At 72.7% G+C, this 115,343-nt stretch carries 96 protein-coding genes and 2 tRNA genes (2 of these 98 cut by a window edge); 56 read left to right on the top strand and 42 right to left on the bottom strand.

Annotated elements, in window-relative coordinates; all coding sequences use genetic code 11:
• A protein-coding gene (locus ACIPM1_RS11455) for an ABC transporter permease (protein WP_402432228.1) crosses the window boundary here: on the bottom strand, positions 1-49 show its beginning. The gene continues 1,565 nt to the left of window position 1, outside the view; only the first 49 of its 1,614 coding nucleotides appear in the window; it begins with the start codon at positions 47-49; its stop codon lies beyond the left edge, outside the window.
• The gene (locus tag ACIPM1_RS11450; protein WP_402432225.1) at positions 46-948 is read right to left on the bottom strand and encodes an ATP-binding cassette domain-containing protein; all 903 of its coding nucleotides are present in this window, start codon (positions 946-948) and stop codon (positions 46-48) included. Before ACIPM1_RS11450 ends, ACIPM1_RS11455 begins: the two co-directional genes overlap by 4 nt.
• Before the next feature lie 103 nt (positions 949-1,051).
• Here ACIPM1_RS11450 and ACIPM1_RS11445 point away from each other — a divergent pair, with 103 nt between their 5' ends.
• Complete coding sequence (locus ACIPM1_RS11445) at positions 1,052-1,549, top strand: GbsR/MarR family transcriptional regulator (protein WP_402432222.1); 498 nt, start codon at positions 1,052-1,054, stop codon at positions 1,547-1,549.
• 157 nt (positions 1,550-1,706) lie between these two features.
• Here the strand turns inward: ACIPM1_RS11445 and ACIPM1_RS11440 are convergent, their stop codons facing one another.
• Complete coding sequence (locus ACIPM1_RS11440; RefSeq protein ID WP_402432219.1) at positions 1,707-2,555, bottom strand: diacylglycerol kinase; 849 nt, start codon at positions 2,553-2,555, stop codon at positions 1,707-1,709.
• Between the two features lie 196 nt (positions 2,556-2,751).
• Between ACIPM1_RS11440 and ACIPM1_RS11435 the strand changes: the two genes are divergently transcribed.
• Entirely contained in the window at positions 2,752-4,035 is a 1,284-nt protein-coding gene (locus tag ACIPM1_RS11435; protein WP_356184679.1) for an adenylosuccinate synthase, read from the top strand.
• A gap of 130 nt (positions 4,036-4,165) precedes the next feature.
• On the opposite strand, the gene ACIPM1_RS11430 is transcribed toward ACIPM1_RS11435, so the two are convergent.
• The 4 genes from ACIPM1_RS11430 to ACIPM1_RS11415 form a co-directional block, all read right to left on the bottom strand.
• On the bottom strand, positions 4,166-4,816 hold the full coding sequence (locus ACIPM1_RS11430) for a hypothetical protein (protein ID WP_356184966.1): 651 nt from the start codon (positions 4,814-4,816) through the stop codon (positions 4,166-4,168).
• Between the two features lie 64 nt (positions 4,817-4,880).
• A complete protein-coding gene (locus ACIPM1_RS11425; RefSeq protein WP_402432215.1) occupies positions 4,881-7,310 on the bottom strand; it encodes a dolichyl-phosphate beta-glucosyltransferase in 2,430 nt (809 codons plus the stop codon).
• Complete coding sequence (locus ACIPM1_RS11420) at positions 7,307-8,008, bottom strand: GntR family transcriptional regulator (protein ID WP_402432211.1); 702 nt, start codon at positions 8,006-8,008, stop codon at positions 7,307-7,309. Before ACIPM1_RS11420 ends, ACIPM1_RS11425 begins: the two co-directional genes overlap by 4 nt.
• Before the next feature lie 115 nt (positions 8,009-8,123).
• The gene (locus tag ACIPM1_RS11415; protein ID WP_402432208.1) at positions 8,124-9,479 is read right to left on the bottom strand and encodes an aspartate aminotransferase family protein; all 1,356 of its coding nucleotides are present in this window, start codon (positions 9,477-9,479) and stop codon (positions 8,124-8,126) included.
• Between the two features lie 299 nt (positions 9,480-9,778).
• Between ACIPM1_RS11415 and ACIPM1_RS11410 the strand changes: the two genes are divergently transcribed.
• Entirely contained in the window at positions 9,779-12,061 is a 2,283-nt protein-coding gene (locus ACIPM1_RS11410) for a protein kinase (protein ID WP_402432205.1), read from the top strand.
• A gap of 115 nt (positions 12,062-12,176) precedes the next feature.
• Here ACIPM1_RS11410 and ACIPM1_RS11405 read toward each other — a convergent pair whose 3' ends face one another.
• Positions 12,177-12,926: an SLATT domain-containing protein gene (locus ACIPM1_RS11405; RefSeq protein WP_402432202.1), complete on the bottom strand. Its 750-nt coding sequence runs from the start codon at positions 12,924-12,926 to the stop codon at positions 12,177-12,179.
• Between the two features lie 519 nt (positions 12,927-13,445).
• Between ACIPM1_RS11405 and ACIPM1_RS11400 the strand changes: the two genes are divergently transcribed.
• The 7 genes from ACIPM1_RS11400 (at position 13,446) to ACIPM1_RS11370 (ending at position 20,060) form a co-directional block, all read left to right on the top strand.
• A complete protein-coding gene (locus ACIPM1_RS11400; protein ID WP_356184662.1) occupies positions 13,446-13,787 on the top strand; it encodes a YbaB/EbfC family nucleoid-associated protein in 342 nt (113 codons plus the stop codon).
• A 121-nt stretch (positions 13,788-13,908) separates the two neighbouring features.
• Complete coding sequence (gene recR, locus ACIPM1_RS11395; protein ID WP_402432199.1) at positions 13,909-14,508, top strand: recombination mediator RecR; 600 nt, start codon at positions 13,909-13,911, stop codon at positions 14,506-14,508.
• Positions 14,501-15,160, top strand: a complete 660-nt coding sequence (locus tag ACIPM1_RS11390) for a DUF5063 domain-containing protein (RefSeq protein WP_402432196.1) — start codon at positions 14,501-14,503, stop codon at positions 15,158-15,160. The genes recR and ACIPM1_RS11390 overlap by 8 nt, the downstream gene beginning before the upstream one ends.
• A gap of 260 nt (positions 15,161-15,420) precedes the next feature.
• Positions 15,421-16,698 carry an aspartate kinase gene (locus ACIPM1_RS11385; RefSeq protein ID WP_356184654.1) on the top strand — a complete coding sequence of 426 codons (1,278 nt, stop codon included), beginning with the start codon at positions 15,421-15,423 and terminating at the stop codon, positions 16,696-16,698.
• 55 nt (positions 16,699-16,753) lie between these two features.
• Positions 16,754-17,806, top strand: coding sequence for an aspartate-semialdehyde dehydrogenase (locus tag ACIPM1_RS11380; RefSeq protein WP_402432192.1), 1,053 nt, complete (start codon positions 16,754-16,756; stop codon positions 17,804-17,806).
• Between the two features lie 506 nt (positions 17,807-18,312).
• On the top strand, positions 18,313-18,888 hold the full coding sequence (locus tag ACIPM1_RS11375) for a SigE family RNA polymerase sigma factor (protein WP_402432939.1): 576 nt from the start codon (positions 18,313-18,315) through the stop codon (positions 18,886-18,888).
• A complete protein-coding gene (locus tag ACIPM1_RS11370; protein ID WP_402432189.1) occupies positions 18,885-20,060 on the top strand; it encodes a hypothetical protein in 1,176 nt (391 codons plus the stop codon). The genes ACIPM1_RS11375 and ACIPM1_RS11370 overlap by 4 nt, the downstream gene beginning before the upstream one ends.
• 157 nt (positions 20,061-20,217) lie before the next feature.
• On the opposite strand, the gene ACIPM1_RS11365 is transcribed toward ACIPM1_RS11370, so the two are convergent.
• Positions 20,218-21,015 carry an SURF1 family protein gene (locus ACIPM1_RS11365; protein ID WP_402432186.1) on the bottom strand — a complete coding sequence of 266 codons (798 nt, stop codon included), beginning with the start codon at positions 21,013-21,015 and terminating at the stop codon, positions 20,218-20,220.
• A gap of 152 nt (positions 21,016-21,167) precedes the next feature.
• Here ACIPM1_RS11365 and ACIPM1_RS11360 point away from each other — a divergent pair, with 152 nt between their 5' ends.
• Positions 21,168-22,994 (top strand): prolyl oligopeptidase family serine peptidase, encoded by a 1,827-nt coding sequence (locus ACIPM1_RS11360; protein WP_402432183.1) that lies wholly within the window; start codon positions 21,168-21,170, stop codon positions 22,992-22,994.
• Positions 22,995-23,019: 25 nt separating this feature from the next.
• On the opposite strand, the gene ACIPM1_RS11355 is transcribed toward ACIPM1_RS11360, so the two are convergent.
• Positions 23,020-24,960 carry an NAD-binding protein gene (locus ACIPM1_RS11355; protein ID WP_402432936.1) on the bottom strand — a complete coding sequence of 647 codons (1,941 nt, stop codon included), beginning with the start codon at positions 24,958-24,960 and terminating at the stop codon, positions 23,020-23,022.
• 726 nt (positions 24,961-25,686) lie between these two features.
• Between ACIPM1_RS11355 and ACIPM1_RS11350 the strand changes: the two genes are divergently transcribed.
• Complete coding sequence (locus tag ACIPM1_RS11350; protein ID WP_402432180.1) at positions 25,687-26,241, top strand: DUF2231 domain-containing protein; 555 nt, start codon at positions 25,687-25,689, stop codon at positions 26,239-26,241.
• Between the two features lie 105 nt (positions 26,242-26,346).
• On the opposite strand, the gene ACIPM1_RS11345 is transcribed toward ACIPM1_RS11350, so the two are convergent.
• From ACIPM1_RS11345 to ACIPM1_RS11330, 4 genes are all read right to left on the bottom strand, one after another.
• On the bottom strand, positions 26,347-27,315 hold the full coding sequence (locus ACIPM1_RS11345; protein ID WP_402432177.1) for a ferritin family protein: 969 nt from the start codon (positions 27,313-27,315) through the stop codon (positions 26,347-26,349).
• A 265-nt stretch (positions 27,316-27,580) separates the two neighbouring features.
• A tRNA-Pro gene (locus ACIPM1_RS11340) sits at positions 27,581-27,654 on the bottom strand.
• 33 nt (positions 27,655-27,687) lie between these two features.
• Positions 27,688-28,473: a Pr6Pr family membrane protein gene (locus tag ACIPM1_RS11335; RefSeq protein ID WP_402432175.1), complete on the bottom strand. Its 786-nt coding sequence runs from the start codon at positions 28,471-28,473 to the stop codon at positions 27,688-27,690.
• A gap of 141 nt (positions 28,474-28,614) precedes the next feature.
• On the bottom strand, positions 28,615-29,541 hold the full coding sequence (locus ACIPM1_RS11330) for a metallophosphoesterase (protein ID WP_402432172.1): 927 nt from the start codon (positions 29,539-29,541) through the stop codon (positions 28,615-28,617).
• 139 nt (positions 29,542-29,680) lie between these two features.
• Between ACIPM1_RS11330 and ACIPM1_RS11325 the strand changes: the two genes are divergently transcribed.
• Entirely contained in the window at positions 29,681-30,145 is a 465-nt protein-coding gene (locus tag ACIPM1_RS11325; RefSeq protein ID WP_402432168.1) for a GatB/YqeY domain-containing protein, read from the top strand.
• Between the two features lie 145 nt (positions 30,146-30,290).
• Here ACIPM1_RS11325 and ACIPM1_RS11320 read toward each other — a convergent pair whose 3' ends face one another.
• Positions 30,291-32,558 (bottom strand): transglycosylase domain-containing protein, encoded by a 2,268-nt coding sequence (locus ACIPM1_RS11320; protein WP_402432165.1) that lies wholly within the window; start codon positions 32,556-32,558, stop codon positions 30,291-30,293.
• A 417-nt stretch (positions 32,559-32,975) separates the two neighbouring features.
• Here ACIPM1_RS11320 and wblA point away from each other — a divergent pair, with 417 nt between their 5' ends.
• A complete protein-coding gene (wblA, locus tag ACIPM1_RS11315; RefSeq protein WP_356184958.1) occupies positions 32,976-33,314 on the top strand; it encodes a transcriptional regulator WblA in 339 nt (112 codons plus the stop codon).
• A gap of 268 nt (positions 33,315-33,582) precedes the next feature.
• Here wblA and ACIPM1_RS11310 read toward each other — a convergent pair whose 3' ends face one another.
• A complete protein-coding gene (locus ACIPM1_RS11310; protein WP_402432162.1) occupies positions 33,583-34,998 on the bottom strand; it encodes an ArsA family ATPase in 1,416 nt (471 codons plus the stop codon).
• Positions 34,995-35,972 carry an ArsA-related P-loop ATPase gene (locus ACIPM1_RS11305; RefSeq protein ID WP_402432158.1) on the bottom strand — a complete coding sequence of 326 codons (978 nt, stop codon included), beginning with the start codon at positions 35,970-35,972 and terminating at the stop codon, positions 34,995-34,997. Before ACIPM1_RS11305 ends, ACIPM1_RS11310 begins: the two co-directional genes overlap by 4 nt.
• Positions 35,973-36,044: 72 nt before the next feature.
• Here ACIPM1_RS11305 and ACIPM1_RS11300 point away from each other — a divergent pair, with 72 nt between their 5' ends.
• From ACIPM1_RS11300 to ACIPM1_RS11285, 4 genes are all read left to right on the top strand, one after another.
• The gene (locus tag ACIPM1_RS11300) at positions 36,045-36,203 is read left to right on the top strand and encodes a DUF4177 domain-containing protein (RefSeq protein ID WP_073947089.1); all 159 of its coding nucleotides are present in this window, start codon (positions 36,045-36,047) and stop codon (positions 36,201-36,203) included.
• A complete protein-coding gene (locus ACIPM1_RS11295; protein WP_356184618.1) occupies positions 36,200-36,664 on the top strand; it encodes a RidA family protein in 465 nt (154 codons plus the stop codon). Before ACIPM1_RS11300 ends, ACIPM1_RS11295 begins: the two co-directional genes overlap by 4 nt.
• A 278-nt stretch (positions 36,665-36,942) precedes the next feature.
• Positions 36,943-37,812 carry an NUDIX hydrolase gene (locus ACIPM1_RS11290; protein ID WP_402432153.1) on the top strand — a complete coding sequence of 290 codons (870 nt, stop codon included), beginning with the start codon at positions 36,943-36,945 and terminating at the stop codon, positions 37,810-37,812.
• A gap of 85 nt (positions 37,813-37,897) precedes the next feature.
• Positions 37,898-38,728: an MBL fold metallo-hydrolase gene (locus ACIPM1_RS11285; protein WP_402432150.1), complete on the top strand. Its 831-nt coding sequence runs from the start codon at positions 37,898-37,900 to the stop codon at positions 38,726-38,728.
• A 158-nt stretch (positions 38,729-38,886) separates the two neighbouring features.
• Here the strand turns inward: ACIPM1_RS11285 and ACIPM1_RS11280 are convergent, their stop codons facing one another.
• Positions 38,887-39,561: a Crp/Fnr family transcriptional regulator gene (locus ACIPM1_RS11280; RefSeq protein WP_356184612.1), complete on the bottom strand. Its 675-nt coding sequence runs from the start codon at positions 39,559-39,561 to the stop codon at positions 38,887-38,889.
• Positions 39,562-39,914: 353 nt separating this feature from the next.
• On the opposite strand from ACIPM1_RS11280, the gene nth reads away from it, so the two are divergent.
• The 3 genes from nth to ACIPM1_RS11265 all read left to right on the top strand — a co-directional run bounded on the left by nth (position 39,915) and on the right by ACIPM1_RS11265 (position 43,194).
• The gene (gene nth / locus ACIPM1_RS11275) at positions 39,915-40,958 is read left to right on the top strand and encodes an endonuclease III (RefSeq protein ID WP_402432146.1); all 1,044 of its coding nucleotides are present in this window, start codon (positions 39,915-39,917) and stop codon (positions 40,956-40,958) included.
• Positions 40,959-41,178: 220 nt separating this feature from the next.
• The gene (locus tag ACIPM1_RS11270) at positions 41,179-41,874 is read left to right on the top strand and encodes a CoA pyrophosphatase (RefSeq protein WP_356184608.1); all 696 of its coding nucleotides are present in this window, start codon (positions 41,179-41,181) and stop codon (positions 41,872-41,874) included.
• A 120-nt stretch (positions 41,875-41,994) separates the two neighbouring features.
• Positions 41,995-43,194 (top strand): MarP family serine protease, encoded by a 1,200-nt coding sequence (locus tag ACIPM1_RS11265; protein ID WP_402432142.1) that lies wholly within the window; start codon positions 41,995-41,997, stop codon positions 43,192-43,194.
• Positions 43,195-43,220: 26 nt separating this feature from the next.
• Here ACIPM1_RS11265 and ACIPM1_RS11260 read toward each other — a convergent pair whose 3' ends face one another.
• The 6 genes from ACIPM1_RS11260 to ACIPM1_RS11235 form a co-directional block, all read right to left on the bottom strand.
• Entirely contained in the window at positions 43,221-43,400 is a 180-nt protein-coding gene (locus tag ACIPM1_RS11260; protein ID WP_356184604.1) for a hypothetical protein, read from the bottom strand.
• A 127-nt stretch (positions 43,401-43,527) separates the two neighbouring features.
• Entirely contained in the window at positions 43,528-44,478 is a 951-nt protein-coding gene (locus tag ACIPM1_RS11255; protein ID WP_356184601.1) for an alpha/beta hydrolase, read from the bottom strand.
• Positions 44,475-44,969, bottom strand: a complete 495-nt coding sequence (locus ACIPM1_RS11250; RefSeq protein ID WP_402432138.1) for a phage holin family protein — start codon at positions 44,967-44,969, stop codon at positions 44,475-44,477. Before ACIPM1_RS11250 ends, ACIPM1_RS11255 begins: the two co-directional genes overlap by 4 nt.
• Positions 44,970-45,084: 115 nt before the next feature.
• Positions 45,085-46,527 (bottom strand): Na+/H+ antiporter NhaA, encoded by a 1,443-nt coding sequence (gene nhaA, locus ACIPM1_RS11245; RefSeq protein ID WP_402432135.1) that lies wholly within the window; start codon positions 46,525-46,527, stop codon positions 45,085-45,087.
• A 179-nt stretch (positions 46,528-46,706) separates the two neighbouring features.
• On the bottom strand, positions 46,707-48,662 hold the full coding sequence (gene acs, locus ACIPM1_RS11240; protein WP_356184594.1) for an acetate--CoA ligase: 1,956 nt from the start codon (positions 48,660-48,662) through the stop codon (positions 46,707-46,709).
• Between the two features lie 328 nt (positions 48,663-48,990).
• Positions 48,991-51,459: a SulP family inorganic anion transporter gene (locus tag ACIPM1_RS11235; protein ID WP_402432131.1), complete on the bottom strand. Its 2,469-nt coding sequence runs from the start codon at positions 51,457-51,459 to the stop codon at positions 48,991-48,993.
• 357 nt (positions 51,460-51,816) lie between these two features.
• Between ACIPM1_RS11235 and ACIPM1_RS11230 the strand changes: the two genes are divergently transcribed.
• Positions 51,817-53,073: a hypothetical protein gene (locus tag ACIPM1_RS11230; RefSeq protein ID WP_402432128.1), complete on the top strand. Its 1,257-nt coding sequence runs from the start codon at positions 51,817-51,819 to the stop codon at positions 53,071-53,073.
• Positions 53,074-53,079: 6 nt separating this feature from the next.
• On the opposite strand, the gene ACIPM1_RS11225 is transcribed toward ACIPM1_RS11230, so the two are convergent.
• Positions 53,080-54,060, bottom strand: a complete 981-nt coding sequence (locus ACIPM1_RS11225; RefSeq protein WP_402432125.1) for an ATP-binding protein — start codon at positions 54,058-54,060, stop codon at positions 53,080-53,082.
• 100 nt (positions 54,061-54,160) lie between these two features.
• Here ACIPM1_RS11225 and ACIPM1_RS11220 point away from each other — a divergent pair, with 100 nt between their 5' ends.
• Positions 54,161-55,024, top strand: coding sequence for an oxidoreductase (locus ACIPM1_RS11220; RefSeq protein ID WP_402432122.1), 864 nt, complete (start codon positions 54,161-54,163; stop codon positions 55,022-55,024).
• A 369-nt stretch (positions 55,025-55,393) separates the two neighbouring features.
• Here ACIPM1_RS11220 and ACIPM1_RS11215 read toward each other — a convergent pair whose 3' ends face one another.
• Positions 55,394-56,227 carry an HAD-IB family hydrolase gene (locus tag ACIPM1_RS11215; protein ID WP_356184584.1) on the bottom strand — a complete coding sequence of 278 codons (834 nt, stop codon included), beginning with the start codon at positions 56,225-56,227 and terminating at the stop codon, positions 55,394-55,396.
• Between the two features lie 593 nt (positions 56,228-56,820).
• Here ACIPM1_RS11215 and ssd point away from each other — a divergent pair.
• From ssd to ACIPM1_RS11180, 7 genes are all read left to right on the top strand, one after another.
• Positions 56,821-57,924, top strand: coding sequence for a septum site-determining protein Ssd (gene ssd / locus ACIPM1_RS11210; RefSeq protein WP_402432118.1), 1,104 nt, complete (start codon positions 56,821-56,823; stop codon positions 57,922-57,924).
• A 334-nt stretch (positions 57,925-58,258) separates the two neighbouring features.
• Positions 58,259-59,542: a TadA family conjugal transfer-associated ATPase gene (locus ACIPM1_RS11205; RefSeq protein WP_402432115.1), complete on the top strand. Its 1,284-nt coding sequence runs from the start codon at positions 58,259-58,261 to the stop codon at positions 59,540-59,542.
• A gap of 5 nt (positions 59,543-59,547) precedes the next feature.
• Positions 59,548-60,423 (top strand): type II secretion system F family protein, encoded by an 876-nt coding sequence (locus tag ACIPM1_RS11200; protein WP_402432112.1) that lies wholly within the window; start codon positions 59,548-59,550, stop codon positions 60,421-60,423.
• 44 nt (positions 60,424-60,467) lie between these two features.
• The gene (locus ACIPM1_RS11195; RefSeq protein WP_402432932.1) at positions 60,468-61,250 is read left to right on the top strand and encodes a type II secretion system F family protein; all 783 of its coding nucleotides are present in this window, start codon (positions 60,468-60,470) and stop codon (positions 61,248-61,250) included.
• Between the two features lie 90 nt (positions 61,251-61,340).
• A complete protein-coding gene (locus ACIPM1_RS11190; RefSeq protein WP_402432109.1) occupies positions 61,341-61,553 on the top strand; it encodes a DUF4244 domain-containing protein in 213 nt (70 codons plus the stop codon).
• Positions 61,540-61,941 (top strand): TadE family type IV pilus minor pilin, encoded by a 402-nt coding sequence (locus tag ACIPM1_RS11185; RefSeq protein ID WP_356184570.1) that lies wholly within the window; start codon positions 61,540-61,542, stop codon positions 61,939-61,941. The genes ACIPM1_RS11190 and ACIPM1_RS11185 overlap by 14 nt, the downstream gene beginning before the upstream one ends.
• Positions 61,938-62,498, top strand: a complete 561-nt coding sequence (locus ACIPM1_RS11180; RefSeq protein WP_402432106.1) for an Rv3654c family TadE-like protein — start codon at positions 61,938-61,940, stop codon at positions 62,496-62,498. Before ACIPM1_RS11185 ends, ACIPM1_RS11180 begins: the two co-directional genes overlap by 4 nt.
• On the opposite strand, the gene ACIPM1_RS11175 is transcribed toward ACIPM1_RS11180, so the two are convergent.
• Positions 62,443-64,929: a DEAD/DEAH box helicase gene (locus ACIPM1_RS11175; protein WP_402432103.1), complete on the bottom strand. Its 2,487-nt coding sequence runs from the start codon at positions 64,927-64,929 to the stop codon at positions 62,443-62,445. The genes ACIPM1_RS11180 and ACIPM1_RS11175 overlap by 56 nt on opposite strands.
• Before the next feature lie 81 nt (positions 64,930-65,010).
• Between ACIPM1_RS11175 and bldG the strand changes: the two genes are divergently transcribed.
• The 13 genes from bldG to ACIPM1_RS11110 all read left to right on the top strand — a co-directional run bounded on the left by bldG (position 65,011) and on the right by ACIPM1_RS11110 (position 86,716).
• Complete coding sequence (bldG, locus tag ACIPM1_RS11170) at positions 65,011-65,352, top strand: anti-sigma factor antagonist BldG (protein ID WP_010986038.1); 342 nt, start codon at positions 65,011-65,013, stop codon at positions 65,350-65,352.
• 108 nt (positions 65,353-65,460) lie between these two features.
• The gene (locus ACIPM1_RS11165) at positions 65,461-65,892 is read left to right on the top strand and encodes an ATP-binding protein (RefSeq protein WP_402432100.1); all 432 of its coding nucleotides are present in this window, start codon (positions 65,461-65,463) and stop codon (positions 65,890-65,892) included.
• A gap of 313 nt (positions 65,893-66,205) precedes the next feature.
• Positions 66,206-68,611, top strand: coding sequence for a sodium-translocating pyrophosphatase (locus ACIPM1_RS11160; protein WP_402432097.1), 2,406 nt, complete (start codon positions 66,206-66,208; stop codon positions 68,609-68,611).
• Positions 68,612-68,808: 197 nt separating this feature from the next.
• A complete protein-coding gene (locus ACIPM1_RS11155) occupies positions 68,809-69,414 on the top strand; it encodes a small secreted protein (protein WP_402432094.1) in 606 nt (201 codons plus the stop codon).
• Positions 69,415-69,564: 150 nt separating this feature from the next.
• On the top strand, positions 69,565-71,085 hold the full coding sequence (locus ACIPM1_RS11150; protein ID WP_402432091.1) for a methyltransferase: 1,521 nt from the start codon (positions 69,565-69,567) through the stop codon (positions 71,083-71,085).
• A gap of 424 nt (positions 71,086-71,509) precedes the next feature.
• Positions 71,510-71,707, top strand: coding sequence for a hypothetical protein (locus tag ACIPM1_RS11145; RefSeq protein WP_402432088.1), 198 nt, complete (start codon positions 71,510-71,512; stop codon positions 71,705-71,707).
• A 246-nt stretch (positions 71,708-71,953) separates the two neighbouring features.
• On the top strand, positions 71,954-74,782 hold the full coding sequence (gene topA, locus ACIPM1_RS11140; protein WP_402432085.1) for a type I DNA topoisomerase: 2,829 nt from the start codon (positions 71,954-71,956) through the stop codon (positions 74,780-74,782).
• Between the two features lie 211 nt (positions 74,783-74,993).
• Positions 74,994-78,323, top strand: coding sequence for a dTMP kinase (gene tmk, locus ACIPM1_RS11135; RefSeq protein ID WP_402432082.1), 3,330 nt, complete (start codon positions 74,994-74,996; stop codon positions 78,321-78,323).
• 181 nt (positions 78,324-78,504) lie between these two features.
• On the top strand, positions 78,505-79,710 hold the full coding sequence (locus ACIPM1_RS11130) for a DNA polymerase III subunit delta' (RefSeq protein ID WP_402432079.1): 1,206 nt from the start codon (positions 78,505-78,507) through the stop codon (positions 79,708-79,710).
• Between the two features lie 309 nt (positions 79,711-80,019).
• Positions 80,020-81,639: an alpha/beta hydrolase gene (locus ACIPM1_RS11125; RefSeq protein WP_402432076.1), complete on the top strand. Its 1,620-nt coding sequence runs from the start codon at positions 80,020-80,022 to the stop codon at positions 81,637-81,639.
• Between the two features lie 118 nt (positions 81,640-81,757).
• Positions 81,758-81,831 (top strand) — tRNA-Thr (locus ACIPM1_RS11120).
• 203 nt (positions 81,832-82,034) lie between these two features.
• Entirely contained in the window at positions 82,035-82,955 is a 921-nt protein-coding gene (locus tag ACIPM1_RS11115; protein WP_402432073.1) for a glycosyltransferase family 2 protein, read from the top strand.
• A 476-nt stretch (positions 82,956-83,431) separates the two neighbouring features.
• On the top strand, positions 83,432-86,716 hold the full coding sequence (locus tag ACIPM1_RS11110; protein WP_402432929.1) for a BTAD domain-containing putative transcriptional regulator: 3,285 nt from the start codon (positions 83,432-83,434) through the stop codon (positions 86,714-86,716).
• A gap of 100 nt (positions 86,717-86,816) precedes the next feature.
• On the opposite strand, the gene ACIPM1_RS11105 is transcribed toward ACIPM1_RS11110, so the two are convergent.
• Positions 86,817-88,538 carry a bifunctional 3'-5' exonuclease/DNA polymerase gene (locus ACIPM1_RS11105; protein WP_402432070.1) on the bottom strand — a complete coding sequence of 574 codons (1,722 nt, stop codon included), beginning with the start codon at positions 88,536-88,538 and terminating at the stop codon, positions 86,817-86,819.
• A gap of 84 nt (positions 88,539-88,622) precedes the next feature.
• Positions 88,623-89,432, bottom strand: coding sequence for a Clp protease N-terminal domain-containing protein (locus ACIPM1_RS11100; protein WP_402432067.1), 810 nt, complete (start codon positions 89,430-89,432; stop codon positions 88,623-88,625).
• A 134-nt stretch (positions 89,433-89,566) separates the two neighbouring features.
• Here ACIPM1_RS11100 and ACIPM1_RS11095 point away from each other — a divergent pair, with 134 nt between their 5' ends.
• Positions 89,567-90,715 (top strand): DUF2786 domain-containing protein, encoded by a 1,149-nt coding sequence (locus ACIPM1_RS11095; protein ID WP_402432064.1) that lies wholly within the window; start codon positions 89,567-89,569, stop codon positions 90,713-90,715.
• A gap of 25 nt (positions 90,716-90,740) precedes the next feature.
• Here ACIPM1_RS11095 and ACIPM1_RS11090 read toward each other — a convergent pair whose 3' ends face one another.
• Both ACIPM1_RS11090 and ACIPM1_RS11085 read right to left on the bottom strand, forming a co-directional pair.
• Complete coding sequence (locus ACIPM1_RS11090; RefSeq protein WP_402432061.1) at positions 90,741-91,274, bottom strand: DUF4232 domain-containing protein; 534 nt, start codon at positions 91,272-91,274, stop codon at positions 90,741-90,743.
• 158 nt (positions 91,275-91,432) lie between these two features.
• Entirely contained in the window at positions 91,433-91,966 is a 534-nt protein-coding gene (locus ACIPM1_RS11085; RefSeq protein WP_402432058.1) for a hypothetical protein, read from the bottom strand.
• Between the two features lie 435 nt (positions 91,967-92,401).
• On the opposite strand from ACIPM1_RS11085, the gene ACIPM1_RS11080 reads away from it, so the two are divergent.
• Entirely contained in the window at positions 92,402-92,671 is a 270-nt protein-coding gene (locus tag ACIPM1_RS11080; RefSeq protein WP_356190784.1) for a DUF397 domain-containing protein, read from the top strand.
• 93 nt (positions 92,672-92,764) lie between these two features.
• Here ACIPM1_RS11080 and ACIPM1_RS11075 read toward each other — a convergent pair whose 3' ends face one another.
• Positions 92,765-93,262, bottom strand: coding sequence for an ATP-binding protein (locus ACIPM1_RS11075; RefSeq protein WP_402432054.1), 498 nt, complete (start codon positions 93,260-93,262; stop codon positions 92,765-92,767).
• 335 nt (positions 93,263-93,597) lie between these two features.
• Between ACIPM1_RS11075 and ACIPM1_RS11070 the strand changes: the two genes are divergently transcribed.
• From ACIPM1_RS11070 to ACIPM1_RS11060, 3 genes are all read left to right on the top strand, one after another.
• Positions 93,598-94,422, top strand: a complete 825-nt coding sequence (locus ACIPM1_RS11070) for a helix-turn-helix domain-containing protein (protein ID WP_402432926.1) — start codon at positions 93,598-93,600, stop codon at positions 94,420-94,422.
• A 205-nt stretch (positions 94,423-94,627) separates the two neighbouring features.
• Positions 94,628-96,088: an aldehyde dehydrogenase family protein gene (locus tag ACIPM1_RS11065; protein ID WP_402432051.1), complete on the top strand. Its 1,461-nt coding sequence runs from the start codon at positions 94,628-94,630 to the stop codon at positions 96,086-96,088.
• Between the two features lie 112 nt (positions 96,089-96,200).
• Positions 96,201-96,749: a DinB family protein gene (locus ACIPM1_RS11060; protein WP_402432048.1), complete on the top strand. Its 549-nt coding sequence runs from the start codon at positions 96,201-96,203 to the stop codon at positions 96,747-96,749.
• Positions 96,750-96,882: 133 nt separating this feature from the next.
• On the opposite strand, the gene ACIPM1_RS11055 is transcribed toward ACIPM1_RS11060, so the two are convergent.
• Positions 96,883-98,295, bottom strand: a complete 1,413-nt coding sequence (locus tag ACIPM1_RS11055) for a glutamate decarboxylase (protein ID WP_402432045.1) — start codon at positions 98,293-98,295, stop codon at positions 96,883-96,885.
• 86 nt (positions 98,296-98,381) lie between these two features.
• On the bottom strand, positions 98,382-99,665 hold the full coding sequence (locus ACIPM1_RS11050) for an ion channel protein (protein ID WP_402432042.1): 1,284 nt from the start codon (positions 99,663-99,665) through the stop codon (positions 98,382-98,384).
• 127 nt (positions 99,666-99,792) lie between these two features.
• Between ACIPM1_RS11050 and ACIPM1_RS11045 the strand changes: the two genes are divergently transcribed.
• Positions 99,793-100,554: a MerR family transcriptional regulator gene (locus ACIPM1_RS11045; RefSeq protein ID WP_402432039.1), complete on the top strand. Its 762-nt coding sequence runs from the start codon at positions 99,793-99,795 to the stop codon at positions 100,552-100,554.
• Positions 100,555-100,646: 92 nt separating this feature from the next.
• Here the strand turns inward: ACIPM1_RS11045 and ACIPM1_RS11040 are convergent, their stop codons facing one another.
• A complete protein-coding gene (locus ACIPM1_RS11040) occupies positions 100,647-101,012 on the bottom strand; it encodes a YbjQ family protein (RefSeq protein WP_402432036.1) in 366 nt (121 codons plus the stop codon).
• A 140-nt stretch (positions 101,013-101,152) separates the two neighbouring features.
• On the opposite strand from ACIPM1_RS11040, the gene ACIPM1_RS11035 reads away from it, so the two are divergent.
• Entirely contained in the window at positions 101,153-102,226 is a 1,074-nt protein-coding gene (locus tag ACIPM1_RS11035; protein WP_402432033.1) for a DedA family protein, read from the top strand.
• A gap of 54 nt (positions 102,227-102,280) precedes the next feature.
• On the opposite strand, the gene ACIPM1_RS11030 is transcribed toward ACIPM1_RS11035, so the two are convergent.
• Both ACIPM1_RS11030 and ACIPM1_RS11025 read right to left on the bottom strand, forming a co-directional pair.
• Positions 102,281-103,984 carry a threonine/serine exporter ThrE family protein gene (locus ACIPM1_RS11030; protein WP_402432030.1) on the bottom strand — a complete coding sequence of 568 codons (1,704 nt, stop codon included), beginning with the start codon at positions 103,982-103,984 and terminating at the stop codon, positions 102,281-102,283.
• Positions 103,985-104,096: 112 nt separating this feature from the next.
• Entirely contained in the window at positions 104,097-104,588 is a 492-nt protein-coding gene (locus ACIPM1_RS11025; protein ID WP_402432923.1) for an inorganic diphosphatase, read from the bottom strand.
• Positions 104,589-104,667: 79 nt separating this feature from the next.
• Here ACIPM1_RS11025 and dacB point away from each other — a divergent pair, with 79 nt between their 5' ends.
• The 6 genes from dacB (at position 104,668) to folE (ending at position 112,480) form a co-directional block, all read left to right on the top strand.
• Positions 104,668-106,299: a D-alanyl-D-alanine carboxypeptidase/D-alanyl-D-alanine-endopeptidase gene (gene dacB / locus ACIPM1_RS11020; protein ID WP_402432027.1), complete on the top strand. Its 1,632-nt coding sequence runs from the start codon at positions 104,668-104,670 to the stop codon at positions 106,297-106,299.
• A gap of 79 nt (positions 106,300-106,378) precedes the next feature.
• A complete protein-coding gene (locus ACIPM1_RS11015; protein WP_402432024.1) occupies positions 106,379-107,512 on the top strand; it encodes a zinc-dependent metalloprotease in 1,134 nt (377 codons plus the stop codon).
• Between the two features lie 192 nt (positions 107,513-107,704).
• Positions 107,705-108,823, top strand: a complete 1,119-nt coding sequence (gene tilS, locus ACIPM1_RS11010) for a tRNA lysidine(34) synthetase TilS (protein WP_402432021.1) — start codon at positions 107,705-107,707, stop codon at positions 108,821-108,823.
• A 110-nt stretch (positions 108,824-108,933) separates the two neighbouring features.
• Positions 108,934-109,494, top strand: a complete 561-nt coding sequence (gene hpt, locus ACIPM1_RS11005; protein ID WP_356190753.1) for a hypoxanthine phosphoribosyltransferase — start codon at positions 108,934-108,936, stop codon at positions 109,492-109,494.
• A 183-nt stretch (positions 109,495-109,677) separates the two neighbouring features.
• Positions 109,678-111,720: an ATP-dependent zinc metalloprotease FtsH gene (gene ftsH, locus ACIPM1_RS11000; protein ID WP_402432017.1), complete on the top strand. Its 2,043-nt coding sequence runs from the start codon at positions 109,678-109,680 to the stop codon at positions 111,718-111,720.
• A gap of 154 nt (positions 111,721-111,874) precedes the next feature.
• Entirely contained in the window at positions 111,875-112,480 is a 606-nt protein-coding gene (gene folE, locus ACIPM1_RS10995; RefSeq protein WP_402432014.1) for a GTP cyclohydrolase I FolE, read from the top strand.
• 43 nt (positions 112,481-112,523) lie between these two features.
• Here folE and ACIPM1_RS10990 read toward each other — a convergent pair whose 3' ends face one another.
• From ACIPM1_RS10990 to folP, 5 genes are all read right to left on the bottom strand, one after another.
• Positions 112,524-113,012: a DUF3180 domain-containing protein gene (locus ACIPM1_RS10990; protein ID WP_402432011.1), complete on the bottom strand. Its 489-nt coding sequence runs from the start codon at positions 113,010-113,012 to the stop codon at positions 112,524-112,526.
• Between the two features lie 100 nt (positions 113,013-113,112).
• On the bottom strand, positions 113,113-113,724 hold the full coding sequence (gene folK, locus ACIPM1_RS10985) for a 2-amino-4-hydroxy-6-hydroxymethyldihydropteridine diphosphokinase (RefSeq protein ID WP_356190741.1): 612 nt from the start codon (positions 113,722-113,724) through the stop codon (positions 113,113-113,115).
• Positions 113,721-114,080 (bottom strand): dihydroneopterin aldolase, encoded by a 360-nt coding sequence (gene folB / locus ACIPM1_RS10980; RefSeq protein ID WP_356190739.1) that lies wholly within the window; start codon positions 114,078-114,080, stop codon positions 113,721-113,723. The genes folK and folB overlap by 4 nt, the downstream gene beginning before the upstream one ends.
• A 250-nt stretch (positions 114,081-114,330) precedes the next feature.
• Positions 114,331-114,834 carry a nuclear transport factor 2 family protein gene (locus ACIPM1_RS10975; protein WP_356190737.1) on the bottom strand — a complete coding sequence of 168 codons (504 nt, stop codon included), beginning with the start codon at positions 114,832-114,834 and terminating at the stop codon, positions 114,331-114,333.
• Positions 114,831-115,343, bottom strand: the 3' portion of a protein-coding gene (gene folP, locus ACIPM1_RS10970; RefSeq protein WP_402432006.1) for a dihydropteroate synthase. The gene runs 393 nt beyond the window's last position; the window shows 513 of its 906 coding nt (coding positions 394-906); its start codon lies off the right edge, out of view; it ends in the stop codon at positions 114,831-114,833. Before folP ends, ACIPM1_RS10975 begins: the two co-directional genes overlap by 4 nt.

The raw sequence follows: 115,343 nt of genomic DNA, 5'->3' as shown, positions 1-115,343 counted from the left end.
GGGAGCCGCGGGGCCGTACCGTCGGACGCGGTGTCGTCGTCGCGGTCATCGGGGCACCTCGCCGAGGTCGTCCTGGTAGTGGCGCAGGAACAGCTCCTCCAGGGTGGGCGGCTTGGAGGTCAGGGAGCGCACGCCCGACTCGCCGAGCTGCCGGAGTACGCCGTCCAGCCGGTCGGTGTCGACCTGGAGGCGCACCCGGCTGCCCTGGACGTCGAGGTCGTGGACGCCGGGGAGCCGGGACAGCCCGTTCGGCGGGCCCGCGAGCTCGGCCGTCACGCTGGTGCGGGTGAGATGGCGCAGGTCGGCGAGCGAGCCGCTCTCCACGGTGCGGCCCTTGCGGATGATGCTCACCCGGTCGCACAGCTCCTCGACCTCGCTGAGGATGTGGGAGGAGAGCAGGATGGTGCGCCCGCGCCCGCGTTCCTCCTCGACGCACCGCTGGAAGACCTCCTCCATCAGCGGGTCGAGGCCCGACGTCGGCTCGTCCAGGATCAGCAGGTCGACGTCCGAGGCGAAGGCGGCGACCAGGGCGACCTTCTGCCGGTTGCCCTTGGAGTACGTCCGGCCCTTCTTCGTCGGATCCAGTTCGAACCGCTCGATCAGCTCCGCCCGCCGCCGCCCGTCGAGCCCTCCGCGCAGCCGCCCGTACAGGTCGATGACCTCGCCGCCGGAGAGGTTGCGCCACAGGGTCACGTCGCCGGGGACGTAGGCGATCCGGCGGTGCACCTCCACGGCGTCCTTCCACGGGTCGCGGCCCAGCACAGGCGCGGCGCCCGCGTCGGCGCGCAGCAGGCCGAGCAGGACCCGGATGGTGGTGGACTTGCCGGAGCCGTTGGGGCCGAGGAAGCCGTGCACCTCGCCGGTCTCGACCTCCAGGTCGAGGCCGTCCAGCGCGTGCGTCCGGCCGAAGGACTTGTGCAGTCCGGAGACGGTGATGGCCTTCGTCATGCTCCAGAACGTACGCTTCTTTCAGAAATTTGTGAAGTTAAAGAAGGGTGGAAACCTTCCGGTAGACTGGGGAAGGCGTCTGAACAGGGGAGATGATCCGGACATGACGGAGCCGAAGGCGGTGGGGCGGGACCCCGAGTCCGTGTCGCGGTTCGTGGAGCACTTCGCGGCACAGCTCGTCGAGGCCGGCCTGCCCCGGATGCCCGGACGGGTCTTCGCGGCGCTGCTCGCCTCCGACACCGGCGCCCTGACCTCCGCCGAGCTGGGGGAGCAGCTCAAGGTCAGCCCCGCGGCCGTCTCGGGGGCGGTGCGCTATCTGGCCCAGGTGCACATGGTGTCGCGCGAGCGGGCGCCCGGCTCGCGCCGGGAGCGGTACCGGGTCCACGGCGACCAGTGGTACGAGGCGCTGACCAACCGCGAGGCCATCATCAAGCGGTGGGAGGACGCCCTGCGCGAGGGCGTGACCAGTCTCGGCGCGGACACCCCGGCGGGCCGCCGGCTGGCCGAGACGCTGGCCTTCTTCGAGTTCGTCGAGCACGAGGTCGAGGCCATGATGGAGCGCTGGCGGGTCCACCGGGAGCGGCTCTTCGGCCAGGACTAGGCCCTTCCCGCGGCGCCCGTCCGGCCGATCCTGCCGCGGACGGAGGGGCTGCCCGGCTCCCGGTCCCCTGGAACGCTCCGGGCCACCCCGGCTCCCCCGGGCCACCCCGGCTCACCCCGAATAACTCCGGCTCCCCCTGGATCACCCGCACCCCGGCTCACCCCGGCACGGGCAGTGTCAGCCGCCAGGCCTCCTCCCGTACCGTCCACGTCCGGGTCCGCACCGGGCCCGACAGCACCGTGTCCGCCCGGTAGCGGAAGTCCGCGCCCGACACCGTCACCGTCCGGCCCTCCGCCCGCACCGGCGAGGCCTCCGCCCCCACCGACAGCGGCCGGATCTCGACGTCCGCCAGCCCCGAGGCGCCCGGGGAGACCGACACCGCCTCCACGGGGTGGTCCAGGTCCACCACCGTCCGTCCGTCGACCTCCACCCGCAGCCGGGAGGGGCCGGGCCCGGTGAGCGTCGTCGTCCGGGGCGGGCGGGCCACCAGCGTCCGCACCAGGGACTGGCAGGTCCGCAGCCAGGGACGCGCCGGCTCCGAGACCGCCACGGCCGTCCCCCCGGGCGCCTCCCGCAGGGAGAGCGGCGGGATGCGCAGGGCGCCCAGCACCACCCCGTCGCTGTCGTCGACGAGCAGGTCGAGCCGCCGTTCGGCCCCGTCGAGCACCGCCCGCGCCGCCGCGACCGCCCCGGCCGGCACGCCCAGCGAGCGGGTCAGGGACAGCACGCCCCCGACCGGCACCACCGACAGGGCGCACGCCGCCAGCTCCCGCTGCCGGTGGAGCAGGGCCACCGCCCGCAGCAGCGCCCGGTCGTCCCCCACCACCACGGGCCGGCGCGAGCCGCGCCGCGCCAGCGCGCGGGCGAATTCCTCGGGCCCCTCCGGCAGGCACACCTTGGCGGCCGCACCCGCGCTGAGCACGTCCTTCGCGATGCGTACGGACTCGCCGTCGGTCCTTCGGGCGACCGGGTCGATGACCACCAGCAACGGGTCGGAAGTCGCCACCTCGGTCCTGCCTCGCTTCCTCGGGTAGCATCTTTGTGCAAGAGCCCCTTGCGCTATTGCGCCAGGGGCTTCGTCTATTCCGGGGCATCCGGTCCGACGGTTGTGCGACCAATGGCGGTCGCGGTGCACGCGGCGGTGAACCCTACGCGTTCGCCCCTGACCTTGGACATGCCCCGCCCGGAAGGGGTGTACGCGCGTGCCCGCACTTGTGCTGCTCGGTGCTCAGTGGGGTGACGAAGGCAAGGGGAAGGCCACCGACTTGCTCGGTGGATCGGTGGATTATGTGGTGCGCTACCAGGGCGGCAACAACGCCGGCCACACGGTGGTCGTGGGCGATCAGAAGTACGCCCTGCACCTTCTCCCCTCCGGCATTCTGTCGCCCGGATGTACGCCCGTCATCGGCAACGGCGTCGTCGTCGACCCGTCGGTCCTGCTCTCCGAGCTGAGCGGTCTGAACGAGCGCGGCGTGGACACGTCCAAGCTGCTGATCAGCGGCAACGCGCACGTCATCACGCCGTACAACGTGACCGTCGACAAGGTGACCGAGCGCTTCCTCGGCAAGCGCAAGATCGGCACCACCGGGCGCGGCATCGGCCCCACCTACGCGGACAAGATCAACCGCGTCGGCATCCGCGTGCAGGACCTCTACGACGAGTCGATCCTCACGCAGAAGGTCGAGGCGGCCCTCGACGTCAAGAACCAGATCCTCACCAAGCTCTACAACCGGCGCGCGATCGCCGTGGACCAGGTGGTCGAGGAGCTGCTGGGCTACGCCGAGCAGATCAAGCCGTACGTCGCGGACACCGTGCTGGTCCTCAACCAGGCGCTGGAAGACGACAAGGTGGTCCTCTTCGAGGGCGGCCAGGGCACGCTCCTGGACATCGACCACGGCACGTACCCCTTCGTGACCTCCTCCAACCCGACCGCGGGCGGCGCCTGCACGGGCGCCGGCGTCGGCCCGACGAAGATCAGCCGGGTCATCGGCATCCTGAAGGCCTACACGACCCGCGTCGGCTCGGGCCCCTTCCCGACCGAGCTGTTCGACGAGGACGGCGAGGCGCTGCGCCGGATCGGCGGCGAGCGGGGCGTGACGACGGGCCGGGACCGCCGCTGCGGCTGGTTCGACGCGGTGATCGCCCGCTACGCGACCCGGGTCAACGGCCTGACCGACTTCTTCCTCACCAAGCTGGACGTCCTCACCGGCTGGGAGCAGATCCCGGTCTGCGTCGCCTACGAGATCGACGGCCGCCGCGTCGAGGAGCTGCCGTACTCCCAGACCGACTTCCACCACGCGAAGCCCGTCTACGAGTACCTCCCCGGCTGGCAGGAGGACATCTCCAAGGCCAAGACCTTCGGCGACCTGCCGAAGAACGCCCAGGCCTACGTCAAGGCCCTGGAGGAGATGTCCGGCGCCCCGATCTCCGCGATCGGCGTGGGCCCGGGCCGCGACGAGACGATCGAGATCAACTCGTTCCTCTAGTCCGCTCCGCCGCCAACCCCTCCACAGGATGTGGACACGCCCCCGGCGAGGCTCCGGCCGAACCGGGGGCGCGGTCTTACCGTCCCGCTCCGGCCGTCTCCGCCGGCTCAGTACGGCCGGCTCCGCCGTCTCAGCTGAAGACGATCATCGAGCCCTGGGCCAGGCTGCGGGTCGCCGCCTGGTGCAGTCCCAGCCAGACGTGCCGCTCCCGGGCGAAGGGGCTGGGGTCGTACGGCGCGGGGGCGGCCGGCTGCTCCAGCTCGGTCGGCGCGGACGGGGGTTCGGGAGCCGCCGGAGGGTTGGCCGGGTCGATCCCGATGGCCGGGGCGACGTACTCCAGCTCCCGCAGCAGCGCCTGCGAGGAGCCCAGCGGGCCGCCGCCGGCGAGCAGTTCGTCGTTGGACAGCGGCTGCGGGAAGTCGAGCGGGACGTAGGCGCCGGCGTGGTCGTAGTGCCAGACCAGGTGGGACTGCTGCGCCGTCGTCTCGAACATCTCCAGCAACTGCTCGTAGTCGCCGCCCAGTTCGTCGACCGGGGTCAGCGCCAGCCCGCAGACCTGCAGCAGATAGGCGCGGCGCAGGAAGTGCAGTGCGTCGTAGTCGAAGCCCGCCACCGGCGCGACGTCCCCGGACAGGCCCGGCATGTACTGGTACACCGGCACCGGCGGGAGCCCGCTCTCGGCGAGCACCTTGTTGTACTGCGCGAGTTCCTCGGCGAACGGGTTGTCGGGGGTGTGGCACAACACGTCGACGAGCGGTACCAGCCACAGGTCACAGGCCAAAGAGGGCTCCTCGGTCGCACGGTGGTGCACGGTGGTCATGGAAGAGTAGTCGCTGCGGCGCGGCTCAGCGTTCCTCGTGCAGGTCCCATACCCACACCCCGCCGGTCCACCGTCCCGGGCGGCCCACGAGCTGCGTCACCGCCTGGCGCAGGGGGCCGTCGTTGGGCTGCGGGGCGAGCACCAGCGCGCCCGCGTGCCAGTAGGCGAAGTCCCGCCGGGCCTGCGCCCGCCAGTTCCTGCCGATGACCGGCACGACACCGCTGTAGCGCACGTCCCGCAGCAGGTCGGAGGTGTAGCGCGGGGCGGCGCCGTAGATGCCGGTGCGGTCGGGGCCCCAGGGGCCGTTGTAGTAGCCGCCGGGCATCCGGAAGCCGAGGTGGGCGGCGGTCTGCCAGTGCAGCGCCTCCGCGCCGCCCGGGTCGGGCAGCGGCACCGGGACGAGGGACTCGCCCTCGCGCACGTACGGCTTCCACCGGCCGGACGTGAAGAACTCCGGCACCGGCGCCCGGTCCTCGGCCTTGAGCGGCGCCGGGACGATCGGGAGCAGGGCCAGGCACACCGCGAGCAGGCCGCCGTAGAGCGTGCCGACCCGGCGGGTCGCCAGCAGCCGCTCCACGGCGACCGCGAGCAGCATGCCGAGCGCCGGGGCGCAGATCATCGCCAGCCGGCCCTCGATCACCGACTCGAACAGCGGCCGGTGGGCGAGCAGCGCCCAGGGGCCCGGGTAGACCATGTCGGTCAGCGGGATCCGGAATCTCGGGCCCAGGGACAGCAGCGCCGCGCCGCCCGTCGTGACGGCCAGCGCCTTGACCAGGGGGCGCTCCCACAGCCGTACGACGATCCCGAGGGCGAGGAGGGCCAGCGGCCAGCCGTAGAAGGCGTTCTGCTCGGTGGGGTTGAGGGAGAGGGAGTTCGCCCGCGCCGCGTCGCCGAAGAGCAGGGACCGCTCGGAGAAGGCGAGCAGCGCGAGGGGGCTGTTGCCCGCGTTGTCGCCGTGCAGGACGCTCCGGTAGCTCTGCGGGCCGGTGAACTGCCAGTACAGCGGGTAGGCCACGATCGGCAGACAGACCGCGACGGCGATCAGCAGGCCCTTCGCCAGCGGCCGCCAGGCCCGCCGCGCCACGTCCCGGCGGACGAGCCCGTACGCGGCGGCGAACAGCGTCATGCCGATCGCGGTGAGCAGCAGCGGCTCCTCGCCGAGGAAGATCTGGTACGCCGCCATCAGCCCGAGCACGACCCCGTCCCGCCGGACCCGGGCACCCGCGCACAGGCGCAACGCCCGGTCGACGAGCAGCGGGATCATGAACAGGACCACGAAGTTCGGGTGCGCGTTGGCGTGGCTGACCATCGGCGGCGCGAAGGCGGCCAGCGCGGCGCCGAGGAAGGCCGCTGCCCGCCGCCGTGCCACCCGCTTGACGATCAGCCGGTACCAGGCGGCGGCGGTGGCGGCCAGGCCCAGGGTCATGCAGACGCTGAGGGAGACCGCCGGGCCGAAGGCCAGCGTGACGGGGGTGAAGGGCACGGACAGGCCCAGCATGACCGTGTTGGCCATGAGGTTGACGCCGTCCGGGAAGCCCTGGAGGTCGGTGAAGAGCGGGTTGCGCAGGTGGGCGACGCTGTCGGCGGTGGCCGCGAAGAACCACTCCCACTGGTTCTGGTCCTGGAGGGAGTCGGGGAGGTAGCGGTGGGCCGGGTCGAAGAGGCGGCCCGAGTAGAGCGTCACCGCCATCAGCAGGAACAGGGCGCAGGCGAACAGGTCGGCGGGGCGCAGGGAACGGGCCTTGAGCCGGGCGAGTTCGGCGAGGACCCGCCCGTAGTCGAGCGCCCCGACCTTCGAGCCGGACCGGTGCGACCAGCGCACCGGCACCTCCGCGACCGGCCAGTCGGAGCGGTGGAAGTGCTGGAGCACCTCCACGTCGATGCCCCAGCCGTTGAGCCGGGAGGCCGCGAAGGCCTCGCGCGCCCGGTCGCCCTCGAACAGCTTGAAGCCGCACTGGGTGTCCCGTATGCCCGGCACCGCGACCCCGCGTATGAGGAGGTTCCCGGCCCGGCCCAGCAGCTCGCGCACCCGGTGCTGGTGCCGCTCGATCGTCGCGCCGGGCACCGAACGGGAGCCGATCGCCGCCGCGTTGCCCTCGCCGAGCGCCTTGTCGAGCTGCTCCAGCTCCTCGATCGGGGCGGCCAGGTCGGCGTCGGTGACCAGCACGCGCCGGCCGCTGGTGGCGGCGACGCCGAGGCGCAGGGCGTGGCCCTTGCCGCGGTTGCGGACGGCGGTGACGAGCTGGACCCGCGGGTCCTGACGCGACGTCACGAGGTCCCGGGTGCCGTCGGTGGAGCCGTCGTCGGCGACGACGACCTGCCACGCGCCGAAGCGGCTCTCGTTGTCGGTCAGATAGGCGACGACGGCGTCGAGGGTGGGGCCGAGCCGCTGTTCCTCGTTGTAGGCGGGGACGACCACGGACAGGTCGACGACCCGGGTGACGGTTCCGGTCATGCGGCGGCCAGCCGCTCGATCAGGGTGAGGGAGTGGCTGTTGTACTCGGCGACGACCGCGCGGGCGGCCGCGGTGTCCCGCGCCGCCAGGGCGTCGACGAGAGCGGTGTGCCCGGCCCACAGCATCCCGCGCAGGTCGGGCAGGCGGCGCAGGCGCTGCACCGCGCACACCCAGGACTGCACGCGCAGCCGGTGCAGGAAGTCGCCGAGGTAGGGGTTGCCGAACAGGGCGCTCAGCTCGCGCCAGAAGCGCAGGTCGTAGCCGATCAGGACGGTGAGGTCGCCGGACCCGGCGGCGCGCTGCGCCTCCTCGCCGCGCCGGCGGACCACGGCGAGCGTGGCCGAGGTCCGCGGGTTGCCGGGGTCGCGGAACGCCTCGTGGCCGGCGTCCAGGGCCCGGAACATGCCGTCTATGACGAGGGTGCGCGCCTCGATCATCCCGCGGAAGTCGCCCAGGGAGTACTCGCGCACCCGGAAGCCGCGGTGCTGGTCCGCCTCGAGCAGCCCCTGCGCCGACAGATCGACGAGCGCCTCCCGTACGGGGGTCGCGGACACCCCGTACTGCTCGGCGATCTCCTTGACCGTGAACGCCTGCCCCGGCTGGAGCCGCCCGGCCAGCACCTCGTCCCGGAGCGCGTCGGCGATCTGCTGCCGCAGGGTACTGCGCGTCACTGCGCCGTTGCCGCTGATGCCGGGCATGGTCGGGGCGTCTCCTAGCGCGTGCGGGTGGCGTACTCGTACGTCCATGTCTACGAGCACGCCACCTTACGCGTTCGGGTTGCGTCCGCCGCCCGCCTGTGCGGCGCTCCGAGGACTACTCCGTGTACTCGTCGGCCACGGACAGTGCGGTGTCGAGGACGGCCAGACCCTCCTTCAGCTCGGCCTCGCTCACGTTGCACGGCGGGACGACGTGCGTCCGGTTCATGTTGATGAAGGGCCACAGGCCGCCGGCCTTGGCTGCGGCGCCGAAGGCGGCCATCGCCGCGTTCGCCTCGCCCGCCGCGTTGTACGGCACCAGCGGCTCCCGGGTCTCCCGGTTCCGCACCAGCTCCAGGGCCCAGAACATGCCCACGCCGCGCACCTCGCCGACGCTCGGGTGCCGCTCGGCCAGCTCCCGCAGGCCCGGCTCCAGGACCTCCGCGCCCAGCCGGGCGGCGTTCTCGACGACGCCCTCCTCGGCCATCACGTTGATCGTCGCGACGGCGGCCGCGCACGCCAGCGGGTGCCCGGAGTAGGTCAGGCCGCCGGGGTACGGACGCTTCCCGAACGTCTCCGCGATGCTCCCGGAGATCGCCACACCGCCCAGCGGCACATAGCCGGAGTTCACGCCCTTGGCGAAGGTCATCAGGTCCGGCACGACACCGGACAGGTCCGCCGCGAACCACTCACCGGTCCGCCCGAACCCGGCCATGACCTCGTCCAGGACGAAGACGATCCCGTACTTGTCGCACAGCTCGCGCACCCCGGCGAGGTAGCCGGCCGGCGGCACCATGATCCCGGCCGTGCCCGGGATGGTCTCCAGGATGATCGCGGCGATGGTCGACGGCCCCTCGAAGGCGATCGTCGTCTCCAGGTGCTCCAGGGCCCGCGCGCACTCCTGCTCCTCGGTCTCGGCGTAGAAGCGGGACCGGTAGAGGAAGGGCGCCCAGAAGTGGACCACGCCCGCCGAGCCGCTGTCGGAGGGCCAGCGCCGCGGGTCGCCGGTGATGTTCACGGCCTGCTGGGTGCCGCCGTGGTAGGAGCGGTACGCCGACAGCACCTTCGGCCGCCCGGTGTGCAGCCGGGCCATCCGCACCGCGTGCTCGACGGCGTCCGCCCCGCCGTTGGTGAAGAAGATCTTGTCCAGGTCGCCCGGGGTCCGCTCGGCGATCAGCCGCGCCGCCTCCGACCGGGCCTCGACGGCGAAGGCCGGCGCGAAGGTGGCCAGGGTCGCGGCCTGTTCCTGGATCGCGGCGACGACCTTGGGGTGCTGGTAGCCGATGTTGGTGAAGACGAGCCCGCTGGTGAAGTCCAGGTAGCGCCTGCCGTCGTAGTCCCAGAAGTACGACCCTTCGGCGCCGGCCGCGGCCGGCGGGTCGATGAGCTCCTGCGCGGACCAGGAGTGGAACACGTGCGCGCGGTCGGCGGCCTTGACGGCGGCCCCGGTCTCGGGATTCGGCTGAGGGGTCATGCGGGGAGCGTAAATGTCCGGGATGCGGACGCGGTATCGGCGTCCTGTCTGCGGTGCGCGGGTTTCCACGACAGGTTGTCGAACGGGCCGCTCCGGGCGGGGCCGTCCTGGCCGGGGGCCGAAGCGGGGGAGCCGGGGCGGGGAGTCGAGGGCCGGGAGCCGGTGCCGGAGCCGGGGGCCGCTGTTACGGAAACGTAGACACCGGTCCGGCTCACCTCCTCCGACGCCCGCACTATTCTCGGAAGGTCGCTGTGCTCAGGGGGGCGTGGCGGGTGACATCGGGGGGAGGCGGCGGAGCCGTGCAGACACTCGGGGCGGGGGATCCGCAGCGGATCGGGGCCTACCGGCTGCTGGCGCGACTCGGTGCGGGCGGAATGGGGCAGGTGTACCTGGCCCGCTCCGATCGGGGCCGCACCGTCGCCGTGAAGCTGGTGCGGCGGGAGCTGGCCGAGCAGGAGGAGTTCCGGGCGCGCTTCCGGCAGGAGGTGCAGGCCGCGCGGCGGGTCGGCGGGTACTGGACCGCGCCCGTCCTGGACGCGGACACCGAGGCCGCCGTGCCGTGGGTGGCCACCGGGTACGTCGCCGGACCCACCCTCCAGCAGGTCGTCGGGCACGACCACGGGGCCCTGCCCGAGCGGTCGGTACGGATCCTGGCGGCGGGCCTGGCCAACGCGCTGAAGGACATCCACGCCGCCGGGCTGATCCACCGCGACCTCAAGCCGTCGAACGTGCTCGTGACGATCGACGGTCCGCGCGTGATCGACTTCGGCATCGCCCGGGCGCTGGAGACCGTCACGGACGGCGGGCTCACCCGGACCGGCGCGCTCGTCGGCTCGCCCGGGTTCATGGCGCCCGAGCAGGTCCGCGGCGAACGGATCACGTCCGCGTGCGACGTCTTCTGCCTCGGCTCGGTGCTCGCCTACGCGGCGACCGGCGTCCTGCCCTTCGGCGGCGGGGACAGCGGGGTGCACGCGCTGATGTTCCGCATCGCCGAGCACGAGCCCGACCTGACGAGGGTGCCCGAGGGCATCGCCGACCTCGTCCGCGCCTGCCTGAAGAAGGACCCCGCCGCCCGGCCGACGCTGGACCGGATCCTCGCGCGCACGGGCGCGCAGGACACGGTCCTGGACGGACGCTCCCGCGACCCGTGGCTGCCAAGCGCCCTGGTGGCCCAACTCGGGCGGCACGCGGTGCGGTTGCTGGACGCGGAGAACCCGGAGGACCCGGCCGCGCCGGCGGCACCGGGGGAGGGGGCGGCGCCTTCCGCGCCCCGGCTGGAGAAGAAGCCGTCGGCGGGGGCAGGGGCGCCTGGGGGTGCGGGAGCGGCCGGGGCCGGAGCGGGGGCTTCCGGTGCGCCCGCCGCCGGGGCCGCCGGGGCCGAAGTCGCCGCCGGGGCCGCTGCCGGCCGGGCAAGTGCCGCCGCGCAGGCGGGAGACGGCCCCGTCGAGGCGGGCGGCGACGCCGCCGTCGGCCGGGGGAGCGCCGTGGACAAGGACCAGTCTTCCGCAGGGCGGGACGGTGTCGCTTCCGGTCAGGCAAGTGCCGTCGGCGGTACGGGAGATGACCCTGCCGGGCAAGCCGGTGCTGCCGCCGGCCACGGGAACGCCGCGGGCCGGGACCAGGATCCCGCCGGCCGCCAGAACGGCCAGCCCGCCCCCGCCTCACCCGAGCACGCGTCGGCCGCCGACGCCCCCACACCGGTGCCGCCGCCCGGCCGCCCGGGTACCGGGGCGCCCGCCCCGATGGACCACCTGCCCACCATGGTCGCCGGTCAGGCACCCCCGCCGGGCCCGGCGCCCGTCCACCCGGGGTACGGCTATCCCCAGCAGCACCCCCCGTACCCGCAGTCCGCCGCGTACGGCCGGCCGCAGCCCGTCTGGGCCCTGCCGCCCGGTGCGCAGGTGCCCCAGGCCTACGGCGGCCTCGGCCCGACCCCGCCGTACGGTCCGCCGCCGGTCGGCGCCACCCCGCCCTACGGCCCGAGCCCGCTCCCGGCGCAGGAGCCCCCGCGCAGGAACGGACGCTCCACCGCCGTGCTGGTCGCGGTGGCGCTGGTCGTCGCGCTCGGCGCGGGCGGCACGGTGTACGCGCTGATGAAGGGCGGCAGCCAGGACCAGGGCGGCGGCCCCGGCCCCTCGCCGGCCACCAGCGCCCCCACGACGCCCGGCCCGGCCACACCGGGATCGTCCCGGGCGACCTCGCCGCCGGACAGCCCGGCCTCGGCCGGCGGATCGATCCCGGCCGCGTACCTCGGCACCTGGTCGGCGTCGATCACCAACGCGCTCGGCGAGAACCCCCGCCAACTCACCCTCACCCAGGGCGATCCGGGCGACACCGTGCTCACCCTGGTCGCCGACGGTCCGACCGGCGGCGGCTCCTACCACTGCGTGTTCGAGGCCCGGCTCACCCAACGGCCGGGCGCCGGCGGCCCGTTGGAGATCGGCCCCTCCACCGTCACCTCGGGGCAGCCCCGGTCCGCCTGCACCCCGGGCGCGGCCACGGAGGTCACCCTGCTGCCGGACGGCAGCCTGGAGCGCGTGAACACGAGCAACGGGGAGAAGCTGACGTACACGAGGCAGTGACGGCCGACGGGCCCCGTCACGTGCCGGTGCCCCAGGCCACCGGTTCACCGGCGCGTCGGTTCACCGGCACGCCGCCCGAGCGGGCCACCGGTTCACCGGGGCGCCGCTTCCGGGCTCATCGCGGCTCCGGCGGCCGCTGCCGGGGCATGTTGGGCCGGGCGGTGCCCGGCGGGAGCGGGAACCGGCCCGGCAGGCCCGGCTCGGGCCGCGTGCCCCCCGGCACCGCCGACTGGAGCCCCATCGGCGCCGACCCGATCCGGAACTCCACCATCCAGTCGGCCGTCTCGGTGCGCACCAGCTCGGTCACGTCCTCCGAGAACCGCCGCAGCACCCCGAGGCACCGCTCGGCGGCCTCGCCGGCCGTGCCCTCCGCCGGGCCCAGAACCTCCCGCACGCTCTCGGACGCCCAGTCGAACTGGAGCACCTGCAAACGCCGCTGCACCGCCTGCGCGGTCGCCACGTCCCTTATCCATCCGGACGTCACGCCGAAGTACCGGTCGATCCCGACACACGCCACCGAGAGCAGCAGCGCCAGATACCCCCAGGGCGCCACCCCGCCGATCACCCCGGTGAGATCGAGCAACGGCAGTCCGGCCCCGGCCACCGCCCCCGCCGCGGCCCCGCAGCGCAGCACCCGTGCCCCGCGCCGCTTCCAGACCCGGTCCCCGAGGTACCACTCGGCGGTGCGCAGCGCCCCGCGCTCCACCCACCGGTACAGCTCGTCCAGCCGTTCGGCCGGCTCACCCCAGTCGCCGAGCGGGAAGGGCCGCCCGGTCAGATCGCCGGGCCGCGGCCCGGCCGCCCCCTCACCCTCACCCCGCGCGTCCTGAGGCCGACCCTCGGGCTGCATCTCCGGCTGACCCACCCGGCACTCCCTACTGATCACGGTGCGTGACGCTGGTAGACGCTGGTGCGCCTCCACGACGCTGCCCGCCGCCCCGGCCCGACTCCGGTCCGCCCGGCCCGACTCCGGTCCGCCCGGCCCGACTCCGGCCCGCCCCGGCCCGACTCCGGCCCGCCCGGGCCCGGTTCGGACCTGTCCTGGCCCGGCCCGGTCCCGTACGACGCGGTTCGGCCCGGCCCGGCCCGGTCCGGCTCAGCCCGGCCCGGCGCGGCCGGATCAGTCCCCCGCCGGAGAGGCCGGTGAGGCCGCCGGCCCCGGTGGACCCGGTGCGACGGACCCCTTCCTACCGCCCCATGGGCGGTGGAGCGGCGTGATGCGCCGTTTTTCCGCCCGGAAGAGGGCCGTGATCTGGTGGAGACTCACGCGCGGCTCACTCGAAAGAGTGGCGGGGCGCCGTCCGCGTGGACCACGTAGGCTCGTGCACAACGGGGCTGTGAGACGAACCCCGCCCGGACAGTCGTAGGAAAGCAGGAGCCGATCGTGATTCCCGGTGGTGGCCAGCCCAACATGCAGCAGCTGCTCCAGCAGGCCCAGAAGATGCAGCAGGACCTGCAGAGGGCGCAGGAGGAACTGGCGCGGACCGAGGTCGAGGGCCAGGCGGGCGGCGGGCTGGTGCGCGCCACCGTCACCGGCGCCGGCGAGCTGCGCGCCCTGAAGATCGACCCGAAGGCGGTGGACCCGGAGGACACCGAGACCCTGGCCGACCTGGTCGTCGCGGCGGTCCAGGCGGCCAACGAGAACGCGCAGGCCCTCCAGCAGCAGAAGCTCGGCCCGCTGGCCGAGGGCCTGGGCGGCGGCGGTATCCCGGGGCTCCCGTTCTGACGTTCTCCCCGCGAGCTCCCCGTACCGCCTTCCTCGGACAGGTGGCGGCCAACTACCGTACGTTCTGACAGGCGGTGCGTGCGGAACCACCCGCGCGCACCCGACGCAGGAAGGCACTCCGTTGTACGAAGGCGTGGTCCAGGACCTCATCGACGAGCTGGGGCGGCTGCCCGGCGTCGGTCCCAAGAGCGCGCAGCGGATCGCCTTCCACATCCTGCAGGCGGAACCGACGGACGTACGGCGGCTCGCCCAGGCCCTCCTCGAGGTGAAGGCGAAGGTCCGCTTCTGCGCGACCTGCGGCAACGTGGCGCAGGAGGAGCTGTGCGGGATCTGCCGCGACCCGCGCCGCGACGCCGCCGTCATCTGTGTCGTGGAGGAGCCGAAGGACGTCGTCGCCATCGAGCGCACGCGCGAGTTCCGCGGCCGGTACCACGTCCTCGGCGGAGCCATCAGCCCCATCGAGGGCGTCGGCCCGGACGACCTGCGCATCAGGGAACTCCTGGCCCGGCTGGCGGACGGCACGGTCACCGAGCTGATCCTCGCCACGGACCCCAACCTCGAGGGCGAGGCGACGGCGACGTACCTCGCCCGCATGATCAAGCCGATGGGCCTGAAGGTCACCCGCCTGGCCAGCGGCCTCCCGGTGGGTGGCGACCTGGAATACGCGGACGAGGTGACCCTCGGCCGCGCCTTCGAGGGGAGACGACTCCTAGATGTCTGACGCGACGCTGCACGCGACGAACCGGAACCCGGACGACTTCGCGGTCCAGATCGCCGACCAGATCGAGAGCTTCCTGGTCGCGGTCGCCGAGGTGGCCAAGGGCGACGAGCCGGACTCCGCGGTGCCCTTCCTCCTGCTGGAGGTCTCCCAGCTGCTGCTGGCCGGCGGCCGTCTCGGCGCGCACGAGGACATCCTTCCCGACGAGCGCTACGAGCCCGACTCCGGCCCCGAGCAGGACGTCGACAGGCTCCGCGAGAACCTGGCCCGCCTGCTGGAGCCGATCGACGTCTACTCCGAGGTCTTCGACCCCTACGAGCCGCGCCGGGCGGCCGTGCCCGCCCGTATCTCGGACGACCTGGCGGACGTCTTCACGGACCTGCGCCACGGCATGTCCCACTACCGGGCCGGCCGCACCGCCGAGGCCATGTGGTGGTGGCAGTTCTCCTACTTCTCCAACTGGGGCTCCACCGCCTCCGCCACCCTGCGCGCCCTGCAGTCCCTGGTCGCCCACGTCCGCCTGAACCAGCCCCTGGAGGAGCTGGACGGCCTGGACACCGACCAGGGCGTGGGCGACGACACGCTCGAGTTCGAGGCCGGGAGGGTCATGGCCCGGGAGATCGCGGGCCCGCTGGGGCTGCGGACGCACCCGTAGGGCTGCCGGCAGGGCCGGGCGTGTCGGCGGGGCCCGTCGCGGGGCGTGTCGGCGGAACCGACCTGAGGCCCGCCCCGCTGTGACCCCGGGCACTTTCCGAGTGGCCGGGCGCTGTCTGGGCATGAGCCGTCCTGAGACAGAGGCGTCCGGACATCTCACCATGCGATATCGCAGAGGGGAATTTCGGACCCTCGATAGACTGAGCCGACCGCACCGCGACTGCGCGGATGCGACAGAGACGGACTGAGCGAGGAGCGCACGTGGGCCTTGTCGTGCAGAAGTACGGAGGCTCCTCCGTTGCCGATGCCGAGGGCATCAAGCGCGTCGCCAAGCGAATCGTGGAAGCGAAGAACAACGGCAACGACGTTGTCGTGGTCGTTTCCGCGATGGGCGACACGACGGACGAGCTGATCGATCTCGCCGAGCAGGTATCCCCGATCCCTGCCGGGCGCGAGCTCGACATGCTGCTGACCGCCGGAGAGCGGATCTCCATGGCCCTGCTGGCCATGGCGATCAAGAACCTGGGCCACAAGGCCCAGTCGTTCACCGGCAGCCAGGCAGGTGTCATCACCGACTCGGTCCACAACAAAGCCCGGATCATCGACGTCACGCCGGGCCGCATCCGGACCGCCCTGGACGAGGGCAACATCGCCATCGTCGCCGGGTTCCAGGGCGTCAGCCAGGACAAGAAGGACATCACGACCCTGGGTCGCGGTGGTTCCGACACCACCGCCGTGGCGCTCGCGGCCGCCCTCGACGCCGGGGTCTGCGAGATCTACACCGACGTGGACGGCGTGTTCACCGCCGACCCGCGCGTGGTGAAGAAGGCCCGGAAGATCGACTGGATCTCCTTCGAGGACATGCTGGAGCTGGCCGCGTCCGGCTCCAAGGTGCTGCTCCACCGCTGTGTGGAGTACGCGCGCCGGTACAACATCCCGATCCACGTCCGCTCCTCCTTCAGTGGGCTGCAGGGCACCTGGGTCAGCAGCGAGCCGATCGAGCGAGGGGAAAAGAAGGTGGAGCAGGCCATCATCTCCGGTGTCGCGCACGACACCTCCGAGGCCAAGATCACGGTCGTCGGCGTGCCGGACAAGCCGGGCGAGGCCGCCTCGATCTTCCGCGCGATCGCGGACGCCGAGATCAACATCGACATGGTCGTGCAGAACGTGTCCGCGGCCTCCACGGGCCTGACGGACATCTCCTTCACGCTGCCGAAGACCGAGGGCCGCAAGGCCATCGACGCGCTGGAGAAGAACCGCGGCGGCATCGGCTTCGACTCCCTGCGCTACGACGACCAGATCGGCAAGATCTCCCTGGTCGGCGCCGGGATGAAGACCAACCCGGGCGTCACGGCCGACTTCTTCACCGCGCTGTCCGACGCGGGCGTGAACATCGAGCTGATCTCGACCTCCGAGATCCGCATCTCGGTGGTCACCCGCAAGGACGACGTGCCGGAGGCCGTGCGCGCCGTGCACACCGCCTTCGGGCTCGACTCCGACAGCGACGAGGCCGTCGTCTACGGAGGCACCGGGCGGTGACCGCCCCCTCGCCCCGGGCGGTGACCGCCGCCCCCTCGCACGGAGGCGTACGACGATGACCGTCCGACCGACGCTCGCGGTCGTGGGTGCGACCGGGGCCGTCGGCACGGTCCTGCTCCGGATCCTGTCCCAGCGCGCGGACATCTGGGGCGAGATCCGCCTGGTCGCCTCACCGCGCTCGGCCGGCCGCAAGCTGGCCGTGCGCGGCCAGGAGGTCGAGGTGGTGCCGCTCACCGAGGCGGCCTTCGACGGTGTGGACATCGCCCTGTTCGACGTCCCCGACGAGGTCGCCGCCCAGTGGGCGCCGGTCGCGGTGGACCGGGGCGCCGTGGTGGTCGACAACTCCGGCGTCTTCCGCTGCGACGGCGACGTGCCGCTGGTCGTGCCCGAGGTCAACCCGCACGCGGCGCGGCGGCGCCCGCGCGGGATCGTCGCCAGTCCCCACTGCACGACCCTGTCCATGATCGTGGCGCTGGGCGCGCTGCACGCCGAGTTCGGGCTGCGCGCGCTGGTCGTCTCCTCGTACCAGGCGGTGAGCGGTGCCGGGCGGGCCGGCGTCGAGACGCTGCGCCGGCAGCTGTCCCTGGTCGCGGGCACGGAGCTGGGCACCAACCCCGGTGACGTGCGGCGCGCCCTCGGGGACGACACCGGGCCGTTCCCGGAGCCGGTCGCGCTGAACGTGGTGCCCTGGGCCGGAACGCTGTGCGACGACGGCTGGTCCTCGGAGGAGATGAAGGTGCGGGACGAGTCCCGCAAGATCCTCGGGCTGCCGCGGCTGCCGGTCGCCGTGACCTGTGTCCGGGTCCCGGTGATCACCGCGGACTCCCTCACCGTCCACGCCCGCTTCGAGGACGAGGTCACCGTCGACCGGGCCCGCGAGATCCTCGCCACGGCCCCCGGGGTGGTCCTGTGCGACGACCCGGCCGCCGGTGAGTTCCCGACGCCCGCCGACGTGGTGGGCACCGACCCCACCTGGGTCGGGCGGCTGCGGCGGTCGCTCGACGACCCCACGGCGCTGGAGTTCTTCGTCTGCGGCGACAACCTGCGCAAGGGCGCGGCGCTGAACACGGCGCAGATCGCGGAGCTGGTGGCGGCCGAGCCGGGCTGAGTTTCGCTGTTACCCCGGGAAATCCCCTGACCTTGGCGTGAATCATTTGTAGGATTCAAGTAAGAGCGTGATCCGGGTCGATGGTCCGGACCGCTTGATCCGCGCCGTCTCGACGTCCGAAGATTTTCCTCCCCGCCCTCCGCAACCGCGCGGAGGGCGGGGAGCGTCTTTGCGGTCGCCCTGCGGGGGCGTGGACGCTCCGGGGCGTGGGGACGCGCCGGTCGATGAGGACACAGGGGAAGAGCGGGACGCATGTGGGCATGTGAGGAGCCGTCTGACGCGCTGCCTGACGCGAGAACGTTGTCGGCGGCACGATCGGACGCAAAAGTGATGCCCGGCACGTACAACCTCCGAGGGGGTAGACGTGTCCAACTGGCGTGGCAGAGGTACTCGACTTGTCCCCCGTGCTCTTCGAGCAGGGGGTACTCCCAGCGGCGCCCCGCGGCACGGCCCTGCGGCCGCCCCGCGCGGCGCTCCGTCCCCGCATGCCCGGCACGCCCGGCGGCATGCCGGTGATCGCGCCCATGCCCGCAGCGCGGCCCGCCCGCATACCGAACCAGCGTGACGGCGCCGAGGAGGGCGCGGCGGCCGGCACCACCGTCGACCACCTCACCGAGACCTACCGCGCCCACTACCGCTCGCTGCTCGGTCTCGCCGCCCTCCTCCTCGACGACACCGCCTCCTGCGAGGACGTCGTGCAGGAGGCCTTCATCCGCGTCCACTCGGCCCGCAAGCGCGTCCGCGATCCCGAGAAGACCCTCGCCTACCTGCGGCAGACGGTGGTGAACCTCTCCCGCTCGGCCCTGCGCCGCCGCATCCTCGGCCTGAAGCTGCTGTCCAAGCCGATGCCGGACATGGCGAGCGCCGAGGAGGGCGCCTACGACCAGCTGGAGCGCGACTCCCTGATCAAGGCGATGAAGGGCCTGCAGCGTCGCCAGCGCGAGGTGCTGGTGCTGCGCTACTTCGCGGACATGACGGAGGCCCAGGTCGCCGAGACCCTCGGGATATCGCTCGGGTCGGTCAAGGCGTACGGCTCGCGCGGCATCGCGGCGCTGCGCGTCGCCATGGAGGCCCCGGTATGAGCGAGCACGGCCAGGGGCGCAACTCGCACGAGCGGCACGAGCCCTACGCGTGGCACGAGCCGACGCGGCCGCACGAGCAGGACGACACGCAATCGCACGCTGGGAACGGAACCGTGAACCACAGCCCCGACGAAAAGGGCCCCGAAGGGTTCGACTCGGACGAGCTGGATCTGCGCAGCATGCTGCACCAGGCGGTGCGGGACATCGAGCCGGCCGACGGCACGCTGGACCACCTCCGCCGTGCGGTGCCGGCCCGGCGGGCCCGCAAGCGGCAGGCAGCCGTCGGCATGGCGGCCGCCGCCCTCTTCATCGGCACCGCCATCCCGGCCCTGGTGCACGTCTCCGGCTCCACCGGCTCCGACGCCAACCCGGCCATCGCCGGCCAGGCCTCGCAGGCGCAGGGCGGCACGGGCGAGGGCAAGAGCCCGGACGGCGGGGCGGACACCGCCGGCGGATCCTCCCGCCGGACCTCGGAGCAGGACAAGGGCGGCGGCAAGAAGGACCACAAGGGCGGCACGGCCACCGGTACCGGCAGCGGATCCACCGGCGGCACCGGCACCCCCTCGACCGGCACCGGAACCAGCGCACCGGTGTGCGCGGCGGCCCAGCTCGGCTCCGCCACCGCCACGGTCGACGCCCCGGACTCGGCGGGCGTGGTCTACGGCACCTTCCACATCACCAACATCTCCGCCACCAGCTGCACCGTCGGCGGCCCCGGCGGCGTGACCCCGCAGGCGCAGGGCGCGGCCGACCCGACGAAGATCAGCGTGGTGGCCCACACCTCCGGCGACGCGGCGGCCGGACTGCCCGACCCCTCCACCGAGGTGGCCGGACTGGTGCTCCTGCCGGGCTCGGCGTACGAGGTGAAGTTCGCCTGGGTGCCCTCGGAGACCTGCCCCACCACGGGCGGCAGCACCGGCACCACCGGTGGCACGGAGACCGGCGGGCCCTCGCCGGAGCCGTCGCCCAGCCAGGACGCGAGCGCGACCGGCAGCACGACCACCGGAACCGACCCGGGCACGTCTCCGCAGCTGATGACGGAGGGCGGAACGGCGGACGGAAGCGTCGTGGTCTCCCACACCCCGGAGGCGGGCTCACCGACGGTCTCCACCGTCGTGTCGAACGCCTGCGCGGGCACGATCTACCGGACCGGACTGCTGGCGGCGTCCTGAGGAGTGGGGGGCGCGTGACGGCGTTGGCGCGCCGCACGGGCCCGTGCCCCGGGTGGCGGCACGGGCCGGCCGGTCCGCCGCCCCCGGCATCCCGGCGCTCACACCCCGGTGCTCCCGCCGCGAGGCGCGCACCGCGGGGCGGCGCACGCCACGGCGCTCACACCGTGGCGTGCTCCTGGTCCTGGCCCTGGTCCGAGTCCGGCAGCAGGCCCAGCTCGGCGTCACGGGCGTACTCGACCTCACGCCGCACCAGCCGGAACCACATGAACACCACGAACCCGGCGAAGACGAACCACTCACCGGTGTAGCCGAGGTTCTGGAAGGCCTTCAGGTCCAGCCCGGTGTTCGCCGGCGCCGTGGCGGGCACGGCCTTCATCCCGGAGTCGCCCTCGCCGAGCGTGATCCAGGCGTCGTACACGTCGTACGGCACGAGGTTCACCAGGGAGGCGGCGCTGATCGCCCCGGTCTGACCGGCCGGGAGGCCGCCCTGGGCGCCGACCCCGTTGTCCCCCGGTGTCTCGGACGCCTGGAGGGCGCCGGTGACCGTGACCTCGCCGGCGGGCGGAGACGGAGCCTTGGCCGGGTCCGCCTTCCCCGGCAGCCAGCCCCGTACCACCGGCAGCGCCTTGCCGGAGCCGGTCCGCAGCAGCGTGAGCACGTAGTACCCGCTCCTGCCGTCCAGCTCGCGGTCCGGGACCAGCAGCTGCTTGCCGTACCGGCCGGTGGCGGTGGCCTGCCGGCCGGACGTCCGCTTGTCCACCGGCAGCAGCTCGGCCACCGGGCGCGCCGCCTCCCGGCGGTCCGACGCGGCCCGGGCGCTCGCCGTGCGGTGGTCCTGCACCCGCGCCTCGAACCGGCTCAGCTGCCAGGACCCCATGAACACGCAGAAGGGGATGGCGAGCAGCACGAAGACGTTGATGCCCCACCAGCGGGGCGTCAGCAGAAACCGGTACACGCCCTCAACGGTACGGGGCCGCCGGGCACCACCGGGCCGCGGGGGCGGCTCCGAGCGGGAATCGTAAGGGGATCGGAAGGGCCCGGTCGAAGTTGTCCACAGGCTGGGGGCCCCGACAGCGCATTGTCGGCCGGAGCAGGCACTATGGGGCCATGACTGAGAGCAACGGGTCCGACGCGCGGGATCAGCGGGAACAGATCGAGGGGATGCCGGAGTGGGAGAAGCGCTTCCGGGCGCCCCGGGTGTCGCTGCCGGACTGGGCGGAGGACGCACCGGACCGCTCCCTGTTCGTGTCGAACGCGACGGGGACGTACGAGCTGTACGCCTGGGACCGGGCCACGGGTGAGCAACGCCAGGTCACGGACCGGCCGAACGGCACGACGGACGGTGTGCTCTCCCCCGACGGCCAGTGGATCTGGTGGTTCGACGACAAGGACGGCGACGAGTTCGGCGTCTGGCGCCGCCAGCCCTTCACCGGTGGACCGGACGAGCCGGCCGCGGCCGGCCTGGCCCCGTCGTACCCGGCGGGCCTGGCGCTGGGGCGGGACGGCCGGACCGCGGTGGTGGGCCGCTCCACGGACGAGGACGGCACGACCATCCACCTCGCGCGGGCCGGCGGGACCGTCGCCGAGATCTACCGCCACCGCGAGTCGGCGGGCGTCGGCGACCTCTCCCACGACGGTTCGCTGATCGCCGTCGAGCACACCGAGCACGGCGACGCGATGCACTCGGCGCTGCGCGTGCTGCGCCCGGACGGCACCACGGTCGCCGAGCTGGACGACACCAAGGGCGGCACCCAGGAGCTGGGCCTCGAGGTGCTGGGCTTCGCGCCGGTCGACGGCGACACACGGCTGCTCATCGGTCACCAGCGGCGCGGCCGCTGGGAGCCGCTGGTGTGGGACGTCGCCACCGGCGAGGAGACGGACCTGGCCCTCGACCTGCCCGGCGACGTGAGCGCGGAGTGGTACCCGGACGGCACCGGGCTGCTCATCGCGCACAGCTTCGAGGCCCGCAGCGAGCTGTTCCGCTACGACCTGGCGAGCCGCGAGCTCGCCCGGATCGCCACCCCGCCCGGCACGGTCTCCGGGGCGACGGCCCGCCCCGACGGCAGTGTGGAGTACCTGTGGTCCTCGGCGGCCGAGCCGCCCGCCGTGCGCTCCACCACGGGCGAGGTGGTCCTGGACCCGCCCGGCATGAGGTCCCCGGGGTCGGTGCCGGTGGAGGACGTCTGGGTGGAGGGCCCCGGCGGCCGCATCCACGCCCTCGTGCAGCGACCGGCGGGCGCGACCGGGCCGCTCCCCACCGTCTTCGACATCCACGGCGGCCCCACCTGGCACGACAGCGACTCCTTCGCCGCGGCCCCGGCCGCCTGGGTCGACCACGGATACGCCGTGGTCCGGGTGAACTACCGCGGCTCCACGGGCTACGGCCGCGCGTGGACCGACGCCCTGAAGCACCGCGTCGGCCTGATCGAGCTGGAGGACATCGCGGCCGTGCGCGAGTGGGCGATCGGCTCCGGCCTCGCCGACCCCGAACGCCTGATCCTCACCGGCGGCTCCTGGGGCGGCTACCTCACCCTGCTCGGCCTCGGCGTCCAGCCGGAGGCGTGGGCGCTGGGCATCGCGGCGGTCCCGGTCGCCGACTACGTCACGGCGTACCACGACGAGATGGAGGCGCTGAAGGCCATGGACCGCACGCTCCTCGGCGGCACCCCGGAAGAGGTCCCCGAGCGCTTCGAGGCGTCCTCGCCCCTGACCTACGTGGACCAGGTCAAGGCCCCGGTGTACATCTCCGCCGGGGTGAACGACCCGCGCTGCCCCATCCGCCAGATCGAGAACTACGTCAAGCGCCTGGACGCCCGCGGCGCCGTCCACGAGGTCTACCGCTACGACGCGGGCCACGGCTCGCTGGTGGTGGACGAGCGCATCAAGCAGGTCCGCCTGGAACTGGACTTCGCGGAACGCCACCTGCCGAGATAGCCGACGGCCCCGTGCGGGCGGGCGCCTACGCGCCCGCCCGCTCCCGGCCCCGGCGCCCCAGCAGTTCCGCCAGGCCCCGCCGGGTCGCCGCCAGCACCACGCGGTCCTCGGCGCGCAGGACGCAGGTGCCGGGCAGGTTCCACACCAGCCCCGAGGGCCGCCCGGTGTCCTCGGCCGCCGCCTCCGCGGCCGGCTCCCGCCGCTGCTGCGCCGTCAGCCCCGCCTCCAGGGCCAGCACCCGCCAGTACCCCGCGCGGAACGCCTCCGCGACCGTCCGGCCCTCCAGTTGCGGGTGCCCGCCCACCTCCACGGCCGCGAACAGCAGCACCCGCCGCTCCACGGGGATCGCCCCGAGGATCTGCCGCCCGAACATCGCCCCGGCGAACGCGGGTGCCGCCAGATGCGACACGCTGCGGCTGCGCGTCAGCGCGTGCGGGTGCGCGGCCCGCAGGGTGCGGTACACGGCGGTGGCGAAGTCGTCGTCGTACAGGCGCAGTACGACGCGCAGGTCGGGGCGTACCGACCGGGCGTACAGCACGGCCTCCAGGTTGGTGGTGTCGGCGCTGGTCACCGCGAGCAGCGCATGGGCGCGGTGGATCTTCGCGGCCTCCAGGACGCCCTCCTGCGTGACGTCCCCGAGCACCACCGGCACCCGCAGCCGCCGGGCCGTCGCCAGCCCCCGCGCCTCGGGCCCGGACTCCACGCACACCACCGGAATGCCCAGCTCCCGCAGCCGCGTCAGCACCCGTGTGCCGATCTTCCCCAGCCCCAGCAGCACGACGTGGCCGCCGAGCCCGCGCGGCGGTTTGCGCAGCGCGGACGCCGACCGGAAGGTCCCCAGCGCCTCCAGCACCGCGGCCAGCAGCACCGGCAGCAGCAGCAACCCCACCAGTCCGGACAGGAGTTGAAGTATCTGCCGCCCGGTGGACTGGCCGAGGGCCGGGTCGTCGATGGCGAACAGGTCGAGCAGCGTCAGATACAGGGCGCGGAGCGGATGGATGCCGGTCACCACCCACGACGCCACCGCCAGCGCGAACACGCATCCCACCAGACCCGCCAGCGACCACCGCAGCCGCCGCGAGAACAACGACGTGAGCGACGGCACGACGCCGGTCCCGCGCCCCGCGGACAGCGCCGGACCGGCGTACGACACCTGCTCCAGCACCACGGTCCCGCGCCCGGTGGCCTCGCGTACCGCCGCCTCGTCGGGCAGCAGCCGGGGTCGCTGCTCCCCGCTGCCCTCGGAGCCGTCCGCGCCCGCCGGGTCGGTGCTGGTGGCCGACAGCAGCGCCAGGGTGCACAGCCCGGGATCGGCGACCTCCCCCGGCGCGGGCGGCGGCCGTTCCACCGCGCGCAGCAGCAGCCCGTCGGTCTGGACGACCTTGCTGGTGCCGGCGACGGCGCTGGCGGCCAGGGCGGGCGCGGCCGTGTCGGCGTCGGACAGCACGGTCGTGGACGCGTCGGCCCAGGAGGTGTCGTCGCCGCCGACGGCCAACACGGCCGCCTGATCGAGGAGTTCCTCGATGTGCTGCCCCAACCGCCGGTTGTACAGGCGCAGGACGAGCCGGAGGCGCGGGTTGATCCGGCGGGCGGTCAGGGCGGCGCGGATGTTGGTCTCGTCGTCGTCGTACACGAGCGCCAGCGCGGCCGCCTGCTCCACGCCCGCCGCCACGAGCACGGCGTCGGTCAGCTCGGCGGCCTCCAGGAGGTGATCGGCCTCAGGGGCCGGCCCACCACCGTTGGCGCCGGCGCCGTTGGCGCTGTTGCCCCCGTTGCCGCCGGCCCGGCCCACGGCGGCGCTGACCACCCGGTCCAGCAACGCCGAAGCGGCCCGGCCCCGGCCGACCACCGGCGGGCGGACACCGCGCTCGGAGGGCGGCACCACCAGCGTGACCTGCTCACCGTAGACACCGCGCAGCTCGGCGGCCAGCCGGTGCGCGAGTCCGTCGTCGCCGCACACCACCATGTGCGCGCCCGGGTAACCCGGCGCACCCCCTTGATACGGAACGCTCCCCACGAGAGAGAAGACTGCCGCACCGGGACGACCGGTTCCAGAACCGCTCCCTGAACGGCCGCCGGAGGCCGGGTGTCCGCAGGCAGGCGCGTCGCCTCGGCCCGTTTCCCCGGGCACCGCCTGGAGGAGGTTCGGGACGCCGCAGGCACTGGCCGGGAGGTCCGCGTACGCGGTGAGGATCGCGCGGGTGTCGCGCAGGGAGGAGCGCAGGTCGCCGGCCAGTTCCCAGGCCTGCTCGTGGTCCCGGCACGAGCGGTCCGCGGGACGCCGGCTCTCCCAGTCCTCCAGGACGGGATGCCAGGCCGCGAGCAGCGGGCGGATGCCGTAGTTGAGCATGGCCACCGCGAGGTAGCCGAAGTTGTTGCGGTCAGTCTCGCGCTGGTTCTCTCATGGTCGTCGCTCTTCGGCACGCCCTCATCCCACCGTCACCCGCGTCCGCCGGCCACCCCCGCGCGCCCCGAGGAGAAGACGGAGGCGAAGACCGAAGTGCGCGAGCCGATGGCGGACTTGAACCCGCCCGGGCAGTTCGACGCTCTGGGGCCGTTCGTCCCCGGTCGGTACTCCATACGCGCGCACAATTCCTTCCCCCGCCCACTCCCATCGCACAATGCCCGAAATGGCAGATTTCGGGGCGAACGCATCTCACACGCTCGTCACCTGCGCGCCGGAGGAGTTTCCGTGAGTGTTGGGTTGTTCAACGGCCTTCCCAGCCACCCCCTCTTCGTCCACAGCGCCGTGGTGCTGGTCCCGCTGACGGCGCTGGTGCTCCTCGTCTGTGTGCTGTGGCCTTCGGTGGCGCGCCGACTCGGCTGGGCACTGCCGGTTCTGGGGGCGCTCACCCTCGCTCTGGTGGTGCTGACCACGGAATCCGGCGAGTGGCTGGAGGAGCGGGTGCGGGAGACCGCGCTGGTGGAAGAGCACGCCGAGATGGGCTCCGACCTCACTCCGTGGGTGATCGCCCTGTTCGTGCTGACGGTCGCCGTCCCTCTGCTCGGCCGCGCCGGCTCTCGCTGGGGGCGTGAGCGCAGCGGTGCGGCCGGGAGTTCCACGGAGGGTGGGACGTCCGCTGTGGCTCGACGGGCCTCTTCCGTTCCGGTGCGCGTCGCAGTGCTGGTGCTCGCCCTGGTCGTGGCCGTCGGCGCGGGCGTCGAGGTGTACCGGATCGGGGACTCGGGCGCGAAGGCGGTCTGGCAGGGCCGGTTCTCGAAAAGCGAAACGGGCGGCAAGGAGTGACGCGGCGACAGCTGCTTCACCGGCAGCCCGCGCCGCACAGGTGAAGCTCGACCGGCCGGACGTTCCTGCCTGGTGTCCGGCCGGTCTCGCGGCTCGGCCGAAGCGTCACCGCAGCTGGTTGAGCGCCTGCTGGAAGGCGGCCGCGTGCTTGGCCTCGTCGGCGGCCGTGTCGCGGAAGTAGCGGGCGACGGCGGTGCTGCCCACGGCCGTGGCCCGGTTGGCGAACCCCGGGTACAGGGTTCTCGCTTCGCCGCGTTCGCCGGCGACGGCCTTGCCCAGGTTCTTCCTCGTCGTGCCGACCAGGCCGGCCAGGACCGCTTCGCCGGCGAAGTGCTCGCGCAGCTCGACCCCGGCGGTGCCCTCGAACAGCCGGGCCAGTGCGGGGCGGCCGGTCTGCCGCGCCCGGGCGGCGTAGAGCATGTACTTGGCGTGGGCGAGCGCCTCGCCGTGCATGGCGGTGTCGAGGTTGGTCCGGGTGCGGGCGGCCTTGACCTTCGGGAGGCCCGCGGGGACCGAGACCGGGCTGGCCGTCGGCGGTGCCGGAATGGTGCCGCGGCCGGTGGTCACCACCGTCAGCGCGGTGCGGTAGGCGTCGCGGTGGCGGCCCTCGTCCGCGGCGAGCTCGGTGAACAGCTTGGCGGCCGCCGGGTCCCCGTCCGCGCGGGCCTGACGGGCGAAGCCGCGGTACATGACCTGGTGCTCGTACGACTCGCCGTTGACGGCCTGGCGCAGGTTGGCCGCGTTCGTGCCGACCGTGCCGGCCAGGACGGCCGCCTGGCGCAGATGCTCGTTCAGCTCCGTCCGAGCGGTGGCGCGGAAGAGCCGGCCGACGGCCGGGTGGCCCTGGCGGTCGGCCTCGGCGCCGAAAAGGCTGTACGAGGCGTAGGCGAACGCCTCACCCTTCATGGCTCTGGTCAGGTCGGAGAGTGTCTGTGCGCGAAGGGCGCGGGGGGTGGTGCGCGTGTTCCGGTGCTGATCGGCCGGCACGGCCAGGGCCACGGTTGTGGCCGCCTGGGACGCGGCGGTCAGTGTGCACAGCCCGACCAGAAGCGGACGTATCGAATGGCGGAGCATGATGCCTCCTTCGGGGCGCGTCCGGATGTGAGCGCCCCTCCTCATGCCACCCGCACTCGTACACCCCTGCCCCTTCACGTAACCCTTTCGAGTGAGTACGCACAGTCATCACATGGTCGGTTCGGTCGCCGGGACCCGCCTGTTCCAACGGCGCGACCCCGTTCCGGCGAACCTGCGTCCGTCCCCCGATCGGCTCGCCGCACTCCGTCGCCGCAGGCACGACAGAGGCCCATTCGCGATCACGCGAATGGGCCTCTGACCAATGTCGGGGTGGCGGGATTTGAACCCACGACCTCTTCGTCCCGAACGAAGCGCGCTGCCAAGCTGCGCTACACCCCGATGTCGCTGCTTGCCGCGGCGACGTCGTTTACTTTAGCCCACCGGTGGCCGGAGACGAAATCCGGTTTTGTAGCGACGGCGTACGGGGTTCGGGCGGGTGTGGTCCAGGACCACGAGGAGGACGGCCAGGGCGTAGAAGGAGAGGCCCAGCAGGAGGGCGTTGCCGAGGACGTGCTTGTAACCGTGCCGGACGACGTCCAGGAACGGGTACAGGTAGCGGTCGGGTGTGCCGGGGTGGAGCAGTTCGCCTCGGGTGAGGGAGAAGGCCAGGTAGGCCAGGGGGTAGAGCATCCATGCCGCCGCCTGGCGCAGGTGCAGGCGGTCGGGGGTGGTCAGCAGGAGCCAGTCCAGGAGTGCCGCCACCGGGGCCGCGGTGTGGATGATCGCGCCGGCCGCCGTCTGCCACACCGTGTGGGTGCCCGGTGCGCCCGTCAGGGAGAACGGCGTGGCCGTGCGGGTCAGCAGCAGGTGGTAGACCAGACCCGCGATGACGGCGTAGAGCAGCGCCGCGCCGGTCAGTGCCGAGGGCACGGGGCGGCGGGCGGTCCACGCCCTGCGGGCCGAGGAAGTCATGACGGCGGCCAGCAGGAGGGCGGCCTGGATCGCGAAGTGGCTCAGGACGTGGCCCGGGGGGCCGATGGCCACCTCGACGGCGACCGCGGCCGCGGTCGCCGCGGCGACCAGCAGGCGGTAGATCGCCGTCCAGGGGCGTCGGGTGGGCTCCACCACCGCGGTCGCGGGGACGGCGGAGGGCATCAGGACGGGTATGCCCGGGATCGCGGGGAGATCCGGTATGTCCCTGGGGATCGGGGCGGTCATGCCCTCACGGTAGGGAGAGGGGAGGAAGGGGGCGATTCGGGTGCGCTGTCCGAGTTACGGCAGGTCGGCGCCGGGGGGCGCGGTTCCGGGCCTGTCCGGAACGGCTCCGCAGGCCCCGCCCCGAGACGCGCCCAGGGCTCCCTACGCCCGCCCCACCAGCGTCAGCAGCGTCGCCTCCGGTGGGCAGGCGAAGCGGACCGGGGTGTAGCGGTTGGTGCCGCAGCCCGCCGAGACGTGCAGGTAGGAGGTGCGGCCCTCGGCCGTGTGGGTGGACAGGCCCTTCACCCGGTCCGTGTCCAGGTCGCAGTTGGTCACGAGGGCCCCGTAGAAGGGGATGCAGAGCTGGCCGCCGTGGGTGTGGCCGGCCAGGACCAGGGGGTAGTCGTCGGCCGCGAAGGCGTCCAGGACGCGCAGGTACGGCGCGTGCACCACGCCCATGGAGAAGTCCGCCGAGCCCGAGGGGCCGCCCGCCACCCGCGCGTAGCGGTCCCGCTTGATGTGCGGGTCGTCCAGGCCCGTCAGCTCCACCGACACGCCCTCGACCTTCAGGATGCCGCGCGTGTTCGTCAGGTTGAGCCAGCCCGCCGCGTCGAAGGCGTCGCGCAGGTCCTCCCACGGGTTGTGCACGACGTCCACCGCGGGCGCGTTGCCGTTCAGGCCGTGGCGGCCCTGGGCCTTCTCGATCAGGTAGCGGGCGGGGTTGCGCAGCTTCGGGCCGTAGTAGTCGTTGGAGCCGAAGACGTACGCCCCCGGGAAGTCCATCAGCGGGCCCAGCGCGTCCAGGACCTCCGGCACGCCCTCCGGGTCCGAGAGGTTGTCCCCGGTGTTGATCACGAAGTCCGGGCGCAGGCCGGCCAGCGAGCGCAGCCAGCGCTGCTTCTTGCGCTGGCCGCCGACCATGTGGATGTCGGAGACCTGCAGCACGCGCAGGGGGCGCATCCCGGAGGGCAGCACGGGGGCGGTCACCCGCCGCAGACGGAAGGAGCGGGCCTCGAAGCCCGCGGAGTAGAGAAGACCGGCGGTCGCGACCGCCGTGATGCCCAGGGGTACTCCGTATCGCGCGCGCATGGGTCCATCGTGTCAGGCCCGTGCGGCGCAGCGGAAATCGTTCGGGAGACCGAAGGAAGGGCGGCGAGGGCTCAACGCGCGGGCGTGCCCCGGGAAATCGGCGCGCGGGTGTGCCGGCGCACCTGCGACAATCGGACCCATGACCACGCTCAAGTCGAAGCTGCAGGAAGACCTCAACGCCGCGATCAGGGAGCGCGACGAGCTCCGCTCCTCGACGCTCCGGCTGACGCTCACCGCGATCACCAAGGAGGAGGTCGCGGGCAAGGAGAAGCGCGAGCTCTCCGACGACGAGGTCCTCAAGGTGATCACCAAGGAGGCCAAGAAGCGCCGTGAGGCCGCCGACGCCTTCGCGCAGGGCGGTCGTCCCGAGCAGGCCGAGCGGGAGAAGGCCGAGGGCGAACTGCTTGCCGCGTACCTGCCCCGGCAGCTGTCCGACGAGGAGCTGAACCGGATCGTCGGGCAGGCCGTCGAGGAGGCCAGGGCGGCCGGTGCGGAGGGCCCGCGGGCCATGGGCGCCGTCATGAAGATCGTGAACCCGAAGGTGGCGGGCCAGGCGGAGGGCGGCCGCGTCGCCGCCGTGGTCAAGAGGCTGCTGGCCGGCTGAGCCGCGCCGCCGCTCCAGCCCCGCACATCCGCGGCGCGCCCACCCACCGAACGACAAGGGCGCCGGCAGCGATCCGCTGCCGGCGCCCTTCCCTGTGTCTCCCGGTACGGCGCCCGGTGACGTCAGAGCCTCACGCGCTCCCGCGTCAGCCCCTCCGCCCCCCGATGCCGTTTCCGTTGGATCCGCTCTGGCCCTGTATGAAGCCGTCGGGGAGGGAGAAGGTCGGAGTCGGGAAGGTGCCGCCGTCGCTGGTGCCGCCGCCGATCAGGCCACCGATGTCACCGGTGCCGCCGGTGGGGCCGCCGGGGCCCTTCCCGTTTCCTTTTCCCTTGTTGTCCTTCTCGGGGTCCGGAATGTCGATGAGGTTGAAGGACGGTGCCGGTCTGCCCGCGAGGGCGCCGGTCATCGCGTCCCGCCAGATCGGGCCGGGCACCTGACCGCCGTAGACCAGGGGGTTGAACACACCGCCGATGCGGATGTTGATCATCTTCACCTTCTGGGTGGCGCTGCCCACCCACACCGCGCCCGACAGGTTGGGCGTGTAGCCCACGAACCACGCGTTCTTGCGCTCGTCGGTGGTGCCCGTCTTGCCCGCGTTATCGCGGTCGGAGAGGCCGGCCTGCTGACCGGTGCCGGAGTCGACCACGCCCTGCAGCAGGGTGTTCACGGTGTCCGCGGTCTTCTGGGACATCACCCGCGAGCACGTCGTCTTCGGGACGGAGAGCGACTTCTCCCGGTTGCCGATCCGCTGCGTGATCGACTGGATGGCGACCGGCGTGCAGTAGGTGCCCCGGTCGGCGAAGGCGGCGTAGGCGCTCGCCATCGTCAGCGGCGAGAGGCCGATCGAGCCCAGCGCGATGGCGGGCTTCTCGGGCAGCTTGCTGCCGTCGCCCTGCACCACGTGCAGCTTGTCGGTCATGTTGGCCACCGGGCACAGGCCGATGTCGGAGATCAGCTGGACGAAGTAGGTGTTGATGGACTTCGCCATCGCCTCCTTCATCCGGTACGGGCCCTTCTCCGACTCGTTCTCGTTCTCGACCTGGGTGTGGTCCTGGTTGGTCCAGGGCCGCCCGTCGCACGTCTGGACCGGGCTCGGGTACTCCATCTTGTACGGCGACGAGTACTGCTGCGTCGGCGGCCGGCCCTGCTCCAGCGCGGCCGCCGCCACGAACGGCTTGAACGTCGAACCCGTCGGGAAGCCGAAGTTGGAGCCGCCCATGGCATTGCCGACCGAGTAGTTGATCTCGGTCTCGTTCTTGCCGTAGCCGTACGGCTTCGACTGGCCCATCCCCATGATCCGGCCGGTGCCGGGCTCGACCAGCACCGACGCCGCGGCGACCGCGTCCGACTGGTAGACGTGCTTCTTGAGCGAGGCCTGCACCGACTGCTGGGCCTGCGGGTCCAGCGTCGTACGGACGGTGAGGCCGCCCTGGTTCCAGAGCTTGGCGCGCTTCTCGCGGGAGGCGCCGAACACCGGGTCGTTGAGGAAGACCTGCTCGACGTACTTGCAGAAGAAGTTGGCGCCGCTGACCGCCGTGATGCAGCCGTTGCGCGGCTGGGTGATCTTCAGGCGCAGGGGCGCCTTCTTCGCCTGGTCGGCCTCCGCCTGCGACACGTCGCCGACCTCGGCCATGCGCTGCAGCACGACATTGCGCCGCCTGGTGGCCTCCGCCTCGTCGTTGACCGGGTCGTAGCGGCTCGGCGACTGGACGATGCCGGCCAGCAGCGCCGACTCGGGGAGGGTGAGGTCCTTGGCGTGCTTGCTGAAGTACCGCTGCGAGGCGGCCTCGATGCCGTAGGCCTGCTCGCCGAAGAAGGTGATGTTCAGGTAGTTCTCGAGGATCTTCTTCTTGCCCAGCTCCTGCTCGACCTGGATCGCGAACTTCAGTTCCTTGACCTTGCGGCCGAGGGTCTGCTGGGTGGCCTGCGCGACCTTCGTCGGGTCGTCGCCGGCCTCCTCCACGAAGACGTTCTTCACGTACTGCTGCGTGAGCGTCGAGGCGCCCTGGGCGACCCCTCCGCTCTGCGCGTTCTTGTTCAGGGCGCGCAGGACGCCCTTCAGGTCGATGGCGCCGTGCTGGTAGAAGCGCGAGTCCTCGATCGCGACGATCGCCTTCTGCATGTACGGCGAGATGTCCTTGAGGTCGACCACCGTGCGGTCACGGGAGTAGACCTGGGCGATCTGGCCGCCCTTGCTGTCCAGGATGGTGGTGCGCTGACTGAGTGGTGGGCGCTTGAGGTTGGCCGGGATCTCGTCGAACCCCTCGACCGATCCCTTGGCCGCCAAGCCGAACACCCCGGCCGCGGGCAGCGCGATACCGGCCAGTACCACTCCCGCGAGCACACTGACCCCGAGGAACTTGGCGGCCTGCTGCATGGGCGAGAGGCCACCGCCCGAGCGCTTCTTTGGCATGAGGGCAGCCTACGTTCTCATTCGCCGGACACGCGTCTAGGCCTTGGCCTAAGCTGCTCCTAACTGTCACAGCAGCGCGGCCACGTATCAATACGTCCGGCGGACCCGAAACGTTCCGGGTCCGCGCGACTTTCTTTTGTCGAGACGTGTGGGGTGTGCCCGAATTCGCCTTGTGTGCCATCTGGCGTCCGTTGTGGCGCAACAGAACCGTCCCTGTTTGCCGGGTATGTCGCACATGTCGTCAGCTCACTCCCCCGGGTGATCTGCCGCTTACCCATAGTCCGTTCGGGCCATTCAAGATTGGGCCCGAAGGGGGTGTTGCGCTGTGCCCACCTTCCGTAACGTCCTCAACTGGCGGCGGTGAATATGCCGCTGCCGCCGTGGGGGAGCCTCGATTCGGGAGAGGACGGCGCCGGTATGGGCTGGGTAACCGACTGGAGTGCGCAGGCGGCCTGCCGCACTACCGATCCGGATGAACTGTTCGTTCAGGGAGCAGCGCAGAACAGGGCCAAGGCGGTGTGCACCGGATGTCCGGTACGCACCGAATGTCTGGCCGACGCGCTCGACAACCGCGTCGAGTTCGGCGTGTGGGGAGGCATGACGGAGCGGGAGCGCCGCGCGCTGCTGCGCCGCCGGCCGACCGTCACTTCGTGGCGCCGGCTGCTCGAGACCGCGCGTCTCGAGTACGAGCGCGGGGTGGGCCTGGTGCCGCTCGACGACGACCAGGTGTACGAGAACTACGCGGCGGTGAGCTGAGGGCACTTGTGTCGGCCGCCTGAGGGCACCTCCCTCGACGGCGGCCCGAGGGCATGTCCCTCCAGGGAGCGAGGGCACTCTCCTCGGCGGATCGAGGGCGCCTTCCTCGATGACGTGAGGGCGTCCCCGTACCGGGTCGGCAGGCGCACCCTTTCAGGGCCGGGTGCGCCCTTGGCCGATGTCGGGTGCCAGGGGCGCCAGGGGTGGCATGTGGGTCATGGTGCCTTGGGTCAGCCGGCGGAAGGCCTCCGGTTACGTGTCGTGGGTGTCAGGCAGTCGCCTCCGGCAGTTCCCGTCGGTTGTCCGCGAGCCGGTTCCCGATGTCCCGCAGCCCCGAGAGGTCGTGCACATCGCCGGGCAGCGCGGCCACCTCGGCCACCGCGACCTCGGGATGCAGCGCGGTGAAACGGTCCCGCGTGCGGTGCTCGCGGGAGAGCAGCTGCATACGATCCGCGTGCAGCCTCAGCAGGCCGGCGGTGAGCCGGTCCACGGAACGCTCGGGGTCCTCCGCGGATTCCGCGGCGTCCGCGGGCTCGGTGGGCCCGGTCTGCGACGAACCCGTCCCGGGTTGCCCCGGGCCGGTGGGGGAGCCGTCGCCGGAAGCCGGTGCGTCGGAAGCGCCGGAGACGTCGGAAACGGGAGCATCGGAACTGCCGTACGTGTCGGGAGAGTTACGAAGTCCAGCTTTCCCGTCCCCCTGATCCACAATGCGGCGCTCCTCAAGATTTTCCGCGGCGGCGAGCGCCCGCTCGGCCGAAAGCCGTTCGGCGCCGCTGCCGTGGACCCGGTTGAGCACCAGACCGGCGAGCGGCATCCGCTCCGCGGCCAGCCGTTCCACGAAGTACGCGGCCTCGCGCAGCGCGTCCCGCTCCGGGGCCGCGACCACCAGGAACGCCGTCCCGGGCGCCTGGAGCAGCTTGTACGTGGCGTCGGCGCGGGTGCGGAAACCGCCGAAGGTCGTGTCCATCGCGGCCACGAACGTCTGGACGTCCTTGAGCAGTTGACCGCCCAGCAGCTTGCCGAGCGTGCCGGTCATCATCGACATGCCGACGTTGAGGAACTTCATGCCCGCGCGCCCGCCCAGCTTGGCCGGGGCCGTCAGCAGGCGGATCAGGCGGCCGTCGAGGAAGGAGCCGAGCCGCTTGGGCGCGTCCAGGAAGTCGAGCGCGGAGCGCGACGGCGGGGTGTCGACGACGATGAGGTCCCACTCGTCCTTGGCCCTCAGCTGGCCGAGCTTCTCCATCGCCATGTACTCCTGCGTGCCCGCGAAGCCCGCCGAGAGCGACTGGTAGAAGGGGTTGGACAGGATCGCGGCCGCCCGCTCGGGGTCCGCGTGCCCCTCGACGACCTCGTCGAAGGTGCGCTTCATGTCGAGCATCATCGCGTGCAGCTCGCCGTCGCCCTCCGTGCCCTTCACCCGGCGCGGGACGTTGTCGAGGGAGTCGATGCCCATGGACTGCGCGAGGCGCCGGGCCGGGTCGATGGTGAGGACCACCACCTTGCGGCCGCGCTCGGCGGCCCGCAGCCCGAGGGCCGCCGCGGTCGTGGTCTTGCCGACACCGCCCGAGCCGCAGCACACCACGATCCGGGTGTCCGGATCGTCCAGCAGGGGATCGATGTCGAGCAGGGGCGCGGGGGCCAGTCGGCGGGACGGTTCGTGCGCGTGGGCCGGATCCGGGCTCATGACATCCCCTGCTTCCGCAGCTCGGTCGCCAGTTCGTACAGGCCCGCCAGGTCCATGCCCTCGGCGAACAGCGGCAGTTCGTGCAGCGGCAGGCCGAGCTCACCGAGGACGGACCGCTGCTCCTGCTCCAGCAGATACCGTTCTGCGTACTCCTCGGCCTGCTCCAGCAGCGGATCCACCAGCCGCTCGGCGTTTCCGCCGCGCCGCGCGCCGCCGAGACCGGCGGCGGACAGGGACCGGGCGAGCGCGGTGCGCGGCACGGTCCGTACGCGTTCCAGGTCGAGTCCGTCCAAGACCCGCGGGCGCACCATGTTCACGATGACGCGGCCCACCGGCAGCCGCGCCCCGCGCAGTTCGGCGATGCCGTCGACGGTCTCCTGGACCGGCATCTCCTCCAGCAGCGTCACCAGGTGCACCTCCGTCTCGGCCGACTTCAGCACCCGCATCACGGCCTGCGCCTGATTGTGTATGGGGCCGATCTTCGCCAGGCCGGCCACCTCGTCGTTGACGTTGAGGAAGCGGGTGATGCGCCCGGTGGGCGGCGCGTCCATCACGACGTAGTCGTACACGAAGCGGCCGGCGCGGTCCTTGCGCCGCACCGCCTCGCACGCCTTGCCGGTCAGGAGGACGTCCCGCAGGCCCGGCGCGATGGTGGTGGCGAAGTCGATCGCGCCGAGCTTCTTCAGGGCCCGGCCCGCGCCGCCGAGCTTGTAGAACATCTGGAGGTAGTCCAGCAGGGCCAGTTCGGGGTCTATGGCCAGGGCGTACACCTCCCCGCCCCCGGGAGCGACCGCGATCTTCCGTTCCTCGTAGGGCAGCGCCTCCGTTTCGAAGAGTTGTGCGATGCCCTGCCGACCCTCGACCTCGACGAGGAGTGTCCGCTTCCCCGCCGTGGCGAGGGCAAGCGCGAGGGCGGCGGCGACCGTGGTCTTTCCGGTCCCGCCCTTGCCGCTGACGACCTGGAGCCTGCTCACGTCTTCGAGCCTAACCAGTCCGCGCTCGGGCTACGCGGGAGGCTGTGGACAACAGCGGATACAGTCGGCCCCATGACCAAGTGGGAATACGCAACCGTGCCGCTGCTCGTCCATGCCACGAAGCAGATTCTGGACACCTGGGGCGAGGACGGCTGGGAGCTCGTCCAGGTCGTGCCCGGGCCGAACCCCGAGCAGCTGGTGGCCTACCTGAAGCGGGAGAAGCAGGGATGAGCGCGGTCGAGGCGAAGCTGGCCGAGCTGGGTCTGACCCTGCCGGAGGTCGTGCCCCCGCTGGCCTCCTACCAGCCGGCCGTGCTGTCCGGCTCCTACGTCTACACCGCGGGCCAGCTGCCGATGGTCGAGGGCAAGCTCCCGGTCACCGGCAAGGTGGGCCTGGAGGTCACGGCGGAGGAGGCCAAGGAGCTGGCCCGCACCTGCGCGCTGAACGCGCTGGCCGCCGTCAAGTCCGTCGTGGGCGACCTGGACCGCGTCGCGCGCGTGGTGAAGGTCGTCGGCTTCGTCGCCTCGGCGGCCGACTTCACCGGCCAGCCGGGTGTCGTCAACGGCGCCAGCGAGCTGCTGGGCGAGGTCCTCGGCGAGCGGGGCGTGCACGCGCGCAGCGCGGTCGGCGTGGCGGTGCTGCCGCTGGACGCGCCGGTCGAGGTCGAGATCCAGGTCGAGCTGCTGCCGTAGCGGGGCCTCGGGGGCCCCGCAGGGCCTCAGGAGGGTCCGGGAAGGGCCTCAGGAGGGTCCCCGGGCGGGCTCAGTAGGTCCCGGGACGGGGTCCCGACCGGTGCGTCCTGGCCTTCGGGTGCTGCCCGCGGGCACGGGCCTCGGGTGTCTGCGGCAGGGACCTGGGGAACCTACGGGCACGGGCCTCGGGTTTCTGGGGTCGGGGACCCTCGGTCACCTGCGGGGCGGGGCCTCGGGCACCTCTCGAACATTCGCGCACCACGGGATAGCCTCCGCCCATGGCGAATGGGCAGTGGTTTCCCCCGGACTGGCCGGCCCGTATCCGCGCGCTCGCGGACGGCACCCTCACGCCGGTCGCTCCCAGGCGCGCGGCGACGGTGATGCTCCTGAAGGACGCCGGCGCCGGGCCCGTCGTCCACATGTTGCGCAGACGCGCCTCCATGGCCTTCGCCGGGGGCGCGTACGCCTACCCGGGCGGTGGCGTGGACCCCCGCGACGACGACCACCAGGTCCGCTGGGCGGGTCCCACGCGCGCGTGGTGGGCGGACCGGCTCGGCGTCGACGACGCGGTGGCCCAGGCGATCGTCTGTGCGGCCGTGCGCGAGACGTACGAGGAGGCGGGCGTGCTGCTCGCCGGTCCCACCCCGGACTCCGTCGTCGGCGACACCACGGCCCCGGAGTGGGAGGCCGACCGGGCCGCGCTGGTCGCCCGTGAGCTGTCCTTCGCGGAGTTCCTCGACCGCCGCGGCCTGACCCTGCGCTCGGACCTGCTGGGCGCGTGGGCCCGCTGGATCACCCCCGAGTTCGAGTCCCGCCGCTACGACACCTGGTTCTTCGTGGCCGCCCTCCCGGAGGGGCAGCGCACCCGGAACGCCTCCACGGAGGCCGACCGCACGGTGTGGATCCGCCCCGCCGACGCGGCGGCCTCGTACGACCGGGGCGAGCTGCTGATGATGCCGCCCACCATCGCCACGCTGCGCGGGCTGGCGGCGTACGACTCCGCCGCCGACGCGCTCACGGGGGCGCACGAGCGCGATCTGACCCCCGTCCTGGCCCGGGCCCGCCTCGTGGACGGCGAGGTCGTGCTGTCCTGGCCGGGCCACGACGAGTTCACCAAGCACATCCCGGCCGGCGGGGCCCCGGCGTGACCGGGCGGGACTCCCGTACGGCCGGGCAGGGTTCCCGGGGATCCCGTACCGCCCGCACGACCGACGTCCAGGAAGGTCCCCTCGCATGACGGACGCAGCAACGCTCCCCGGTCAGCCCCGGGGCGGCGTCCACACCGGCCCCGCGACCGCGCGGGCCGTCAACGTCCTCGCGCCCAACCCCTCCGCCATGACCCTGGACGGCACCAACACCTGGCTCGTCTCGGAACCCGGATCCGACCTGGCCGTGGTGATCGACCCGGGCCCGCAGGACGAGGGCCATCTGCGCTCGGTCGTCGAGACGGCCGAGCGGGCCGGCAAGCGCATAGCCCTGACCCTGCTCACCCACGGCCACCCCGACCACGCGGCCGGCGCCGCCCGCTTCGCCGAGCTGACCGGTACCAGGGTGCGGGCGCTGGACCCGGCGCTGCGGCTGGGCGACGAGGGCCTGGCAGCCGGGAACGTGATCACGGTGGGCGGCCTGGAGCTGAGGGTCGTGCCGACCCCCGGCCACACCGCGGACTCCCTGTGCTTCCACCTGCCGGCCGACCGGGCGGTGCTGACCGGCGACACGATCCTGGGCCGCGGCACCACGGTCGTGGCGCATCCCGACGGCCGTCTCGGCGACTACCTGGACTCCCTGCGGCGGCTGAGGTCCCTCACGGTCGACGACGGCGTGCACACGGTCCTGCCGGGTCACGGTCCCGTGCTGGAGGACGCCCAGGGCGCCGTCGAGTTCTACCTCGCGCACCGCGCCCACCGGCTCGCCCAGGTCGAGACGGCGGTCGAGGACGGCCACCGCACCCCCGCCCAGGTCGTCGCCCACGTGTACGCGGACGTCGACCGCTCCCTGTGGCCCGCGGCGGAGCTGTCGGTCCGGGCCCAGATGGAATACCTGCGCGAGCACGGGCTCATCTGAACCGCGGGCTCGTCCGGGCCACGGGCTCGTCCGACCGCGGGGTGCCGCCTTCCGGGCGCGCGGCGGCGCGGGCAGGGCCGGTCGTGGACGCACAGAGAGGGTCCCGCCTCCCGGGAGACGGGACCCTCTCTGTGCGTCGTGTGAAACCGTGCCCGCGGTCAGCGCGAGCGCTTGGCGAGGCGCTCCACGTCCAGCAGGATGACCGCGCGCGCCTCCAGGCGGAGCCAGCCGCGCCCGGCGAAGTCCGCCAGGGCCTTGTTCACGGTCTCGCGGGAGGCGCCGACCAGCTGGGCCAGCTCCTCCTGCGTCAGATCGTGCACGACGTGGATGCCCTCCTCGGACTGCACGCCGAAACGGCGCGAGAGGTCCAGCAGGGCGCGGGCGACACGGCCCGGCACGTCGGAGAAGACCAGGTCGGACATCTGGTCGTTGGTCTTGCGCAGGCGCCGGGCGACGGCGCGCAGCAGGGCGCCGGCCACCTCGGGCCGCGCGTTCAGCCAGGGCTGGAGGTCGCCGTGGCCGAGGGCCAGCAGCTTGACCTCGGTCAGCGCGGTCGCGGTCGCGGTGCGCGGGCCCGGGTCGAAGAGCGACAGCTCGCCGATGAGCTCGCCGGGGCCGACCACCGCCAGCATGTTCTCGCGGCCGTCGGGGGACGTGCGGTGCAGCTTGACCTTGCCCTCGGTGACCACGTACAGGCGGTCACCCGGGTCGCCCTCGTGGAAGAGCGAGTCGCCGCGTGCGAGCGTCACCTCCGTCATGGAGGCGCGGAGCTCCGCGGCCTGCTCGTCGTCGAGCGCCGCGAAGAGCGGATTGCGCCGCAGAACGTCGTCCACGAGTTCTCTCCTTGTCGACCTGCTCAGGGGATCTTTCTCCCCGGTGTGCCAGGGGACCGTGTTCCCCATTTTGCCGGACGATCCAAACAGTGTGATCTGTCACAAGGATGCCGCACCGGAGTCCCGGGGTAAGCGGCAGGGGTCCGATCGGGGGCTGATCCTCGGGGCCCGGGGCGGATGTCCGTGCCTGCCTTTAGGCTGGCCGGGTGTCCGAAACGCCGGTGAGAGCACAGGCCTAGGGGGCTGCGCGGGTGGTTGTACGCAAGGATTCCGCTGTGGGCGAACGAAGCCCCGAGGATGGAAACAAAACGGAAAAAACAGCCAAAAAGGCACCCGCGAAGAAGACGGCTCCGGTGAAGAAGGCAGCGGCCGCCAAGAAGGCACCTGCCAAGAAGGCCGCCGCGAAGAAGGCCGCCGCGGAGAAGGCTCCGGCCGAAAAGGCCCTCGCCCCGAAGAAGGCCCCCGCGAAGACCACGGCGAAGGCACCCGCGAGAACCGCGGGGAAGCCGGCCGCCGTGCGGAAGGCCCGGCCGCCGAAGAAGGTGACCGTCGCGCCCGAGGACGGCACGGTCGCCGTGCGGCGGGCCTCCGCTGAGAAGACCGTCGCCCCGAAGCCGCCGCGGAACGAGTCGCGCACCGCGCTCGTCCGCCGCGCCCGGCGCATCAACCGCGAGCTCGCCGAGGTGTACCCGTACGCCCACCCCGAGCTGGACTTCGAGAACCCCTTCCAGCTGCTGGTCGCCACGGTGCTGTCCGCGCAGACCACGGACCTGAGGGTGAACCAGACGACGCCCGCGCTGTTCGACCGGTACCCGACCCCCGAGGACCTCGCCGCCGCCAACCCGGAGGAGGTCGAGGAGATCCTCCGGCCCACCGGGTTCTTCCGGGCCAAGACCAAGTCGGTCATGGGCCTGTCCAAGGCGCTGGTGGCGGAGTTCGGCGGACAGGTCCCCGGCCGTCTCCAGGACCTCGTCAAGCTGCCCGGCGTCGGCCGCAAGACCGCCTTCGTGGTCCTCGGCAACGCCTTCGGCCACCCCGGCATCACCGTGGACACGCACTTCCAGCGGCTGGTGCGGCGCTGGCAGTGGACCGAGGAGACCGACCCCGACAAGATCGAGGCCGCCGTCGGCGCGCTCTTCCCCCGGAGCGACTGGACGATGCTCTCGCACCATGTGATCTTCCACGGCCGCCGCATCTGTCACGCCCGCAAGCCCGCCTGCGGCGCCTGCCCGATCGCGCCGCTGTGCCCCGCGTACGGCGAGGGCGAGACCGACCCGGAGAAGGCGAGGAAGCTGCTGAAGTACGAGAAGGGCGGCTTCCCCGGCCAGCGGCTGAAGCCCCCGCAGGCCTACCTGGACGCGGGCGGCAGGCCGGCCCCGCCGCTGGGGGCCGGATGACGGGACGCCGGATGACGGGACGACCGGGACCGCTGGGACTGTCGGGATCGCTGGGGCCGCTGGGACTGTCGGGATCGCTGGGGCCGCTGGAACCTGGGGCTACCGGGACAGCTGTGTCAGCTGTGGCAGCCCGGTCGGCCGGGACGGCGGCCGGCATCGCCGACGCGGAACGATCCCGGGGGCGGCAGGCGTTGGAAGCAGCAGGACGACGGGGAGGGCGATGACGCGCGCGAGTGACACCCAGGGCGGCCGGGCCGCGCTCAGCACGGAGGGACTGCCGGGATGGCTGGAGCCCGTCGTGCGCGTCGTGGAGACCGTCCGGCCGGTCGAGCTGAGCCGTTTCCTGCCGCCGGAGGACGGCGCGGGGCGCCAGTCCGCCGTACTCATCCTGTTCGGCGAGGGCGAGCGCGGCCCGGAGCTGCTGCTGATGGAGCGGGCCAGCTCGCTGCGCTCGCACGCCGGCCAGCCGTCCTTCCCCGGCGGCGCGCTCGACCCCGTCGACGGCGACCCGACGGCCGAGGGGCCGCTGCGGGCGGCGCTGCGGGAGGCGGAGGAGGAGACCGGGCTGGTCCCGGCCGGCGTCCAGCTGTTCGGCGTGCTGCCCCGGCTGTACATCCCGGTCAGCGGCTTCGTCGTCACGCCGGTGCTCGGCTGGTGGCGCGAGCCCAGCCCGGTCGGTGTCGTCGATCCGGCCGAGACCGCCCGCGTCTTCACGGTCCCCGTGGCGGATCTCACGAACCCGCGCAACCGCGCCACCACCGTGCACCCCAGCGGACACCGCGGCCCGGCATTCCTGGTCGAATCGGCCCTCGTCTGGGGCTTCACCGCCGGCATCATCGACCGCCTGCTGCACTTCGCGGGCTGGGAGGAGCCCTGGGACCGGGGCAAGCAGGTCCCACTCGACTGGCGGTCATGACAGGGTGGGCGCCGTGTTGTGTTTTCCCGGGGGACGCCGAGCCCGCAGCGCGCTGTGCGGCGTACCGGCCCCCCGGCCGATCCGTGGTGACCGCGAGACGATGAGGCGAGGCTCGAAGCGGTGAACGTGCTGGACATCCTGCTGCTGGTCGCCGCCGTGTGGTTCGCGGTCGTGGGCTACCGCCAGGGCTTCGTCGTCGGCATCCTGTCGGTGATCGGTTTCCTGGGCGGCGGCATCGTCGCCGTGTACACACTGCCGGTCGTCTGGGACGCCCTGACGGACGGCTCGCCGGTCAGCACCACGGCGGCCGTCGTCGCGGTGGTCGTCGTCATCGTCTGCGCCTCGGTCGGCCAGGCCCTGACCACCCACCTCGGCAACAAGCTGCGCGTGTACATCACCTGGTCCCCGGCGCGCGCCCTGGACGCGACCGGCGGCGCCCTGGTCAACGTCGCGGCGCTGCTCTTCGTCGCCTGGCTGATCGGCTCGCTCCTGGGTTCCACGACGATTCCGACCGTCGGCAAGGAGGTGCGCAACTCCAGGGTGCTGATCGGGGTCTCCGGTGTCCTGCCCGCCCAGGCCGGCACCTGGTTCACGCACTTCTCGTCGGTCCTCGCGCAGAACGGCTTCCCGCAGGTCTTCAGCCCCTTCGCCAATGAACCCATCACCGACGTACGGCCCCCGGACCCGGCCCTGGCGGGCAGCGCCGTGGCCACCCGCGCCAAGCAGTCCGTCGTCAAGGTGGTCGGCACCGCGCGCAGTTGCGGCAAGGTCCTGGAGGGCAGCGGCTTCGTCTTCGGCGACCGCCGCGTGATGACCAACGCCCACGTCGTCGGCGGCGTCGACGAGCCCACCGTCCAGATCGGCGGCGTGGGCCGCAGGTACGACGCGAAGGTCGTCCTCTACGACTGGCAGCGCGACATCGCCGTACTCGACGTACCGGACCTGAAGGCCCCGGCGCTGAAGTTCGCGCGCACGGACGCCCGCAGCGGTGACGGCGCGATCGTCGCCGGCTTCCCGGAGAACGGCTCGTACGACGTGCGCGCCGCGCGGGTGCGCGGGCGCATCACGGCCAACGGCCCGGACATCTACCACCGCGGCACGGTCCGCCGCGACGTCTACTCGCTCTTCGCGACCGTCCGCCAGGGCAACTCCGGCGGCCCGCTGCTCACCACCGACGGCCGGGTCTACGGAGTGGTGTTCGCCAAGTCGCTCGACGACGCCCAGACCGGATACGCGCTCTCGGCGGACGAGATCCAGCAGGACATCGCCAAGGGGCGTACCGCGAACCAGCAGGTGGACAGCGACAGCTGCGCGCTCTGAGCCCGGCCGTGGGGCCGGGCCCGCGCTCAGTCGCGGGTGTGACGCAGGCGTACGGAGACCCAGCGGGCCCGGCGACGCAGGATGCGCGAGATGCCCACCCGGGGGTCGGTGCCCGTCAGTTGCGGGGTGCCCCGCTGGTGGGAGTCGAGCCAGGCCGTGGAACGGCGGCTGCGTGCTGCGTCACTGTAGTCGTGCGTCCAGCCCATACCCCGACGTCTGCCCCTGCCCCAAGGTCCATAACCGCGCGCGGGCACCCCAATTGGCCTATGCGCCAGGCAATTGGCCGTTCGTCGGACAGCTGTTCAGGTCCGGATACCGGGCGCAGTGGCTCGGTCACCGATCGGGTTCGGGGTCCTTCAGCCAGTTGACCAGTTCGGTGGAGAACGCGACCGGATCCTCCTCGTGCGGGAAGTGCCCCAGCCCGTCGAAGAGCCGCCAGCGGTACGGCGCCTCGACGTACTCTCCCGAGCCGGCCGCGCTGCGGATGCGCTGCACCGGGTCGAGGGAGCCGTGCAGATGCAGCGTGGGCACCCGCAGGGGCCGCTTCATCCGGCGGTAGAACTGGATGCCGTCGGGGCGGGCCAGGGACCGCACCATCCAGCGGTAGGGCTCTATCGAGCAGTGCGCCGTGGAGGGGATGCAGATGGCGCGGCGGTACGTCTCCACCGCCTCGTCGTCCGGCAGCCGCGGCCCCGACCAGTCCCGTACGAGCCGGGCCACGAGCGCCCCGTCGTCGGCGGTCAGCTGCCGCTCGGGGATCCACGGCCGCTGGAAGCCCCAGATGTAGGAGCTCGCCGCGCTCTGCCGCGGGTCCGAGACCATCGCCGAGCGCCAGCGCCGGGGGTGCGGCATCGAGGAGACCGCGAGCCGCCGTACGAGCTTCGGGCGCATCGCGGCCGCCGTCCACGCCAGATAGCCGCCGAGGTCGTGACCGACCAGGGCGGCGTCCGGCTCGCCGAGCGAGCGGATCACGCCGGTGATGTCCAGCGCGAGGTTGGCGGGATCGTAACCGCGGGGCGTGCGGTCGCTGCCGCCCACGCCCCGCAGGTCCATGGCGACGGCCCGGAACCCCGCGTCGGCGAGCGCGGCCAGCTGGTGCCGCCAGGTCCACCAGAACTGCGGGAAGCCATGCAGCAGCAGCACCAGCGGGCCGTCGCCGAGCTCGGCGATGTGGAAGCGTGCGCCGTTGGCGGCCACGTCCCGGTGGGTCACCTTTCGGCCGCCGGGCAGGTCGAGCCGTACGACCGAGGTGGGCTGCGCCGGAGGGGTGGCGGGATCCGTCATGACGACGAGCGTGCCACAGCCTCGATGGCCTGGGGCGCCCGGTCCTCCAGGGCCGGGGTCTCCGGGCGGGGGTGCGGCTTGGCCTTCTGCAGGACGTTCGCCGTCTCCTTCATCGACGCGGCGACCTTCTGCGGGCCCTGGCTCTTCTTCGCCTTCTTGGCGAAGGCCACGCCGATCAGCGCGAGGACGCCGGCGACGAGGACGTTGGCCGCGAAGGACAGCAGGAAGCAGACCGCGAGGTTCCAGCCGCTCCAGGTCCGAATGCCGTACGCGAGGGCGAAGTTGAGCATCGGCAGGGAGAACAGCAGCAGCACGCCGGCCGCGCTGAACGCGCCGCCGCTCGTGGCGCCGCGCTTGACGTCCTGCTTCAGCTGGGCCTTGGCCAGCGCGATCTCGTCGTGCACCAGCGCGGACATGTCGGTCGTCGCCGAGGCGAACAGCTGGCCGATGCTGCGTTCGGCGCCGACCGGGCTGCCGTCGGGTGCGCTCATCGCGGTCTCCCTCTCCTGACTGGGTGGAATTCCGTCCGGGTTCTGGTCCGGCTCGACTGCCGCCTGACTTCTGCCCGACTGGGGACGGTCCTGTCATTTGTACCGTCCCGTCAGATCATGCCGGACTGTCGTTCTCCTCGCCTGCCCCGCCCGGCACTTCGGCAAGCCGCCGTGCCCGTTCGGCGGCCTTCTCCTCGGCGATCCGCCGGTGCTCGGCGGCCTTCCCCTCGTGGATGGCGGCCATGCGCAGGTGGTACGCCGGGTCGTCCTCCTCGTAGACGTCGGGGATGCCGTCGAGGTCGTCGTCGCGCTCCTCGGCCTCGCACAGCCTGCGGTACTTGGCGTTCCGCACCTTCAGCAGGACGGTCGCCAGCGTCGCCGCGACCAGGGAGCCGCACAGGACGGCGGCCTTGACCTCGTCGGTCATCGCCGCGTCGCCCTCGAAGGCCAGCTCGCCGATGAGCAGGGAGACGGTGAAGCCGATCCCGGCGAGCGAGGCGACGGCGAACACGTCCGCCCAGGCCAGGTCGTCGCTGAGCGAGGCCCGGGTGAAGCGGGCGGTGAACCAGGTGCCGCCGAAGATGCCGACCGCCTTGCCGACCACGAGCCCGAGGACCACGCCGAGGGTCTCGGGCCGGGTGAACACGTCCGACAGCGCGCCCCCCGAGAGCGAGACACCGGCGCTGAACAGGGCGAACAGCGGCACGGCCAGGCCCGCGGACAGGGGCCGGACGAGGTGCTCGATGCGCTCGCCGGGGGAGTGCTCCTCGCCGTCGCGGGTGGTGCAGCGCAGCATCAGGCCCATCGCCACGCCCGCGATGGTGGCGTGCACGCCGCTGTTGTACATCAGCGCCCAGACGACCACGGCGAGCGGGACGTACACGTACCAGCCGCGTACGCCCGCCCGCAGCAGCAGCCAGAAGACCGCCAGACCGGCCGCCGCGCCGCCGAGCGCGGCGAAATTCAGGTGGTCGGTGAAGAAGACGGCGATGATCAGGATCGCGAGCAGGTCGTCGACGACGGCGAGCGTGAGCAGGAACGCGCGCAGGGCGCTCGGCAGCGAGGTGCCGATGACCGCGAGGACGGCGAGGGCGAACGCGATGTCGGTCGCCGTCGGCACCGCCCAGCCGGCGAGCGATCCGCCCCCGGCGGCACTGGTGAGGGTGTAGACGACCGCGGGTACGGCCATGCCGCACAGCGCGGCGACCACCGGCAGGACGGCGGCCCGCGGGTCGCGCAGGTCGCCCGCGACGAGTTCGCGTTTCAGTTCGATGCCGGCGACGAAGAAGAAGATCGCGAGCAGCCCGTCGGCGGCCCAGTGCGCCACGGAGAGGTGCAGACCGAGGGCCGAGGGGCCGAAGTGGAAGTCGCCGACGCTCTCGTAGCTCGCGCGCAGTGCGGGGATGTTCGCCCAGGCCAGGGCGGCCAGCGCGGCGAGGAGCAGCAGCACGCCGCCGACGGTCTCGGCACGCAGCGCGTCCACGACGAAGGTCCGCTCGGGCAGGGAGAGCCGTCCGAGGACCTTGCGGGCGGTGTCGCTGGTGCGGGGTGCGGCCACGGTGGGACCTCCGGGTCGATGCGGCTTGCCGCCGTCGCGCGGGATCACCGACGGCGTCGCCGACCAGACTTCCCGGCACACCCTGAGGTCACCAGTTTACGGGCCCCTTACGAAGTCGGGGCCGGCCGAGGGCCCAGGGTGCCCTGCCTCCGGGGCACCCTGGGTGAGGCCGTCGGTCCTCAGTCCTCGCTCGGCGATGCCGGGAGCTTCGTCTGGATGAGGTCCATCACCGTCGAGTCCGTAAGGGTCGTGACGTCCCCGAGCTGCCGGTTCTCCGCCACGTCGCGCAGCAGTCGCCGCATGATCTTCCCGGACCGCGTCTTGGGCAGCTCCGCCACCGGCAGGATCCGCTTCGGCTTGGCGATCGGGCCGAGCGTGCTGCCGACGTGGTTGCGCAGCTCGGCGACCAGGTCCTCGGTCTCCGCGGCCGCGCCGCGCAGGATCACGAAGGCGACGATCGCCTGCCCGGTCGTCTCGTCCGCGGCGCCCACCACGGCCGCCTCGGCGACCGACGGGTGCGACACCAGGGCCGACTCGACCTCCGTGGTCGAGATGTTGTGCCCGGACACGAGCATCACGTCGTCGACGCGGCCGAGCAGCCAGATGTCGCCGTCGTCGTCCTTCTTGGCGCCGTCACCGGCGAAGTACTTGCCCTCGAAGCGCGACCAGTAGGTGTCGATGAACCGCTGGTCGTCGCCCCAGATGGTGCGCAGCATCGCCGGCCACGGCTCGGTGAGCACGAGGTAGCCGCCGCCGCCGTTGGCGACCTCGTTCGCCTCGTCGTCCACGACCGTGGCGGAGATGCCGGGCAGCGGGCGCTGGGCGGAACCGGGCTTGGCCTCCGTCACCCCGGGCAGCGGCGAGATCATCATCGCCCCGGTCTCCGTCTGCCACCAGGTGTCGACCACCGGGGTGCGGTCCGCGCCGATGTTCTTGCGGTACCAGATCCACGCCTCGGGGTTGATCGGCTCGCCGACCGAGCCCAGCACGCGCAGGGAGGACAGGTCGAACTTCGCGGGGATGTCGTCGCCCCACTTCATGAAGGTGCGGATGGCGGTCGGCGCCGTGTACAGGATCGTCACCCCGTACTTCTGCACGATCTCCCAGAAGCGGCCCTGGTGCGGGGTGTCGGGGGTGCCCTCGTACATCACCTGCGTCGCGCCGTTCGCCAGCGGTCCGTAGACGATGTAGGAGTGGCCGGTGACCCAGCCGACGTCGGCCGTGCACCAGTAGACGTCGGTCTCCGGCTTGAGGTCGAAGACGGCCCAGTGCGTGTACGCCGCCTGCGTCAGGTAGCCGCCGGAGGTGTGCAGGATGCCCTTCGGCTTCCCGGTCGTGCCCGAGGTGTACAGGATGAACAGCGGGTGCTCCGCCCCGAACGCCTCCGGGGTGTGCTCGGCCGACTGCCGGCCGACCAGCTCGTGCCACCACACGTCCCGGCCCTCGGTCCAGGCGACCTCCTGGCCGGTGCGGCGGACCACGAGCACGTGCTCGACGTTGTCCACGCGCTCGACCGCCTCGTCGACGGCCGGCTTGAGCGCGGACGGCTTGCCGCGCCGGTAGCCGCCGTCGGACGTGATCACGACGCGGGCGTCGGCGTCCTGGATGCGTGTCGCCAGCGCGTCCGCGGAGAAGCCGCCGAAGACGACGGAGTGCGCGGCGCCGATCCGGGCGCAGGCCAGCATGGCGATCGCCGTCTCCGCGATCATCGGCATGTAGATCGCGACCCGGTCGCCCTTGCGGACGCCCAGCTCCAGCAGCGCGTTCGCTGCCCTGGAGACCTCGTCCTTGAGCTCGGCGTAGGTGATCGCGCGGCTGTCGCCGGGCTCGCCCTCGAAGTGGATCGCGACCCGGTCGCCGTGCCCGGCCTCCACGTGCCGGTCCACGCAGTTGTACGCCACGTTGAGCGTGCCGTCCTTGAACCACTTGGCGAACGGCGGGTTCGACCAGTCGAGCGTCTCGGTCGGTTCCTCGGCCCAGGTCAGCCGCCGGGCCTGCTCGGCCCAGAAGCCGAGCCTGTCAGCCTTGGCCTGTTCGTACGCCTCCGCCGTGACGTTGGCGCCCGCGGCCAGGTCAGCCGGCGGCGCGAAACGTCGCTCCTCCTTCAGGAGGTTGGCCAGGCTTTCGTTGCTCACGACATCTCCCTTTCCCAGGGTGTCCGTTGTGTCCCAGGCCACAGCTCATCAGACCGGGGGTCCGATGACAAGGGTCGCCCGAACATTGGTTTAGACCTCTTTGCGGAAGATTTGCACGGCCGCTCGGGGGCACGGGGGCGCCCCTGGGCGGCCCGCGCGTCGTCCCGGCGGCCGGGTTCATCCGTTCCCACGGATCGGAGACCGCGGAAGTTCAGCACGATCCACAAAGATCCCGGTCGGCGTGGCGCCCGGCGGGCGGGTCACCCGCGGCGGGCTCCGGCGGCCTTCGCCGGACCTCCCGCGCGGGCGCCCGCCCCCGGGTGAACGCTCACGCCGGACTGGGCAGGTCCTCCGGCGCCTCCACGCCGGTGAACACCTCGACCCCCGCCTCCCCCGTCAGCAGGTAGGCCTGGGCCTCACCCACGTGGAAGTACATGCCGTGCAGCTCCAGCGTGCCCTCCCGCAGGGCCTGGTCCACCGAGGCGTGGTGGCGCAGGTGCTCCAACTGCTGCACGACGTTGGTCAGGCACAGCAGCTCCACCGCGTCGGCGGGCCGCCGCCCCGACAGCCGCGGCCGGGCGGGACCGGCGTCGGCCATGCGCTCCAGGCTGGGCAGCCCGTGGCGCAGCCACCGCTCCAGGGGCGTCCCGGAGTCCCGTGCGTCGGGGGCCGGGGGGCCTGCGTCCCGCGTGTGGGCGCCGTGCCCCCGGGCCTCCCGTGCGCGGGTGCCCTGTGCCGGTGCGCCCCGGGACCCCGTCACCGGGCCGGAAGCGGAGTGGAGCAGCGCCTGCATCGCACCGCACCCGGAGTGCCCGCACACCGTGATGGAGCGGACCCCGAGCACGTCCACCGCGTACTCGATGGCGGCGGCCACCGAGTCGTCCCCGCCGTCCTCGCAGGGCGGCGGCACGAGGTTGCCCACGTTGCGCACGACGAAGAGGTCGCCCGGACCACTGGAGGTGATCATCGAGGTGACCAGCCGCGAGTCGGCGCAGGTGAGGAACAGCTGGGACGGCTGCTGCCCCTCCCGCGCCAGTCGCGCCAGCTCCCTCCGCACCAGCGGTGCGGTGTTGGTGTGGAACGCGCTGATGCCACGAGCCAGTTGCTGTCTGCTGGGGGCAGTCCCGCCGACCCGGTGGCCGGTCTCCGCGCGGGTGTCGGCCGCCGGTGCCCGGGGCGTGTCCCGGCACTGGTGGTTGCGCCAGGGCGTCCAGGGCCGGCAACGGCATCCGGTGGTGTCGGCGGGCTCGGCGATGCCGACTCCGGCGCGGCGTCCGGTGATGTCGGCGGAGCCGCCCTGCGCGGTGTGCGTCCGCTGCCAGTCCTGCAGTGACTCGTGCGCCGCATGGTCCATGAACGAGCCGTCCAGTTCGACGACCGCGTCGGCCCCGTGGGGTACGAGGTGCAGGGCGCGGCTGAGCCGCGGCACCGCGAGGAACGTCAACTGCCCTCGTACGTGGACGTGATGGACTCCCTCCTTCTCGTCGTGCGTGATGCGGGTGCGGGCGAGGCGGTGCAGAGCGACGGCGACGGCCACGGCGACCCCGAGGACCACGCCCTCCAGGACACCGAAGGCCACCACGCCGAGGGTGGTGACGGCGTACACCAGCACCTCTCGGTGGCGGGTCACCGTGCGGATGTGGTGCAGGGACACCATCTGGATGCCGACGGCCATCACCAGGGCGGCGAGCGAGGCGAGCGGGATGAGCTCCAGGATCGGGACCATCAGCAGCGCGGCAACTACTACGAGAACGCCGTGCAGCATCGTGGAGTTCCGGCTGACGGCGCCCGCGCGCACATTCGCCGAACTGCGCACCGCCACCCCGGCGACCGGGAGCCCGCCGAGCGCGCCGGAGACGACGTTGGCCGCGCCCTGTCCGAGCAGCTCCCGGTCCAGGTCGGACCGCGGGACCCGGACGGTGGGCGCGGGGCGTCCGGCGGCCAGCTTGTCCACGGCTACGGTGCCGAGCAGCGACTGCACGCTGCACACCAGCGTCGTGGTGAGCACGGCGGCGACGACGCCGGCCACCGGACCCTCGGGCAGCCCGGCCAGGGCGTGACTGCTCCACGAGGGCAGGTCCACCCGGGCCAGGCTGAGCCCGGCGAGGGAGGCGGCCCCCGTGGCCCCGGCGACCGCGACGAGTGCGGCGGGCATCTTGCGCAGGAGGTCACCGGCCCGGCCGGGAAGTCTCGGCCAGAGCAGCAGGAGGGTCAGCGTCAGCACGCTCACCGACACCGCGGCCGGTTGCAGTCCGGCCAACTGGGCGGGCAGCGCACGGAGGTTGGCGATCACGGAGCTCTGCGGGCTGCCGCCGAGGACGATGTGCAGCTGCGCGACGGCGATGGTCACGCCGATGCCGGCGAGCATCCCGTGCACGACGGCGGGGCTGACGGCGAGCGCGCCGCGGGCCACCCGCAGGCAGCCCAGACCCAGTTGGGCGAGGCCGGCGAGCACGGTGATCCCGCAGGTCGCACGCCATCCGTAGTGGTGGATCAGGTCCGCGGTGACGACCGTGAGTCCGGCGGCGGGGCCGCTGACCTGGAGGGGGCAGCCGCCGAGCCGTCCGGCGACCAGGCCGCCCACGGCCGCGGCGACGAGGCCGGCCTGGAGCGGGGCGCCGGTGGCGAGGGCGATGCCGAGGGACAGGGGCAGGGCGATCAGGAAGACCGCGATCGAGGCCGACAGGTCGGCGCCCGCGACACGGAAGCGGCCCGGGCCCGGCGGCGGGCTGTGGGGCTGGTGGGTGCGCTGGGGCCGAGCAGGGTCGGCGGCGTGGGTGGGGGCGCAGGCTGACATGTTCCCGTCTCCTCCGGGCGGCGCGGTCGCGGAACTGGTGGTCCCCGCACGGGGCGGGGTCGGGTCGCGGCCGTGGGTCACGGCGTACAGCGGCGGGATGGATCAACTGGAGCAACTGAATCAACGCTCGGTAAAGCGATCGTAATTCAACGTAAAGGTCATGCATGAACATTCGGTGCAAATGGTGCATCGCTTCACTCCGATGAGTGAAGTGATCTTTTTATCGGCTTGTCGTACTAATTCCTCCTCGCCCTCGTGCGACCTTGACGGCGCTACCGGCGCGTCCGGCGCGCCCGGCACAGGACCAGCACACGCCGTCTCGGCGTTGGACGAGAGAAGGAAGAAGGTGGGCGGAACATGGCCGCCAACCAGAGGATCGCCGCGGGCGCCGTGGTCGCCGCGGCCTGTGCCTCTTCGCTCGCGGGTTGTGCGGGCGACACCGATGTTTCCGGACAGGGGGCGCACGGCCCGCTGGGTGCGCCCGCGCCCGGAAGCGTCGTCCGCCTCATCGGCGACGGCTCCACCGCGTACACCGGGGCCCAGCCGCACCTGGCCAGACCGGAGCGGCTCGAACCCGGCCAGAAGCCACCGCAGTTCGTGGTGTTCTCCTGGGACGGCGCGGGGGAGGACAGCCAGAAGCTGTTCTCCCACTTCCGCAAGGTGGCCAAGGCCAACAACGCGACGATGACGTACTTCCTCAGCGGGGTGTACCTGCTCCCGAAGGACAGGCGGGAGTTGTACCGCCCCCCGCAGCACGAGCCCGGCAGCTCGGAGATCGGGTTCAACGACGAGAAGGGCATCACCGACACCGTCAAGCAACTCCGCCTGGCGTGGCTGGAGGGCAACGAGATCGGCACCCACTTCAACGGCCACTTCTGCGGTGAGAACGGCGGCGCCGGCCAGTGGTCGGTCGAGGAGTGGAAGAGCGAGATCGCCCAGGCGAAGGAGTTCGTGAAGACCTGGAAGACCAACACCGGGCTGCGGGACGCCGCCCCGCTGCCGTTCGACTACGACAAGGAACTCGTCGGCGCCCGCACCCCTTGCCTCGAGGGCCAGAAGAACTTCATGAAGGCGGCCCGGGATCTGGGCTTCCGCTACGACACCAGCGGCGTCAACAACCAGGTGTGGCCGAGGAAGAAGTACGGCCTGTGGGACCTGTCGATGCAGCTCGTGCCCTTCCCGGGCCACACCTACGAGCAGCTCACCATGGACTACAACTTCATGGTCAACCAGTCCGGCACCCTGACGCAGGGCGACCCCGACAAGTTCGGCTACTGGGGCGACCAGATGCGCGACGGCCTGCTCAAGGGCTTCTACCGGGCCTACGACGGCAACCGCGCGCCCCTCGTCATCGGCAACCACTTCGAGTCCTGGAACGGCGGCACCTACATGCGCGCCGTCGACGAGGTGGTGGAGCAGGTGTGCAACAAGCCCGACGTGCGCTGTGTCTCCTTCCGTCAACTGGCCGACTGGCTGGACGCCCAGGACCCGCAGACCCTCGCCAAGCTGCGCGGCCTGGGGGTCGGCGAGGCCCCGCAGCAGGGCTGGGCGTCCTTCCTGTCCGGCCACCCCGCCCCGGCCCCCAGGGGCGTGCCCGGGGCGCCGAGGCCGTAGCCCGTCTCACGCGGGAGCGGTGACGCCTTCGCCGAGGACTAACCCGGGGTCGATCTGCGCGGCCAGGTCGGCCCCGGTGCGTGCGTTGCCCCACGAGTGGGCGTTCTTCAGGTGGAAGTGCGTCATCTGGCGGGTGTAGCGCTCCCAGTCGCGCAGCTCGTAGGCGGCGTCCGCGGCGACCTGGAGCGTGCGCAGGGCACGGCGGTTGGCGTCCTCCAGGAAGGGGAACCGGGGCGGCCGGCCCTTCTCCATGGCGCGCACCCAGTCCGAGTGCCCGACGGTCACCAGCAGGTCGTCCCCGACCTCGGCGCGGAGGAAGTCGAGGTCGTCCCGGCCCTGCACCTTGTTGCCGACGACCTGCAGGACGATGCCGAAGTCGCGGGCGTACTCCTTGTACTGGCGGTAGACGGAGACCCCCTTCCGGGTCGGCTCGGCGACCAGGAACGTGATGTCGAAGCGGGTGAACATGCCGGAGGCGAAGCTGTCCGAGCCCGCCGTCATGTCGACCACGACGTACTCGTCGCGGCCGTCCACCAGGTGGTTCAGGAACAGCTCCACCGCTCCGGTCTTGGAGTGGTAGCAGGCGACCCCCAGGTCGGCGTCCGTGAAGGGGCCCGTGACCATCAAACGCACGGCCCCGCCGTCGAGTTCCACCGGCCGCGCGCAGGCGTCGTACAGCGGGTTGTCCTCGTGCACGCGGAGCAGCCGCGACCCCTCGCCGGGCGGCGTGGTCTTGATCATCGTGTCGGCGGAGGCGATGCGCGGGTTGGTGCCGCGCAGGTAGTCCTTGATCAGCGGCAGCCGGTCGCCCATCGCGGGCAGCGCGGCCGACTCGGCCTCCTCCAGGCCGAGTGCGGCCCCGAGGTGCTGGTTGATGTCGGCGTCGACCGCGACGACGGGCGCGCCGGAGGCCGCCAGATGGCGGATGAACAAGGAGGACAGCGTGGTCTTCCCGCTGCCGCCCTTCCCGACGAAAGCAATTTTCATGTTCACGAAGCGTAGTCGGCGGTCACGTTGGGTGGCAGATGTGCGTGAAGAAGACCACTCCTTCGTGGGGTGGGGGCCCGGGGTGCGTAGGGTCGTACTCATGAGTACGACAGGCGCGAACGCCGATCAGCCCCCAAGCTCTCGCGTGGGCTCGGGCAGGGAGGATCCCCTTGCGGCCCTGGGCTCGCTGCCCGGCGTGGCCGAGTCCGTGGAGTCCGTGCGCAAGGCCGTGGACCGGGTCTACGGACACCGGATCATGCGGCGCCGGAGCAACGAGATCACCTCCGAGGCGGCGCTGCGCGGCGCCCGGGGCTCCGCGGCGCTGTCCGGTGCCGACTGGGCCCTGGAGGAGGTGCGCCGGCGCACCGACTTCAGCGGCGACGACGAGGCCCGTGTGATGGGCGCGGCGCTGCGGCTCACGGCGGAGGCGGGCCAACTGCTGTCCATCTGGCGGCAGTCCCCGCTCCGCGTGCTGGCCCGGCTCCACCTGGTGGCCGCCGCGAGCGACGACGGCACGGTCGGGCGGCCGCGCCAGGAGGGCGAGGGCGTCGACGAGCCGCTGATCGAGCTGCCGCTGCCGAGCGCGGCCGAGGTCTCCGGGCGCCTGGAGGGGCTGTCGGGGCTGATCATCGCGGGCGGTTCCGCTCCCGCGCTGGTCACGGCGGCCGTGGTGCACGGTGAGATCCTCGCGCTGCGCCCCTTCGTCTCCCACAACGGCCTGGTCGCGCGGGCGGCCGAACGCATCGTCCTGATCGGCAGCGGCCTCGACCCCAAGTCGGTCTGCCCCGCCGAGGTGGGTCACGCCGAGCAGGGCCGCGCGGCCTACCTGGCGGCCCTCGACGGCTACGTCTCCGGCACCCCGGAGGGCATGGCCGCCTGGATCGCCCACTGCGGCAGGTCGGTCGGACTGGGCGCGCGCGAGTCGACGGCGGTGTGCGAGGCGCTGCAGCGCGGGGCGGCCTGACAAGGGTTGCGGCGGTACGAGGACTCGTACCGCCGCTGGCATGTCCACCGAGTTACCAAGCGTCCTCGATATGTCGCCCATCAGGTCGGGATCTTTGCCCGTCACCTGGTGCGGCTGGCCCGTAATCGACGGGTCGACGTCGCGTGGGTGCTCCGTGGCCATGCTCGGTCCGTGGGGCCAAATGCGTTGAAAGGTGATCCTCGCGGATGTCCTTCGGTCTCGCGGGCCGTTGTGTCCTTTGTACTGCAAGCGGGGAGTAAGCGGAACCCCTGCCTGCACTTCTTTACTTTTGGCCGCAAAGGCATCCGAAACGGGCGCCGAGGCGTCGAACGGGGGCCGCCCCGGCGGACATGTCGGCCCGTCAGGTCCTCAGGCCGGCAAGGCCCGGCGCCGACTGGCGTACCAGACGAGCCCCGCGGTGGCCGCCGCCGCCCCTATCGCGGCCGCCGCGACCAGAGCCGGACGCGGCGGTACGGAGAAGGTGGGCACCCGCTGCTTGAGCCGCACCGGCCGGTTGAAGTCCAGGATCGTCCACTCGCGCGCGAGCGCCTCCCGGCGCAGTGCCCGGTCCGGGTTGACCGCGTGCGGATGGCCGACCGCCTCCAGCATCGGCAGGTCGGTCACCGAGTCGCTGTAGGCGTAGCAGCGGGAGAGGTCGTACCCCTCCGACTCGGCCAGCTCCCGGATCGCCTCCGCCTTCGTCGGACCGTACGCGTAGTACTCCACCTCGCCGGTGAAGCAGCCGTCCTCGCCCACCACCATCCGGGTGGCCACCACCCGGTCCGCGCCGAGCAGTTCGCCGATCGGCTCGACCACCTCGGCGCCCGACGTGGACACGATGACGACGTCACGTCCGGCGGTGTGGTGCTTCTCGACGAGGGACGCGGCCTCGTCGTAGATGATCGGGTCGATCAGCTCGTGCAGCGTCTCGGCGACGAGGTCCTTGACCTGCTGCACGTTCCAGCCGCGGCACAGCGCGGACAGGTACGCGCGCATCCGCTCCATCTGGTCGTGGTCGGCGCCGCCGGCGAGGAAGACGAACTGGGCGTACGCGGTGCGCAAGACGGCCCTGCGGTTGATCAGGCCGCCTTGGTAGAACGACTTGCTGAACGTGAGCGCGCTCGACTTGGCAATGACCGTCTTGTCCAGATCAAAGAAGGCCGCTGCGCGAGGCAAGGAGTGGTTTTCCACGACCCCGAGCATAGGGGCAGCCCATTCGGCGTAAGGTGGGCGCGTGGGTTTGCCTGAGAGGGCTCTCGGGTACACCATGGAAGTCACGGATCGTTCGCGACCGTGCTAACCCGGTCCGACTCCTCCCCCCCCGAGTCGGCCGTGGAGACGACCCCCGCTCTCCCCCCCGGCGGGGGTCGTCGCATGTCCGGACGCCTTTCCCCTCTTTTTCGCCTGCTCCCTGCGGTCGCCGGGCGGCCTGCGCCGGGATGCCGGGCCCGCGTCGACACACCGGTGGTTCGTGACGGTGCGTAGTCGACGCGATGCGCTGCGGAAGTCGCGCGGGAACCAGCATGCGCCTCACCGGTCTGGGTGACGGCGATATTCACAGCGGTCGAGTTGTCCACAGTTATCGACCAAGATCCACATGATTTTCCGGATCGCTGCATCGTGATTCCGGCGCGTACCGCTCACGGCGAGTTCATGGCCGGTTCCGGTTAGTCGGGCGCGTTTGGCCGGTTCGTATCGGCCGCCCATATGAAGGCCGGTTGCCGGTTCTTCACATGGTGGGGATTCGCGGGGCCCAAGGAGGCCGCGCGACAGACGCAGCGAAGGGGGAAGAACCGGTGACCGGAACCGTCACACACGATCCGCCGCCCACCGCGGGAGGGCGGCAGGGCAGACCGCTGATCGTCACGGAGGACGCCGAGCTCCTGGACGACCTGCTGCGCCTGTGCGCGGCGGCGGGCGCGATGCCCGAGGTCCGCCACGGGGTGCCCGCGCGCGGGGGCGTCTGGGAGGCCGCGCCGCTGGTGCTGGTCGGAGACGACGCCGCGCGGCGGGTGCGCGGGGCTGCCCGCAGAAGCGGAGTGGTGCTGGTCGGCCGCGACCAGGACGACTCCGGGGTCTGGCGGCGCGCCGTCGAGATCGGCGCCGACCACGTGCTGGTGCTGCCGGACGGGGAGCAGTGGCTGGTCGACCGCATCGCCGATGTCGCCGAGGGAGTCGGCCGGCCCGCGCTCACCGTCGGCGTCATCGGCGGCCGCGGCGGAGCCGGGGCGTCCACGCTGGCCTGCGCGCTCGCCGTCACCTCCGCTCGGGAGGGCCTGCGCACCCTGCTCGTGGACGCCGATCCGCTGGGCGGCGGCCTCGATGTGCTCCTGGGCGGGGAGACGGCCGAGGGGCTGCGCTGGCCGGCGTTCGCCGCCTCGCGCGGCAGGGTCGGCGGCGGCGCCCTGGAGGAGTCACTGCCCGAACTGCACGCGCTGCGCGTGCTCAGCTGGGACCGCGGCGACTGCGTCGCCGTCCCGCCCCAGGCCGTCCGGGCGGTGCTGGCCGCCGCCCGGCGGCGCGGTGGCGCCGTGGTGGTCGACCTGCCCCGCCGCGTGGACGAAGGCGTCGCCGAGGCGCTCGCCCAGCTCGACGTGGGCCTGCTCGTGGTCCCCGCCGAACTGCGCGCCGTGGCGGCCGCCGCACGGGTGGCCTCCGCGGTCGGCATGGTCCTGCGGGACGTTCGCGTGGCCGTCCGGGGCCCTTACGCACCCGGGCTGGACGACCGCGAGGTGGCCCGGCTGCTCGGGCTGCCACTGGCCGGCGAGGTCCCGGTGGAGTCCGCGCTCCTGCGGCCCGCGGACCGCAGGACACCACCGGGCGCGGTCCCGCGCGGACCGCTGGCCCGCTTCTGCACGGCCTTCTGGGAGCGGGCCCTGCTCGAAACGGGTGCCGCATGACGCCGCGACGGGGCGACGGGGCGACGGCGGGGCGACGGCGGGTGTGGGAAGGCGGCATGAGGGCGGCGACCGGGCGACGGCTGACGCGGGAGGCGCCATGAGGGTGGTCACCGAGCGACGGCTGACGCGGGAGACGGCCATGAGACGGGGGTCCATGCGTGCATCGGCCAGGCATACGACGGCGGCGTTCGCGTCGGCCGCGAGTACGGCGGCCATGAGTGCGTCGGCCGCGAGCAGGTCGGCGCAGAACGCGTCGGCCGCGAGTGAGGCGGCGACGGACGTGTCGGCCGGGAGCGGGTCGGCCGTAAGCGGCTCGGCCAGGAAGGGGGAGGCCATGAGCGGTGTGGCCGTGAGCGGGGCGGCCTTGAGCAGTGGGGCCGTGAGCGGGGCGCCTGGGAGCGGGTGGGTCACGGGCGGGCCCTTCGAGCGGAGGGGCGCCACGGGGTGGGGCGCCGATCCGGGGGCCTCCGCGGAGTTGCTGGACGGCGTACGGCAGTGGCTCGCCGAGAGCGGAGCCGAGCCGACGCCCGCGCGGGTGGCGCAGGCGCTGCGGGAGCAGGGGCGGGTGCTCGGGGACGCGGAGGTGCTCGGGGCGGCCGAGCAACTGCGCTCCGAGCTCATCGGAAGCGGCCCGCTGGAGCCGCTGCTCGCCGACCCGACCGTGACCGACGTCCTGGTGTCGGCCCCGGACCGGGTGTGGGTGGACCGCGGTGGCGGCCTGGAGCGGGCCGCCGTCGCCTTCCCCGACGCCCCGGCCGTACGGCGCCTCGCGCAGCGCCTGGCCGCCGTGGCGGGACGGCGGCTGGACGACGCCCGTCCGTGGGTCGACGCCCGCCTGCCCGACGGCACCCGGCTGCACGCGGTGCTGCCCCCGGTCGCCGTCGGCTGTACCTGCCTGTCGCTGCGCGTCGTCCGGCCGCGTGCGTTCACGCTCGGCGAACTGGTGGCCGCGGGCACGGTGCCGCCGGGCGGGGACCGGGTGCTGCGGGCCCTGGTGGAGGCGCGCCTGTCCTTCCTCATCAGCGGGGGGACGGGCAGCGGGAAGACCACGTTGCTGAGCGTCCTGCTGGGTCTGGTCGGGCCGGGCGAGCGGATCGTGCTCGCCGAGGACTCGGCGGAGCTGCGGCCCGACCATCCGCACGTGGTCCGGCTGGAGAGCAGACCGGCCAACCAGGAGGGAGCGGGCCTCGTCACGCTCGAGGACCTGGTGCGGCAGGCGCTGCGGATGCGGCCGGACCGGCTGGTCGTGGGCGAGGTGCGCGGGGCCGAGGTCGTTCACCTGCTGGCCGCGCTGAACACCGGCCACGAGGGCGGCTGCGGCACGGTGCACGCCAACGCGGCCGCGGACGTCCCGGCCCGCCTGGAGGCGCTGGGCACGGCGGCGGGGCTGGACCGGGCCGCGCTGCACAGCCAGTTGGCGGCCGCCCTGTCGGTGGTGCTGCACCTCGTCCGCGACCGCTCCGGACGGCGGCGGATCGCCGAGGTGCGGGTGCTGGAGCGGGACGCGTCGGGGCTGGTCCGCACGGTTCCGGCGCTGCGCTGGGGTGCGGAGGCCTTCGTGGAGGAACGGGGGTGGGAGCGGCTGCGACAACTGCTCCACCCGGAGAGGGAGTGGTGAGCGGCATGGGTGGGACAGCCTTGGGCCAGACGTGTCTGGGCGCGGTGACGGCGTGCGCCGGGGCCGCCTTGTGGCTGACGGGTGGGCGGCGCTCCGGGGCACGACGGGTGCGGCTGCTGCTGTCCGGTGGCGGGGCGGTGGCCACGGGTCCGCCGTTCTGGGACCGCGCGCTCCGTGAGCTTCGGGGGGTCCGCGGCCGGTTGCGGGCCGAGTGGTGGGCGCCGGCCGTCGGGCTGGTGCTGGCGGTGCTGGGTGCCTCGGTGCTGCCGGTCGCCGCGGGGGCGGCCGGAGTTCCGCTGCTGCGCCGGACCCGGCTCGCCCGGGCCGCCCACCGGGCACGGGAGCGGCGGGCGGGCGCGGTGATCGCGCTGTGCGGGACGCTCGCCGGGGAGGTGCGGGCCGGACGGCAGCCGGGCGAGGCGCTGTTGTGCGCCGCCCGGGACTCGGGCGGCCTCGGCGAGGCCCAGGCGGCGGTGCTGGCGGCGGCGCGGTTCGGCGGTGACGTGCCGGGCGCGCTCGCCCTGGCCGCACGGCAGCCGGGCGCTGAGGGTCTGCGGGGTCTGGCCGCCTGCTGGCGGGTGGCGGTGGACCGGGGTGCGGGCCTGGCGGCCGGTCTGGACCGGCTCGAAGGGGCACTTCGGGCGGAGCGGGACCAACGGGCCGATCTGCGAGCACAGTTGGCGGGAGCCCGGGCGACGGCGCTCATGCTGGCCGGCCTGCCGGTCCTGGGTCTCCTTCTCGGTACGGCCATGGGCGCCGACCCCCTGCGGGTGCTGCTGCACACCGGAGCGGGCCTGGGCTGTCTGGTCGTCGGCGGAGCGTTCGAGGCCGTGGGGCTGTGGTGGGCGCTGCGCATCGTGCGCCGGGCGGAGGCGGCGTGAACGCGAACGGGGAAGCCGTCCACAGGCTGGGGACGGCCGTCGGGATGACGCTGCTCCTGTGGCAGCTGGTCCGGTGGCCGGAGGCGGTCCGCCGCGGACGGAGGGTGCGGCGACGACTGGCCTCACTGCTGGAGGCGGAGCCGGGGGAGGGAGCGGCGCCGCAGGGCCCACGTGCCGGACTGTGGTGGCGGGTCCGGGGCGCCGTGCGGGGATGGCCGCTGCCCGCGGTGGGTGTCGTGGGCGCCGGGTGGGTGCTCGTCGGAGGGCTCCCCGGTGTCGTGGTCGGAGTGGTGGCCGCCGTCGGGCTCCGGCAGTGGCATCGGCGAAGGGCGGCGGCCGGTCCGGGGGAGGGGGATCCAGAGTCGTTCGATCCGGTCGAGGCGGCACGCCAACTCCCCCTCGCCGCGGACCTGCTGGCGGCCTGCGTCGCGGCCGGTGCCGACCCGGTGGTCGCCGCCCAGGCGGTGGGCGAGGCACTGGCGGGCCCCGTCGGGGCGGCGCTGGCGCGAGGAGCTGCCGAGGTCCGGCTCGGCGGGGAACCGGCCGACGCGTGGCGCGGGCTCGCCGCGATACCGGGCGCCGCGTCCCTGGCCCGGCTGCTGGAGCGGGCCGGCGAGTCCGGCCTCCCGGCGGCGGCACCGGCCGCACGGCTTGCGGCGGACACCCGCGCCGACCGGGCGCGCGCCGCCACGGCCCGGGCCCGCCGGGCGGCCGTCCTGGTCACCGCGCCGGTGGGGCTGTGCTTCCTGCCCGCCTTCGTCTCGGTCGGGGTGCTGCCCGTGGTGATCGGTCTCGCGGGCGGGGTGCTGCGAGGAGGTGGTGGCTGACGGGGTGACGAGCGGGAGCCGAACGGCGACGCGCAGGAGCGGTTTTCGAACGACGAACGAGCAACAGAACGAGACCTCACGGGGGTTGTGATGTACGGGAAGGTACGGGCACGGCTGTGTGCCCTGGTGGTGCGGGCGCGTGCCCTGGTGCGCGGGGACGCGGGGATGGTCACGTCCGAGTACGCGATGGGGATCATCGCGGCGGTGGCGTTCGCCGTGCTGCTGTACGAGGTGGTCACGAGCGGGCAGGTCAAGTCGGAACTGCAGGCCATCGTGAAACGGGCCCTCAGTGCGCGGATGTGAGCGGGACCGCGACCGGGGTTTCGTGACGGCGGAGGCGGCCATGGCCCTGCCCGTGCTGGTGCTGGTCGTGACGGCGCTGGTGTGGGGGCTGCTGGTGGTGCTCGCGCAGATCCAGTGCGTGGACGCGGCTCGGGCGGGCGCCCGGGCCGCCGCCCGCCAGGACCCTGACGGCGCGGTCACCGAGGTGGCCCGCGAGGCGGCGCCGCACGGCGCGAACGTCTCGGTGGCCCGGCACGGGGGAGAGGTCCGTGTGGTCGTCGTGGCGGATCCTCCCGGGATGGGCGTGCTGCCGTTCCGCCTGAGGGAGGAGGCGGTGGCGGAGGCCGAGGAGACGGTGGGAGCCGGGCCGGCGCCGAGGGCGGGAGTGGCGAGAGGAGCCGGGTCATGACGCGTCGCACGGCCGGGACCGGCTCCATGAGGGGCGACCTCCAAGAACGCCTCTCGAGACCCCTCTCGAACCCACTCGCGGACCGTCTCCCGGACCGTATTTCGGACCGCTTCTCGGACCGTGGCTCGGCCACCGTCTGGAGCGTCGGGGCGATCGCCGTGCTCTGTGCGGTGTTCGGCGTCGCACTGGCTCTGGGGCAGGCCGTGGTGACCCGGCACCGCGCCGCGGGGGCGGCCGACCTCGCGGCGCTGGCCGCCGCCGACCACTGGACGGAGGGCACCGCGGCCGCCTGCGCCCGGGCCGAGCGGGTGGCGGGCGCCCAGGGCACCCGGCTGGTCCGGTGTGCGATCGTCGGGGACACCTCGGACGTGACCGCGGCCTCCGAGCGGGGACCGTTCACCGCGGAGGTGAGAGCGCGGGCGGGACCGGCGGGCCCCGTTCCGCGGGAAGCCGGGACCCGTCCCGCGGGGAGTCGGCTCCGGCTCCCCGCACCCGAGGGTGCTAGGCCTCCGCCTCCGGGTCCCGCTCCCCCTCCGCCGCGTCGGGCGCGCCTTTGAGCAGCACCGTCAGCAGGCGTACCGCGCCCCTCTTGTGCAGCGGCTCGTTGCCGTTGCCGCACTTGGGGGACTGGATGCAGGACGGGCAGCCCGCCTCGCACTCGCAGGAGGCGATGGCTTCGAGGGTGGCGGTGAGCCAGGCGCGGGCGGTGTGGAAGGCCCGCTCCGCGAAGCCCGCCCCGCCCGGGTGGCCGTCGTAGACGAAGACCGTGGGCAGGAGCGTGTCCGGGTGCAGCGGGACGGAGACGCCGCCGATGTCCCAGCGGTCGCAGGTCGCGAACAGGGGCAGCATGCCGATCGACGCGTGCTCGGCGGCGTGCAGGGCGCCGCCGAGGATCTCCGGGTTGATCCGGGCCTCGTCGAGCTGGTCCTCGGTGACCGTCCACCACACCGCGCGCGTGCGCAGCGTACGAGGAGGGAGGTCGAGTTTCGTCTCGCCCAGCACCTCACCGGTGATGACCCGGCGGCGCAGGAAGGAGACCACCTGGTTGGTGACCTCGACGGAGCCGTAGCACAGGCGGCCGTCGCCCCACGGGACCTCGACGTCCGTCTCCAGGACGGAGATCGACGTGGTGTCGCGGGCGACCGTCGTGTAGGGCGGGTTCGCCTCCTCGACCAGGGCGACCGAGTCCTCCAGATCGAGGGAGCGCACCAGATAGGTGCGGCCCTGGTGCAGATGGACCGCGCCCTCGTGGACCGCCGTGTGGGCGGCGCCCGCGTCGACCGTGCCGAGCAGCCGTCCGGTGCCCGCCTCGACGATCTGCACCGGGCGCCCGCCCTCGCCGCGGATGTCGGTCAGGTCGGCGGCCCGCTCCCGGCGTGTCCAGTGCCAGGCCCTGGCCCGGCGGCGCAGCAGCTTCGCGGCCTCCAACTGCGGCAGCAGCTCCGCGCAGGCGGGGCCGAACAGTTCCACGTCCTCGTCGGTGAGCGGCAGCTCGGCGGCGGCCGCGCACAGGTGCGGGGCGAGGACGTACGGGTTGTCCGGGTCGAGGACGGTGGATTCGACCGGTTGGTCGAACAGGGCCTCGGGGTGGTGGACGAGGAAGGTGTCCAGCGGGTCGTCGCGGGCGACCAGCACCGCCAGGGCTCCCTGCCCGGCGCGGCCCGCCCGGCCGGCCTGCTGCCACAGGGACGCCCGGGTCCCCGGGTAGCCGGCGATCACCACCGCGTCCAGGCCGGACACGTCGACGCCCAGCTCCAGGGCGGTCGTCGCCGCGAGTCCGAGGAGCTCGCCGGAGTGCAGGGCGCGTTCCAGGGCGCGGCGTTCCTCGGGGAGGTAGCCGCCGCGGTACGCCGCGACACGCCGGGCCAGCGACCGGTCGGTCTCCGCGAGCCGTTCCTGGGCGATCACCGAGATCAGCTCGGCGCCGCGCCGGGAGCGGACGAAGGCGACCGAGCGGACGCCCTGGAGGGTCAGGTCGGTGAGCAGGTCGGCGGTCTCCGCGGTGGCGGTGCGACGGACGGGTGCGCCCTTCTCGCCCTGGAGTTCGGTGAGCGGGGGCTCCCAGAGGGCGAACACCAGTTCACCGCGGGGTGAGGCGTCGTCGGCGACCTCGACCACCGGTACGCCGGTCAGCCGGCCGGCGGCCACCGAGGGCTCGGCGGCGGTCGCCGAGGCCAGCAGGAAGACCGGCGAGGCGCCGTAGCGCGCGCACAGGCGGCGCAGCCGCCGCAGCACCTGGGCGACGTGGGAGCCGAAGACGCCCCGGTAGGTGTGGCACTCGTCGACGACGACGTACTTCAGGGCGCGCAGGAAGGAGGACCAGCGCGGGTGCGAGGGCAGGATCCCGCGGTGCAGCATGTCGGGGTTGGTGAGGACGTAGTTGCCGTACTGGCGGATCCACTCGCGCTCCTCGGGCGGGGTGTCGCCGTCGTACACCGCAGGGCGTACGGCCTTGCCCAGCGGCCGCGCGAGTTCCCGCACCGCGCGGCACTGGTCGGCCGCCAGGGCCTTGGTGGGAGCCAGGTACAGGGCGGTCGCGCCACGCCCGTTCGGGGCCTCGGAGCCGTCCAGCAGGGTGGACAGCACCGGCACGAGGTAGGCCAGGGACTTGCCGGACGCCGTGCCCGTGGCGACGACCACGGAGTCGCCGTCGAGGGCGTGCTCGGCGGCGCGCGCCTGGTGGGCCCAGGGGTGCTCGATGCCGCACGCCCGCACCGCGGCGACGACCTCCGGACGAATACGGTCAGGCCAAACGGCATGCCGACCCGCCCGCGGGGGCAAGTGCTCCGTATGAGTGATGCGCGCAGCCCGGCTCGGCCCCGAGGCGAGCCGGTGCAGGACCGCGCCCGGCGCCAGGCGGGACGCGGTGTTCGTCGGGGATCGATCGGATCGGTGATTCTCGGCCATCGGCACCGAGTGTGTCACCGGCGTGACGGACAATGGAGCCAAGGCGTCGTGCACGCCTGCCGGTAAGTGATTGAATGCCATCGCGGCTGGCGAACCGTCCTGGGGGCTTCAAGCCGAGGTGCCCAAGGGGCGACCGCTCGATAGCAAGGTGCTGGAGGATCCGTGGACCTGTCCCTGTCGACCCGTACCGTCGGCGATCGTACGGTCGTCGAGGTCGGTGGCGAAATCGACGTATATACCGCGCCCAAGCTGCGCGAGCAGCTGGTCGAGCTGGTGAACGACGGGAATTTCCACCTCGTCGTCGACATGGAGGGCGTGGACTTCCTCGACTCCACCGGGCTCGGCGTGCTGGTCGGCGGCCTGAAGCGAGTGCGTGCCCATGAGGGCTCGCTGCGCCTGGTCTGCAACCAGGAGCGCATTCTGAAGATCTTCCGTATCACCGGCCTCACCAAGGTGTTCCCGATTCACACCTCGGTCGAGGAAGCGGTGGCGGCCACCGACTGACGACCGGCCCCGGGCCGAGCGCCCGGGGCGGACGCACTACCAGCGAGGGACCGGGCTTTTCGGCGGCCCGGCCCCCCGACAGCACGCCCGTAGCTCCGAGGGGGACGTATGGCCATCGTCGAACTCCGCTTCAGCGCGCTGCCCGAGCACGTCCGGACCGCCCGATTGGTGGCGGCAGCGGTGGCGCGCAGGGCAGGAGTGGACGAGGCCGTCCTCGACGAGGTCAGGCTCGCCGTCGGCGAGGCCTGCACCCGTGCCGTCGGGCTGCATCAGAGCGGCGGGATCTCGGCACCGGTCAAGGTGATGCTGATCGAGGAGGAGAAGCAGTTCTCCATCGAGGTCGGCGACGAGGCCCCGCACGCACCTCACGTCGCCGGGGGCGCCACGGGCGCTCCGGAGGAGACCGAGACCGAGGAGGACGAGATGGGCCTCGCGGTCATCAGCGGCCTCGTCGACGACGTGGAGGTCACGGCCGGGGAGCACGGCGGGTCCATCAAGATGACCTGGCCGTCCACACCACCGGCCGCGGTGTTTTCCTGAGCCGGCCGCACACAGCGTCTGTCCCGAAGGGCCCTACTCCGGTAGGGCCCTTCGGCGTGTCGGCATGCCGTCACCCGGGCTTACAGTAGGGATGCAGCTATATCGTGAATTCATTCACGATCAATAGCCCGATAATGGATCAAGCGTCAATGCTTTTGAGGCATTACCTCTTTCGGGTTCCGTGGCCGCCCGGCGATCATTTGCTGAGGAGCATGTGAAGGCTGATTCCATTTACCGGGCACTGTTTTGATCAGGTTCCGGTACCTACAATCCGTCCACATCTTGAGCTCAGCCCAAGCGTCAAGGAGGACGAATGGCGGGGCTTTCTACCCCTCATCAGTTGGGCCACCCCACAACCCTCGCAGCCGCAGTACTGACCGATGACAACCGGATCATCGTGGCGGTCATCGGGGCCGTCGCGCTGGCCGCCCTCGTGGTCGCGGGAATCCTGGTGCGCCAGGTGCTCGCGGCGGGCGAGGGCACCGACAGCATGAAGAAGATCGCGGAGGCCGTCCAGGAAGGCGCCAACGCCTATCTGGGTCGGCAACTGCGCACGCTCGGCGTTTTCGCCGTGGTCGTGTTCTTCCTGCTCATGCTGCTGCCCGCGGACGACTGGAATCAGCGCGCCGGACGATCGGTCTTCTTCCTGATCGGAGCGGCGTTCTCGGCGGCCACCGGTTATATCGGCATGTGGCTCGCCGTGCGCAGCAATGTGCGCGTCGCCGCGGCCGCCAGGGAAGCGACCCCGGCGGCGGGAGAGCCGGAAAAGGATCTCACCGCCGTCTCGCACAAAGCCATGAAGATCGCTTTCCGCACGGGCGGCGTCGTCGGCATGTTCACGGTGGGGCTCGGCCTGCTGGGCGCCTCCTGTGTGGTGCTCGTGTACGCGGCCGACGCGCCGAAGGTGCTGGAAGGTTTCGGCCTCGGCGCGGCCCTGATCGCCATGTTCATGCGTGTCGGAGGCGGCATCTTCACCAAGGCCGCCGACGTCGGCGCCGACCTGGTCGGCAAGGTCGAGCAGGGCATTCCGGAGGACGATCCGCGCAATGCCGCGACCATCGCCGACAACGTGGGCGACAACGTCGGCGACTGCGCCGGTATGGCGGCCGACCTCTTCGAGTCGTACGCCGTCACCCTCGTCGCCGCGCTGATCCTCGGCAAGGCGGCCTTCGGGAACGACGGACTCGCCTTCCCCCTGCTGGTGCCGGCGATCGGCGTGATCACCGCGATGATCGGCATCTTCGCGGTCGCGCCGCGCCGGGCCGACCGCAGCGGGATGAGCGCGATCAACCGGGGCTTCTTCATCTCCGCGGTGATCTCGCTCGCCCTGGTCGCGGCCGCCGTGTTCGTCTATCTGCCGTCGTCGTACGCCGACCTCGAAGGCGTCACCGACACGGCGATCTCGGTCAAGCACGGCGATCCGCGCATCCTGGCCCTGGTCGCGGTGGCGATCGGCATCCTGCTCGCCGCGGTGATCCAGCAGCTGACCGGCTACTTCACCGAGACCACCCGGCGCCCGGTCAGGGACATCGGCAAGACCTCCCTCACCGGCCCGGCCACCGTCATCCTCGCCGGTATCTCGGTCGGTCTGGAGTCGGCGGTCTACACCGCCCTGCTGATCGGCCTCGGCGTGTACGGGGCCTTCCTGCTCGGCGGTACGTCGATCATGCTGGCGCTGTTCGCGGTGGCGCTGGCCGGCACCGGCCTGCTCACCACGGTCGGTGTGATCGTCGCCATGGACACCTTCGGACCGGTCTCCGACAACGCGCAGGGCATCGCCGAGATGTCCGGCGACGTCCAGGGCGCGGGCGCGCAGGTGCTCACCAACCTGGACGCGGTCGGCAACACCACCAAGGCCATCACCAAGGGCATCGCCATCGCCACCGCCGTGCTGGCGGCGTCGGCGCTGTTCGGGTCGTACCGCGACGCGATCACGACCGGCGCGCGCGAGGTGGGCCAGCAGCTATCCGGCCCTGGCGCCCAGCTGAGCCTCATGATGGACATCTCCCAGCCCAACAACCTCGTCGGCCTGATCGCCGGCGCGGCGGTCGTCTTCCTCTTCTCGGGACTGGCGATCAACGCGGTGTCGCGGTCGGCGGGTGCGGTGGTGTTCGAGGTGCGGCGGCAGTTCCGCGAGAAGCCCGGGATCATGGACTACAGCGAGAAGCCGGAGTACGGCAGGGTCGTCGACATCTGCACCAAGGACGCCCTGCGCGAGCTGGCCACACCCGGACTGCTCGCCGTCCTGGCGCCGATCTTCATCGGGTTCACGCTCGGTGTCGGCGCGCTCGGGGCCTACCTCGCGGGCGCCATCGGCGCGGGCACGCTCATGGCCGTGTTCCTCGCCAACTCCGGCGGCGCCTGGGACAACGCCAAGAAGCTCGTCGAGGACGGCCACCACGGGGGCAAGGGCAGCGAGGCCCACGCCGCCACCGTGATCGGCGACACCGTCGGCGACCCCTTCAAGGACACCGCGGGTCCGGCCATCAACCCCCTGCTGAAGGTGATGAACCTGGTGTCGCTGCTCATCGCGCCCGCGGTCATCAAGTTCAGCTACGGGGCGGACAAGAGCATCGGCGTACGGATCACGATCGCGGTCCTCGCCCTGCTCGTCATCGTCTGCGCGGTCTACGTCTCCAAGCGGCGTGGAATCGCCGTCGGTGACGAAGGCAACGCGGAACGGGTGTCAAAACCGGCCGATCCCGCGGTGGTCTCGTAGGCGGCACTCACACGAGGCCCAGCTCAGGAGGCGGGTGGGCGGCGCGTATCGACGCGCCGCCCACCCGCTTCGTGTCTGTGTGCGTTCTCGCCCGTGAGCCTTCTCTCGCATGGTGCAAATGGCTTCAAGGGCTCACGTAAAGGACATCCGGCCTGCGGTCGTGACCCGTACGCCGGTATGTTCCGGGGCCGAGAGCCATGGAAGGGACCAATCCGGTGAACAAGAAGCTTGGGGCCGCGCTGTCCGGCGGTGCGGTACTGGTACTGGCACTGTCCGGTTGCTCCAGCAGCAGCGCCGACGACAAGAACGACGCGCTCGACAGCTGGGCCAAGCAGGTGTGCAACGCGGTGCAGCCGCAGGCGAAGAAGATCGAGGCCGCCAACGCCGCGATCCAGAAGCAGACCTCGGACAACAGCACACCGTCCGCGGTGCAGAAGACGGACGCGCAGGCCTTCCAGGACATGGCCGACGCCTACAAGGCGATCGGCAGCGCCGTGGACAGAGCGGGCGCGCCCAACGTCGACAAGGGCAAGAAGAAGCAGCAGGACGCGGTCAAGGAGCTCAACGGCCTCTCGACGTCCTACGCCTCGCTGAAGAAGAAGGTGGACGGGCTCGACACCAAGGACCAGGGCAAGTTCGCGGACGGCCTCAAGGACATCGCCACCCAGCTCGACAAGCTGAGCAGGACCGGCAACGACGCGCTGAAGAACCTCGAGGAGGGCGACGTGGGCAGGGCGATGGCCCAGCAGCCGAGCTGCAAGTCCGCCTCCGCGCCCGCGTCGGCCCCGGCGACCCAGGGCTGATCCGGCTCCGCCGACACGGGCTGACCGGCCTCCGGTGAGGCGGGGCAGACCCGCTCCGGTCGGCCGGAACAGGGCGCACCACGCGCGTGTGGTGCGCCCTGTTCCGTACGCGCACGTGCGATGTCGGTGCGAGCCGACACAATGGGGTGCGTGAGTGACTCCAGCCTGCCCACCCTGCCCGCTACCGACCGACCGGACGTCGCCGCCCGCCTCCGGGACGCCCTGCTCGCCGCCTCCTTCACCGCCGACGGGCTGCTCGAACTCCTCGGCGCCCCCGCCTACGCGGCCCTGGCGCGCAGCGAGACCGTGCCCGCCCTCCGGGCCACCCGCGGGGACACCCCGCTGGAGACGCTCGTCCGGCTGTTCCTGCTCCAGCAGCCCGTGCCGCCCGCGCGCCTGGCCGACGTGCTGCCCCTCCAGGAGTGCCTGGACAGCGGCTGGCTGGTGCGGGTCGGCGCGGACGAGGTCGCCGCGACCGTGGACGTCCGGCCCTACGGCGGGCTCGACGGCGAGGACTGGTTCATCGTCTCCGACCTGGGCTGCGCGGTCGGCGGGGCCGGAGGCATCGGCAGCCGGGACGAGGGCGTCGTCCTGGGAGTCGGCGGCGCCTCCACCACGCTGGCCGCCATCACGGTCCGTACGGCCGCCGGTTCCGCGCTCGACCTCGGCACGGGCTCCGGGATCCAGGCGCTGCACGCCGCACAGCACGCCACGCGCGTGACGGCGACCGACGTCAACCCGCGCGCGCTGCACATCACCGCGCTCACCCTCGCGCTGTCCGGCGCCCCGGCCGCGGATCTGCGCCAGGGCTCGCTGTTCGAACCGATCCGCTCCGACGAGACGTACGACCTCATCGTCTCGAACCCGCCCTTCGTGATCTCGCCGGGCGCCCGGCTCACCTACCGCGACGGCGGGATGAGCGGGGACGATCTGTGCCGCACGCTCGTTCAGGAGTCGGGGGAGCGGCTGGCCGAGGGCGGGTTCGCGCAGTTCCTCGCCAACTGGCAGCACGTGGAGGGGGAGGACTGGCAGGACCGGCTCAGGTCGTGGGTGCCCCGCGGCTGCGACGCCTGGATCGTGCAGCGCGAGGTGCAGGACGTCACTCAGTACGCCGAGCTGTGGCTCCGGGACGCGGGAGACCATCGCGGGGACCCGGCGGAGTACCAGGCGCGCTACGACGCCTGGCTCGACGAGTTCGAGGCGCGCAAGGTGAGGGCGGTCGGCTTCGGGTGGATCACCCTGCGCAGGACGGACGCCGCCGTGCCCTCGATCACCGTCGAGGAGTGGCCGCATCCGGTCGAGCAGCCGCTCGGGGAGACGATCCGGGCGCACTTCGCGCGTGTGGACTATCTGCGGGACCACGACGACGCGGCGCTGCTCGAAGGGCACTTCCGGCTCGTCTCCGAGATCGTGCAGGAGCAGGTCGGTCTCCCCGGAGCCGAGGACCCGGAACACGTGGTGCTGCGCCAGCACCGCGGGATGCGCCGGGCCACCACGGTGGACACGGTCGGCGCGGGCTTCGCCGGGGTCTGCGACGGCTCACTCAGCGCCGGGCGCATCCTGGACGCGATCGCCCAGCTGACGGGCGAGGACCCGGTGCTGCTGCGCGACCGCACCCCCGCCCAGATCCGGTTGCTGGTGGAGCAGGGGTTCCTCGATCCGGCCGTATGAGATCGGCCGTATGACCGGACGCATTCCGGCCGAACGGGACCGGCCGAACGGGACCGGCCGAACGGGACCGGCCGCGTGGGGTCGGCCGTATGAGGTCGGCCGAATGAGACCGGTCGAATACGGCCGTGACCCGCACGCGGGTCCGCGCCCCGGCGCGCCGGGGCGGTGCCCGGAGCCGGGTCCGCGCCGGGTGCCGGGGGGTGAGATCGCGTCGACTTCCTCCCTGCCCTGCCGGCGCGGGCCGCGGCCGTCCGGAAGGCGGCCCGGAAAAAAATTTCGGAGTTCCGCTCCTTTCGTGATCCTCCCCTCCTTCCGTCCTCCCGCCCGCGGCCCGGCCGCCCGGTGTTCACCGGGGGTTGGCCGGGCCGTCCCGCGGGCGTGCCAGCCTCCCCGACCGGGGCATCCGGGACGAGGGGGAACGTATATGGAGAGCGAGCCGGCGATCTTCACGGGCGCGGTGTTCGCCCTGTTCGGAGCGGCACTGCTGGGGTGGACGGCGCTCCGGGTCCGGCACCGCGAGCCCGTCGCGCTAGGCGCGCACCGAACCGTCTCCGCGACCGTCGCCGGAGTGATCGCCGTGGCGGCCCTGGCCCTCGGCGCATGGTGCTTCACCCGGCTGTGAGCACGGTCGCAGCGCTCCGGTTTCCGTAACCGAAAGATCACCCTCCGCATCGCGGGGGAAGGTCTGGTCGGCACTCCGGGCGGCAGGAAGGGCGGTAGTCGGGTTACCGTTCGAGTGGCCGTTGCGGGCTTTTCCCGTTTGACACGGGGGCGGGATGTACCGTCACACTCCGCAGCGTCAGCACGATCCGACCCAGGTAAACCAAGGCCTGGGGAGCCCCAGCGTCGACCGGAGAGAAGAGCGAAGTTGTCCCCGACCAGCGAGACCGCGCAGGGCGGCCGCCGACTCGTCATCGTCGAGTCGCCTGCCAAGGCGAAGACGATCAAGGGCTACCTCGGCCCCGGCTACATCGTCGAGGCGAGCGTCGGGCACATCCGCGATCTTCCCAACGGCGCCGCGGAGGTTCCCGAGAAGTACACCGGCGAGGTCCGCCGCCTCGGCGTGGACGTCGAGCACGACTTCCAGCCCATCTACGTCGTCAACGCCGACAAGAGGGCGCAGGTCAAGAAGCTCAAGGATCTGCTGCGCGACTCCGACGAACTCTTCCTCGCCACCGATGAGGACCGCGAGGGCGAGGCCATCGCCTGGCACCTGCAGGAAGTGCTCAAGCCCAAGGTCCCGGTCAAGCGCATGGTGTTCCACGAGATCACCAAGGACGCGATCCAGCAGGCCGTGCGCAACCCGCGCGAGCTGAACCAGCGGCTCGTCGACGCCCAGGAGACCCGCCGCATCCTCGACCGCCTCTACGGCTACGAGGTCTCGCCGGTCCTGTGGAAGAAGGTCATGCCGCGCCTGTCGGCCGGCCGGGTCCAGTCCGTCGCCACCCGGCTCGTCGTCGAGCGGGAGCGTGAGCGCATCGCGTTCCGTTCCGCCGAGTACTGGGACCTGACGGGCACCTTCGCGACCGGTCGCGTCGGAGACCCGAGCGACCCGTCGTCCCTGGTCGCGCGCCTGCAGAACGTCGACGGCCGGCGCGTCGCGCAGGGCCGCGACTTCGACTCGCTGGGGCAGCTGAAGAGCGCGAACACGCTCCACCTCGACGAGGCCGACGCCCGCGCCCTGGCCGCCGCCCTGGAGAACACGCGGTTCTCGGTGCGGTCCGTCGAGTCCAAGCCGTACCGCCGCTCGCCGTACGCCCCGTTCCGTACGACGACGCTGCAGCAGGAGGCCAGCCGCAAGCTGGGCTTCGGCGCCAAGGCGACCATGCAGGTCGCCCAGAAGCTGTACGAGAACGGCTACATCACGTACATGCGTACGGACTCCACGACGCTGAGCGACACGGCCGTCGCCGCCGCCCGTTCCCAGGTCACGCAGCTGTACGGCGCCGACTACCTGCCGGCGCAGCCGCGCACGTACGCCGGGAAGGTCAAGAACGCGCAGGAGGCGCACGAGGCGATCCGCCCCTCGGGTGATCGTTTCCGCACGCCCGCCGAGACCGGCCTGAGCGGCGACCAGTTCAAGCTGTACGAGCTGATCTGGAAGCGGACGGTCGCCTCCCAGATGAAGGACGCGACCGGCAACAGCGTGACCGTGAAGATCGGTGGCACCGCCGCCGACGGCCGGGACGTCGAGTTCAGCGCGTCCGGCAAGACGATCACCTTCCACGGCTTCCTGAAGGCCTACGTCGAGGGCGCCGACGACCCGAACGCCGAGCTCGACGACCGCGAGCGCCGGCTGCCCCAGGTCGCCGAGGGCGACGCGCTCACGGCCGAGGAGATCACGGTCGACGGGCACGCCACCAAGCCCCCGGCCCGCTACACCGAGGCCAGCCTGGTCAAGGAGCTCGAAGAGCGCGAGATCGGCCGCCCGTCGACGTACGCGTCGATCATCGGCACGATCCTCGACCGCGGGTACGTCTTCAAGAAGGGCACGGCCCTCGTGCCGTCCTTCCTGTCCTTCGCCGTGGTCAACCTCCTGGAGAAGCACTTCGGGCGGCTCGTCGACTACGACTTCACCGCCAAGATGGAGGACGACCTCGACCGCATCGCCCGCGGTGAGGCGCAGGCCGTGCCGTGGCTGAAGCGCTTCTACTTCGGCGAGGGCCCGGTCGGGGGCGCGGCCGACGCCGGCAACGGCGACGGGGACCACCTCGGCGGCCTCAAGGAACTGGTGACCGACCTGGGCGCGATCGACGCGCGCGAGGTGTCCTCGTTCCCGGTCGGCAACGACATCGTGCTGCGGGTCGGCCGCTACGGCCCCTACATCGAGCGCGGCGAGAAGGACACCGAGCAGCACCAGCGCGCGGACATCCCCGCGGACCTCGCGCCGGACGAGCTGTCCGTCGAGCTCGCTGAGGAGCTGCTCGCCAAGCCGAGCGGCGACTTCGAGCTGGGCGCGGACCCGCGGACCGGCCACCAGATCATCGCCAAGGACGGCCGGTACGGCCCGTACGTCACGGAGGTCCTCCCCGAGGGCACCCCGAAGACGGGCAAGAACGCGGTCAAGCCGCGCACCGCCTCCCTCTTCAAGTCGATGTCCGTGGACACGGTGACGCTCGAGGACGCGCTGAAGCTCATGTCGCTGCCGCGCGTCGTCGGCACCGACGCCGAGGGCCAGGAGATCACCGCGCAGAACGGCCGCTACGGCCCGTACCTGAAGAAGGGCACGGACTCGCGCTCGCTGCAGTCCGAGGACCAGCTCTTCACGATCACGCTGGAGGAGGCGCTGGCGATCTACGCCCAGCCCAAGCAGCGGGGTCGTGCGGCCGCCAAGCCGCCGCTGAAGGAGCTGGGCGAGGACCCGGTCAGCGGCAAGCCCGTGGTCGTCAAGGACGGCCGCTTCGGTCCGTACGTCACGGATGGCGAGACCAACGCGACCCTCCGCTCCGGCGACAGCGTCGAGACGATCACGGCCGAGCGCGGCTTCGAGCTGCTCGCCGAGAAGCGGGCGAAGGGCCCGGCGAAGAAGACCGCGAAGAAGGCGACCGCCAAGAAGACGGCGGCGAAGAAGACGACGTCGACGGCCGCCAAGAAGACCGCGGCGAAGAAGACGACGGCGAAGAAGACGACCGCCAAGAAGACGGCCGCGAAGACGGCGGCCTCGAAGGCGGCCGCGTCGAAGACGACGGAGGACTGATCCGGCCCGCGGCCGGGCGCGTGTCGCCCGGCCGCGGCGCCCGTGAGGCGGTGCCGGTGAGGCGGCGGGGGGCCTCGAAGCGGCCGGTCGCGGCCGCGGTTCCCCGGAACGGCTTCGCGTAACCAACACCTCGGCATCACTTTGGTGACGGAGCGTGCGCGCGTTCGGACCGTCACCACGGGCTGTCGGTGCGTGCCGATAGGCTGAAAGCATGACGCGAGCCGAGCAGCCAACCGGCCATGATCCGGCCCCCGACGCCGCCCTCGTAGCGGATTCCCGCGAGCGCGCCGTCCGCGCGCTGCTGCGGCAGCCGCAGTTGAAACGGCTGTGGAGCGCCCAGCTGGCGGGGGGTGTCGGAGACACCCTCGCCCTCCTGGTCCTGGTCCTCCTCGCCCTCCAGGCCGCGATCGCCGAGGACGCCTTCGGCGGCGGCTACCGGGGCGTGGCGTTCGCGGTGGCGAGCGTCTTCGGGGTGCGCATCCTGGCCACCCTGCTCTTCGGCGCCGTCCTGCTCGGCCCGCTCTCCTCCCTCACCGCTCCGGAGGGGCCGCTCGACCGGCGCTGGACCATGGTCGGCGCCGACGGGGTGCGGGCCGCGCTGCTGATCGTGGCGCCGCTGTGGATCGACTGGACGCCCGGCAACGCCCTGGTCCTCCTGCTGGCCACGGCCTTCGTCGTCGGTGTCGCCGAGCGTTTCTGGGCGGTGTGCCGCGAGAGCGCGGCGCCCGCGCTGCTGCCCGCCCCGCCGCCCGAGGGCGCCACGGTGCGCCCCCTGCCGGACCACATGGAGGCCCTTCGCCGCCTGTCGCTGCGGACCGGCTTCGCGGCGATCCCCCTCGCCGCCGCCGCCCTCGTCGTCGCGGCCCTGCTCAACAACCTGCTGGGCACCGCACTCGACTGGTTCGACCAGCACCAGGCCGCCCTCGGCTCGTACGTCGCGGCCGGGCTGTTCGCCGCGTCCCTGTCGGTGCTGACGGCCCTGGAACTGCCCGGCACGCGCACCCCACGCGCGCGGTCGCCGCTCGAGGGACTGCGCCGCCCGAAGACGGGCACCGGCGTCGACAAGGGCCGCACGGGGGCCGTTCCGCTGCTCGTGGTCGCGTCCGCCGCCGTGGCCGGCGCGATCTCCGCCGGGGTCGCCGTGTGCGCGCTGCACGCCAGGGACCTCGGCGGCGGCCCGGTGCTGTACGGGCTGGCGGTGCTCGCCCTGACCGGCGGGACCGTCGTCGGCATCCGTACGGCCCCCAGGCTGCTGGTGTCGCTGTCCCGGCGCCGGATGCTGTCGCTGGCGATCGCCTTCACCGGCATCGCGCTGCTCGCCGCCGGTCTCGTCCCGGACGTCACCACCGTGCTGCTGCTCCTGGCGCTGGCCGGGGTCGGCGCCGGCGTGGCCGCCAACACCGGGCACGCGCTGCTCGACCAGGAGGCCGAGGACTACCGCCGCCCGCGCATGACGGAGCACCTGCACGCGGTGGTACGGATCTTCGTCGCACTCGGCGCCGTGATCGCCCCGCTGGTCGCGGCGGCCATCGGACCGCACCGGCTGCAGAACGGCAGGTTCGTGTTCGCCCACGGCGGCGCCGCCTTCACGCTGATGCTGGTCGGCGCGCTGCTGCTGCCGGTGGCCGCGCTGGTCCTGGCCAAGGTCGACGACCGCTCCGGCGTGCCGCTGCGCAACGACCTCCTGGACGCGCTGCGCGGCGGCGACGAACCGGAGACGGTGCCCGCGTCCTCCGGCTTCTTCATCGCCCTGGAGGGCGGCGACGGGGCCGGCAAGTCGACCCAGGCCGAGGCGCTCGCCGAGTGGATCCGGTCCAAGGGCCACGAGGTCGTCCTCACCCGCGAGCCGGGCGCGACGCCCGTGGGCAAGCGGCTGCGCTCGATCCTGCTGGACGTGTCGTCGCAGGGCCTGTCGCACCGCGCGGAGGCGCTGCTGTACGCGGCGGACCGCGCCGAGCACGTCGACACGGTCGTCCGTCCCGCGCTGGAGCGGGGCGCGGTGGTCATCTCGGACCGGTACATCGACTCGTCCGTGGCCTACCAGGGCGCGGGCCGCGACCTGTCCCCGACGGAGATCGCCCGTATCTCCCGCTGGGCGACGAACGGTCTGGTCCCGCATCTGACGGTGCTGCTGGACGTCTCCCCGGAGACGGCCCGCGAGCGGTTCACGGAGGCTCCCGACCGCCTGGAGTCGGAGCCCGCCGAGTTCCACGCGCGCGTGCGCGCCGGTTTCCTCACGCTGGCCGCCGCCGACCCGGGGCGCTACCTCGTCGTGGACGCGGGCCAGGAGCCGGAGGCCGTCACGACCGTCGTACGGCACCGCCTGGACCAGATGCTGCCGCTGTCCGAGGCCGAGGTGAAGGCCCAGGAGGAGGCGCGCCGGAAGGCCGAGGAGGAGGCCCGCCGCAAGGCGGAGGAGGAGGCCGCCCGCAAGGCGGAGGAGGAGCGCCTGGAGCGCGAGCGCCAGGAGCAGCTCGCCCGGCTGCGCGCCGAGGAGGAGGAGCGCAAGCAGCGCGAGCTGGAGGAGGCGCAGCGGCGCGAGGCCGAACGGCAGGCCGAGGAGGCACGGCAGCGGGCGGAGGAAGCGCGTCGGCGTGCCGAGGAGGAGCGCGCCCGTCTCCTCGCGGAGGAGAAGGCACGGGCCGAGGCGGAGGCGCGGCGCAAGGCGGAGGAGGAGCGCCTGCGCAAGGCGGCCGAGGAGGAGGCCCGGCTGCGGGCCGAGGCCGAGGCGCGGCGCCTGGACAAGCAGCGCAAGGCCGAGGAGGCCCTGCTGCGGGCCGAGGAGGCCCGGCGGGCGGCGGAGCACGCGGCCGCCGCCGCGCAGGCGGGTCCCCGGAAGTCGACCGCTCCCTCCGGCTCCGCTCCCGCGTCCCCGCCGGACGCGGCGACCGTGTCGACCCCGATGGTGACTCCGACGAACGCCTCGGGCGGACCGGTGGACGAGACGGCGGTGCTGCCGCGGGTGGGCGAGGAGCGCGACGAGCGGGCCGAGGCCGAAGGCGCGGTCGACGGCGGGTCGTCCTGGGAGACCGAGCGCTCCGCCAGGCCCGAATCCGCGTCCGAGGTGACGGCGAGGCTGCCGCAGCCGCCGGCACGGCCGGGGAGCCCGGCCGGGGCCGCCGACGAGACCGCGGTGCTGCCGCCGGTGGCGCCGGAGGGCGCGGCGGACGAGACCGCGGTCCTGCCTCCGGTCGCAGGGCGCGACGGTTCGGAGGACCGTGTTCCGCCGGGGTTCTTCCGGGACGAGCGGGAGACCGCCGACCGGTCCGAGCGCCGGGACGACGACCGTACGCGCGAGCTGCCGCAGTTCGACCCCGAGGCGCATGCCGAGGCGCGGGACGGCGGACGCCGGGGCCGGCAGCGGCCGGACTGGGCCGAGCAGACGCCGCTCGACGATCTGCCGACGCTGGCGGACGAACTGCTGGGCCCGCGCGGCGACGACGGGGACACCGGCGAGTACGACGACGGACGGGCCGGCGGTAAGGACGGCGGCCGTGACAGCGGCCGAGGGCGTGGCCGCGGCCGGGGCCGCCGAGGCTGAGCCCGCGTCACGGCCCGGCGCGCGGCCGTCGGTCGCCGCCCCGGGGCCGTACGGCCGTACACGCACCGGCGCCTGCCGCCCGCCCACGACCGGGCGGGCGGCAGGCGCCGCCCGCGTTGTCAGTGCCTGCCCGCACAATGGACTGCACACCACCGAACGTGACGAAAGGGCGGCGTGACCCATGAGCGTGTGGGACGACCTCGTCGGGCAGGAGCGGGTCAGCGAGCAACTGACCGCCGCCGCCCGGGACGCCGACGCCCTGGTCACCGCCGCCGCCACCGGCGCCCCGCCGCCCGAGGCGTCGAAGATGACCCACGCCTGGCTGTTCACCGGGCCGCCCGGTGCGGGGATCACCCAGACCGCGCGGTCCTTCGCCGCCGCCCTGCAGTGCGTGAGTCCCGACCGCGCCCTGGGCGGAGCCCCCGGCTGCGGTTTCTGCGACGGCTGCCACACGGCGCTGGTCGGCACGCACGCCGACGTCACCACGGTCGCCGCCGTCGGCACCCAGATCCTCGCCGAGGACATGCGGGACACCGTCCGCAAGTCGTTCACCTCACCGGCGAACGGCCGCTGGCAGGTCATCCTCGTCGAGGACGCCGAGCGGCTGAACGAGAAGTCCGCCAACGCGGTCCTCAAGGCCGTCGAGGAACCCGCCCCGCGCACCGTCTGGCTGCTCTGCGCCCCCTCGGTCGAGGACGTCCTGCCCACGATCCGTTCCCGCTGCCGCCACCTGAACCTGAGCACACCGTCGGTGGACGCGGTGGCCGACATGCTCGTGCGCCGGGAGGGCGTCGAACCCGTCGTGGCGGCCGCCGCCGCCCGCGCCACGCAGGGCCACGTGGACCGGGCCCGCCGCCTGGCCACCGACCCGGCCGCGCGCGAGCGCCGGGCGACGGTCCTCAAGCTCCCCCTCCGTCTGGACGACATCGGCGGCTGCCTGAAGGCGGCCCAGGAACTGGTCGACGCGGCGGCGGAGGACGCCAAGGCGCTCGCCGAGGAGATGGACGTCAAGGAGACCGAGGAGCTGAAGGCCGCGCTCGGCGCGGCCCAGGGCGGCCGGCTGCCGCGGGGCACGGCGGGCGTGATGAAGGACCTGGAGGACAAGCAGAAGCGCCGGCGCACCCGTACGCAGCGCGACAGCCTGGACCTCGCCCTGACCGACCTCACCGCGCTCTACCGGGACGTCCTCGCCCTCCAGCTCGGCTCCCGGGTCGCGATCGCCAACGCGGACGTCGAGGACACCCTGGAGCGGCTGGCCCGCGCCAGCTCCCCGGAGTCCACCCTGCGCCGCATCGAGGCGATCGCCGCCTGCCGCGACGCCCTGGACCGCAATGTCGCCCCGCTGCTGGCGGTGGAGGCGATGACGATGGCGCTGCGCTCCGGCTGACGACGGCGCCGCCGCCGTCGCTCACCCGTGCTCTGGACGGACGCCGAAGCCCTGCCGTGCGCGGGGCACGGCACGACCGTGTGCGGCACGCCGTACCTCGTTCGGGGCGCGGCGTACCGCCCAGGGGGCACGCAGTACCTCGTACGGGGCACGGCATGACTCGTACGGGGCACGCTGCGCACGTTTCGCGCATGCCCGATCGCGGAGGGTTACGCTCGTTCGATGTACCTCAGCCGCGCCCTTCGTCCGACCGGCCGGGCTCCCCGGACCCGTACCCCTCGAACCGCCGGCAGCGCCCGCACCGGGCGCATGACGCGCACCACCGCCCGCACGACGCGTACCGGCGGCACACTCCGTGCACTGCGCGCACTCCGCCCGGTCCGCGTGGGCGGCGCACTGCTCGCGGCCGCCGCGCTGCTCGTGTCGGCCTGTTCCGCCCGGGACACGGACACGCACACCACCTCCGCCGCGGAGGCGGTGCTGGCCGCGCTGCCGCGCTCCACGCCGTCCGCCCTGTCGCCGTACTACGCCCAGAAGCTGACCTGGCGCGACTGCGGGGTGCCGGGCTTCCAGTGCGCCACGATGAAGGCGCCGCTCGACTACGCGCGGCCGGACGCGGGCGACGTCCGGCTGGCGGTCACCCGCAAGAAGGCGACGGGCCCGGGCTCGCGGCTGGGCTCGCTGCTGGTGAACCCGGGCGGGCCGGGCGGCTCGGCGGTCGGCTACCTGCAGCAGTACGCCGGCCTCAGCTACCCGGCCGCGGTCCGCGCCCGCTACGACATGGTGGCGATCGACCCGCGCGGGGTCGCCCGCAGCGAACCCGTCACGTGCCTCGACGACCGCGCCATGGACGCGTACACCCAGACCGACATCACCCCGGACAGCCGGAAGGAGACGGACGCGCTCGTCGGGGCGTACCGGAGGTTCGCGGAGGGCTGCGGCGCCCACGCGCCGAACCTGCTGCGCCATGTCTCCACCGTCGAGACCGCGCGGGACATGGACATCCTGCGGTCGGTGCTGGGGGACCGGAAGCTGAACTACGTCGGGGCCTCGTACGGGACCTTTCTGGGCGCGACGTACGCGGGGCTGTTCCCGGACCGGGTCGGCCGGCTCGTCCTGGACGGCGCGATGGACCCCTCCCTGTCCGCCCGCCGGCTGAACCTGGAGCAGACGGCGGGGTTCGAGACGGCGTTCCGCTCGTTCGCGAGGGACTGCGTGCGGCAGACCGACTGCCCGCTGGGCGGCCCGGGGGCGACGCCCGAGCAGGTCGGCGCGAAGCTGAAGGCGTTCTTCCGGAGGCTGGACGCCCACCCCGTCCCCACCGGCGACGCGAGCGGCCGCCTGCTCGGCGAGGCGCTCGCGACCACGGGGGTGATCGCGGCGATGTACGACCAGACGGCGTGGCCGCAGCTTCGGGAGGGGCTCACCTCGGCGATGAAGCAGAACGACGGCGCCGGCCTGCTGCTCCTCTCCGACAGCTACTACGAACGCGACGCCAACAGCCACTACGCCAACCTCATGTACGCCAACGCCGCCGTGAACTGCCTCGACCTTCCCGCGGCCTTCTCCAGCCCCGCGCAGGTCGAGGAGGCGCTGCCCGCCTTCGAGAAGGCGTCCCCGGTCTTCGGCGAGGGGCTGGCCTGGGCCTCCCTGAACTGCGGGTACTGGCCGGTCGCGGCCACCGGCGCGCCGCACCGCATCGAGGCCCGGGGCGCCGCCCCGATCGTGGTCGTCGGCACCACCCGCGACCCGGCGACCCCCTACACGTGGGCCCGCTCCCTGTCCCGCCAGCTCGCCTCGGCCCGCCTGCTCACCTACCAGGGCGACGGCCACACCGCCTACGGCCGCGGCAGCGCCTGCGTCGACTCCGCGATCAACACCTACCTGCTCCGCGGCACCCCGCCGGCTGCCGGAAAGCGCTGCTCGTAGCCCCCTGATCCGGGGCGCCGGCCCCGGGTCCCCGGCCTCCGGGGGCGTGTACGAAGCACCTCCGGAAACTGTGTAGACTTACCGACGTTGCCGATCGCACCATGGTGCCCGGCGGCGCGCCGCTTTAGCTCAGATGGCCAGAGCAACGCACTCGTAATGCGTAGGTCTCGGGTTCGAATCCCGAAAGCGGCTCTTGGTGCGAAGGCCCGGCCGGACATGTTCCGGCCGGGCCTTCGGCGTTGTGGCCCTAGTGGTCGGTATCGTCCGGCGCGCGGAAAAGCGCCGCAAAGAGGGCGCAAAGCAGGTCGGTGTCCGGACAACCCGGGGAGCTGGGGCGACATCTTGGTGAACGAGGGGCGCCGTGCGGTGGGAGCACGGGCGCCGTCGTCGCCCGGATGGGGAGTGAGGGAGCCGTGGTGGAACCGGTGGAGCCGAGGATCGCCGTCGCCGTGGTGACCATGGGCAACCGGCCCGCGGAGGTCGACGCCCTGTTGGAGTCCGTGGCCAAGCAGGACCTCGCGCCCGCCCGCATCGTGATCGTCGGCAACGGCTGCCGGCTGCCCGAGTTCGCCCACCGGCTCTCCCTCCCCGGCGAGGTCACCACCGTCGACGTCGACGAGAACCTCGGCTGCCCCGGCGGCCGGAACGTCGCCCTCGCCCGGCTCCGGGAGTTCGGCGACACCGACGTGGTCGTGGAGCTGGACGACGACGGGCTGCTGGTCGACGCGGACGTGCTGCGCCGCGTACGGGACCTGTACGCCGCCGACCCCCGGCTCGGCATCGTGGGGTTCCGCATCGCCGACGAGCAGGGGGAGACCCAGCGGCGGCACGTGCCTCGCGTCGGCGCGTCCGACCCGATGCGCGGCGGATACGTCACGGGGTTCCTCGGCGGCGGGCACGCCCTGAGCATGAGGATGCTCGCAGAGACGGGGGACTGGCCCGCCGAGTTCTTCTTCGCGCACGAGGAGACCGACCTGGCCTGGCGGGCCGCCGACGCCGGATGGAGGATCCTCTACGCGCCCGAGCTGCTCCTGCGGCACCCCAAGACCTCGCCCGCCCGGCACGCGATCTACCACCGGGTCACGGCCCGCAACCGGGTGTGGCTGGCCCGCAGGCGGCTGCCGCTCGCGCTCGTCCCGGTGCATCTGGGGGTCTGGACGCTTCTCACGCTGCTGCGGACCCGCTCGCTCGCGGGACTGCGGGCCTGGTGCGGCGGGTTCATCGAGGGGGTGCGCGAACCCGCCGGTGAGCGGCGTCCCATGCGCTGGCGCACGGTCTGGCGGCTCACCCGGCTGGGGCGGCCGCCGGTCGTCTGACCCGCCGCGGGGGATCTGGCGCGCCCCGGAAGATCTGACCCGCCCCCGGAAAACCCAGCGCCCGGAAAACCCGGCCCCCCGGAAAAGCGGACGAGGGCCCCGATCGTTCACCTCTGACGACCGGGACCCCTCGCGTCCCCGGATGCGGCCGGCGGCGACACTCCCCCGAGTTGCGCGTGCGCCCGCACCGTCGGGCCGAATCCGATGCAGTGATCACATCAGGCCACGCCAACGGATCGCTAACATGTGGCCATCGGTTCCCCCGATGGTCGTCGGCCAGTTGGCTCGAAGTCGCCGGGGCGCACCGGCAGACGGCCCGAACCGTAGCGGAATACTGCCCGGGCCGGTCGGCGGAAGGCGGCGGGAAACCGCTGTGCGGAGGGCGGAAATCCGCCAGGACGGCGAGCGCCCGCCGCGCGGTGCGGCCGGTCCCGGCCGCACGGGTGGGGGCGCGCGGGAAGGCAGTGGGCGGCGTGATGCGGTGCGAGCTGCGTTTCGGACTGCTGGGGCCGCCCGTGCTGTACGACCCGGTCCCGGGCCGGCCGGTCGTCCCCGGGGAGTTCGTCCCGAAGGACCTGCCCCTCCCCGCGGTCCGTCCCATCGGCAGCCCCAAGGTCCGTGCCCTCCTCGCGGCCCTGCTGCTGGAGGCCGGCCGGGTGGTCTCCGTCGAGGCGCTCAAGGACGCCCTGTGGGGCGGCGCGCCGCCCGCCTCCGCGCAGGCCTCGCTGCACAACCACGTGGCCCGGCTGCGCCGCCTCCTCGACGATCCTGAGCGGCTGCGTGCCGTGCCGCCCGGCTACCTGCTCCGGGTCGGCCAGGGCGAGTTGGACCTCCACGTCTTCGAGGCACGGCTCGCCGAGGCGCGCGCCGCACACGCCGGCCGGGACTGGGCGCGGGTGGTACGCGCCTGCACGGCGGCGCTCGCGCTGTGGCGGGGCGCGCCGCTGAGCGGGCTGCCCGCCGACATGGGCGGGTACGCCGTCGTCCAGCGGCTGGGCGAGACGCGGCTGCTGCTCCTGGAGTGGCGCTACGACGCCGAGCTGGCCCTCGGCGGCACCCGGCTCGCCGGTCTCGTACCGGAACTCGCGGCACGGGCCGCCGAGCACCCGCTGCGGGAGGCGTACCACCGTCAGCTGATGCTCGCCCTGCACCGCACCGGACGGCAGGCCGAGGCGCTGGCCGTCCACCGGGACCTGCGCGCCCGCCTGGTCGGGGAACTCGGCGTCGAGCCGGGCCCGGCCGTGCGGGAGGCCCACCTGGAGGTCCTCCGGGGCCCCGCGACGACGCCCGTATCCGTCCCCGGTTCCGCCGAGCCCGCGCCGGACCACGACGGCCCCCCGCCGCCCCGGCCCGCGCAACTCCCGCCGCGACCCGCGCACTTCACCGGCCGCGCCGACGACCTGCGGGCCCTGCGCCGGGTGCTGACCGGCTCCTCGGACGGAGACGGCAGCCCGGTCGCCGTCATCAGCGGCATGGCCGGCGTCGGCAAGAGCGCCCTCGCGCTGCACGCGGCCCACACCCTGCTGGAACGTTTCCCCGACGGCCAGCTCTACGTCAGCCTGCACGGCGCCACCCCCGGCATGACCCCGCTCACCCCGCGCCAGGCGCTGCGCGCCCTGCTCCGCGACCTGGGCGCCGAGCCGCGGCACATTCCCGAACACCCCGACGCGGCCGCCGCGTTGCTGCGCTCCCTGCTGGCGCCGACGCGCACGCTGCTCGTGCTGGACGACGCCGAGAGCGCCGCTCAGGTACGGCCGTTGCTGCCGGCGGGCGCCGGGTGCGCGGTGCTCGTCACCAGCCGTTCGCCGCTGACCGCCCTCGACGGCGCCCGCCGTTTCCCCCTCGCGCCGCTGTCCGGCGAGGACAGCGCAGCGCTGCTGCGCGCGGTCTCCGGGCGGCACGGGCTCGACGCCGGGCACCCGCTCGTCGCGCTCACCGGCCGCCTCCCGCTCGCCCTGCGCGTCGTCGCCGCCCGGCTGGCCGCCCGCCGGGCCCTCACCCCCGACGCCCTCGCCGGTCAACTGGCCGCCACGGAAGAGCGCTTGCACCATCTGGAGTACGACGATCTGAGCGTGCGCCGCTCGCTTGCCGTCGCGCACGACGCCCTCGCCGCCTCCGAACGCGAGACCGACCGGGACGCCGCCCTCGCCCTGCGCCGCATCGGCGCGCTCGACCTGCCCACCTACGGCGCACCCCTGATCGCCCGCCTCACCGGCACCGACGAGCGCCGCGCCGAGGCCGCCCTCGACCGCCTCGTCGACGTGGCCCTGCTGGAGGAGTCGGCCTACGGCCGGTACGCCCCCCACGACCTGGTGCGCTACTTCGCCCGCGAACTCGCGGAGGCCGGAGAGAGCGGCGGGAGCGGCCCCAGGACCGGGGCGGAGCCCGGGGCGGGGAGCGGAGCAGGTACCAGGGCAGGGAGCGGAGCGGAGAGCCGCGCGGAGGCCGGGGCAGGGACCGGCGCGAAGACCGGAGCAGCAGCCGGCGCGGTGGCCGGGCCGGGGAACGACGCGAAGACCGGAGCGGAGACCGGCACAAGGACAGGGGCGCAGACCGGCGCGGACGTCGCCGAGGCCGCCCTGCGCTGGTACGCCGCCGTCGCCGAGCACGCGCTCGTCGCGATCGTCGAGCCGGGCCTGGACCGGGAGGACCGCCGCCACCCCACCGCGGCCCAGCCGCCCGAGCACCGCGCGGACGTGCGCTCCGTCCCGCCGTTCAACAGCCCCGAAGAGGCCTTCGCCTGGGGTGACGTGGAACTGGAGAACGTCGTCGCGCTGGCGGACCGCTACAGCCGGACCCCCACCCGGCAGGACCTTCCCGCGCAGGGCGGCGACCGTGTCGTCGCCCATCTCTCGCTCCTGATCCGGCTGTTCTTCCCGTACGCCCAGCGCAGTGGCCGCGTCGCCGAGATGGAGGTGCTCGGGCGGGCCGGGCTCGACGCGGCGCTCCGGCTGCGGGACGAGTCGGCCGAGGCGTACGCCCTCGGTGACCTCGCCGGGCTGTGCTTCCTGACCGGCCGGCAGAGCGACGCGCTCGTCCTCAACGACCGGTCGCTGGCGATCTGGCGCAGGCTCGGCGTCGCCTCGCGCATCCGCCGCAGCCTGAACAACCGCGGGCTGCTCCTCGAAGGGCTCGGCCGGTACGCCGAGTCCGGCGAGGCCCTCCGGCAGAGCCTGGAGTGCTCACGGCAGCTCAACGACCCCTACGGCGAGGCGGTCACCCACAGCCACCTCGGCAACCTCTACGAGCACACCGACCCGCGCGCCGCCATCGAACAGCACCGGCTCTCCCTCGCCATCGGCGACGAGATCGGCGCCGTCATCGTGCAGCACACCGCGCACTGCAACATCGGCTACGCCCACCTCACCCTCGGCGAACCGGCCGCCGCGGCCGAGCACTTCGCGGAGAGCCTGCGCATCCTCGGCGGGCACGGCGACTGGCACGGCGAGTCGCAGACCCGGCTCGGCCTCGTCCGCGCGCTGCGGCAGCTCGGCCGCGCCGGGCACGCCCGCCGTGAGTGCGCCGAACTGCTGCGTCGCGCCGACGCCCGCGCCGACCGCTTCACGGGCGGACTCGCCCGGCACCAGCACGGACTGCTGCTGGGGGAGGAGGGGCGCGTGGAGGAGGCGTACGAGGAGTGGCGCGCGGCCCTCGTGGCGCTGGACGGGACGGACGCCAAGGCGGTGGCGGCCGAGCTGCGCGCCCTGCTCGCCGGACCGCCGGACGGGACGGCCGGGCGGACGGCCGGTCAGGGGGCTTGAGCGGAGCAGAAGAGGCGGCTCGAGACCGGCCTGCTCATGCGGCCGCCCCAACCCGCCGCACTGATCCGGCGCACGCACCGGGCGCCCGCACAAGGCCCCCTCACTTGGCGTCCGCGTAGCACTCCACCACCGCCGTCGTGAACGGGAAGCGGACCGGCGTCTCACCGAACGTCAGCCGCCCCGCCAGCTCCGCCGCGTCCCGGATCGCCTCGACCACCGTGTCGGCCTCCTGAGCCGGACAGTGCACGATCACCTCGTCGTGCTGGAAGAAGACCAGCTCGGCGGCCATGTCGCGGCAGGTGCGCCGCAGTGCGGCGAGCAGCAGCAGGGCCCAGTCGGCGGCGCTGCCCTGGACGACGAAGTTGCGCGCGAACCGGCCGCGGGCGCGGGAGTCGGTCGAGGCGTAGCCCGGCATCCACTGCTGGTCGTGCCGGTCGTGCCCGTGGTGCCGGTGGGCGGACCCCGCGGTGTCCCCGTCCTCCGCCAGGGGGATGCCGGCCTCCTCCGCGGCGTCGTCCCGTCCTGCCGCGGGCGGGCAGGTGCGGCCCAGCCAGGTCCGCACGAGCCGCCCCTCCTCGCCGGCCCGCGCCGCCTCGTCGACGTACGCCACCGCCCGGGGGAAGCGGCGTCTGAGCGCGGCGAGGTTCTTCAGGCCGTCGCCGGAGGTCTGGCCGTAGACCGCCCCGAGCACGGCGAGTTTGGCCTGGGCGCGGTCGCCGGAGAAGGCGCGGTCGGAGACGGACTGGTAGAGGTCGGTCTCCCGCCCGGCCACCTCCATCAGACCGGGATCGCGGGAGATCGCCGCCAGCACGCGCGGCTCCATCTGGTCGGCGTCGGCGACGACGAGCCGCCAGCCGGGGTCCGCGACCACGGCACGCCGGATGACCTTGGGGATCTGCAGGGCGCCCCCGCCGTTGGTCACCCATCGCCCGGTGACCGTGCCGCTCGCGAGGAACTCCGGCCGGAACCGTCCGTCCCGCACCCAGTCCTGGAGCCAGGACCAGCCGTGGGCGACCCAGATCCGGTACAGCCGCTTGTAGGCGAGCAGGGGCTCGACGGCCGGGTGGTCGACGGACCGGAGCTCCCAGCGGCGGGTGGACCCGACCTTGATACCGGCCCGGGCGAAGGCCTTCACGACGTCGGCGGGCAGATCGGGCCGCACCCGGCGGCCGAAGGCGGCCGACACCTCGTCGGCGAGTTCGGCGAGACGACGGGGCTCGCCGCCACCGGCGTAGCGCTCGCCGAGCAGTTCGCGCAGCACCTGGCGGTGCACGTCCGCGCGCCACGGCAGGCCCGCGCGGTTCATCTCCGCGGCGACGAGCATCCCGGCCGACTCGGCGGCCGTCAGCAGGCGCATACGGTCGGGGTGGGCGGCCCGGTCGTGCCGCCGCCGCTGCTCGGCGTAGACCGCGAGCAGGTCCTCCAGCGGGAGGCGCGGGCCCTGCGGTTCGAAGAGGGCCGACTGCGCGCCGGGTTCGGCAGACCGCTGCGGCGGATCCGGGGGCACGGGGCCTCCGCGCAGCCGGGCCAGGGCGGCGGCCGCCGAACGGGGCTCGCCGCCTCGCCCTTCGTGGCCGAGCAGGAGCGTCTCGGCGTCCTCGATGTCGTAGCACCGCTCCACTCGCACCCCCGCGGCGAGCAGGCGCGGATAGACCTCGGCGGTGGACCGCCACACCCACCGCGCGACGTCAGGCCTCCCTCTCAGGGCCGCGGCGAGGTCTGGCTCCCGGCGCACCGGCCCGGCGGGCAGCCCGTCCGGACCGAGGGGGGCGACCTGGGCGCCGCCGTCCTCGGTCGGAGCGAGCGCCCACCGGCCGGTCATGCGGCGAGTGTCGCAGGCGGGTCTGACAACGGCCGTGACCTGCGGGTTCCGGTGGAATTCCGGTGTCTCCCGCGCGGTCTGTCGCTACGGGTGGTCCGCCCGTTCCCCTTGATCGCCCTGTTCTCGTTGCTGCTCCTGTCCCCCGTGGTCGCCCTGTTCCCCCTGCTCCTCCTGGGTGCGGGTCTCCAGCAGTTCCGCCAGGACCGCGGCGACGTACTCCTCGGTGCGGGCCTTGTCGAGGCCGAGGTCGCTCAGCAGGCCCGTGCCGTTCTCCAGCTCCAGCAGGGCCAGCAGGATGTGTTCGGTGCCGATGTAGTTGTGGCCGAGGCGCAGGGCCTCGCGGAAGGTGAGTTCCAGGGCCTTCTTGGCGGCCGGGCCGTAGGGGACCAGCTCGGGAGCGTCGGCGGACGCCGGGGGCAGCGCGGCGGTCGCGGCCTCGCGGACCGCGTCCAGGGAGACGCCCTGCGCCTGGATCGCCTTCGCGGCGAGGCCCTCGCGCTCGGCGAGCAGCCCGAGGACCAGGTGCGCGGGCAGCCCCTCGGCGCTCTTGGCGGCCTGGGCGCGGTCGTGGGCGGCCATGACCACCTTGCGGGCGCGGGGCGTGTAACGGCTGAAGCCCTGGCCGGGGTCGAGGTCCGTCGGCTCCTTGGGCACGAACCGCTTCTGCGCGGCCTGCCGGGTGACGCCCATGCTCCTGCCGATGTCGGTCCAGGAGGCGCCCGAGCGCCGGGCCTGGTCGACGAAGTGCCCGATGAGGTGGTCCGCCACCTCTCCGAGGTGTTCGCCGGCGATCACGGCGTCCTGGAGCTGTTCGAGGGGCTCCTGGTGAGAGTTCTTGATGGCCGAGATGAGGTCGTCGAGACGGATGGACGACCTGATGGCGGGGTTCGTCATGTGTCAACCTTAGGTTGACATAGGGGGGTCGTCAACCCGGAGTTGACACCTGGCGGGCCGCGCGGGCGCGGGCCCCCGGAAAGTTGTCCACAGGGTGTGGATGCGGTGTCGCCGCCTCATGGCACGATCGACGCGTGAGTGATCCCAGCACCGTCGACCGCGCCTTCCGGGCCGCGCTCTACGCCGGTACCGACGACTCCCTCGACCTCGGCGCCTCCCTGCTCGCGGCCGACCCGGCCGCCGACGCCGAACTCGCCCTGCGCGGGCGGGAGTTCGTGGCGGCGGCATGGCGGCGGGGCTGGCAACCGGCCGACGTCGTACGGATCGTGCGGCGGGATTTGGAGGAGGTGCACCTGCGCCTTCTGTCGGCGCTCGTCCGCGCCCAGGCGCCGGCGGACCGGCCGCGCGGCCGCCGCTGGGCAGCCCAGCTCGACGAACTGACCCGCGAGGAGCCCGCGCGCACCGACCGATTCACGCACGCCACCGCCGTCCTGGAGCTGTACCGCCTGCTGCTGCGGCTGCCCACGCTGGAAGCCCTCGACGAGCAGGGCGCCGGTGCCGGTCGCGGATCCGAGCGCGGGAACCGGGGCGACGCCGAGCCGGCGCCCGCGACCGACTCCCGGATGCTCACCCGGATCCGTGCGCTGCTCGCCAAGGCGGAGGCGACCGGCTTCCCGGAGGAGGCGGAGGCGCTCAGCGCCAAGGCACAGGAGCTGATGGCGCGGCACAGCATCGACGAGGCGCTGCTCGCGTCCCGTGCCCAGGCCGCCGACGCGCCCGGCGCCTGCCGTATCGGCGTGGAGCCGCCGTACGAGCAGGCCAAGGCCGTGCTGCTGGACGCCGTCGCCACCGCCAACCACTGCCGCGCCGTGTGGAACGAACCCTTCGGTTTCTCCACCGTCGTCGGCTTCGAGGCCGACCTGGAGGCGGTCGAGATCCTCTACACCTCGCTGCTCGTCCAGGCCACGACCGCGATGACCAGGGCCGAGGCGGCGCAGCGCGCGGGCGGCCGCAAGCGGACCAAGACCTTCCGGCAGTCCTTCCTCGCCGCCTACGCCCACCGCACAGGCACCCGTCTCGCGGCCGCCGCGGAGACCCAGGTCACCGAGGACCTGCTCCCGGTGCTGGCGAGCCGGGACGTGGCGGTCACCGACCGCCTCGACCGCCTGTTCCCGGAGACGACCACCACCCGCCTGCGCGGGGTGACCGACGCGGACGGCTGGACGGAGGGCGCCCGGGCGGCGGACCGGGCGCAGATGAGATCGCGCCCGCGACTGGGCTGACCCCGGGGCCGCCCGGCCCGCCCCCTCAGTCCCCGGCCTGGGTGAAGGCGGTCACCGTGGCGTTCGGGTCGGTCGCGTTCTTCTTGCCCTGGACCGGCCCGTAGGACCAGGGGAAGCTCTTGCCGGCGGAGGCTCCGGGCAGGGTGAGCTTCAGCGTCTTCGCCGCCAGGCCGGCCGGGTCGCCTTCCTTGCCCCGCACATAGGTGAGGGTGAAGGTCGCCGTGGCGTCCTTGGCGAGGGTCAGCTTCTGCGGGGCTCCGGCCTTGTCCGCGGGCACGGTCGCCGAGGTGCTCCCGGCGGTCAGCTCGACGCCGGGGAAGCCCTGCAGGGTGCACTGGGCGCCGTGGTTGGAGAGGGTCACCGGGACGTCGCCGGAGTCGCCCGCCGCGGGCGCGGTGTTGGCGGGGCCGACCTGCACCCCCAGGTCGCCGATCCGGCAGGCCGTGCCGTCGGTGTTCTTGCTCCCGGTGTCCTCGCCGCCTCCGCTGCCGCCACTGCCGCAGGCGGTGAGGAGGAGGGCCGCGGCGAGGGCGGTGACAGTGATCGGAATCGCGCGCATGAGGTGGTTCCTTGGGGTCCGTGACGATGCCCCAGGATCATCGCGCACGAGCGCGCCGCGCGTGGCCGCATTCGGCCGCCGGACCCCGGCTCCGCGCGGCCCGGACGGCGCCGGTGCGAGTGCCGGGGCCGACCGCACCCCGCCGACCTCGGTGAACGTCAGGAGCCGAGGCTCGCCGTGGGCAGGCCGGGCGGGAGCGTCCCGCCTTCGGAACGGGTGTACGTCTCCTTGCCGAGACCACCCTCCCAGGTGATTTCGAGGGTGCCCTTGTTGACCGAATCCACCATGCCCGTGGCGCGGTCCCTGCCACCGTCCGCGCACTTCAGATGGATCATCTGCATTCCGGACTCCTCGCCGGCCGTCCCGCTGCACACGGACCCGCCGGTGGTGAACAGCCCCGCCTTGGCGCCGGTGATCACCAGCGCGACGGCCTTGCCCCCGGTGGTGGCGAGCCAACTTCCCTCCAGCCCGGCGTCCTTGCCCGTCGAGCCGCCCGTGCCGCCGCCGCTGCCCGCGGTGGCGGTGGCGGTCGGGGAGGCGTCGGCGGTGGACGAGGCGTCGTCCTTGGCATCGCCGCCGCTGCCGCAGGCGGTCAGGGCGAGCGCGCCGGCCAGGGTGACGGCTGCGGCGGCGATCCGCGTCCGGCGGCGCGAGGCGGTGCGGGAGACAGCTGAGCGGGTCGGCGAAGTCACTGGAAGCTCCCAAGCGTGGGCCGAAACGACCGCAGCAAGCTACCAGGCACGGCCTTGCCCGGCGGGTCCGTGGGCCCTCGTTCACCTCGCCTCTGCGCCCCGTCTCCCGGACCCGCCCAGGGACGCTGGAACAGAAAGGCCACGGCGAGCGTCTCCTACTGGAGCACGACTGCACGACCGATCGGATCCGGACGGCCCCGCGCCGAGGGTGGCGCGGCCGATCATGGACGGGGGGCGGCGCTCGCATGTACTGCGGGTTCCTGGGCAGACGCAGCAACAGTTCGAGCAAAGCGAGCGTCAAAACTGTAACGGCCGCACCACTGCGCGTGCACGTGCATCTGCTCATGCATCCGCACGTGAACACAGCTATGATCCGGGTCAGTTGACCGATGCATCAATGGCCACACCAGCCAGTGCACCACCGGGGAGCGACCTGTGGACCACGACGTTGAGGGCGTGCACGGGGGATACGACGTGCACAACGGCATGGCGGCCACGCAGCTGAGCGGGGTGGCCTGGCAGAAGAGCCGGCACAGCAATTCGCAGGGATCCTGCGTGGAGTTCGCGCGCCTGCCGGGGGGAGAGGTGGCCGTGCGCAACTCGCGGTTCCCCGAAGGGCCCGCGCTCGTCTACACGCGCGCGGAGATCGAGGCGATGCTGCTCGGCATCAAGGACGGCGAGTTCGACCACCTGATCGTGGGCTGATGCCCGCATCGAACCGGGGACGACTCGGGGCAATCGGCGCGTACCGCTTGGTGACGCGCGTAGAAACGCGGCGTCGTTCGACGCCGCGGTTCGTCATTCGGCCGGCTGGAGCCGGAACAGCGCCCAGACCACCTTGCCGTTCAGCGTGCCGGAGAGCGGCTGCCATCCCCAGCTGTCGCTGAAGGAGTCGACGAGGAACAGGCCGCGGCCCGACTCCGCCGAGCAGTCGTCCGGGTCCCGGGCGACCGGGCTGTCCCGGCTGGGATCGCGTACGGCGCACACCAGCCGCTCGGTCCAGCGCATCAGGTGCAGGCGCACGGGCGGACCCTGCTCGCCGGTCCGTGGTGCGGACGCCGGCAACGCGTGCCGCAGGGCGTTGGTGACCAGTTCGGAGACCACCAGACAGACGTCGTCGAAGCGGTCGCCCGTGTTCCACTGGTCCAGTGTTCTGCGGGTGAACTGCCGGGCCTCGCGCACCGCTTCGTAGCGGGCGGGCAGGACGCAGGAGGCGGCGTTGGACACGGCCGCGGGGTCGAGCGGCGGAAGGCCCTGCCGTAACGGCTCGAGCATGGTCGATCCATTCGTCCCCATGCGAGGCACTCCCGGGAATTCGCGGTCGTTGCGATGCAGCGGTGGCGCGGGACCATGGTTTCGGATGCGTACAGCAGATGCAAGGGCAGATGCACGTGCACGTGACCGAATTGGACGCTCCCGTGCCACTTGCAGGCCATTTTTTCCGCCCTCTTCCCGCCCTCGCCGTGGCCCCTTCGTGCCGTCGGCTGCGCACTTTCTTCGATCCCTTTCCGTTTGTGTAATCGCGCGAGTACTGCTCGAAGTGATTTAGTGGCAGACTGCGGCCCTTGAGGACGGGGTTGGGGAGGCTGACGAACGTGAGCGCGGGAGAGCCCGGATCGGTGGTGCGGCGCATGCTGCTCGGCTCGCAACTCAGGCGACTGCGTGAGGCCCGGGGGATCACGCGGGAGGCGGCGGGCTACTCGATCCGCGCCTCGGAATCGAAGATCAGCCGCATGGAGCTGGGCCGGGTGAGCTTCAAGACGAGAGACGTCGAAGACCTGCTGACGCTGTACGGCATCACGGACGAGGTGGAGCGCACCTCGCTCCTCTCCCTCGCCAAAGAGGCCAACGTCGCCGGCTGGTGGCACAGTTACTCCGACGTCCTGCCCAGCTGGTTCCCCACCTATGTGGGCCTGGAGGGCGCGGCGTCGCTGATCCGGGTCTACGAGGTGCAGTTCGTGCACGGCCTGCTGCAGACCGAGGCGTACGCCCGCGCGGTGGTGCGGCGCGGTATGCAGGGCGCGAGCGAGGCCGACGTCGAGCGGCGGGTGGCGCTGCGCCTGGAGCGGCAGAAGTACCTCGTCTCCGAGAACGCCCCGGAACTGCACATCGTCCTGGACGAGGCCGCCCTGCGCCGGCCGTACGGCGACCGTGAAGTGATGCGCGGCCAGTTCCAGCACCTGATCGAGGTCTCCGAGCGGCCCAACGTGCGGCTCCAGGTCATGCCGTTCGGCTTCGGCGGGCACTCCGGCGAGTCCGGCGCCTTCACGCTGCTGAGCTTCCCGGAGTCGGACCTGTCGGACGTGGTCTACCTGGAGCAGCTCACCAGCGCCCTCTATCTGGACAAGCGCGAGGACGTCGCCCAGTACGAGAAGGCGCTCAAGGAACTGCAGCAGGACAGCCCGGGTCCGGACCAGAGCCGCGACCTGCTGCGCGGGCTGCTGGCCCTGTCCTGACCCAGGTCACGGACCCGGCCCAGGTCACGGACCCGCTCCCGGATCCCGCCCCGGGGATTACCCCGGAACGCGGAAGCGACGGCCCAACTGGTGTGCGACGACAGTACGATGACGCGTGATCAGACGGATCTGAACGTGAAGTGATCGGGAGTTGATCGGGCTCCGACTGCTTCGACCGCCTCGGCAGCAGGGGGAAAGGGATCACATGTCGTCCTACTTCACCGACCTGGCACAGCAGTACATCGACGGTGAGTGGCGCCCGGGCACCGGCTCCTGGGACATCATCGACTTCAACCCGTACGACGACGAGAAGCTCGCCTCGATCACGATAGCCACGGTCGACGAGGTCGATCAGGCCTACCGGGCGGCCGCCCGCGCGCAGAAGGAGTGGGCGGCGACCAACGCCTACAGCCGCCGCGCGGTCTTCGAGAAGGCGCTGCGCCTGATCGAGGAGCGCGAGCAGGAGATCGCCGAGGTGATCACCGCGGAGCTCGGCGGCACCCGCCTGAAGGCCGGCTTCGAACTGCACCTGGCCAAGGAGTTCCTGCGCGAGTCGATCCACCTGGCGCTGCGCCCCGAGGGCAGGATCATCCCCTCGCCGATCGACGGCAAGGAGAACCGCGTCTACCGCGTCCCGGTCGGCGTCGTCGGTGTGATCAGCCCCTTCAACTTCCCCTTCCTGCTGTCGATCAAGTCCGTCGCACCGGCCCTCGCCCTCGGCAACGCGGTGGTGCTCAAGCCGCACCAGAACACGCCGATCACCGGCGGCTCGCTCCTCGCGAAGATCTTCGAGGACGCGGGTCTCCCGGGCGGCCTGCTGAACGTCGTGATCACGGACATCGCCGAGATCGGCGACGCCTTCATCGAGCACCCGATCCCCAAGGTCATCTCCTTCACCGGCTCCGATGCCGTCGGCCGGCACGTCGCCACCGTCTGCGCCTCCCACTTCAAGCGCTCGGTGCTCGAACTGGGCGGCAACAGCGCGCTGGTGGTGCTCGACGACGCGGACGTCGACTACGCGGTCGACGCGGCCGTCTTCAGCCGCTTCGTGCACCAGGGACAGGTCTGCATGGCCGCGAACCGGGTGCTGGTGGACCGCTCGGTGGCCGACGAGTTCACCGAGAAGTTCGTCGCCAAGGTCGGGTCCCTCAAGGTCGGCGACCCCCGCGACCCCGAGACGGTCATCGGCCCGCTGATCAACTCCTCGCAGGCGGACGCGGTGTGCGGCGCCGTCGAGCAGGCGATCGCCGAGGGCGCCACGGCCCTGGTGCGCGGCACCGCCAGCGACAACCTGGTCGCGCCGACCGTGCTGACCGACGTCCCCGCCGGCTCGGCCCTGCTCCAGCAGGAGATCTTCGGTCCGGTCGCCTTCGTCCTCCCCTTCGACGGCGAGGAGGAGGCGGTCCGGATCGTCAACGACACCCCGTACGGCCTCAGCGGCGCCGTCCACACCGGTGACATCGAGCGCGGCGTGCGCTTCGCCCAGCAGATCGACACCGGCATGTTCCATGTGAACGACGGCACCGTCCACGACGAGCCGCTCGTCCCCTTCGGCGGGGAGAAGCACTCCGGCCTCGGCCGCCTGAACGGCGAGACGACCCTGGAAGCCTTCACCACGGTCAAGTGGATCTCGGTGCAGCACGGCCGGAGCGGCTTCCCGTTCTAGACCTCCCGGTTTTTTTCTCCGGTCGACGGGCCCTTGCGGACAGGATCTGACCGCAAGGGCCCGTAGCTTCGTCGGTGTCAGGAAAGACGACCCCGACGAAGGGCGGCCGGTCATGGTCACGCACGTGCGAGCCGAGGCACACGGAGACGAGCGCGGGGCGCTGCTGGCGTTCCTCGCGGAACAGCGCGGCGGCGTCCGCCGGGCGGTGCTCGGGCTGACCGAGGAGCAGGCCCGGTCCCGCCCCAGCGCGAGTGAACTGACCCTGGCCGGGCTGGTCAAGCACTGCGCCGAGGTCGAGCAGGCCTGGCTGGCGCGCGCCCGCCAGGAGCCGCCGGCCGTGGAGCGGAACCAGGCGAACTGGCACGAGTGCTTCCGGCTGGTCGGCGACGAGACCCTGGCGTCGCAGCTCGCGTACTGGGAGAAGGTCGCGGCCGAGACGGAGGCCTTCATCCGCTCGGTGCCGAGCCTCGACGACACCTTCCCGCTCCCGGACCAGCCCTGGTTCCCGCCGGACGAGCGCGTCTCCATGCGGTGGCTGTGCCTGCACCTCATCCGCGAGACCGCCCGGCACGCCGGCCACGCCGACATCGTCCGCGAGTCGCTGGACGGGAAGACGGCCTTCGAGCTGGTGGCGCTGGAACGGGGCACGCCCTGGGACTGACCGGGCGGGGGCGGACACGGCAGCCGCGCCCGCCCCGCCCGGCGGCCCGCCGCGGCGCTCGGTGACAGTCCTCGGTGGCCGGTCGCGGCCGGTGGAGACCAGCGGCGGTCGCGGTCGGCGGAGTCGGCGGCGGTCAGTGGTGGAAGCCGGTCGCCGCCTGGCGGTCCCGGGTCATCGGGTGCGGCTGCCGGCGCAGCTCCGGAAGCAGCCGGTTCAGGTCGTCCAGGAACAGGTCCGCGAGGTCCACGGAGAAGCCGTTGCGGCACACCACCCGCAGCACCGAGAGGTCCTCCCGGTTCGCGGGGAAGGTGTACGCCGGCACCAGCCAGCCGCTCTCCCGCAACCGCCGGGAGACGTCGAAGACGTCGTACGCCTCGACGTCGGGGGCGGTCGTGAACGCGAACACCGGCAACTGGTCGCCCCTGGTGAGCAGCTCGAAGTCGCCGAGTGCCTCGATGCGTTCGGCGAGTCCGCGCGCCACGTTCCGGGTGGACTGCTGCACCAGCCGGAAGCCCTCGCGGCCCAGCCGCAGGAACGTGTAGTACTGCGCGACGACCTGCGCGCCCGGCCGGGAGAAGTTGAGCGCGAAGGTCGGCATGTCGCCGCCCAGGTAGTTGACCCGGAAGACCAACTCCTCGGGCAGCGCCTCCTTGTCGCGCCACAGCGCCCAGCCGACACCCGGGTAGACCAGCCCGTACTTGTGCCCCGACGTGTTGATCGAGGCCACGCGCGGGAGGCGGAAGTCCCACTCCAGGTCCTCGTCGAGGAAGGGCGCGATCATCGCGCCCGAGGCGCCGTCGACGTGCACCGGGATGTCGAGGCCGGTGCGCTCCTGCAGGGCGTCCAGGGCGGCGCACAGGTCCGCGATCGGCTCGTAGGAGCCGTCGAAGGTGGAGCCGAGGATGCCGACGACGCCGATGGTGTTCTCGTCGCACAGGTCGGCGGCGGCCTGCGGATCGAGGTGGAACCGGTCGCCCTCCATGGGGACCTGACGGGCCTCCACCTCCCAGAAGGCGCAGAACTTCTCCCAGCAGACCTGCACGTTGACGCCCATGACGAGGTTCGGGCGGGCGTCCCTGCCCGGGTACCGGTCGGCGTTGCGCCGCGCCCAGCGCCGCTTGAGCGCCATCCCGGCGAGCATGCACGCCTCGCTCGACCCGGTCGTCGAACAGCCCACGGCCGCCTCCGGGTCCGGCGCGTTCCACAGATGGGCGAGCATGGCCACGCAGCGCCGCTCCAGCTCGGCCGTGCGCGGGTACTCGTCCTTGTCGATCATGTTCTTGTCGCGGCACTCCGCCATCAGCTCCCCGGCCTGCGGCTCCATCCAGGTGGTGACGAAGGTGGCCAGGTTCAGGCGGGAGTTGCCGTCCAGCATCAGCTCGTCGTGCACGAGCTGATGTGCCGTCGTGGGCGCCATCGGGGCGTCCGGCAGCCGGTGTTTGGACGGGGCCTCGGTCATGTCGCCGACCGGGTTCGCCTCGCCGTAGAAGGGGTTGACGGACACGGGGCGCTCGTCGCGCTTGCGATGGCCGTGGTGGAGCGGCATGGACGGTCCTCCTGGAGGGCTGGGGTGCAGGGGTCGAGGGGGCGGGAGAGCAGGGGCCCAGAGCGGCGGGCTCCGGGCGAGGGGGGTCACGAGATCGCCGTACCGTCCCCCTTCAGCTGCATCTTCGGCCGCCCGGTCACCAGCAGCCAGGCCGGCAGCGAGGCGACGCAGAGCAGAGTCAGGATCATCGGCGAGGCCACGAGGACCGCGGCCGTGAACAGGCTGAGCCAGCCCTGCCGGGTGGTGGCCAGGAGGATGCCCAGAACGGCGGACGCCACGCCCGGCGCCGGATGCACCGCGGGCACCAGGGCGTGGGCGCACAGGCCGAACGCCGTACCGACGAAGATGGCCGGGAAGATCCGGCCGCCGCGGAAGCCGCAGGACGCGGCGACGACCAGCGCCGCCAGCTTGACCACCGCCATGACGGCGAACCGGCCCGCCGTCCAGCCGTCGGGGTTGCGCGCCAGCTCCGCCACCTCCGACAGCCCCTTGAAGAGGGTGAGCGGACCGCCGAGCGCCCCCAGCAGGCCCAGGACCAGCCCGCCGACCGGCAGGGCCAGCATCGGGTGCCCGAGTCGCCCGAAGGCCCGGTGGACGTAGGGGAAGACGTACACGGCGCACATGCCGAGCACGGCCGCCAGGGGTGCGACCACCAGCACGGACAGCAGGTCCTTCCAGGCGGGCTCGCCGAACTCGGGCAGATGCAGGTCGAGGCTCGGATGGGCCACCAGGGTGGCGGTCATGGAGCCCACGGCCGCGGCCGCCAGCGGCGCGAAGACGTTGTCCCACAGCGCCCCCTTCACCGGCCGTCCGGCCAGCGCCTCGGAGATCACCAGCGCGGCCGCCACCGGTGTGCCGAACAGGGCGCCGATCGTGGCCGCCTCCGCCAGCGCGGCCCACGCGGCGCCCGGCACCCGGGGCAGCAGCCTGCGCCCGGCCCAGAACGCGAGCCCCACGTTGACCGCGATGATCGGGTTCTCGGGGCCGAGACTGGGACCGCCCGCCAGCATCAGCACGGCCGCCAGCAGCAGACCGGGGAGGACACGCGGCGCCATCGGGGCGGCCGTGAGGCCCAGGGTCGCCGGGTCGGGACCCGCGTGGCCCGGCACCTTCCACACCACCAGCCCCACCGCCACGCCCGTCGCGGTGAGCATGATGAGCATCCAGGCCACCGAGTACGGCCCGACCCCGAGCGCCCCGGGCAGGTTCCCCCACAGCACCCGCTGCAGCCGCTCCGCCACTCCGCTCACCAGGAGGAACAGCAGACTCGCGGCGACCCCGACGACGAAGGCGGGAACGAGCATGGTCAGCAGGACGCGTGCAGGAGCCGCCGGGGTGCCGGCGGCCTGCTGAGCGGTGTCCTGGGCCACGCGCTCACGATAAACGGGCAAATGCCACCCAACATCCGGAGGGAATCGTGTCCCGGAGGCCGAACGGACTTGCACCTCACGCCGCGTGAGGGCGCAGCGTGGACGGCGGAACGAGAAGGGAGCGGAAGTGAGCTACTCCGTGGGACAGGTCGCCGGCTTCGCCGGGGTGACGGTGCGCACCCTGCACCACTACGACGGCATCGGCCTGCTGGTCCCCGGCGAGCGCAGTCACGCGGGGCACCGGCGCTACACCGACGCCGACCTCGACCGGCTGCAGCGGATCCTGTTCTACCGGGAGCTCGGCTTCCCGCTCGAGGAGGTCGCCGCCCTGCTCGACGACCCGGCCGTGGACCCGCGCGCGCAGCTGCGCCGCCGGCACGAGGTGCTGATCGCCGGGATCGAGAGACTGCAGAAGATGGCGGCGGCCGTGGAACACGCCATGGAGGCACGCAGAATGGGCATCAACCTCACGCCCGAGGAGCGGTTCGAGGTCTTCGGGGACCACGACCCCGAGCGGTACGCCGAGGAGACGGAGCGGCGCTGGGGCGGCACGGAGGCGTACGCCGAGTCGCGGCGCCGGGCCGCCCGCTACTCCAAGGACGACTGGCAGCGGATGCGGGCCGAGTCCGACGCCTGGAACGCGCGCTACGCGGACGTGGTGTCCGCCGGCGGGCCGCCCACCGGCGAGGCGGCCATGGACCTGGCCGAGGAGCACCGGCGGCACATCTCCCGCTGGTTCTACGAGTGCCCGTACGGCATGCACCGGTGCCTCGCCGGGATGTACGTCGCCGACGAGCGCTTCAAGGCGTACTACGACGCGATCCGTCCCGGTCTCGCCGAGCACCTCAAGGGGGCGATCCTCGCCAACGCGGACCGGCACGGCTCCTGACCCGGAGCCGGGGACGCCGGCCCGGGACCGCGCGGGCCCGGCGTCCGGCCCGGAACCGCGTTCAGGCCCTCGGCCCGGGAGCCCCGTGCGGGTCACTCCCGGGCCAGGACCACCGCCGTGCCGTACGCGCAGACCTCGGTGCCCACGTCCGCCGCCTCGCTCACGTCGAAGCGGAACGCCAGCACCGCGTCGGCGCCCCGCGCGCGTGCCTGCTCCACGAGCCGCTCCATGGCCTGGTTGCGGGTCTCCACCAGCGTCTTGGTGAGCCCCCTGAGCTCACCGCCGATCATCGACTTCAGACCCGCGCCGATCTGGCTGCCCAGGTGCCGGGACCGCACGGTCAGGCCGAAGACCTCGCCGATGACCTGCTGCACACGGAAGCCGGGCACGTCGTTCGTGGTCACGACCAGCACTTGTGGGTGGGGGCCCTGGCCGCCGCCGTAATCCTCGAGTCCCATGGTTCTCAGCTTGGGTCAGGGCGGGCCGCCGTGCATCCTGGTCGGCACATGTGGAACGCGTGCCGTACACCAGGCGTTGATAGCTTTGTGCGCCCGCACCCCCGACGCCGTACCTCCCACCCCCTCAGGAGCCCGGAACCGTGATGACGCTTGCCCTCGGCCCGAGCTGGCTCGATCCGAACCACCTCCTCGACACGTTCGGCATCTGGGGCCTGCTCCTCATCGTCTTCGCCGAGTCCGGGCTGCTCATCGGCTTCTTCCTGCCGGGCGACTCCCTGCTGTTCACCTGCGGTCTGCTGATCACCTCGCACCAGATGGACTTCCCCCTGTGGGGCGCGATCGCCCTCATCTGCGTCGCCGCGATCCTCGGCGACCAGGCGGGCTACATGTTCGGCAAGAAGGTGGGCCCGTCCCTCTTCAACCGCCCGGACTCCCGCCTCTTCAAGCAGGAGAACGTCACCAAGGCGCACGAGTTCTTCGAGAAGTACGGTCCGAAGTCCCTGGTCCTGGCCCGTTTCGTGCCGATCGTGCGCACCTTCACGCCGATCGTCGCGGGCGTCAGCGGCATGAGGTACCGCTCGTTCCTCGTCTTCAACGTCATCGGCGGCGTCCTGTGGGGCGCGGGCGTCACCCTGCTCGGCTCCTGGCTGGGCAACATCGCCTTCGTCAAGCAGAACATCGAGGCGATCCTCATCCTGATCGTCCTGGTCTCGGTGGTCCCGATCGCCATCGAGTTCCTGCGCGCCCGCTCGCAGGGGAAGAAGACCCCGCAGGAGCCGGCCGCCCCGTACCGGCAGCAGCCGGCCGGACAGCCGGTCATGGACGACGCGACGACCCGGCTGCGCCGCGTCGAGCCGTCCTACCAGGACCAGGGCCCCCAGCACGGCTACGGCGGCCCCCAGCAGCACCAGCCCCAGCAGTACCCCCAAGAGCCGCAGCACTACGGCGCCTACGACCAGAGGTACTACGACGGCGGGCAGCAGGAGCAGCACCAGCAGCCGCACCACCCCCAGCACCAGCAGCCGCAGTACCCCTCGCACCAGCAGTACCCGGACCAGCGGTACCCCCAGCAGCCGTACGACGGCCGGCCGGGCGCCCATGGGCAGGATCAGAGCCGGCGCCAGGCCCCGGGCCACGACCCGCGGCAGGACCAGGACCCGGGCCACGACCAGCGGCAGTACCCGTACGACCAGGGCTACTACCGCAACCCCTGAGGCCGTCTTCTCCGGGCCGCCGAGACCCCTGGGACCCGCAGGGCCCCAGGGGTCTCAGAAGCCTCGCGTGCGCTTGGCCGCCCGCCGCCCCGCGGCGACGCCGCCCGGCAGCCTGAGGAACAGCCGCGAGATCTCCGACCCGAGGTTCACACCGATCGCGATCGCCATGGCCAGGGACACCGCCTTGGCCAGGGACACCAGCCCCTTGTCGACGTTGTTCTGGGCGATGGACAGCAGGCCGAAGTACGTCGCCGAACCGGGCAGCAGCGGACCGATGGCCGCGGTCGTGTAGGGCAGCGCCGAGGCGAACCGGTACCGGGACAGCAGCTGCCCGAACAGCCCGACCAGGCCCGCCGCGACCGCGGTCGAGGCCACCGGCGACAGGTCGCCGACGTAGTGCATCGCGCCGTACACCGACCACGCGACACCGCCGTTGAGCGTCACCAGGAGCACGGTGGACCGCTCCTGCTGGAGCAGCACCGCGAAGGTCAGCGACAGCAGCATCGACGCGACGATCTGCAGCACCGGCCGCTCGCTGATGCCCACCGCCGTGTCGGGGTTCAGCTGGGCGCCCACCTTCACACCGAAGTACAGGACCACCAGCACGCCGGTGACGATGCCGACGAAGAAGTACATGACCTCCAGCAGGCGCGCGGAGGCGGTGATGTAGAAGCCCGTCAGGCCGTCCTGCACGCCCGCCACCAGCGCCCGTCCCGGCAGCAGGGCGAACAGCCCACCGGTGATGACCGCGGAGGCGTTCACGTCGACGTGCGTCACCGTGATCGCGACCCCGAGCGCCGCCGGCGGCATCGCGGCCACCGTGAACTGGTAGAACTCCGGCAGCCCGCGCCCCGCGCACAGCCACGCCAGCCGGTCTCCGAGCATCGCGCCGATCGCGGCGGTGACGAAGACGAGCAGTCCACCGCCGACGAGCACGGCGGCCGCGGCCGCGAGCAGCCCGGCCGCCCCGGTCAGGGCCCAGCCGGGGTAGGGGTGCCGGTTGCGGCGGATCTCGGCGAGCCGCCGGTAGGCCTCCTCCAGGGAGACATGGGTCTCCGGGTCGCTGAGGTCGTCGACGAGCCGGAACACGGCCGCCAGGCGCGTGTAGTCCGTGCCCCGGCGGCGCACCGTCCGGGACGCCGTCACGGGGTCGTCGACCAGGGACGGCTGGTAGGTGACCGACAGCAGCGTGAAGGTGACGGTCGGCTCGCAGCGGTCCAGCCCGTAGGACCGGCAGACCGCGAACATCGCCGCCTCGACGTCCTCGGCGCCCTCACCGCCCGCGAGCAGCAGCTCGCCGATACGCAGGGTCAGGTCGAGGACGCGCGGGACGGCCGGGCCGCCGTCCTCCGTCTTGTGCACCGTCTCCAGCGCCGGGCGCTCCGCCACCGGCATGCGCAGCATCGTGCGCATCCGGTCCTGCCAGGGCGCGTCCTTGGTCAGGCTGACCACGGGGATGCCGTTCGGCGGGGTGAAGGCGGGTGGCTGCCGGGCGCTGTAGGTGCTCGGCGGGCTGAACGCGGACCCCTCGGGCTCCGCGGCCGGCGGCTGCGGGACGTCGAGCCCCTTGGGGAGCGCGAACTCCGAGGTGGTCTCCGGCTCACCGCCGCCGGCTCTGGGGGCGGCCAGCCCCTCGGGCAGTGCGAACTCGGACGTCGTGGACGACTCGCCCTCGACGACCGGGGCCGCCACCCCGGGAGCCCTGAACACGCTCCTCGCCTGGTCCGACTGCGGCTTGCGGTCCTCCGCATCCGTCACTGGGCAACGCTCCCTGAACGACACCTTCCGTCAGCCTCAGTATGCGCACGGGCAAGCCGAAGGGCCGCGCCACCCCCCGTAGGGGGCACGCGGCCCGGCGGCAGTGCGCGGATCAGTGACCGCCGTGCTCCTGGGCGCGCTTGACGGAACGCTCGATCTCCGCCTCCGCCTCGGTGCGGCCGACCCAGTTGGCGCCCTCGACGGACTTGCCGGGCTCCAGGTCCTTGTAGACCTCGAAGAAGTGCTGGATCTCCAGACGGTCGAACTCCGACACGTGGTGGATGTCCCGCAGGTGCTCGACCCGGGGGTCGGACGCCGGCACGCACAGCAGCTTGTCGTCGCCGCCGGCCTCGTCCGTCATCCGGAACATGCCGATCGCGCGGCACTTGATGAGGCAGCCGGGGAACGTCGGCTCGTCCAGGATCACCAGCGCGTCCAGCGGGTCGCCGTCCTCGCCGAGCGTGTTCTCGACGAAGCCGTAGTCGGCCGGGTAGCTGGTCGAGGTGAAGAGTCGACGGTCCAGGCGGATCCGACCGGTCTCGTGGTCCACCTCGTACTTGTTCCGCGAACCCTTCGGAATCTCGATCGTGACGTCGAACTCCACCGGTGGCTCCTCCATGATCAACACATAGTTCTGGTGGTTAAGTGTCCCTCACGCACGTGTGTGATCGCGAAAGGGGCTGGTGGTCGTGCCGGAGCTGAGGGCCTGGCGTGCCGCGAGGCCGCGTCTGGCACGGGTCGCGCGGGTCGCACGACCGCACCTCGTACGGGCCGCGCGGGCCGTGAAACCGCAGGTCACGCGGGTCACGCGGGCCGTGGAACCACGGGTCGCGCGGCTCACGCAGGCCGTCGGGCCACGGCTGGCCGTGCCGAAGGCCTGGCGGTACACCGCGGGCGCCGCCACCGCCGGGCTGGCGCTGGCCGCCGGTGTGGTCACCGCCGCGGGTCCCTGGGACTCCTCCGGTCAGCGTACGGCCGAGCGGGACTGGGCCGCCGCCCGGGAACGCGCGGGTGGCGCAGATCACGGCAGCGGTTCCGATACGTCCGATACGTCGTCCGGCACCTGGTCCGGCGGGCCGCGGCCGGCCCCCAGCGCCGCCGCCGTCCTCGTGGGCCTCGGCCGCACCGGCGCCGTCGTGAAGTCGGCCCCCGACGGACCGGCCCTCGCCGACGTCCTCGGCCCGCTCCTGCGGGACCCGGCGCTCGGCACCCACCACACCGCCGAGGTCGTCGACGTCGCCACCGGCGGGCGGCTCTACGGCGAGAACTCCGGCGACGCGCTCACCCCCGCCTCCACCACGAAGATCGCCACCGCCGTCGCCGCCCTGTCCGCGCTCGGCGCCGACCACCGCCTCACCACCCGCACCGCCCTCGAACCCGGCACCGGCGAACTCGTCCTGGTCGGCGGCGGCGACCCCACGCTCACCGCCCGCAAGGACGCCGGCGGCTGGGCGAGCCTGCGCACCCTCGCCGACAGGACGGCGACGGCGCTGAAGAAGCGCGGCGTGAGCAAGGTGACCCTCTCGTACGACACGACCCTGTACGCCGGTCCCGAACTGCACCCCATCGGCGTCAACGAGAACCTCGCCCCGGTCAGCGCCCTGATGGCCGACGAGGCGCGCACCGACGACTCCACCAGCGGCCCCGCGCCCCGCGCGGCGGAGCCGGCGCCGGACGCGGCCCGCACCTTCGCCCGCCTGCTGGCCGGCCGCGGCATCGCGACCACCGCCCCCGGCCCCTCCAAGGCGTCGGCCCGCGCGCAGACCCTGGCGACGGTCGCCTCGCCGCCGCTGTCCGCCGTGGTCGAGCGCATGCTCACCAACAGCGACAACGACATCGCGGAGGCCCTGGCCCGCCAGACCGCCCTCGCCACGGGCGGGCGGGCCGACTTCGACGGCGGGGCCGCCGCGATCGCCACCGAACTCGACCGGCTCCACCTCCCCCTCGGGGGCGCCGTCTTCCACGACGGCAGCGGACTGAACCGCGCCGACAAGCTGACCGCGGACCTGCTCACCGCCCTGCTGACGAAGGCCGGCGACCCGGCCCGGCCCGATCTGCGGCCCGTCCTCACTGGCCTCCCGGTCGCCGGCTTCACCGGCACGCTGAGCGGCCGCTACGCGGACGGCGCGGCAGGGCTCGTACGCGCCAAGACCGGGACCCTGACGGGCGTCAACACCCTCGCGGGCACCGTCGTCGACCGGGACGGCCGCCTCCTGGCCTTCGCCTTCCTCACCGAGAACACCACCGCCCCCGCGGCCGCCCAGTCCGCCCTGGACCGCACCGCGACCGCACTGGCGTCCTGCGGCTGCCGCTGACCACGGGGTCCGGCCCCGCCCCCCGGGGGCCGGACGTCGCGGCCTGCCCCAAGCGGCGGCGCTCACGTACCGTTGACGCATGACGAGCATCGGTGGTGCCGCATCTTCCGGGATGATCGACTGGAACCTCGCGGTCGCGACCGCGACCCGGCTCCTTCGGCCGGGCCCCGAGGTGACCCGCGACGAGGCCCGGGCCGTCGTCGCGGAGCTGCGCCGACATGCCAAGGCCTCTGAGGAACACGTCCGGGGCTTCACTCGTCTGGGCACCGACGAGACCCACGACACCCCGGTGCTGGTGGTCGACCGCCCCGGCTGGGTGCGGGCCAACGTCGCCGGGTTCCGCGAGATCCTCAGGCCCCTGCTGGAGAAGATGCAGGAGCGGCGCGGCGGCAGCGCCGGAGGCTCGGTCCTCGGCGCCGTCGGCGGCAAGGTCACCGGAGTCGAACTCGGGATGCTGCTGTCCTTCCTCGCCTCCCGCGTCCTCGGCCAGTACGAGACCTTCGCCCCCTCCGCCCGCGACCTGCCCGCCGGCGAGAACGGCGGCGGCCGGCTGCTGCTCGTCGCCCCGAACATCGTCCACGTCGAACGCGAGCTCGACGTCGAGCCCCACGACTTCCGTCTCTGGGTGTGCCTGCACGAGGAGACGCACCGCACGCAGTTCACCGCCGTGCCATGGCTGCGCGACCACCTCGAGGGCGAAATCCAGTCGTTCTTGGCGGAGACGGACGTCGACCCCATGGCCTTCCTGGAGCGCATCCGGGAGGCCGCCCAGTCGCTCGCCGGCGGCCGCCCCGAGGGCGAGGAGGGCGACGGCGGCCGGTCCCTCGTCGAGTTGGTGCAGTCCCCGGCCCAGCGGGAGATCCTCGGCCGCCTCACCGCCGTGATGTCCCTGCTGGAGGGCCACGCCGACTTCGTGATGGACGGCGTCGGCCCGGACGTCGTACGCAGCGTCGCGGAGATCCGCGAGAAGTTCCAGCAGCGCCGCGCCAAGGGCGCCTCCCGCCTCGACCTGGCCCTGCGCAAGCTCCTCGGCCTGGACGCCAAGCTGCGCCAGTACCGCGACGGCGAGCGCTTCGTGCGCGCGGTCGTCGACGAGGTCGGCATGGACGGCTTCAACCGCGTGTGGACGTCCCCGAACACCCTTCCGACGAAGGCGGAGATCGCCAAGCCGGCGGACTGGATCGCACGGGTGCACCGCAGGGCCGAGTCGTGAGGAACGTCCGAACGTCGTGAACCCGATCCGGCCGTCGGCAGGCGAACGCTCCGCCAATCACCCGTCCGAGGGACCGTGAGCGATGGGTAGGCGTGCAATGCTCGGGGAACGGCCCGTTTCTGTCACCATCTACATACTCTGAGTGACCGAACTTCGGGCTCACCCCCGAAAACTCCGTGAAGGGAACCGGACATGGGTCCCCATCCTGCGGTCGCGGCGATACGCCTGGCGGTGCGCCGCGTCCTCCACGACATCCTCGACGAGCAAGCCTCGTCCCACGCCGGACCGCCGCTCGCGCGGCCCGCGAAGGCATTGCACGGCCCGCGGCGCGAGCAGCCCCCGCGGCGCGTGCTGCCGGCCCCGCAGGGCGCACCGCCCGCCCCGCACGAGCATCCCCCGTCGCCCCTCGTCCTCGTGGCCTGCTCCGGCGGCGCCGACTCCATGGCCCTCGCCTCCGCCCTCGCCTTCGAGGCCCCCAAGCTGGGCGTCCGCGCGGGCGGCATCACCGTCGACCACGGCCTGCAGCCCGGCTCCGACCTGCGCGCCGACGAGGTCGCCCTGCGCATGCGCGAGCTCGGCCTGGACCCGGTCGAGTCCGTCGCCGTGACCGTCGGCCGCGGCGGCGGCCCCGAGGCAGCAGCCCGCGACGCCCGCTACGCCGCCCTCGACGCGGCCGCCGAACGCCACGCGGCCGCCGCCGTCCTGCTCGGCCACACCCGCGACGACCAAGCCGAAACCGTCCTGCTCGGCCTCGCCCGCGGCTCCGGCATCCGCTCCCTGTCCGGCATGGCCGCGGTCTCGGGGGCCGGCGGCCGCTACCGCCGGCCGTTCCTGCACCTGGACCGGCAGACCGCCCGCAAGGCCTGCATGGTCCAGTCGCTGCCGGTCTGGGACGACCCGCACAACGCCGACCCCGCCTACACCCGGTCCCGGCTCCGCCACGAGGGCCTGCCCGCCCTGGAGAAGGCCCTCGGCAAGGGCGTCGTCGAGGCCCTCGCCCGCACCGCCCAGCTCTCCCGCGACGACGCCGACGCCCTCGACGCCTGGGCCAGCCAGGCCGAGGCCTCCGTCAGGGACGCCGCCGGCCGTCTGGAGTGCGCCAAGCTGTACGCCCTGCCCCCCGCCGTACGCCGCCGCATCCTGCGCCGCGCCGCCATCGAGGCCGGCGCACCGGCCGGTTCCCTGTTCGCCCGGCACATCGAGGAAGTCGACCGGCTGATCACCGGATGGCGCGGTCAGGGGGCCATCAACCTCCCCGGCCGGGTCGTCGCCCAGCGGCAGGGTGGCAGACTGGTGATTCGGCAAGGCTGAATCCCTCCCCTCCCGGGAGGCGGCCGGCCTCTCCGCCGAGGAGGTGCCGGGCGGCCGGTCTCCTCCCCGGAGAGGCCCGGCGAGCCATATGTGCGGAACGACCGAAAGTGATGCGGGTGGACGCGAAAGACATGGGTGCCGACCTCAAGCAGGTGCTCATCACCAAGGAAGAGATCGACGCGAAGCTGGCCGACCTGGCCGCGAAGATCGACGCGGAGTACGCGGGCAAGGACCTGCTCATCGTCGGCGTCCTCAAGGGCGCGGTGATGGTCATGGCCGACCTCGCCCGAGCGCTGTCCACCCCCCTCACCATGGACTGGATGGCCGTCAGCTCCTACGGGGCGGGCACCCAGTCCTCCGGCGTCGTGCGGATCCTCAAGGACCTCGACACCGACATCAAGGGCAAGCACGTCCTGATCGTCGAGGACATCATCGACTCCGGCCTGACCTTGTCCTGGCTGATCTCCAACCTCGGTTCCCGCGAGCCCGCCTCGCTGAAGGTGTGCACCCTGCTGCGCAAGCCGGATGCCGCCAAGGTCGCCATCGACGTGGAGTGGGTCGGCTTCGACATCCCCAACGAGTTCGTCGTCGGCTACGGCCTGGACTACGCCGAGAAGTACCGGAACCTGCCGTTCGTCGGTACTCTCGCGCCCCACGTCTACGGCGGATGACCCCGAAGGGCCCAACCTCCCTGCGGTGATCGGGAACCCCGGGGGCCCTCCGGCCGTTGGAGGATGCAGACGGCAATGCCAGCTGCCGTGCGGCTTCGGGCCGCAATGCTGGGGTACCGTCAGAAGAACTGTCTTATCAAACTCACTATGGCAGGAGGGACGGGGCGGCACCGCTCCGTATGGATGGACGTGAAGCGATACTTCCGTGGGCCGGTCATGTGGATCGTGCTGGCCGTCCTTGCCGTGGTCGTGTTGATGCAGGTCGTCGGCTCGTCCGGCGGCTACAAGACGGTGGACACCGGCCAGGTCGTGGCGGCGATCAATGACAACAGAGTCCAGTCGGCCAAGCTGACCACAGGCGACGAGCAGACCGTCAAGGTCGAGCTCAAGGACGGCCAGAAGGTCGACGGCAGCTCGAAGATCCAGGCGAGCTACATCGGCGACCAGGGCGTGACCATCGCCAACACGCTGCAGACCAAGTACCAGGACAAGCAGATCCCCGACGGCTACACGGTCTCGCCGTCCAAGCAGAACCCCTTCCTGGGCGTGCTGCTCTCCCTGCTGCCCTTCGTCCTCATCGTGGTCGTCTTCCTGTTCCTGATGAACCAGATGCAGGGCGGCGGCTCCCGGGTCATGAACTTCGGCAAGTCCAAGGCCAAGCTCATCACCAAGGACACCCCGAAGACCACCTTCACGGACGTCGCGGGTGCGGACGAGGCCGTCGAGGAACTCCACGAGATCAAGGAGTTCCTGCAGGAGCCGGCGAAGTTCCAGGCCGTCGGCGCCAAGATCCCCAAGGGTGTGCTGCTCTACGGCCCGCCCGGCACCGGCAAGACCCTGCTCGCGCGTGCCGTCGCGGGCGAGGCCGGCGTCCCGTTCTACTCGATCTCCGGTTCCGACTTCGTCGAGATGTTCGTCGGTGTCGGTGCCTCCCGGGTCCGTGACCTGTTCGAGCAGGCCAAGGCGAACGCCCCGGCGATCGTCTTCGTCGACGAGATCGACGCGGTCGGCCGCCACCGCGGCGCCGGCCTCGGCGGCGGGCACGACGAGCGCGAGCAGACGCTGAACCAGCTGCTCGTCGAGATGGACGGCTTCGACGTCAAGGGCGGCGTGATCCTCATCGCCGCGACGAACCGGCCCGACATCCTGGACCCGGCACTGCTGCGTCCCGGCCGCTTCGACCGCCAGATCGCGGTCGACCGCCCCGACATGCAGGGCCGTCTGGAGATCCTCAAGGTCCACCAGAAGGGCAAGCCGGTCGCGCCGGACGTCGACCTGGCGGCCGTCGCCCGCCGCACCCCCGGCTTCACCGGTGCCGACCTCTCCAACGTCCTGAACGAGGCCGCGCTGCTCACGGCCCGCAGCGACAAGCGGCTGATCGACAACCAGATGCTGGACGAGGCGATCGACCGCGTGGTCGCGGGCCCGCAGAAGCGGACCCGGATCATGTCGGACAAGGAGAAGAAGATCACCGCGTACCACGAGGGCGGTCACGCCCTGGTCGCGGCGGCCTCGCCGAACTCCGACCCGGTCCACAAGATCACGATCCTGTCGCGCGGCCGTGCCCTCGGCTACACGATGGTCCTGCCGGACGAGGACAAGTACTCCACCACGCGCAACGAGATGCTGGACCAGCTGGCCTACATGCTGGGCGGCCGCGCGGCCGAGGAGCTCGTCTTCCACGACCCGACCACGGGCGCGGCGAACGACATCGAGAAGGCCACCGCCACCGCCCGCGCCATGGTCACGCAGTACGGCATGACCGAGCGTCTCGGCGCGATCAAGTTCGGCGGCGACAACACCGAGCCGTTCCTCGGACGTGAGATGGCTCACCAGCGCGACTACTCGGAAGAGGTCGCCGCGCTGGTGGACGAGGAAGTAAAGAAGCTCATCGAGAACGCGCACAACGAGGCCTGGGAGATCCTGGTCGAGAACCGCGACGTCCTCGACAACCTCGTCCTGGCCCTGCTGGAGAAGGAGACGCTGGGCAAGGAGGAGATCGCCGAGATCTTCGCGCAGATCGTCAAGCGCCCGGCGCGGCCGGCCTGGACCGGTTCCTCCCGCCGCACGCCGTCCACCCGCCCGCCGGTCCTCTCCCCGAAGGAGCTGGCCCTGACCAACGGTGCGAACGGCGCCACGCCGGCCATCAGCACCGTCAAGTCCACGGCGACCGAGCACGGCGGCCCGGCCACCGAGCAGGCACCCGAGGACCGCCGCGAGAGCTGACGGAGCTCACCCTGCCGGACCCCGGTGGTCACACCGGACCGGAATGGATGCCGCGGCCCCCAAGGTTCTAGCCTTGGGGGACGCGGCATTTCCGTATGTCCGCTGATGAGGCGCGTGGCCCACACGCGTGACAAGCACAGGAACGAGGCTGCAGATGACCGACCCCGTGACGCTGGACGGCGAGGGCCCCATCGGCGAGTTCGACGAGAAGCGCGCCGAGAACGCCGTACGCGAACTCCTCATCGCGGTCGGCGAGGACCCGGACCGCGAGGGCCTCCGAGAAACCCCGGGCCGGGTGGCGCGGGCGTACAAGGAGATATTCGCGGGACTGTGGCAGAAGCCCGAGGACGTGCTGACGACCACGTTCGACATCGGACACGACGAGATGGTCCTGGTGAAGGACATCGAGGTGTACAGCACCTGTGAGCACCATCTGGTGCCCTTCAGGGGAGTCGCCCACGTCGGGTACATCCCGTCCGTGAGCGGGAAGATCACCGGGCTCTCCAAGCTGGCCCGGCTGGTGGACGTCTACGCCCGCCGCCCCCAGGTGCAGGAACGACTCACCACGCAGATCGCGGACTCGCTGATGGAGATCCTCGAACCGCGCGGCGTGATCGTAGTCGTCGAGTGCGAGCACATGTGCATGTCGATGCGCGGCATCCGCAAGCCCGGCGCGAAGACCCTCACCTCGGCGGTGCGCGGTCAGCTGAGGGACGCGGCGACGCGGAACGAGGCGATGAGCCTCATCATGGCCCGCTGACCCGAGCGGGCGGCTGGGACGCCTCAGGCGCCCGGGCGGCCGCTCACGCCGCCGGTTCCGCGCCCGGGGGGTTCTCGTCCTCGTCCTCGGGGAGTTTGCAGACGCGTTCCAGGAACATGGCGGCCGCTATCACGGCGATGCCCGCGAGGACGGAGAAGGCGGCGTAGAGCGCCTGGTCGCGGCGGGCGGGGATGTCGAGGAGTTCCAGCAGGAAGACGCCCGTGCCGCCGTACATCCCGGCGACGAGGGCGGCCACCAGGGCACTGGCCTGGCCGAAGACGACCGCGCGGGCGGCCATCAGGGGGTCGACGCCCTTGGCGCCGGGGCGGCGCTCGCGCTGGGCTCTGAAACGGGCGCGCAGCGAGAGCGCCGTGGACAGCAGGACCGCCGCGATCAGGGCGAGGACGATGGGGGCGGCCAGCGGGACGCTGGGGAGTGTCCCCACCGAGTTCCACAGGCGGGCGCCCGCCCAGGACAGCACTCCGGCGACGACGAACACGCCGGCCAGCACCCTGATGCGCAGCTCTTTCACGGTGTCCCTTCAGCTCCCCCGGACTGTGGCCGGTCGTCGGCGGCTCGCCCCGGTCCGGTCCCCGGCCTGGTCGCGCCTGGCGTCGTCTTGACCTTAACGACTACTCGGGCAGCCGGAGTTCCAGGTCGGCGCGCGGCTCGACGCCCGCGGGGGTGACGGCGGCCAGGAGGTCGGCCACGGCACCGCGGCCCGGGAGCTGCGCCTCCGGGTCCACCTCGTGCCAGGGGGCGAGGACGAAGGCGCGTTCGTGGGCGCGGGGGTGGGGGAGGGTGAGGTGCGGGTCGTCGGAGACGAGGTCGGCGTAGGCGACGATGTCGACGTCGATGGTGCGCGGCCCCCAGCGCTCGTCGCGGACCCGGTTGAAGGCCTCCTCGATGGCGTGCGCGCGCTCCAGCAGGGAGGACGGCGGCAGGGTCGTCTTCAGGACGACCACGGCGTTGAAGTAGGACGGCTGGGTGCCGGGCTCGACGCCCCACGGCTCCGTCTCGTAGACGGGGGAGACCGCCTTGATGCGCACGCCGGGCGTGTCCTCCAGCGCGTCGACGGCTCCCTGGAGGGTCTCCAGGCGATTGCCGAGGTTGGAGCCGAGGGAGATCACGGCCCGTTTCGGGTTGGACAGGGTGGTGTCGGCGGCGTCGACCTGCTCGACGACGGAGGCGGGCACCGGCTGGACGGTCGGGTCGCTGTGACCCTGGAGGGAAGGTCGGGTCATGCTCGGCTCCGGGTGATGGTGACGGTCACGTCGTCGAAGGGGACGGTGATCGGTGCGTCCGGCTTGTGGACGCGGACCTCGACCTCCTGGACCCCTTCGTGCTTCAGGCAGGCCTGGGCGATGCGCTCGGCGAGCGTCTCGATGAGGTTGACGGGCTCGCCCTCGACGACGGCCACGACCTCCTCCGCCACGATGCCGTAGTGCACGGTCTTCGCCAGGTCGTCGTCGGCGGCGGCCGGACGGGTGTCCAGCCCGAGGACGAGGTCCACGACGAAGAGCTGGCCCTCCTCGCGTTCCTCGGGGAACACACCGTGGTGCCCGCGGGCCTTCAGGCCGCGCAGCGCGACACGATCCACGCGAATCACTCCTGCAATCGTCGGTGACGGCCGGTCCGTACCGAGTGCGGGCGGTGCGGCCGGTCTCGGACGAATCTACCTGCGGGCACGGACAGCGCCAGGCCCCGGGGCGGCGGGTTTCGGGCCGGTCCGTCAGGTTTCACCGGATGTTTTCCCTGGAGAACCCGGCCGCTCGCGGGTCGGAAGCCGCCCCTACCCGGTGACCCGTGATTCCAACCACTCCCCGGCCCTCGTGGGGCCGCGTTCCCACTCAGGCGGGTGCCTCGTCGTCCTCGTCCTCGCCGTTCTCGGCCAGAACGGGGGAGGCGTGGTGCGACCACAGCTTCCATCCGGCGGGTGTGCGCCGGAACACGTTGGTGGCGACGACGAGCTGTCCGACGAGCGGGCCGAGTTCGTCGGCGCCTTCCGGGGCGGGCCCGCCGCTGAGGATGTTCTCGGTGCAGGTCACGAGGGCGGTGTCGCCGGTGACCGAGACGTGCACGTCGGTGAGGAAGAACTGGATGTAGTCGGTGTTCGCCATGATCAGCGCGTACGACCTGAGGACCTCGCCGCGGCCGGTGAGAACCGGCCAGCCCGGGTGCACGCAGGACACCACGCCGGTGTCGGCCGGGTCGTGGTACTCCTCGTCGACGCCCAGGTCGGAGGGCGTGAGCCAGAGGGAGGCGACCTCCTCGAAGTCGCCCCGTTCCATCGCCTCGTAGAAGGCGGTGTTGGCGGCCTCGACGTGTTCGACGTCGGTGTGGGGGGCGCTCACCGAGTTCCTTCCGGCGTGTTCTCGCCGGGCGTGTGCCCGCCGGTGCGCGCCACTTCCACGGCGTGCGCGACCCGTACCGCGTCCGCCGTCGCGCGGACCTCGTGCACGCGTACCGCCCACGCGCCGGCGTGTGCGGCGAGGGCGGAGACGGCGGCCGTGGCGGCGTCGCGTTCCCGCGCGGGGGGCGGGGCGCCCTCGGGGCCGGCCAGGACGCGGCCGAGGAACCGCTTGCGGGAGGCGGCGACCAGGACGGGGTGGCCGAGGCCGCGCAGGCGGTCGAGGTGGGCCAGGAGCGCGAGGTCGTGCTCGGCCTCCTTGGAGAAGCCGAGGCCGGGGTCGACGACGACGCGGTCGGGGGCGATGCCGCCCGCCAGGACGGCCTCCACGCGCGCGCGGAGCTCGTCGACGACTTCGGAGACGACGTCCCCGTAGGAGCCCTGGACGTTGCCGCCCTGCAGGAAGCCGCGCCAGTGCATGACGACGAAGGGGGCGCCGGCGTCCGCCACGAC

Origin of the sequence: Streptomyces sp. NPDC086766 (genome assembly GCF_044746005.1) — a bacterium.
Lineage (GTDB): Bacteria > Actinomycetota > Actinomycetes > Streptomycetales > Streptomycetaceae > Streptomyces.
The sequence above is the reverse complement of the archived record's forward strand: the minus strand, read 5'-3'. Positions and strand labels throughout refer to the sequence as shown.

Coding starts and splice junctions, on each gene's coding strand:
- ACIPM1_RS11310 (WP_402432162.1), bottom strand. CDS start 34,998: ATGAGCCCGGATCCGGCCCACGCGCACGAACCGTCCCGCCGACTGGCC.
- ACIPM1_RS11190 (WP_402432109.1), top strand. CDS start 61,341: ATGTACGGGAAGGTACGGGCACGGCTGTGTGCCCTGGTGGTGCGGGCG.
- ACIPM1_RS11345 (WP_402432177.1), bottom strand. CDS start 27,315: ATGCTCCGCCATTCGATACGTCCGCTTCTGGTCGGGCTGTGCACACTG.
- ACIPM1_RS11215 (WP_356184584.1), bottom strand. CDS start 56,227: ATGCTCGGGGTCGTGGAAAACCACTCCTTGCCTCGCGCAGCGGCCTTC.
- ACIPM1_RS11125 (WP_402432076.1), top strand. CDS start 80,020: ATGACGCGCACCACCGCCCGCACGACGCGTACCGGCGGCACACTCCGT.
- ACIPM1_RS11145 (WP_402432088.1), top strand. CDS start 71,510: ATGGAGAGCGAGCCGGCGATCTTCACGGGCGCGGTGTTCGCCCTGTTC.
- tilS (WP_402432021.1), top strand. CDS start 107,705: ATGGGTCCCCATCCTGCGGTCGCGGCGATACGCCTGGCGGTGCGCCGC.
- tmk (WP_402432082.1), top strand. CDS start 74,994: ATGACGCGAGCCGAGCAGCCAACCGGCCATGATCCGGCCCCCGACGCC.
- ACIPM1_RS11375 (WP_402432939.1), top strand. CDS start 18,313: ATGCCGGTGATCGCGCCCATGCCCGCAGCGCGGCCCGCCCGCATACCG.
- ACIPM1_RS11420 (WP_402432211.1), bottom strand. CDS start 8,008: ATGCCCGGCATCAGCGGCAACGGCGCAGTGACGCGCAGTACCCTGCGG.
- ACIPM1_RS11055 (WP_402432045.1), bottom strand. CDS start 98,295: ATGCCGCTCCACCACGGCCATCGCAAGCGCGACGAGCGCCCCGTGTCC.
- ACIPM1_RS11040 (WP_402432036.1), bottom strand. CDS start 101,012: ATGGGACTCGAGGATTACGGCGGCGGCCAGGGCCCCCACCCACAAGTG.
- ACIPM1_RS11355 (WP_402432936.1), bottom strand. CDS start 24,960: ATGGTGGTGTGCGGCGACGACGGACTCGCGCACCGGCTGGCCGCCGAG.
- ACIPM1_RS11290 (WP_402432153.1), top strand. CDS start 36,943: ATGGCGAATGGGCAGTGGTTTCCCCCGGACTGGCCGGCCCGTATCCGC.
- ACIPM1_RS11110 (WP_402432929.1), top strand. CDS start 83,432: ATGCGGTGCGAGCTGCGTTTCGGACTGCTGGGGCCGCCCGTGCTGTAC.
- ACIPM1_RS11075 (WP_402432054.1), bottom strand. CDS start 93,262: ATGGGGACGAATGGATCGACCATGCTCGAGCCGTTACGGCAGGGCCTT.
- hpt (WP_356190753.1), top strand. CDS start 108,934: ATGCGGGTGGACGCGAAAGACATGGGTGCCGACCTCAAGCAGGTGCTC.
- ACIPM1_RS11130 (WP_402432079.1), top strand. CDS start 78,505: ATGAGCGTGTGGGACGACCTCGTCGGGCAGGAGCGGGTCAGCGAGCAA.
- ACIPM1_RS11100 (WP_402432067.1), bottom strand. CDS start 89,432: ATGACGAACCCCGCCATCAGGTCGTCCATCCGTCTCGACGACCTCATC.
- ACIPM1_RS11115 (WP_402432073.1), top strand. CDS start 82,035: ATGGGGAGTGAGGGAGCCGTGGTGGAACCGGTGGAGCCGAGGATCGCC.
- ACIPM1_RS11370 (WP_402432189.1), top strand. CDS start 18,885: ATGAGCGAGCACGGCCAGGGGCGCAACTCGCACGAGCGGCACGAGCCC.
- ACIPM1_RS11325 (WP_402432168.1), top strand. CDS start 29,681: ATGACCACGCTCAAGTCGAAGCTGCAGGAAGACCTCAACGCCGCGATC.
- ACIPM1_RS11160 (WP_402432097.1), top strand. CDS start 66,206: ATGGCGGGGCTTTCTACCCCTCATCAGTTGGGCCACCCCACAACCCTC.
- folK (WP_356190741.1), bottom strand. CDS start 113,724: ATGACCCGACCTTCCCTCCAGGGTCACAGCGACCCGACCGTCCAGCCG.
- wblA (WP_356184958.1), top strand. CDS start 32,976: ATGGGCTGGGTAACCGACTGGAGTGCGCAGGCGGCCTGCCGCACTACC.
- ACIPM1_RS11165 (WP_402432100.1), top strand. CDS start 65,461: ATGGCCATCGTCGAACTCCGCTTCAGCGCGCTGCCCGAGCACGTCCGG.
- ACIPM1_RS11380 (WP_402432192.1), top strand. CDS start 16,754: ATGACCGTCCGACCGACGCTCGCGGTCGTGGGTGCGACCGGGGCCGTC.
- ACIPM1_RS11335 (WP_402432175.1), bottom strand. CDS start 28,473: ATGACCGCCCCGATCCCCAGGGACATACCGGATCTCCCCGCGATCCCG.
- folE (WP_402432014.1), top strand. CDS start 111,875: ATGACCGACCCCGTGACGCTGGACGGCGAGGGCCCCATCGGCGAGTTC.
- ACIPM1_RS11300 (WP_073947089.1), top strand. CDS start 36,045: ATGACCAAGTGGGAATACGCAACCGTGCCGCTGCTCGTCCATGCCACG.
- ACIPM1_RS11105 (WP_402432070.1), bottom strand. CDS start 88,538: ATGACCGGCCGGTGGGCGCTCGCTCCGACCGAGGACGGCGGCGCCCAG.
- ACIPM1_RS11260 (WP_356184604.1), bottom strand. CDS start 43,400: ATGGGCTGGACGCACGACTACAGTGACGCAGCACGCAGCCGCCGTTCC.
- ACIPM1_RS11180 (WP_402432106.1), top strand. CDS start 61,938: ATGACGCGTCGCACGGCCGGGACCGGCTCCATGAGGGGCGACCTCCAA.
- ACIPM1_RS11425 (WP_402432215.1), bottom strand. CDS start 7,310: ATGACCGGAACCGTCACCCGGGTCGTCGACCTGTCCGTGGTCGTCCCC.
- ACIPM1_RS11285 (WP_402432150.1), top strand. CDS start 37,898: ATGACGGACGCAGCAACGCTCCCCGGTCAGCCCCGGGGCGGCGTCCAC.
- ACIPM1_RS11155 (WP_402432094.1), top strand. CDS start 68,809: ATGGAAGGGACCAATCCGGTGAACAAGAAGCTTGGGGCCGCGCTGTCC.
- ACIPM1_RS11175 (WP_402432103.1), bottom strand. CDS start 64,929: ATGGCATTCAATCACTTACCGGCAGGCGTGCACGACGCCTTGGCTCCA.
- ACIPM1_RS11220 (WP_402432122.1), top strand. CDS start 54,161: ATGAGTACGACAGGCGCGAACGCCGATCAGCCCCCAAGCTCTCGCGTG.
- ACIPM1_RS11065 (WP_402432051.1), top strand. CDS start 94,628: ATGTCGTCCTACTTCACCGACCTGGCACAGCAGTACATCGACGGTGAG.
- ACIPM1_RS11205 (WP_402432115.1), top strand. CDS start 58,259: ATGAGCGGTGTGGCCGTGAGCGGGGCGGCCTTGAGCAGTGGGGCCGTG.
- ACIPM1_RS11320 (WP_402432165.1), bottom strand. CDS start 32,558: ATGCCAAAGAAGCGCTCGGGCGGTGGCCTCTCGCCCATGCAGCAGGCC.
- ACIPM1_RS11250 (WP_402432138.1), bottom strand. CDS start 44,969: ATGAGCGCACCCGACGGCAGCCCGGTCGGCGCCGAACGCAGCATCGGC.
- ACIPM1_RS11200 (WP_402432112.1), top strand. CDS start 59,548: ATGGGTGGGACAGCCTTGGGCCAGACGTGTCTGGGCGCGGTGACGGCG.
- ACIPM1_RS11090 (WP_402432061.1), bottom strand. CDS start 91,274: ATGCGCGCGATTCCGATCACTGTCACCGCCCTCGCCGCGGCCCTCCTC.
- ACIPM1_RS11070 (WP_402432926.1), top strand. CDS start 93,598: ATGCTGCTCGGCTCGCAACTCAGGCGACTGCGTGAGGCCCGGGGGATC.
- ACIPM1_RS11295 (WP_356184618.1), top strand. CDS start 36,200: ATGAGCGCGGTCGAGGCGAAGCTGGCCGAGCTGGGTCTGACCCTGCCG.
- ACIPM1_RS11060 (WP_402432048.1), top strand. CDS start 96,201: ATGGTCACGCACGTGCGAGCCGAGGCACACGGAGACGAGCGCGGGGCG.
- ACIPM1_RS11270 (WP_356184608.1), top strand. CDS start 41,179: ATGACGCGCGCGAGTGACACCCAGGGCGGCCGGGCCGCGCTCAGCACG.
- ACIPM1_RS11015 (WP_402432024.1), top strand. CDS start 106,379: ATGACGAGCATCGGTGGTGCCGCATCTTCCGGGATGATCGACTGGAAC.
- ACIPM1_RS11445 (WP_402432222.1), top strand. CDS start 1,052: ATGACGGAGCCGAAGGCGGTGGGGCGGGACCCCGAGTCCGTGTCGCGG.
- ACIPM1_RS11255 (WP_356184601.1), bottom strand. CDS start 44,478: ATGACGGATCCCGCCACCCCTCCGGCGCAGCCCACCTCGGTCGTACGG.
- ACIPM1_RS11415 (WP_402432208.1), bottom strand. CDS start 9,479: ATGACCCCTCAGCCGAATCCCGAGACCGGGGCCGCCGTCAAGGCCGCC.
- ACIPM1_RS11360 (WP_402432183.1), top strand. CDS start 21,168: ATGACTGAGAGCAACGGGTCCGACGCGCGGGATCAGCGGGAACAGATC.
- ACIPM1_RS11230 (WP_402432128.1), top strand. CDS start 51,817: ATGGCCGCCAACCAGAGGATCGCCGCGGGCGCCGTGGTCGCCGCGGCC.
- ACIPM1_RS11450 (WP_402432225.1), bottom strand. CDS start 948: ATGACGAAGGCCATCACCGTCTCCGGACTGCACAAGTCCTTCGGCCGG.
- ACIPM1_RS11235 (WP_402432131.1), bottom strand. CDS start 51,459: ATGTCAGCCTGCGCCCCCACCCACGCCGCCGACCCTGCTCGGCCCCAG.
- ftsH (WP_402432017.1), top strand. CDS start 109,678: ATGGACGTGAAGCGATACTTCCGTGGGCCGGTCATGTGGATCGTGCTG.
- ACIPM1_RS11225 (WP_402432125.1), bottom strand. CDS start 54,060: ATGAAAATTGCTTTCGTCGGGAAGGGCGGCAGCGGGAAGACCACGCTG.
- ACIPM1_RS11195 (WP_402432932.1), top strand. CDS start 60,468: ATGACGCTGCTCCTGTGGCAGCTGGTCCGGTGGCCGGAGGCGGTCCGC.
- ACIPM1_RS11390 (WP_402432196.1), top strand. CDS start 14,501: ATGTCTGACGCGACGCTGCACGCGACGAACCGGAACCCGGACGACTTC.
- ACIPM1_RS11330 (WP_402432172.1), bottom strand. CDS start 29,541: ATGCGCGCGCGATACGGAGTACCCCTGGGCATCACGGCGGTCGCGACC.